The 115343-nt window shown below is 53.1% G+C and carries 100 protein-coding genes and 1 pseudogene (2 of these 101 only partly in view); 60 read left to right on the forward strand and 41 right to left on the reverse strand.

Annotation, left to right across the window (positions count from 1 at the left end; genetic code table 11):
• The 7 genes from C7820_RS27430 to C7820_RS27460 form a co-directional block, all read left to right on the forward strand.
• Positions 1–1045, forward strand: partial view of an MFS transporter gene (locus C7820_RS27430; protein WP_116233721.1) — the 3' portion only. 104 nt of this gene lie to the left of the window's left edge; the window shows 1045 of its 1149 coding nt (coding positions 105–1149); its start codon lies off the left edge, out of view; its stop codon occupies positions 1043–1045.
• A 409-nt stretch (positions 1046–1454) separates the two neighbouring features.
• Complete coding sequence (locus C7820_RS27435; protein WP_116233949.1) at positions 1455–2183, forward strand: hypothetical protein; 729 nt, start codon at positions 1455–1457, stop codon at positions 2181–2183.
• 10 nt (positions 2184–2193) lie between these two features.
• The gene (locus tag C7820_RS27440) at positions 2194–3879 is read left to right on the forward strand and encodes a vWA domain-containing protein (protein WP_116233722.1); all 1686 of its coding nucleotides are present in this window, start codon (positions 2194–2196) and stop codon (positions 3877–3879) included.
• A 28-nt stretch (positions 3880–3907) separates the two neighbouring features.
• Positions 3908–5047 (forward strand): toxic anion resistance protein, encoded by a 1140-nt coding sequence (locus C7820_RS27445; protein ID WP_116233723.1) that lies wholly within the window; start codon positions 3908–3910, stop codon positions 5045–5047.
• A gap of 149 nt (positions 5048–5196) precedes the next feature.
• Positions 5197–5862 carry an FMN-dependent NADH-azoreductase gene (locus C7820_RS27450; protein WP_116233724.1) on the forward strand — a complete coding sequence of 222 codons (666 nt, stop codon included), beginning with the start codon at positions 5197–5199 and terminating at the stop codon, positions 5860–5862.
• A gap of 83 nt (positions 5863–5945) precedes the next feature.
• The gene (locus C7820_RS27455) at positions 5946–6881 is read left to right on the forward strand and encodes a sigma-70 family RNA polymerase sigma factor (RefSeq protein ID WP_116233725.1); all 936 of its coding nucleotides are present in this window, start codon (positions 5946–5948) and stop codon (positions 6879–6881) included.
• 95 nt (positions 6882–6976) lie between these two features.
• Complete coding sequence (locus C7820_RS27460; RefSeq protein ID WP_116233726.1) at positions 6977–7381, forward strand: pentapeptide repeat-containing protein; 405 nt, start codon at positions 6977–6979, stop codon at positions 7379–7381.
• Positions 7382–7433: 52 nt separating this feature from the next.
• Here C7820_RS27460 and C7820_RS27465 read toward each other — a convergent pair whose 3' ends face one another.
• Both C7820_RS27465 and C7820_RS27470 read right to left on the reverse strand, forming a co-directional pair.
• On the reverse strand, positions 7434–8306 hold the full coding sequence (locus C7820_RS27465) for an SDR family oxidoreductase (protein WP_116233727.1): 873 nt from the start codon (positions 8304–8306) through the stop codon (positions 7434–7436).
• A gap of 149 nt (positions 8307–8455) precedes the next feature.
• Complete coding sequence (locus C7820_RS27470) at positions 8456–9310, reverse strand: helix-turn-helix transcriptional regulator (protein WP_116233950.1); 855 nt, start codon at positions 9308–9310, stop codon at positions 8456–8458.
• 228 nt (positions 9311–9538) lie between these two features.
• On the opposite strand from C7820_RS27470, the gene C7820_RS27475 reads away from it, so the two are divergent.
• Positions 9539–10195 (forward strand): SDR family NAD(P)-dependent oxidoreductase, encoded by a 657-nt coding sequence (locus tag C7820_RS27475; RefSeq protein ID WP_116233728.1) that lies wholly within the window; start codon positions 9539–9541, stop codon positions 10193–10195.
• Positions 10196–10302: 107 nt separating this feature from the next.
• On the opposite strand, the gene C7820_RS27480 is transcribed toward C7820_RS27475, so the two are convergent.
• Positions 10303–11262 carry an aldo/keto reductase gene (locus C7820_RS27480; protein WP_116233729.1) on the reverse strand — a complete coding sequence of 320 codons (960 nt, stop codon included), beginning with the start codon at positions 11260–11262 and terminating at the stop codon, positions 10303–10305.
• 40 nt (positions 11263–11302) lie between these two features.
• A complete protein-coding gene (locus C7820_RS27485) occupies positions 11303–12499 on the reverse strand; it encodes an MFS transporter (RefSeq protein WP_116233951.1) in 1197 nt (398 codons plus the stop codon).
• A gap of 136 nt (positions 12500–12635) precedes the next feature.
• Between C7820_RS27485 and C7820_RS27490 the strand changes: the two genes are divergently transcribed.
• The 3 genes from C7820_RS27490 to C7820_RS27500 all read left to right on the forward strand — a co-directional run bounded on the left by C7820_RS27490 (position 12636) and on the right by C7820_RS27500 (position 14850).
• A complete protein-coding gene (locus C7820_RS27490; protein ID WP_116233730.1) occupies positions 12636–13250 on the forward strand; it encodes a TetR/AcrR family transcriptional regulator in 615 nt (204 codons plus the stop codon).
• Between the two features lie 43 nt (positions 13251–13293).
• Complete coding sequence (locus C7820_RS27495; RefSeq protein WP_116233952.1) at positions 13294–14241, forward strand: helix-turn-helix transcriptional regulator; 948 nt, start codon at positions 13294–13296, stop codon at positions 14239–14241.
• Between the two features lie 66 nt (positions 14242–14307).
• Complete coding sequence (locus tag C7820_RS27500; RefSeq protein ID WP_116233731.1) at positions 14308–14850, forward strand: DinB family protein; 543 nt, start codon at positions 14308–14310, stop codon at positions 14848–14850.
• A 121-nt stretch (positions 14851–14971) separates the two neighbouring features.
• Here C7820_RS27500 and C7820_RS27505 read toward each other — a convergent pair whose 3' ends face one another.
• A complete protein-coding gene (locus tag C7820_RS27505) occupies positions 14972–15421 on the reverse strand; it encodes an SRPBCC domain-containing protein (RefSeq protein ID WP_116233732.1) in 450 nt (149 codons plus the stop codon).
• Between the two features lie 103 nt (positions 15422–15524).
• On the opposite strand from C7820_RS27505, the gene C7820_RS27510 reads away from it, so the two are divergent.
• The gene (locus C7820_RS27510; protein WP_116233733.1) at positions 15525–16316 is read left to right on the forward strand and encodes an AraC family transcriptional regulator; all 792 of its coding nucleotides are present in this window, start codon (positions 15525–15527) and stop codon (positions 16314–16316) included.
• Between the two features lie 174 nt (positions 16317–16490).
• On the forward strand, positions 16491–16964 hold the full coding sequence (locus C7820_RS27515; RefSeq protein ID WP_116233734.1) for a Uma2 family endonuclease: 474 nt from the start codon (positions 16491–16493) through the stop codon (positions 16962–16964).
• A 58-nt stretch (positions 16965–17022) separates the two neighbouring features.
• Here the strand turns inward: C7820_RS27515 and C7820_RS27520 are convergent, their stop codons facing one another.
• The gene (locus C7820_RS27520) at positions 17023–17817 is read right to left on the reverse strand and encodes an SDR family NAD(P)-dependent oxidoreductase (RefSeq protein WP_116233735.1); all 795 of its coding nucleotides are present in this window, start codon (positions 17815–17817) and stop codon (positions 17023–17025) included.
• Between the two features lie 194 nt (positions 17818–18011).
• Between C7820_RS27520 and C7820_RS27525 the strand changes: the two genes are divergently transcribed.
• Complete coding sequence (locus C7820_RS27525; RefSeq protein ID WP_116233736.1) at positions 18012–18767, forward strand: hypothetical protein; 756 nt, start codon at positions 18012–18014, stop codon at positions 18765–18767.
• A gap of 78 nt (positions 18768–18845) precedes the next feature.
• On the opposite strand, the gene C7820_RS27530 is transcribed toward C7820_RS27525, so the two are convergent.
• The gene (locus C7820_RS27530; protein ID WP_116233737.1) at positions 18846–19721 is read right to left on the reverse strand and encodes a LysR family transcriptional regulator; all 876 of its coding nucleotides are present in this window, start codon (positions 19719–19721) and stop codon (positions 18846–18848) included.
• A 116-nt stretch (positions 19722–19837) separates the two neighbouring features.
• On the opposite strand from C7820_RS27530, the gene C7820_RS27535 reads away from it, so the two are divergent.
• Positions 19838–21079: a YbfB/YjiJ family MFS transporter gene (locus C7820_RS27535; protein WP_258875470.1), complete on the forward strand. Its 1242-nt coding sequence runs from the start codon at positions 19838–19840 to the stop codon at positions 21077–21079.
• A 244-nt stretch (positions 21080–21323) separates the two neighbouring features.
• Here C7820_RS27535 and C7820_RS33595 read toward each other — a convergent pair whose 3' ends face one another.
• Both C7820_RS33595 and C7820_RS27540 read right to left on the reverse strand, forming a co-directional pair.
• A complete protein-coding gene (locus C7820_RS33595) occupies positions 21324–21497 on the reverse strand; it encodes a hypothetical protein (protein ID WP_167527123.1) in 174 nt (57 codons plus the stop codon).
• Positions 21498–21663: 166 nt separating this feature from the next.
• A complete protein-coding gene (locus tag C7820_RS27540; protein WP_116233739.1) occupies positions 21664–22059 on the reverse strand; it encodes an SDR family oxidoreductase in 396 nt (131 codons plus the stop codon).
• A 470-nt stretch (positions 22060–22529) separates the two neighbouring features.
• Between C7820_RS27540 and C7820_RS27545 the strand changes: the two genes are divergently transcribed.
• Positions 22530–23564: a hypothetical protein gene (locus C7820_RS27545; protein WP_116233740.1), complete on the forward strand. Its 1035-nt coding sequence runs from the start codon at positions 22530–22532 to the stop codon at positions 23562–23564.
• 2 nt (positions 23565–23566) lie between these two features.
• Positions 23567–24430, forward strand: a complete 864-nt coding sequence (locus C7820_RS27550; protein ID WP_116233741.1) for an S-4TM family putative pore-forming effector — start codon at positions 23567–23569, stop codon at positions 24428–24430.
• A gap of 210 nt (positions 24431–24640) precedes the next feature.
• Here C7820_RS27550 and C7820_RS27555 read toward each other — a convergent pair whose 3' ends face one another.
• Entirely contained in the window at positions 24641–24997 is a 357-nt protein-coding gene (locus tag C7820_RS27555) for an SDR family oxidoreductase (protein WP_220376678.1), read from the reverse strand.
• Positions 24998–25246: 249 nt separating this feature from the next.
• Here C7820_RS27555 and C7820_RS27560 point away from each other — a divergent pair.
• Positions 25247–26100 (forward strand): annotated as a pseudogene (locus tag C7820_RS27560) (AraC family transcriptional regulator).
• A gap of 145 nt (positions 26101–26245) precedes the next feature.
• On the forward strand, positions 26246–26959 hold the full coding sequence (locus C7820_RS27565; protein WP_116233742.1) for a class I SAM-dependent methyltransferase: 714 nt from the start codon (positions 26246–26248) through the stop codon (positions 26957–26959).
• Between the two features lie 142 nt (positions 26960–27101).
• Here the strand turns inward: C7820_RS27565 and C7820_RS27570 are convergent, their stop codons facing one another.
• The 4 genes from C7820_RS27570 to C7820_RS27585 form a co-directional block, all read right to left on the reverse strand.
• On the reverse strand, positions 27102–27611 hold the full coding sequence (locus tag C7820_RS27570) for a tetratricopeptide repeat protein (RefSeq protein WP_116233743.1): 510 nt from the start codon (positions 27609–27611) through the stop codon (positions 27102–27104).
• Positions 27612–27983: 372 nt separating this feature from the next.
• On the reverse strand, positions 27984–29162 hold the full coding sequence (locus C7820_RS27575; RefSeq protein ID WP_116233744.1) for an MFS transporter: 1179 nt from the start codon (positions 29160–29162) through the stop codon (positions 27984–27986).
• A 163-nt stretch (positions 29163–29325) separates the two neighbouring features.
• Complete coding sequence (locus tag C7820_RS27580) at positions 29326–29739, reverse strand: RrF2 family transcriptional regulator (protein ID WP_116233745.1); 414 nt, start codon at positions 29737–29739, stop codon at positions 29326–29328.
• Positions 29740–29831: 92 nt separating this feature from the next.
• Positions 29832–30740 (reverse strand): LysR family transcriptional regulator, encoded by a 909-nt coding sequence (locus C7820_RS27585; RefSeq protein WP_116233746.1) that lies wholly within the window; start codon positions 30738–30740, stop codon positions 29832–29834.
• A 119-nt stretch (positions 30741–30859) separates the two neighbouring features.
• Here C7820_RS27585 and C7820_RS27590 point away from each other — a divergent pair, with 119 nt between their 5' ends.
• Positions 30860–32014, forward strand: a complete 1155-nt coding sequence (locus C7820_RS27590; RefSeq protein WP_116233747.1) for an MFS transporter — start codon at positions 30860–30862, stop codon at positions 32012–32014.
• Positions 32015–32073: 59 nt separating this feature from the next.
• Here the strand turns inward: C7820_RS27590 and C7820_RS27595 are convergent, their stop codons facing one another.
• On the reverse strand, positions 32074–32922 hold the full coding sequence (locus tag C7820_RS27595) for an AraC family transcriptional regulator (RefSeq protein ID WP_258875471.1): 849 nt from the start codon (positions 32920–32922) through the stop codon (positions 32074–32076).
• A 352-nt stretch (positions 32923–33274) separates the two neighbouring features.
• On the opposite strand from C7820_RS27595, the gene C7820_RS27600 reads away from it, so the two are divergent.
• The 4 genes from C7820_RS27600 (at position 33275) to C7820_RS27615 (ending at position 37345) form a co-directional block, all read left to right on the forward strand.
• On the forward strand, positions 33275–34654 hold the full coding sequence (locus C7820_RS27600; RefSeq protein ID WP_116233749.1) for an ABC transporter substrate-binding protein: 1380 nt from the start codon (positions 33275–33277) through the stop codon (positions 34652–34654).
• A gap of 80 nt (positions 34655–34734) precedes the next feature.
• Positions 34735–35634: a carbohydrate ABC transporter permease gene (locus C7820_RS27605; protein ID WP_116233750.1), complete on the forward strand. Its 900-nt coding sequence runs from the start codon at positions 34735–34737 to the stop codon at positions 35632–35634.
• 15 nt (positions 35635–35649) lie between these two features.
• Positions 35650–36507 carry a carbohydrate ABC transporter permease gene (locus C7820_RS27610; RefSeq protein ID WP_116233751.1) on the forward strand — a complete coding sequence of 286 codons (858 nt, stop codon included), beginning with the start codon at positions 35650–35652 and terminating at the stop codon, positions 36505–36507.
• A gap of 40 nt (positions 36508–36547) precedes the next feature.
• Positions 36548–37345, forward strand: coding sequence for a histidinol-phosphatase (locus C7820_RS27615; protein WP_116233752.1), 798 nt, complete (start codon positions 36548–36550; stop codon positions 37343–37345).
• 87 nt (positions 37346–37432) lie between these two features.
• Here the strand turns inward: C7820_RS27615 and C7820_RS27620 are convergent, their stop codons facing one another.
• Positions 37433–37996 (reverse strand): GNAT family N-acetyltransferase, encoded by a 564-nt coding sequence (locus tag C7820_RS27620; protein ID WP_116233753.1) that lies wholly within the window; start codon positions 37994–37996, stop codon positions 37433–37435.
• A 200-nt stretch (positions 37997–38196) separates the two neighbouring features.
• Between C7820_RS27620 and C7820_RS27625 the strand changes: the two genes are divergently transcribed.
• Together C7820_RS27625 and C7820_RS27630 are read left to right on the forward strand one after the other, a co-directional pair.
• On the forward strand, positions 38197–39045 hold the full coding sequence (locus C7820_RS27625; protein WP_116233754.1) for a stalk domain-containing protein: 849 nt from the start codon (positions 38197–38199) through the stop codon (positions 39043–39045).
• 337 nt (positions 39046–39382) lie between these two features.
• Positions 39383–42985, forward strand: a complete 3603-nt coding sequence (locus C7820_RS27630) for a discoidin domain-containing protein (RefSeq protein WP_181909216.1) — start codon at positions 39383–39385, stop codon at positions 42983–42985.
• Positions 42986–43180: 195 nt separating this feature from the next.
• Here C7820_RS27630 and C7820_RS27635 read toward each other — a convergent pair whose 3' ends face one another.
• Positions 43181–43516, reverse strand: coding sequence for a winged helix-turn-helix transcriptional regulator (locus tag C7820_RS27635; RefSeq protein ID WP_116233756.1), 336 nt, complete (start codon positions 43514–43516; stop codon positions 43181–43183).
• A 205-nt stretch (positions 43517–43721) separates the two neighbouring features.
• Here C7820_RS27635 and C7820_RS27640 point away from each other — a divergent pair, with 205 nt between their 5' ends.
• The 5 genes from C7820_RS27640 to C7820_RS27660 all read left to right on the forward strand — a co-directional run bounded on the left by C7820_RS27640 (position 43722) and on the right by C7820_RS27660 (position 47347).
• Positions 43722–44675: an alpha/beta hydrolase gene (locus C7820_RS27640; RefSeq protein WP_116233757.1), complete on the forward strand. Its 954-nt coding sequence runs from the start codon at positions 43722–43724 to the stop codon at positions 44673–44675.
• A gap of 259 nt (positions 44676–44934) precedes the next feature.
• Positions 44935–45672, forward strand: a complete 738-nt coding sequence (locus C7820_RS34065) for a metalloregulator ArsR/SmtB family transcription factor (RefSeq protein WP_309545788.1) — start codon at positions 44935–44937, stop codon at positions 45670–45672.
• Between the two features lie 37 nt (positions 45673–45709).
• A complete protein-coding gene (locus C7820_RS27650) occupies positions 45710–46078 on the forward strand; it encodes a DoxX family protein (RefSeq protein WP_116233759.1) in 369 nt (122 codons plus the stop codon).
• Positions 46079–46303: 225 nt separating this feature from the next.
• On the forward strand, positions 46304–46768 hold the full coding sequence (locus C7820_RS27655) for a VOC family protein (RefSeq protein ID WP_116233760.1): 465 nt from the start codon (positions 46304–46306) through the stop codon (positions 46766–46768).
• A 3-nt stretch (positions 46769–46771) separates the two neighbouring features.
• Positions 46772–47347 carry a YdeI/OmpD-associated family protein gene (locus tag C7820_RS27660; protein WP_116233761.1) on the forward strand — a complete coding sequence of 192 codons (576 nt, stop codon included), beginning with the start codon at positions 46772–46774 and terminating at the stop codon, positions 47345–47347.
• 79 nt (positions 47348–47426) lie between these two features.
• Here C7820_RS27660 and C7820_RS27665 read toward each other — a convergent pair whose 3' ends face one another.
• The 7 genes from C7820_RS27665 to C7820_RS27695 form a co-directional block, all read right to left on the reverse strand.
• Complete coding sequence (locus tag C7820_RS27665; protein WP_116233762.1) at positions 47427–48269, reverse strand: CPBP family intramembrane glutamic endopeptidase; 843 nt, start codon at positions 48267–48269, stop codon at positions 47427–47429.
• A gap of 83 nt (positions 48270–48352) precedes the next feature.
• Complete coding sequence (locus tag C7820_RS27670) at positions 48353–48997, reverse strand: response regulator transcription factor (protein ID WP_116233763.1); 645 nt, start codon at positions 48995–48997, stop codon at positions 48353–48355.
• Positions 48984–50228 (reverse strand): sensor histidine kinase, encoded by a 1245-nt coding sequence (locus C7820_RS27675; RefSeq protein WP_258875472.1) that lies wholly within the window; start codon positions 50226–50228, stop codon positions 48984–48986. Before C7820_RS27675 ends, C7820_RS27670 begins: the two co-directional genes overlap by 14 nt.
• 75 nt (positions 50229–50303) lie before the next feature.
• A complete protein-coding gene (locus C7820_RS27680) occupies positions 50304–50756 on the reverse strand; it encodes a GyrI-like domain-containing protein (RefSeq protein WP_181909217.1) in 453 nt (150 codons plus the stop codon).
• Positions 50757–50869: 113 nt separating this feature from the next.
• A complete protein-coding gene (locus tag C7820_RS27685; RefSeq protein WP_181909218.1) occupies positions 50870–52210 on the reverse strand; it encodes a sugar phosphate nucleotidyltransferase in 1341 nt (446 codons plus the stop codon).
• Between the two features lie 42 nt (positions 52211–52252).
• Positions 52253–53365, reverse strand: a complete 1113-nt coding sequence (locus C7820_RS27690) for a glycosyltransferase family 4 protein (RefSeq protein ID WP_116233766.1) — start codon at positions 53363–53365, stop codon at positions 52253–52255.
• Complete coding sequence (locus tag C7820_RS27695) at positions 53362–54156, reverse strand: DUF6492 family protein (protein WP_116233767.1); 795 nt, start codon at positions 54154–54156, stop codon at positions 53362–53364. Before C7820_RS27695 ends, C7820_RS27690 begins: the two co-directional genes overlap by 4 nt.
• A 202-nt stretch (positions 54157–54358) precedes the next feature.
• On the opposite strand from C7820_RS27695, the gene C7820_RS27700 reads away from it, so the two are divergent.
• The 6 genes from C7820_RS27700 to C7820_RS27725 all read left to right on the forward strand — a co-directional run bounded on the left by C7820_RS27700 (position 54359) and on the right by C7820_RS27725 (position 60254).
• Positions 54359–54784: a MurR/RpiR family transcriptional regulator gene (locus tag C7820_RS27700; RefSeq protein ID WP_116233954.1), complete on the forward strand. Its 426-nt coding sequence runs from the start codon at positions 54359–54361 to the stop codon at positions 54782–54784.
• 211 nt (positions 54785–54995) lie between these two features.
• Positions 54996–55637 carry a TetR/AcrR family transcriptional regulator gene (locus C7820_RS27705; RefSeq protein WP_116233768.1) on the forward strand — a complete coding sequence of 214 codons (642 nt, stop codon included), beginning with the start codon at positions 54996–54998 and terminating at the stop codon, positions 55635–55637.
• Between the two features lie 204 nt (positions 55638–55841).
• Positions 55842–57398 carry a stage V sporulation protein B gene (gene spoVB / locus C7820_RS27710; protein ID WP_089548742.1) on the forward strand — a complete coding sequence of 519 codons (1557 nt, stop codon included), beginning with the start codon at positions 55842–55844 and terminating at the stop codon, positions 57396–57398.
• A 181-nt stretch (positions 57399–57579) separates the two neighbouring features.
• Positions 57580–58194 carry a hypothetical protein gene (locus C7820_RS27715; RefSeq protein WP_116233769.1) on the forward strand — a complete coding sequence of 205 codons (615 nt, stop codon included), beginning with the start codon at positions 57580–57582 and terminating at the stop codon, positions 58192–58194.
• Positions 58195–58318: 124 nt separating this feature from the next.
• Positions 58319–59119 carry a helix-turn-helix transcriptional regulator gene (locus tag C7820_RS27720; RefSeq protein ID WP_258168711.1) on the forward strand — a complete coding sequence of 267 codons (801 nt, stop codon included), beginning with the start codon at positions 58319–58321 and terminating at the stop codon, positions 59117–59119.
• Between the two features lie 175 nt (positions 59120–59294).
• Positions 59295–60254: a glycoside hydrolase family 43 protein gene (locus C7820_RS27725; RefSeq protein WP_116233770.1), complete on the forward strand. Its 960-nt coding sequence runs from the start codon at positions 59295–59297 to the stop codon at positions 60252–60254.
• Positions 60255–60349: 95 nt separating this feature from the next.
• On the opposite strand, the gene C7820_RS27730 is transcribed toward C7820_RS27725, so the two are convergent.
• Complete coding sequence (locus tag C7820_RS27730; protein WP_116233771.1) at positions 60350–61264, reverse strand: ArsR/SmtB family transcription factor; 915 nt, start codon at positions 61262–61264, stop codon at positions 60350–60352.
• A 175-nt stretch (positions 61265–61439) separates the two neighbouring features.
• Here C7820_RS27730 and C7820_RS27735 point away from each other — a divergent pair, with 175 nt between their 5' ends.
• The 4 genes from C7820_RS27735 to C7820_RS27750 all read left to right on the forward strand — a co-directional run bounded on the left by C7820_RS27735 (position 61440) and on the right by C7820_RS27750 (position 70159).
• A complete protein-coding gene (locus tag C7820_RS27735; RefSeq protein WP_116233772.1) occupies positions 61440–63191 on the forward strand; it encodes a glycoside hydrolase family 2 protein in 1752 nt (583 codons plus the stop codon).
• A gap of 57 nt (positions 63192–63248) precedes the next feature.
• Positions 63249–64646, forward strand: coding sequence for a family 43 glycosylhydrolase (locus C7820_RS27740; RefSeq protein ID WP_116233773.1), 1398 nt, complete (start codon positions 63249–63251; stop codon positions 64644–64646).
• Positions 64647–64962: 316 nt separating this feature from the next.
• Entirely contained in the window at positions 64963–66810 is a 1848-nt protein-coding gene (locus tag C7820_RS27745) for a family 43 glycosylhydrolase (RefSeq protein ID WP_116233774.1), read from the forward strand.
• Positions 66811–66988: 178 nt separating this feature from the next.
• Complete coding sequence (locus tag C7820_RS27750) at positions 66989–70159, forward strand: ATP-binding protein (protein WP_309545789.1); 3171 nt, start codon at positions 66989–66991, stop codon at positions 70157–70159.
• Between the two features lie 72 nt (positions 70160–70231).
• Here the strand turns inward: C7820_RS27750 and C7820_RS27755 are convergent, their stop codons facing one another.
• Positions 70232–70675, reverse strand: a complete 444-nt coding sequence (locus tag C7820_RS27755) for a LytR/AlgR family response regulator transcription factor (RefSeq protein WP_116233775.1) — start codon at positions 70673–70675, stop codon at positions 70232–70234.
• 538 nt (positions 70676–71213) lie between these two features.
• Between C7820_RS27755 and C7820_RS27765 the strand changes: the two genes are divergently transcribed.
• A complete protein-coding gene (locus C7820_RS27765) occupies positions 71214–72515 on the forward strand; it encodes an MFS transporter (RefSeq protein ID WP_116233777.1) in 1302 nt (433 codons plus the stop codon).
• Positions 72516–72574: 59 nt separating this feature from the next.
• Here the strand turns inward: C7820_RS27765 and C7820_RS27770 are convergent, their stop codons facing one another.
• Positions 72575–73246: a YitT family protein gene (locus tag C7820_RS27770; protein WP_258875479.1), complete on the reverse strand. Its 672-nt coding sequence runs from the start codon at positions 73244–73246 to the stop codon at positions 72575–72577.
• Between the two features lie 156 nt (positions 73247–73402).
• On the opposite strand from C7820_RS27770, the gene msrA reads away from it, so the two are divergent.
• Positions 73403–74386, forward strand: a complete 984-nt coding sequence (gene msrA, locus C7820_RS27775) for a peptide-methionine (S)-S-oxide reductase MsrA (protein ID WP_116233779.1) — start codon at positions 73403–73405, stop codon at positions 74384–74386.
• A gap of 192 nt (positions 74387–74578) precedes the next feature.
• Here the strand turns inward: msrA and C7820_RS27780 are convergent, their stop codons facing one another.
• From C7820_RS27780 to C7820_RS27795, 4 genes are all read right to left on the reverse strand, one after another.
• Positions 74579–77836, reverse strand: coding sequence for a carbohydrate-binding protein (locus tag C7820_RS27780; RefSeq protein WP_116233780.1), 3258 nt, complete (start codon positions 77834–77836; stop codon positions 74579–74581).
• Positions 77837–77992: 156 nt separating this feature from the next.
• A complete protein-coding gene (locus tag C7820_RS27785; protein ID WP_116233781.1) occupies positions 77993–79345 on the reverse strand; it encodes an ABC transporter substrate-binding protein in 1353 nt (450 codons plus the stop codon).
• 115 nt (positions 79346–79460) lie between these two features.
• A complete protein-coding gene (locus C7820_RS27790) occupies positions 79461–80336 on the reverse strand; it encodes a carbohydrate ABC transporter permease (protein WP_116233782.1) in 876 nt (291 codons plus the stop codon).
• 15 nt (positions 80337–80351) lie between these two features.
• Positions 80352–81251, reverse strand: a complete 900-nt coding sequence (locus C7820_RS27795; protein WP_076173809.1) for a carbohydrate ABC transporter permease — start codon at positions 81249–81251, stop codon at positions 80352–80354.
• Between the two features lie 711 nt (positions 81252–81962).
• On the opposite strand from C7820_RS27795, the gene C7820_RS27800 reads away from it, so the two are divergent.
• Both C7820_RS27800 and C7820_RS27805 read left to right on the forward strand, forming a co-directional pair.
• Positions 81963–88217: a phosphodiester glycosidase family protein gene (locus C7820_RS27800; protein WP_116233783.1), complete on the forward strand. Its 6255-nt coding sequence runs from the start codon at positions 81963–81965 to the stop codon at positions 88215–88217.
• 369 nt (positions 88218–88586) lie between these two features.
• Positions 88587–90083: a DEAD/DEAH box helicase gene (locus C7820_RS27805; protein WP_116233784.1), complete on the forward strand. Its 1497-nt coding sequence runs from the start codon at positions 88587–88589 to the stop codon at positions 90081–90083.
• Positions 90084–90295: 212 nt separating this feature from the next.
• Here C7820_RS27805 and C7820_RS27810 read toward each other — a convergent pair whose 3' ends face one another.
• Both C7820_RS27810 and C7820_RS27815 read right to left on the reverse strand, forming a co-directional pair.
• The gene (locus C7820_RS27810; protein ID WP_116233785.1) at positions 90296–90742 is read right to left on the reverse strand and encodes a DUF6843 domain-containing protein; all 447 of its coding nucleotides are present in this window, start codon (positions 90740–90742) and stop codon (positions 90296–90298) included.
• Between the two features lie 44 nt (positions 90743–90786).
• Positions 90787–91335, reverse strand: coding sequence for a hypothetical protein (locus tag C7820_RS27815; RefSeq protein ID WP_116233956.1), 549 nt, complete (start codon positions 91333–91335; stop codon positions 90787–90789).
• 248 nt (positions 91336–91583) lie between these two features.
• On the opposite strand from C7820_RS27815, the gene C7820_RS27820 reads away from it, so the two are divergent.
• From C7820_RS27820 to C7820_RS27830, 3 genes are all read left to right on the forward strand, one after another.
• Positions 91584–92186, forward strand: a complete 603-nt coding sequence (locus tag C7820_RS27820; protein ID WP_258875481.1) for a hypothetical protein — start codon at positions 91584–91586, stop codon at positions 92184–92186.
• A gap of 127 nt (positions 92187–92313) precedes the next feature.
• Entirely contained in the window at positions 92314–92949 is a 636-nt protein-coding gene (locus C7820_RS27825; RefSeq protein WP_116233787.1) for a LysE family translocator, read from the forward strand.
• Between the two features lie 198 nt (positions 92950–93147).
• Entirely contained in the window at positions 93148–93525 is a 378-nt protein-coding gene (locus C7820_RS27830; RefSeq protein WP_084204087.1) for a hypothetical protein, read from the forward strand.
• Positions 93526–93686: 161 nt separating this feature from the next.
• On the opposite strand, the gene C7820_RS27835 is transcribed toward C7820_RS27830, so the two are convergent.
• The 5 genes from C7820_RS27835 to C7820_RS27855 form a co-directional block, all read right to left on the reverse strand.
• A complete protein-coding gene (locus tag C7820_RS27835) occupies positions 93687–94526 on the reverse strand; it encodes a carbohydrate ABC transporter permease (RefSeq protein WP_397334227.1) in 840 nt (279 codons plus the stop codon).
• A 5-nt stretch (positions 94527–94531) separates the two neighbouring features.
• On the reverse strand, positions 94532–95431 hold the full coding sequence (locus tag C7820_RS27840; RefSeq protein ID WP_116233788.1) for a carbohydrate ABC transporter permease: 900 nt from the start codon (positions 95429–95431) through the stop codon (positions 94532–94534).
• Positions 95432–95627: 196 nt separating this feature from the next.
• A complete protein-coding gene (locus C7820_RS27845; RefSeq protein ID WP_116233789.1) occupies positions 95628–96968 on the reverse strand; it encodes an ABC transporter substrate-binding protein in 1341 nt (446 codons plus the stop codon).
• Between the two features lie 118 nt (positions 96969–97086).
• On the reverse strand, positions 97087–98652 hold the full coding sequence (locus C7820_RS27850; protein WP_116233790.1) for a response regulator: 1566 nt from the start codon (positions 98650–98652) through the stop codon (positions 97087–97089).
• Positions 98645–100402 carry a cache domain-containing sensor histidine kinase gene (locus C7820_RS27855; protein ID WP_116233791.1) on the reverse strand — a complete coding sequence of 586 codons (1758 nt, stop codon included), beginning with the start codon at positions 100400–100402 and terminating at the stop codon, positions 98645–98647. Before C7820_RS27855 ends, C7820_RS27850 begins: the two co-directional genes overlap by 8 nt.
• Positions 100403–100662: 260 nt before the next feature.
• Between C7820_RS27855 and C7820_RS27860 the strand changes: the two genes are divergently transcribed.
• The 3 genes from C7820_RS27860 to C7820_RS27870 all read left to right on the forward strand — a co-directional run bounded on the left by C7820_RS27860 (position 100663) and on the right by C7820_RS27870 (position 103089).
• On the forward strand, positions 100663–101271 hold the full coding sequence (locus C7820_RS27860) for a PadR family transcriptional regulator (RefSeq protein ID WP_309545790.1): 609 nt from the start codon (positions 100663–100665) through the stop codon (positions 101269–101271).
• Between the two features lie 123 nt (positions 101272–101394).
• Positions 101395–102555 carry an MFS transporter gene (locus C7820_RS27865; protein ID WP_116233792.1) on the forward strand — a complete coding sequence of 387 codons (1161 nt, stop codon included), beginning with the start codon at positions 101395–101397 and terminating at the stop codon, positions 102553–102555.
• Between the two features lie 165 nt (positions 102556–102720).
• Positions 102721–103089, forward strand: a complete 369-nt coding sequence (locus C7820_RS27870; RefSeq protein ID WP_105444263.1) for a sensory rhodopsin transducer — start codon at positions 102721–102723, stop codon at positions 103087–103089.
• Positions 103090–103138: 49 nt separating this feature from the next.
• Here the strand turns inward: C7820_RS27870 and C7820_RS27875 are convergent, their stop codons facing one another.
• Both C7820_RS27875 and C7820_RS27880 read right to left on the reverse strand, forming a co-directional pair.
• A complete protein-coding gene (locus tag C7820_RS27875) occupies positions 103139–103687 on the reverse strand; it encodes an AAA family ATPase (protein WP_116233793.1) in 549 nt (182 codons plus the stop codon).
• Between the two features lie 98 nt (positions 103688–103785).
• Positions 103786–104718 (reverse strand): copper amine oxidase N-terminal domain-containing protein, encoded by a 933-nt coding sequence (locus C7820_RS27880; RefSeq protein WP_258875485.1) that lies wholly within the window; start codon positions 104716–104718, stop codon positions 103786–103788.
• A 255-nt stretch (positions 104719–104973) separates the two neighbouring features.
• Between C7820_RS27880 and C7820_RS27885 the strand changes: the two genes are divergently transcribed.
• The 3 genes from C7820_RS27885 (at position 104974) to C7820_RS27895 (ending at position 107055) form a co-directional block, all read left to right on the forward strand.
• A complete protein-coding gene (locus C7820_RS27885; RefSeq protein WP_258875486.1) occupies positions 104974–105366 on the forward strand; it encodes a MerR family transcriptional regulator in 393 nt (130 codons plus the stop codon).
• Positions 105366–106088 carry an SDR family oxidoreductase gene (locus tag C7820_RS27890; RefSeq protein WP_116233796.1) on the forward strand — a complete coding sequence of 241 codons (723 nt, stop codon included), beginning with the start codon at positions 105366–105368 and terminating at the stop codon, positions 106086–106088. The genes C7820_RS27885 and C7820_RS27890 overlap by 1 nt, the downstream gene beginning before the upstream one ends.
• Positions 106089–106281: 193 nt before the next feature.
• Positions 106282–107055, forward strand: a complete 774-nt coding sequence (locus tag C7820_RS27895) for an SDR family NAD(P)-dependent oxidoreductase (protein ID WP_116233797.1) — start codon at positions 106282–106284, stop codon at positions 107053–107055.
• Positions 107056–107296: 241 nt separating this feature from the next.
• Here the strand turns inward: C7820_RS27895 and C7820_RS27900 are convergent, their stop codons facing one another.
• Entirely contained in the window at positions 107297–107731 is a 435-nt protein-coding gene (locus C7820_RS27900; RefSeq protein ID WP_116233798.1) for a ferritin family protein, read from the reverse strand.
• Between the two features lie 636 nt (positions 107732–108367).
• On the opposite strand from C7820_RS27900, the gene C7820_RS27905 reads away from it, so the two are divergent.
• From C7820_RS27905 to C7820_RS27930, 6 genes are all read left to right on the forward strand, one after another.
• On the forward strand, positions 108368–109390 hold the full coding sequence (locus tag C7820_RS27905) for a LacI family DNA-binding transcriptional regulator (protein WP_116233799.1): 1023 nt from the start codon (positions 108368–108370) through the stop codon (positions 109388–109390).
• A 22-nt stretch (positions 109391–109412) separates the two neighbouring features.
• On the forward strand, positions 109413–110285 hold the full coding sequence (locus tag C7820_RS27910; RefSeq protein WP_076173788.1) for a carbohydrate ABC transporter permease: 873 nt from the start codon (positions 109413–109415) through the stop codon (positions 110283–110285).
• A gap of 14 nt (positions 110286–110299) precedes the next feature.
• The gene (locus C7820_RS27915) at positions 110300–111121 is read left to right on the forward strand and encodes a carbohydrate ABC transporter permease (RefSeq protein WP_116233800.1); all 822 of its coding nucleotides are present in this window, start codon (positions 110300–110302) and stop codon (positions 111119–111121) included.
• Between the two features lie 174 nt (positions 111122–111295).
• Entirely contained in the window at positions 111296–112603 is a 1308-nt protein-coding gene (locus C7820_RS27920) for an ABC transporter substrate-binding protein (protein ID WP_163881146.1), read from the forward strand.
• Positions 112604–112701: 98 nt separating this feature from the next.
• Positions 112702–113955 carry an amidohydrolase family protein gene (locus C7820_RS27925; RefSeq protein WP_116233802.1) on the forward strand — a complete coding sequence of 418 codons (1254 nt, stop codon included), beginning with the start codon at positions 112702–112704 and terminating at the stop codon, positions 113953–113955.
• A 54-nt stretch (positions 113956–114009) separates the two neighbouring features.
• Positions 114010–115343: the 5' portion of a YyaL domain-containing protein gene (locus C7820_RS27930; protein WP_116233803.1), read on the forward strand. The gene runs 718 nt beyond the window's last position; the window shows 1334 of its 2052 coding nt (coding positions 1–1334); it begins with the start codon at positions 114010–114012; its stop codon lies off the right edge, out of view.

Consider the following 115343-nt stretch of genomic DNA (forward strand, 5'->3'; position numbering starts at 1 on the left):
GTCGGTAGCGGCGGCCGGCCAGCTGATTACCGTCTACTCGCTTGCCTATGCGATCGGTACCCCGATTCTGATTGCGCTCACAGCAAAGATAGATCGGAAAAAGCTGATGCTGTCGGCTTTGGGCTTGTTTTTCATAGGCAACCTGATCACCATCACATCTACCGGTTACGGCATGCTGATGGGGGCAAGAATCATTTTGGCCATCAGTACCGGGGTATTCATGGTTGTCGCCCTTACCGTTGCGGCCAAAATTGCCCATCCTGGCAAGCAGGGCGGTTCGATCGCCACCGTTCTCTTGGGCTTTAATCTCGCGCTCATTCTGGGGGTTCCTCTGGGACGGGTCATTGCGGGCTCGTATGATTGGAAGGTCATTTTCACGGGAGTCGGCGTGCTCAGCCTGCTCGCCATGTTGGTTCTTCTGCTGGCGATTCCCAAATCAGAGGGAGAGGCTCCCGTTCCCATTCGGGAACAGCTCGCCTTGTTCAAAACGCCACGGATTTCCGCTGCGCTGTCCATCAGCTTTTTCTGGATAATGGGATATACCATTCTGTATACCTATATCACGCCGTTTCTTCTGACCATTACGGGGATGAGCGAGCGGATGGTAAGCATCGGGCTGTTTGCATTTGGGCTGGCAAGTCTCCTGGGCTCCCAAGTCGGCGGCTACGGTGCAGACAAATGGGGGATCCCCCGCACGATGGTAGGCGGTCTGATCTTTCACTCCGGCATTTTATTTTTGCTGGCCGCGTTTGCCCATTACTCCATGCTTGTGCTCCCATTGCTGATGCTGTGGTCCTTCTTTGCATGGTCGACGGGTCCGGTTCAGCAAGTGTACTTAATCGGTATGGCTCCCCAGGCTTCGGGGATCATTTTAAGCTTGAACAACTCCATTGTGCAGTTGGGGATGGCTGTTGGGGCCGTCATCGGAGGCATTATTGTGGACAGCATCTCTCTGACAGCAGCCGGCTGGCTGGGTGGAATAGGGGTCGCCCTTGGGCTGATCCCGGCCGTGTATTCTTTGACAATGCGCCGCCGGGCTGCATGAGAAGCGCTGGAAGCATATACTTTGGCTTTCGGATTTCTCCCTTAAGAAGGCTCTATACATCAAGAAATCCGAAAACAAGAGCGGTCGCAGGAACATTTTACGTACTTGCTCCATTATCCATATGAGTGATTCATCATCTAGCGTAAATGCAATAGCTCCGTCCAAAATGAAAGCAGCCGGCTTGTTGAGCGGCTGTCTTTTTGCGGTTAAGGGGACTTCCATTCGTTCTCGTTCATACTGCCACCTTGCCGAGCATAAGGAAAATAAGTAGCCAGTTAAATGAAGCCAAAACGGAGATCGAACCGTATTAAAAATAAATCGTTACAAAAAATGACATCCCAAAACATCATCATGTAGAATATGGTAAAGGATGAGATTAGTGATGAAGGAGGTGCGAACCTAATTGGGAATGAAATACATAAAACTGCTGGGTATCACTCTGGGGGTCATCGTCGTGAACATCGTTCTGTTCTCCCCGGGTTTTATCGGTCTTAACATCGGCGCAAGCGCCTTTTCGACGGCATTCGGGATTACCTTCCTTCTGGCGAGTGTTCTGGTTCTCATTTATTCGGTTTACAGTGTTAACGCCAAGACCCCGGCTGCCGTGCCGGTCAAACAGATCCAGACGCATGACGACTACGTGAATGCCTTGCAGTACTACAAGAAAGTCAAAGCGTTAGAAGCGGATATATCCCTCGCTCTAAATCAGCTCGACCGCATCGCACGCAAGAAGTACAAACTGGTCGGCGTGTTGACCCAGCGTTTCGATCCGAGCGAGCTTAGCTACAAAAAATTCATGTCGACGGTCCAGGCGGTAGAAAACGTATTTTACCTCAACCTCAAAAGCATCCTGAACCGGCTGGGCGCATTCGACGAATCCGAGTTTAAAAGTCTTAGTGGATCTAAAGCCTCCCATCTACCTCCAGAATTACTCCAAGAAAGAAAGCAGATCTACAACGAGTATTTAACATTCACCAAGAACTCCCTGGCGACCAATGAAGAGATCCTGCTCAAGCTGGATAAGCTCCTGCTGGAAATATCCCGCCTGGACAGCTTCGAAGCCGGCGACATCGAGAAGATGCCGTGCATGCAGGAAATCGATCTGTTAATTAATCAAACCAAATATTATAAGAATTAGAGGTGTTCATGTGAAGAAGGGCAGGTTTATTCTGACTTCAGTGATCGTGTTGATTTTTGTATTTGCGCTCGTGTACGGGGGAATTACGGTAACCTCGAATCTCGGGAAGTCGAAAGACCAGGTGACCGCGGAAGACGCAGCCAAACGGCTGGATAAATTATATTCGAAGATTTCACCCGCAACGGCAACGCCTGTAAAAGGACAAATTGACCTGGACCCGGTGGATGTGGCCTCATCCCTTCCGGATATCAGCAAATTCCCGATTACGGTGCCGAACACAAATGATCATTATGTCGAGATATTCTCATCGACCGAGAAGTCGGGAACCGGCGTGGACGGCTGGCTCACGGAGGCGGCGACGGAGTTCAATAAAGCGAATGTGGCTGTAAACGGAACTCCCGTATCGGTTAAGGTCCGCAACATCGCTTCAGGCACAGCAGCGGACTATATCATGTCAGGTAAATACGTACCGGATGCCTTTACGCCCTCCAACGAATTATGGGGAGAGATGGTCAAGTCCAGCGGCGTCAAAACCCAATTGGTGTCTAAGCGCCTCGTGGGCAACGTTCCCGGGATCGTCATCAAGAAGTCCAAATACGATGCTCTTGTCGAAAAGTACGGTTCCATCAATGTCAAAACGGTAACGGATGCGATCGCAAGCAACGAGCTTGTCATGGGTTATACGGATCCTTTTGCCAGTTCGACCGGTCTGAATTTTCTGGTGACCTCGCTGAATACGTTCGACAGCTCCAATATTTTAAGCGATAAAGCGGTTCAAGGGTTCGAGAAATTCCAAGCCAACGTACCGTTCATTGCCTCGACGACGATCCAAATGCGGGATGCGGCCACATCGGGCTCCCTCGACGGTTTCATTCTGGAGTACCAGACGTTCGTCAACGCACCTGACCTGAAAAGCGGCTATGTTTTCACTCCTTTTGGCGTGCGTCACGACAGCCCGCTCTACGCGCTTGGCGATACGACGCCGGAGAAGCTGGCCATTTTGAAAAAGTTCGCAGAATTCGTAACCCAGGCTAAATACGTTAAAGCAGCAAAAGACAAAGGCTTCAACGGGCTTGAGGATTACAAATCCGAGATGGCCCCGATTGACGGGAAGCTGCTGACATCCGCCCAGAAGGTATGGAAAGAGAAGAAGAACGGGAGCAAGCCGATTGTAGCCGTATTTGTGGCGGACACGTCAGGCAGCATGGATGGTGAACCGCTGAACCGCTTGAAAGAATCGCTGATCAAGGGCCAAAAATATTTGGGTAAAGACAACAGCATCGGCATGGTTTCTTATTCCGACGACGTGACCATCCAGCTCCCGATCGGAAAATACGACGTTAATCAGCAGTCGATGTTCGTGGGCGCAGTGAACAGCCTTCAGGCCAGCGGCCAGACCGCGACGTTTGACGGCATCGTGGTTGCGCTCAAGATGCTGCAGGACCAGCTGGCAGCCGATCCGAACATGAAACCCGTTATTTTCGTACTAAGCGACGGTGAAACGAACAAAGGCAATTCGCTCAGCGACATCAAAGGACTGATTGAGAACTACAAAGTTCCGATTTATACCATTGGCTATAACGCCAACATTAAGGCTTTGCAAAGCATTTCCAGCATTAACGAAGCCGCCAGCATCAATGCGGATACCGATGACGTCGTGTACAAGATCGGAAATCTGTTCAACGTTCAAATGTAAGGGTGAAGTCAAAGGGGGAGGATGAGATATGGCGTTTACGATGAGTGTCTCAAGTGCGGAGCAGATCCAGGCTGTGATCGAGGAGGAAGTCAAGCCGGTACCGGAAGAGGTAGCGAAGCTGAAAGAAATCGCCGATGCGAATGTGGCTTCCATTATGGAGCTGGATGTGGAGTCGCTGGACAAACGCAAGGAGATTTTGCAATCGATCGACAGCTTCGGGCTGGATACGATGAAGCTTTCTTCCGAGAAGAACAACCTGCTGCAGGTGTCCGTCGGCAATCTTTCCAAAGGCGGGGATGAAGGGGGGGCTGTCGCCAAAGGGCTGACGGAACTGCATACGCAGCTGAAGGATCTGGACCCCAGTCTGATCGACTTTGCCAAAAAGGGATTCCTCGGCAAGCTGTTCAACCCGCTGCGGGCATACTTTTTGAAGTTTGAGAAGGCAGACGACGTCATTGCTGACATTGTCGTATCCCTCGACAAAGGGAAAACGACGCTCAAAAACGACAATACGACGCTGGAGCTGGAGCAGCAAACGATCCGAGAGCTGACGAAGACGCTGAAGAAAGAAATTCAGCTGGGTACGATGATGGACGAATCGATCGAGGCCCAGATTGAAGCGGCCAAGCAAAGGGGAGAAGATCCGGAAAAGATCCGTTTTATCACGGAGGAAGTCCTCTTTCCGATGCGGCAGCGTGTGATGGATCTTCAGCAGATGCTGGTGGTCAACCAGCAGGGCATCATGGCCTATGAAGTGGTCATCCGCAACAACCGTGAGCTGATCCGGGGCGTGGACCGGGCCAAAACCGTTACGATCTCGGCGCTGAAAATCGCGGTGACCGTGGCCAGTGCGCTGTACAACCAAGGCATTGTGCTCAAGAAGATCGAGCTGCTGAATCAAACGACGAACAATATCATTGCCGGCACCTCCCGGATGTTAAAGGATCAAGGCGTAGCGATCCAGAAGCAGGCCATCGAAACCAGCGTCTCCGTCGATACGCTCAAGCAGGCTTTCTCCGATGCCATCTCCGCCTTTGAAGCGATCAGCTCTTACAAACAGGCGGCGCTTCCGAAAATGCGGGATACGATCAATCAGTTCCGTGCCTTGTCCGATGAGGGGGAGAAGCACATTCAGCGTCTGGAAAAAGGGAAAGCGCTGGGTCTGTGACCGGTTTTCATGAACTCTATATTGAAGTGCGAAGACAGCCGGTTTTGTGACCGGCTGCTTTTTTTTTGAATAATTTCTCCATCTTGTCACAAAATCAAATTGTGGATTGTCTTCAATAGTGTTGAAACCAGGAGGGAGAGATAGAATTTATGGAAAAGCTGCTTGTCATTAATGCGCATCCGAAAGTGGAGGACGATTCATCCGTAAGCTTGACCGTGCTCCGGCACTTTTTAGAAGCTTATCGAAACCTGAATCCGGAGGGACCTATCGAACAAATTGATCTGTATTCGGAAGATGTGCCCTGCATTGATCGATTATTTTTCAGCGCACAGGAAAAAATGCAAAAAAATGAGCGCTTAACGGAAGAAGAACAGCGGCTCACTTCCCGGATGTCGGATATCCTACGGCAGTTCAAGAGCGCCAAGAGGTACGTCATCGCCATGCCGCTGCATAACTTTAATATTCCTTCGAAGCTCAAAGATTATATGGATAACATCCTGATTGCCAAAGAGACCTTCGCCTATACGGACAAGGGATCGATCGGTCTGTTGACCGACGGGCGGAACGTTGTCGTCATTCAGGCAAGCGACGGGATTTATACGAACCAGGATTGGTACACGGAAGTTGAGTACTCCCATCGTTATTTGAAATCGATGTTTAACTTTATGGGCGTCGACTATCAAATCATCCGGGCACAGGGCAATCATTCCATGAAGAGGGATGAGGTGCTGGCCAAGGCATTTCAAGAAGCCGAATCTGCGGCGGCCTCTTTGGCACATCAGGGAATGCAAGTGTCCAATCAGGCAGGGAGCTAGTAATTCATCGTGAGGGCGTCAGCCCCGGATTCAAGTCGGCTATGTTACAATAAGCGGAAAAGAGCGGGGACGGAGATGGATAGATGGCAACAGATACATCCAGTTTATATGTAGAGTATAAGCCGCTGCTGAGCAGCATCGCCTACCGAATGCTGGGGTCGCTCACGGACGCCGAGGATATTGTGCAGGATATTTTTGCTGAGCTGGAAACGATGCAGACCGATCATATTTTAAACATGAAGGCCTATTTGCTTAAAATGGTTACCAACCGGAGCATCAATGTGCTGAAGTCGGCCCGCAAAACACGCGAAGTATATACCGGCCCTTGGCTGCCGGAGCCTGAGACGGCTGATGCAGGTCAGACTCCCGAAACCGCAGCGATCCAAGCCGAATCGGTCTCCTACGCGCTGCTCGTCCTTCTGGAACAGCTGTCGCCGGTGGAGAGAGCCGTCTTCATTCTCCGGGAAACGCTCGATTACGATTACCGGGATATCGCCGAGCTGCTGGACAAAAGCGATGCGAACTGCCGGAAGCTGTACAGCCGGGCGAAGCAGAAGGTCAGCACCGCGCCGGTTCCGGGGCGGGAGGAGAGAGCGGCCGCAGAGCCGCCGATTGCAGTGCCTGTAGAAAGCACTCGCGTCACTTCCGACCAGGCCAAGCATGCGGAGCTGCTATCCCGCGCTTTTATGGCAGCAGCCAATTCCGGCGATTTCAAGGAATTTGTCGGCATGCTTGCGGATGATGCCCGATTATACACGGATGGCGGCGGCAAGGTTCGCTCGGCGATCTTCCCGATCATCGGCAGCAATCGCATCCTGGCCTTCCTTCAAGGGATTGCCCCGGGAAATATCAAGCCGGAGAATCAGCTGCTGATCGACGTCAACGGGCAGCCCGGCCTGCGGTTGAACCGTGGCGACGAGCTCTTTGCGGTGTTGTCCTTCCAGTTTGACAGCGACTCGCGGCCTGTCCGTATGTTTATGGTCACGAATCCGGATAAACTGAAGCATGTGACCCCCTAACGGCTTTTTTTTGGCAGACATAAAAAGGGTTTCGGAAACAACATGTAGAATATCCCATATGGTTAAAAATTCCAGATGGGAAAGAGGTATGCATTTTGAAATTTGAACAACAAAATTTAAGCCATTCAAGCTTCAATTGCTGCGACCTCAGTGAAACGGAAATTCAATGCTGCAATGGCAGCGGGATGAGCATGAACGATGTGAATTTGACCGGAATGCACATTTCCGATGCGAATATGAGCGAAATCGCCATTGACGGTGCTCAATGGGGCGGCGCACTTTTTCAATCCATCGGCTACGGAGATCCAAGCCAGCCTGATGCAGAACACAACAAGGAGGGCGTCCGTTTTTCAGACTGCAGCTTTCAGAACGGGCGGATCACCGACTGTGATTTTACGAACGCCAATTTTCAAAACTGCGACATATCAGGATTGGTCATCAATGGGATCAACATCGAAGAATTAATCCAAAAGCATGTTCCTGTGGAACAAAGAGAGTAGGATACAGATAAAACTATGAAAGCCACCCCAGGGTCTGGAGTGGCTTTCATCATTATGCCTGCCGTACCACATCATCCGCATCCGTGGAATAAGCGAGTTCTTTCTGTGCGTCAAGCGCAGCCAATCTGTCCAGCAGAGCTTCCCGGATTTGCTCATAGGCATCGCTGCCCAGCGCCATCCGGATCGGACCTTCTCCCTGATCGACGCGGCGGATGATCTGCTGCGCCATTTTATCCGGATCGCCGACAACCATTTGATTAAACATGCTCATATCGATGCCCGGCAGTTCCCCTTTCATCAGGCTGACGAACTGGCCTGCCTCCTTGTCCCGATATGCGTCCATCCGTTCTCCGAATACCGCATTGCTCGTAATGAAATTCGTACGGATTCCGCCCGGTTCCACGATAGTCGTCTTAATATTGAACGGCGCGGCTTCCTTGGCCAGCGCTTCAAAGGCGCCCTCGACCGCCCATTTGGAAGAACAATACAGCCCCATTCCCGGCGTGGAATAATGCCCCGCCATGCTGGATATCTGCACGATGTGCCCGCTGCCCTGTTTGCGGAAAAAAGGCAGGACGGCACGGGCTGCGCGCAGTGATCCGAGGACGTTGGTTTTGAACAGATGCTCGATCTGCCTGTCGCTTGCTTCCTCCACTGCACCGTACAATCCATAGGCTGCGTTATTGACAAACACATCGATCGTGCCGAATTCCTCCCATGCCCGTTCGATCACCTCAACAATTTGCTGCGGGTTCGTCAGATCCAAATGAGCCTGCCATAATTGGGAACCATATTGAGCTTTCAGATCGTCCAGCACGCCAGGCTTGCGCACCGTTACGGCTACACGGTCGCCTCTTTCAAGCAACCGGCGGGTGATGCGCGAAGCCAAGCCTCCTGACGCTCCTGTAATAAACCATGTTTGCATGCTAAATGCCCTCCAATCGCTGTATTCCTCTGTATCATACGAGCAGCGGAAGGGCGCTAGCCACAGCATGTTTATACTATTAACGGGAGTAACAGTCTACGATCATGAGCCGAATGTCCACCTGCAATCCAGGCGAGATAGGCTCTGCTCTATTGAGGCAGCCGATCTTGTTCCAGCAGAGACATTAACCTCTCCTCCGTGCCTGAACCCGGTACGGGTACGAAGAAACACCAGTGCAGGTCCGGGTCGCCGTCAATGACGGCCGCCGAGTGGAGCATAAACTCCATTTCCTGACCGTCCGGAAGGCGGAACAAAGCGGTGGTTACACGCTTTTGCTTGATTTCGTAGAGATTCCAGAAGTACTCGAATTCCTCACTTTCCCGTCTCAAGCGTTCGAACCGTTCCATATACAACGGGTTGTCTTGGCTTCGGTCAAAGCTTGCCCGCAGCACCGCCGCCGAGTAACGGGCGAAGCTTTCCCAGTTCACAAGCCGTTTACGGTAATCCTCCTTGAAAAATATAATGTTCAGCATATATCTTTCATTTTCCGGCATACGGCCGAAGTCGGCGATGACCAGTTCTGCGGCGCGGTTCCAGGCGATCACATCCGTGCCCGCATCCGTGATGAACGAAGGGTACCACAGTTGATCGACGATTTGCTGCAGTACGCCGGGATCCGGTTCCTCACTGTTCGAAACGGCGCCGGCGCTTGCCGGGTCCACATGGGCCAAATCGAACAGATGCTTCTGCTCGTCTTCGTTGAGCTGCAGCGCATGGCTGATATTTAACAACACTTCCGGCGAAGGATTAGCTTCTCTGCCTTGCTCCAGCCAGGTGTAGTAAGTCACGCTCATATTGGCAAGATATGAGACCTCTTCCCGCCGAAGCCCTGGGGTACGCCTTCTTCCGGGCAGCGGCTGGATTCCCGCTTCAGAAGGCTGCAGCCGTTCCCTGCGCGATTTGATGAAATCACCCAATGGAGATGAAGAACGATTTGTTCTCATTTTCATGTACGTCACCATCCTTGCGTTTCCAAGTAGGCCGACAGCAGCCATTTAGAACATTGTAATCCTTTCAACCTGTTGATTTCCATCTTCCGCTTCTGAATGGTTCAACTGAATTGCAACAACGGAACTAAAATGTTTGACGAAGAATCCTTATATTTATATTATTAGAAATATAGAAATAAAGATCAACAATGAAGCCAATATCTGAAAGAAGGTGTGGTAAGGATGAGTCATAAACCTCTATTGGTTATTGTAGGCGCCGGTTCGGGCGTAAGCGCGGGTATAGCCCGCAAATTCGGGAGCAATGGCTTCCGGGTGGTTCTTCTATCGAGAACCGAGACTTCGCTGCAGCGCAGCTTGGAGGATCTTCGTCAGGTACATATCGAATCGTATGGAATAACTGCAGATGCTTCAGATCCGGATTCCATCAAAGCAGCCTTTACACAGATCAAAAACTTATATGGAATCACCGATGTTATGGTATATAATGCGGCGCACATTGCGCCAGGAGATGCGCTATCGTTAACGGAACAGCAGCTGATCGATGATTTGAAAGTGAATACGGTCGGCGCGTTGACCAGCGCGCAGCAAGTCATTCCGGACATGGTCGAACGGAAACAGGGGACGCTCTTTTTCACAGGGGGCGGTATTGCGTTGAACCCGAATCCGCTGTATGCTTCTTTATCCATCGGCAAAGCCGCGGTCCGCTCACTTGCGCTTTCCCTGGCCGAGACACTGGAGCCCCATGGAATTTATGTGGGCCAGGTTCTAATCGCCGATCATGTTCAGCAAGGGACATTTTACGATCCGGATCGGATCGCCGATGTATATTGGGAATTGTATACCAATAGAGACCGGAAGGAATATTTATTTAAGGAATAATCATTGACGCTCATTCATGGACTGGGATCGTTTCACAAAAAAGGACAGCCGCAGAGCGCTCGCAGCTGTCCTTTATTCACCTCAATAGTGGTAAGTATAGACCATGCTTATATCATGCTCTTCTCCCATGCACCCCGAATTTCCACGCCGGTTGACTTGGCGACCTGTTCCAGTTCTTCGATTTCAGCATCCGATAATTGGACGTCCATAGCCGACACGGCGCTGGCGATATGGGACGGTTTCGTCACGCCGATAATCGGCACCGTTCCTTTGGCGATTGCCCAGGCAATGGCGATTTCTGCAGGTTCAACATGGTGACGGAGGCTGATTCCTCTCATGACCCCGATCAGATCTTCCAGCTTGGCAAGTACCTTCTCATCAAAGGCGTCTCCTCGGCGGGTCCCTGCTTTAAAAGGATGTTTTGTATCATATTTCCCGGTTAACGCCCCTTGCTCCAGCACCATATAGGAGAAGAAAATCAAATCATTGGCGTTGCAGTATTCAATAATGCCGGCTTCTTCCGAGGAACGGTAGAGCAGACTGTAATGGTTTTGAACGGCTGAGAGCTGAAGCCCCTCTTGAGCCAAAATGTCAGCGGCGAGCTTGATTTCCTCCAAATTATGATTGGATACCCCGGCGTATTTAACTTTTCCGCTCTTCATCAACGGGATCAGCTTAGAGGTCCACCGCTGGACGTCTTTCGGATTGTGGATCCAGTAAATGTCGGCATGATCCCTTTCAAGCCGCTGCAAGCTCCCGGCGAGAAATTCTTCAACAGCCTCGTCCGTCTGCTCGCCGCGGGGCGTAAATTTTGTTGAGATCAGGACGTCATCTCTCCCGCGGATGAACTGACCCAGAATCGTCTCCGAAGCGCCCATGCCGTAAACTGCGGCCGTGTCCCATAGATTTAATCCGGCATCCATCGCCGCATCAAATACGGGCTTCAGATCCTTGGCAGTCAGGTCATTCCCGAAAACCGCATCTCCTCCGTTGGCGCCGTTCCCCCAGGACCAGGTACCGAGGGCTACAGCCGGGATCGTTATGTTTTTTAACTGAAAAGTTTTCATCGTGTATTTCTCCTTTAACAGTGGGATGGGGCAAAGACGATTATCTTTTTCCTGGAAAGCCATGCCGCTTCGCGCTCCAGGCGATGATCCAAGCGATCAGCAGCAGAATCAGCAGCACGGCCGGAAACGACTGGACGCCGATGAGCTCCAGCAAGGCTCCGCCGACGATGCCCCCGCCGGCAATGGCCAGATTCCATACGGTCGTATTGATGGGCATCACGATGTCCACGCCTTCTTCGCCGCTTGCATTCGCTTGGGCGGTTTGCAGCAGCGTAGCTGCTCCGCCGAAGGTAAGTCCCCACAATGCGACGGCGGCATAGACGACCGGTACCGATGTGCCGCCAATCCATAACGCGGCCGAAACCAACGCAAAACCAAGCAGACTGAGCAGCGTCAACAGGCGCAGCTTGCGGTCGATGAGCAAACCGACAATCCAGATAGACACAATCGCCGCGAGACCAAAGATCAGAAGGACCAGATCAACGCGGCTGCCCAGCCCGGAACGCTCGAGAAACGGCGCAATATACGTATACAGGATATTATGGGCCAACATCCAGGTGAGTACCACCATAAGAATGGGGCGGATGCCGGGCAATACAAACACTTGACGAATCGTCATGCGCTCGTCTGCGGGCTGCCCGGGATAATCCGGCACCTTCCACAGCACCCAAACCATGAGAACAAGGGTCAGAAGGGACATAAGCCCAAAGACGGCCCGCCAGCCGATCAGGTCGCCGAGCAAGGTTCCGGCCGGTACGCCGAAGGTAAGAGCAATCGGCGTTCCTACCATTGCGACTGCCAGAGCGCGGCCTTTTAAGGCATCCGGTACCATCCGCCGCGCGTACCCGGCGATCATACCCCACGCCGCACCGGCGGCCACACCGGCAAATAAACGGGCTACAAGCGTCAGGGCATAACTGCTCGAAATAGCGGTAATGGTGTTGAATACCAAAAATCCGGCAATAATGGCGAGCAGCAGCGGACGCCGTCTCATCCCGGCGGTAAACATGGCAAACGGAATGGCTGCCACAAGCGAGCCGATGGCATACAGGGTGACGAGCTGACCCGCCATTCCTTTGGAAATATTCAGCCCTTCCACGATGTGCGGCAGCAGCCCGGCTGGAATGGTTTCCGTGAGAATACAGATAAAACCGGTCATGGCAAGCGCCAGCAGCGCCAGCCAGGGAAGCCTGGCTGGGACGGATGCCGGCTGGACCACTTCCGTGGAAGATGACATATGGGACAAGTGAGTGACCTCCTTCGAATGGTAACCTAATTTCTGGATCGATCATTCCATATACTAAGTTCAGCCCGGCTGACTTGTCAAGAACTTCTGGATCGATTAGTATAAAATTCATGAAGGGGGTAATCGTATGCCACGGACAGGACGCCCCCGTGCGTTTAATCGGGACGAAGCCGTACTTGCCGCGATGTTTCTGTTCTGGGAGCACGGCTTTGAATCCACTTCGCTGGCCCAATTGCGCGCGGCGATGGGGCATATATCCGCTGCTAGCTTTTATGCGGCGTTTGAATCGAAGGAAGCGCTGTTTCGCGAGACGGTGGACCGGTATAAAGCAACTTACGGCCGGGTGATGGAGAGCTTTCATGATCAGCGATTGGCACCGAAGGCTGCCATCGAACAAGGGCTGCGCCGCTCGGCGCGAATGCAGACCGAAGGCTCTCATCCACTGGGCTGTTTGGTGGTGTTATCCGGTATAAGCTGTTCGCCCGAGAACCAGCATATCCAAGAAATGCTGGCCAAGGAGCGGGAAAAAAACCGGGACGGGATTAAGGACTGCATCGAACGGGCAGTTGCCAATGGTGAGCTGCCCGATACAGTCGATGTTCCCATGCTGGTGACTTTGTTCAATACCTTTCTCCTTGGCATATCGACGCAGGCGAGAGACGGTATCCCGTTCAAACACATTGATGCAGCCATCACTCAGTTGATGAGCATTTGGGATGCCCTGTCTCGAAAAAACGGATGACAAGGAATACAAATCGTCTGATGAAAGCAGCGGGGGAGAGAACATGAACAAAACGGAACGGCAGCTCGCCATTACGCTGGAGCTGCAGCGAAACAAGCTGGTCAGAGCAGAGGATTTGGCGGCCCGGTTCGAAACGAGCGTCCGGACGATCTACCGCGATATTCAGGCACTAAGCGAAGCGGGGGTTCCGATCGCCGGGGCTCCCGGGCAGGGCTATTCCCTGATGGAGGGCTATTTCCTGCCTCCGGTCAGCTTCACGGCGGAAGAGGCCGTGGCCCTGCTGATGGGAGCGGACTTTATCGAGCAAAGACTGGATGCGGACTACAGCCCGGTGGCGGAGGCAGCCAAACGCAAAATTGAAGCGGTTCTGCCGGAACCGGTACGCGCTGAGTCGATGCGAGTGCGGGAAACGATGCGCCTTCTCCAAGCCGGCGAGCCGGTAACCAGCCTGAAGGAAAAGGACTATCTCGGACAAATTCGGCGTGCGATTCTGGAGCGCCGCAAAATCAGGTTCGCGTATTTAAAAAAATACCCGGAAACGGACGGGAGCCGGATGAACATAAGGGAGGCGGCTCCATACGGACTGACGCTCGTTCAGGGGAATTGGACATTGGTCGCGCACTGCGACCTGCGGCAGGATATCCGCCATTTCCGATTGTCGCGGATGACGGAGCTTGCCGTGCTCGAGGAGGGCTTTGCCATGCCGGCCGGATTCGATTTGAAGCGTTACCAGCCGCCTGACGACCGCAACTTACGGGTGGTGGTTCGGGCGAATCCGGATATCGCCGACAAAATCGCCGAGGCCACGCATTTTTATATGGAGGAAATGGAAGAACGGGGAGACGGACTGCGGGTCACCTTTCGCGTGCGTCAGCCGGAGGAGTTGCTCCCCTATATCCTCGGTTGGGGCGGGGCGGTTGTCGTGCTGGAGCCGGAATCCTTCCGCCGCCAAATTCAGACCGAGGCCGAAAACATATTAAACCGCTACTGACACGCTGTTGTCAGGAGCGGTTTTTTATAATGGGAGAAAATCCATAAATGAAGAGGAGTTGTTCCCATGTTGAAAAGCACAAAGAACGCACTGCAGGACTTGGAGACGTCAGTAGAACGGTATTTGATGGAACTGGAGAACTTTGATATGGAGCAGTTGCTGATAAAAACGAACGAGGAAGAATGGTCGATTGGGCAAATGTATATCCATTTGATTCAAACGGCGCAGTTCATGCATCTTCGGCATGTCGATAGCTGTCTGGACGGCAACGGGGCGGCACTCGCCACCGCGGAGGACAAAACAGAAGCTGGCAGGAAAGTATACGAGCTGGGGAGCTTTCCGCCGGTTCGGGTCCGAGTCCCTGCTTCACCGCAGTATACCCCGCAGCAGCCGGAGAGCAAGGAGCAGATTATCGAAGGGCTCCGGAGCGTAGTGGAACGGATGAAGCGGACGGAGCCTGCTTTGAGTCAGGACCCTGAACAATATAAGATCCCGCATCCGCGTTTTGGTCCTTTAACCGCCACGGAATGGTTTTTGCTGGTTGAGATGCATTACCGGCACCATTTTATGCAGCTGGAGCGGTTGAAAAGCGAGTTAAGCCTGGTTTAGCCCGTTAGCGTTGCCGCCTTTAAAAAGTCAAAAAGACAACGGCGAGCGGGGGAAACTTATAACCCCAAAAAGACGATCACCCCCTTTAAAGGGTGATCGTCTCTTGGTGCTGGGTGCGCGATTAAAAACCGAAATCGAGGGAGCTGCCCGTCTCGGCGATGGACTTGATGTTGCTTAGAATCATCCACCAGAACTTCTCGGTTTTCAGGAACAAAGGGTTGCTGTCGGTCCATTGATCATTGATGAGGTGCAGCTTGGTGCACGTTCCCACCGGCTCTAACCGGATCGTCACCCGGCTCTGCATCGTCTCGTGTTCGGCGAAGTGGGAGGGGCCGGGATGGTCGGTGTAGCTGAGTACCCGGTATTTTTCATAGGCCAAAATTTCTCCGTATATGTGCACCGTGTTTTCCCCGTCAGGCCCAGGGCCGACGAACCGGATCGGGTCGCCTGCCTGCAGATTCGATTGAATGACGCCTCCCATAAAAGCGCGGTACGATTTCTCAGGGTTGAACAGCACGTCCCAAACCTCTTCGGGGCTGGCTCCAATGTAGAAGGTGTACTCTAACTGCATGTCGAATCCTCCTTGAAACAAAAATATTAACGTTGTATACATGTAACGTACCATTTCCGTCCTTCAGGTTTCTTGTAAAAACGCGCCATTAGGGGGGGATTCGATGCCTCATCAGGTTAACCCTAACCGAGGGATATTGCATTTTGACCCGGCACAAACGAACGTCAGAATTACACGTCATCTGCCATCAGAACGGCTTCGGCATTTGATCCAGCATTACTGGTTCGTCGAATGGAATTTAGAGGGGCAGCCGCCGTATACGCAGGAAGTATTGCAGCATCCCGGGGTCAACATCGTTTTTGAACAAGGAAGTTCGTACGTCTGCGGAATCGAAAGCAGGAAAGCGGCTTATACGCTGCAGGGAAAGGGGATGATTGTAGGAATTCTTTATCGTCCAGGTGCTTTTTACGGTTATTCGTCAGAGCCTATGTCGGAACTGGTGGACCGTAAAGTGGATATCTCCAGGTATTTTCCGTTTGATGCGGAAACGGCAGAGAAGGGGATATTTGCGTCAAACCGTCTGGAAGAGAAGGTTGCCTTTATTGAAGGGCTGCTGTCCAGTAACATTCCGGAGCCGGATGACAAAGTGGACGAGCTGAACAAGATCGTCAGGGCGATCATGGAGGATCGTTCGTTGACCAGCGTAGACTTGTTGGTGAACCGGTTCCACGCATCCAAACGCACGCTGCAGCGCATGTTTAAACAGTATTTAGGGGTAAGCCCCAAATGGGTCATTCAGCGATACCGCATGCACGAGGCCAGCGACGCGATTGAAAATGGAGCCGATATCACGACGGTGGCCTTGGAGCTCGGTTATTTTGACCAAGCGCATTTCAGCAAAGATTTTAAGGCGATCGTAGGGGCGTCTCCCCATGCCTACCGGCGGGGGGATTAAGGTAGTCCAGCACTTAAAGACGATATGAGTTTTGGGGATTGGAATCGTCGCCTTGTGGTTAAGCTGGAAACATCAGTCGTCATTTGCAGAATGGCTTTCAGGCAGTGGTTTAAAACATGTTATAATTCAAGTACGGCTAGCGGTTATCAAAAGGGCAAAGGAGGTTGAGCTTGAATGTCTACTCCTAATTCCCTCCATCAGTTCATTGTTGGGGAGCTGTATTTTGCACTAAGGACCTACCTTCAAAATCGGGATTGCTACGTATTTGTCGCGCCGTTTGATGTGTTTTTTAGCGAAAGTGACCAATATGTTATGCCAGATCATATTGTACAACCTGATTTGTCCGTTGTTTGCTCGAAAGATCAAATTGTTAAAAATGGCTGCCAAGGCGCTCCAACGCTGATCATCGAAGTATTGTCACCATCTACTGCGTTAAAAGATTTTAACGAGAAATTTAACTTATATCAGAAATTCGGTGTCCAAGAGTACTGGATCGCTGATCCAGGAAATCGTACGGTTCACGTTTATGCGCTGCAAGATGGTTTGTACCAAGTCCGGGAGCTGTATACCGAACAGGATACCGTTAAATCCATTTTATTTAAAGATTTTGAAATATCATTGAACAGGCTGTTCAGCCTGCAAACGTAAAGCGCCGGCAAGACGTTGTCTTGACCGGCGTTTTTGTGAATATACGAGGTTTGAGTTTTTATTGCATGAAGTCAGCAAAATCGGGAATGCTCGGATTCGCGATATAGTGCCCGCCTTCGACCTGAATGGTCTGGCCCGTAATGAATTTCGATTCATCCGAAGCCAGGAATAGGACGGTGTATCCGATATCGTCCGGTTCTCCGTGGTACGGGAGCTTGTTGTACTTGGCGAAAATGTCCAGCACTTGCGGCGGCATGTTGTTTTTAGCGGCGGGGGTGAGAATTAAGCCAGGTGCAACCGCATTGCAGCGGATGCCTGAGGCGCCGTATTGGGTGGCGATATATCTCGTCAGATTCACAACTGCGGCTTTGGAAGCACCGTACGCCGAACGAATGGAATCGCCCGTAAAGCCTGCCATGGATGCTGTATTGATGATGGATCCGCCGCCCGTCTCGATCATATGGGGGATCGCGAAGCGGCTGCCGAGCAGCACGCTTTTCAGATTGACATTCATGAGCCGGTCCCACTCCATCAGATCCATGTTCACGACATCCAAATCCTTCTGAAGATTGGTTAAGCCTACATTATTGAACAGCACCGTAATTGTGCCAAAATGCTTGACGGTAAACTCGACAGCTTCCCGGATCGAGCTCTCGTCGCCTGCATCGAGGAACAGGCCGCAGGCTTCTCCGCCTTGTGCGTTGATCTCAGCAGCTGCCTGATGCGCTCCTTCCGCATTGAAATCCGCAATCACCACTTTGGCTCCCTCTTTAGCCAACAGTCTTGCGGAGGACAACCCAATTCCTGAAGCTCCTCCCGTTACAAGGGCAACTTTTCCTTCTACTCTTGCCATATGAAATGAACACCCGCCTTTTTGTTTAGAACATTAATATTTAGATGTCTAAATAATATTAAAGTTTATCGGGTCAGGCAAGTTAGGCCGTCAGCAGAACTGGCAAGTCATGACTAATTATTAAAATTTAGTAAATCAGTTTTTGATTTGCTCTGTTAACATGATTCGTAGACGACCGGAAAGGGGCTTTAGGATTGAAAAAGGGAATAGGATTTGCTGCATGGTTATTGTCTGCCGCTTTTGTGGTTTCAGGATGCGCCTCGGACAAGCCGGCGAGCAGTTCACAAGATGTCAAACAGTCCGCAATTTCTTCGATGGACAAAGAGCAAGAGCCATCCAAGCTGCTCAGTGCTTCTGAAAATGGAGAGGTAAAGCTTATTGAAACAACAGATGGAGTCATTGTAGACGTTAACGGCAGCCAAAAGAAATTCGATTGGAACATACTTAAAGGTGTTTCTAATCCAAAGGTATCCTATGTTGATCTGACAGGTGATGGTAAAGAAGAAGCGGTCATCATTCTGGTTACGGGACATGGTACTGAATTAGATACGAATGAGGCCCACATTTTAAACGGGGAAAACCTTGCGGAAATAAAGATACAACGTGTTGAGGAAATTCTTGCGGGTATAGAAACCGAGGTCAACCAAAAGGGCGATGAGCTCCTAATTAAGACCAAAGCTCAAGGGAAAGAATACAAATTCAGCAAGAAAATCAGCGAGTTAGCGTTAGCGCATGATCCAGATGATCAATTTGAAAACAAACTTTACTTTGGTAATGTCATTCTAAACAATGTAAAGGGTCAGAAACTGACAGTTGATATAGTCGGATCTGTAAGACCCGTTGATGGTGTGCTTCCAGACTATGTATGCACTGTTCATGTAACGTATAAATATGATCAAGCCCTAAATGAGTTTGCTGCAGATCAAATACAAATTACCTCTGATCAATGAAAAAAGAAGCTGGCCCGAATGAACTGGTCAGCTTCTTCTTGGCGTCGTACTTTTCATAACGTTATTTCTATAATGCAGCTATTCAATTGCCCTGATCGCATCCATTAATAACAGTGTCGCTTTGCCCAAGAGGTGTTTATCTTTATAAACGATGCCTAGCGGAACGATAGGGTGGATGTCGGAAAATGGACGGATGACCAAAGAACCCTCCAGTTCGAGTCCGCTGTACATCGGAACGACCCCCACGCTGGATGCTTCCTTAAGCATTTGCTGAATGACAAAGAAGCTTCCTACCTCCATACAGGAAAAAGGATGGGGTTCCGTCTGGCTCACCGCCCTCTCCCAAAGCTTCCGATAGATACATGTCGGTTCTTTGACCAGAACCGTAAGTCCCGCGAGGTCGCTTACCGCAATCTCATCCCGTTTGGCAAGCGGATGATCCACATGCATCATGACCCCGAGTCGATCCTCGAACAGCGGTTCAAAATCCAGCATGAATTTCGCTGAGGGAACCGAGCATATCCCAAAGTCCAGTTCGCCGGATCGAACCCTGTCCGCAATCGGCTGGCTGCCGCTCACTTCCATCGTTAACTGCACTTTCGGATGCAGCCTGCAATAATCGGCAACGACCGCCGCCAATCTTTGGCTTGCGATGGGTTCGATCGCGGCAAAACGAACGGTCCCTCCTTCTCCCGAAGCGATTTCGGAGACGGTCTGCCTAATGGATTGGACGGACTTCAGCAAAGTCCCGGCTTCTTGATGGAGCCAACGGCCAGCCTCGGTAGCGACCACACGTTTGCCATCCCGAATAAATAAAGAAACACCCAGATCGGCTTCCAAACGCTGGATCTGAAGGGTTACCGTAGAGGGTGCATACTGAAGCTCCTCGGCAGCTTTCTGAAAGTGTCCGAGACGTACGCAGGCTTCGAACGTTTTTAAGGCTCGCAAATCCATTCTTCGTCCCCACCTTAGTTTAAGATAATTAAACAATCCATTCATATAATTCAATTTTACAAAATAATCGCGCTCTTTTAAACTAATTTCAAACCAAACCATGGAAGGAAAATCAAATGATGGGCCAAAAATCGGCATGGAACGGGATCACCTTGTGGGCATCGCTGTTATTTGTCGTGATCCTCGGTTTTTCCCGGCTCTCTTATGGCATGTTTCTGCCGGGAATTCAGCGGGACATCGGGGGGAGCTACAGTCAATTGGGGATGTTGGGGACGATCAATTTTATCGGTTACTTGGCGGGGACCTTGTGCCTGCCTCCATTGATCTCGCGGCTTCCGGACCGGAAGCATGCCATCAATCGAACGACATGCTTTTTGCTCGGATTGGCCATGATCGGATCGGCATTCAGCGATCATTTGGCCCAACTCGGTCTATGGCGTTTTGCCATAGGATTTCTATCAGCTCTCGCCACGGTGCTCGTCTTGTCTATCGCAATGGACGCCGTTCGGCCGGCTGAGCAGGGAGCGGCTTCGGGCTTGATTTGGCTGGGCGGCTCCGCCGGCATTCTGCTCACGGGTTTATCCGCACCCTTTACGATTGACCCGTCCCATTTGCAGGGATGGCGGTATGCTTGGGCAGCCATGGGCGTATTCGGCATCGCGGCGGCGTCCGGTTTTGCGGTGGTCACGAGCAAGCGGAGACAGGGAAGTTCATCGTCCCAGGCAGAAGTGAAAACCCCGGATCAACAACGCGTCAAAGTATACCGGCTTTTATTCAGCCCCGAGAAGCTCTTGTTCTTAATCGGTTCTTATTTTTTCTTTGGTGCGGGATATATTATTTACTTCACGTATCTCATTCCTTATCTGGTAAGCAGGGGCATACCGGCCCTCTTCGCCGGGTTGATCTGGTCCGGTATCGGCTTGGCGGGCATGTTTAACGGCTGGGTCGGCGGCAGGGCCATCGACCGGTGGCCGAGCGGGTATACACTGGCGGCGGGGCTGTCCTTGGGAACCGTCGGGGTGCTCGGCATAACGACCGGTAATTTGTTCTTTACCGCCCTAGGCGCGGTGATGATCGGGCTTGTTTCTTTTATTACTCCGCCGCTGATGACGACTTCGCTGCTTCGGCGCCACGTTCCACATCGCGCCTATGCGGCATGCCTCAGCATCGCCACCGCCTTTTTCGCGGCAGGACAAATGATGGGACCCATCGTCGGCGGGGTAGGAGTGCAGCAGTACGGTTTGCAATTCGGCGCGGCGTCAGGCGCGATCTTTATGGGAATTTCCGCCGGGTTGGCGGGCTTGTATGGACAAAAGCAGCGAAAAACGAAAACAAGCGACCGGCATCTTGGCGCCTGAATCGTATAAAAAGGAGGAACAGTATGACGGTCACGGTGTCCACTCCGATGATTTACACGGTTATGCTCAAGCGGTGAACGACTTTCTGGCCGACCCGTATAGCAACTGAAAAAGCGCAGGCATCCAAACACAAGAAGGTTAACCTTAAGGGCGCTTCTTGCGCTTTAAGATTAACCTTATTTTTGTTACTTGGTTACGACTGTTCGAACTCTTGCACCGAATGTTGATTCACGGTAAAGCAGAATTAATATAACCGTTCTTCGCCGGTTACCGGATTTTTGAACGCGGACTTGATATCGCTGCGGCTGAGTTCTCCAGCGAATTCGGTGTCCGGGGCTTCCGGACCCTTGTTGCGGTTTGCTTTGGCCGCTTGTTCCTTCGCTTCGGCTTCGTTGGCTAAGTGATTATCCTTTTCCATTACGTTTCGATGCCTCCCTTGTCTAACATCCATTTATCATTAGGATGCAACTTCCAGCCTGGGTCTATGCATCCGGGGTTTGAGACCCCAAACTACCGATTGACTTGTTCACTAAATTTGAATGGATGACAAAGGAGGCGAGGGTGAGATTTGTACCGCGTATTCTTTAAACCTGCGCCGTAGGACGAATCACGATTTCGTTGATATCTACATCAGCCGACTGCTCAATCGCGAAAGCGATCGCGCGGGCAACGGCATCCGGCGGTAATCCTAATCCGTCTCGAACTGCAGTTAGCTGATCTTTCACTTCTTGATTAGGTATCCCGTCGATAAAGTTCGTCTGCACAACGCCCGGTGAAATGATCGTTACGAGTATGCGGTCGCCAGCTTCCTGCCGAAGTCCTTCGGATATGGAGAGAACGGCAAACTTGGAACCGGAATAAACCGCCTGGTTTACCACGGTCTTCAGTCCAGCGGTAGAAGCGATATTTACAAAATGCCCGAAGTTTTGCTTGCGAAAAACAGGCAGCGCAGCGGCGGTTTTCATAAAAGCCATCAGCATCTTAGGAATGACCTTAATATTGTTGTTGTACTATTGCTCGATCACTATAATGATGGAAATGGAATAGATACTTCATATAAAAGTTGAAGGCAAAAAAAAGAAGAACCTGAAAAGATTCTTCTTTTTCATTTTGTCAACTTAATCGAATTTTATATCCCCGTTGTTAGATGACATTTACTAGGTTGACGAACACCTAAAGCTTACAGTATCCTATCATTACCCCTAGACGAGAGGAGGATTTTTCCATGCTCCAAAAGAGAATGACGGTCGCCCCATATGCCGCTTTCGTTTTACCCCAAGTTAGCACAGCGTTACTGAAGTGCGTCACCACTTCAGTTTTTTTCTCGCTTCGTATCTAGACTGAGTAGTTGGGGCTGAAACTTGCACCTTGATCTTGCTAGAGAATTATATACGACACACCCCCAACCAATTCCTTCATTTCTCAAAAAAAATTTGAAGGTGGGAACGAGATGTCTGTAGCAGAAAAAGAAACTGTAACTACGGTAAATAAAGCATTTGACTATTTTCAAAAAAATGTAGTTGATCTTGATCCCAATGTATCAAATAGTGCGAAATCGAGTCGCAATTGGCTCGTCGACAAGCTTGAAAATTTTCCGAACACGGTTGAAAATTTCCCGAAAATCTATTTGGCGGAAAATAATGTGCAAATGGGATCGTTTAGCCGAAGAACCAAGATCCGACCTTTGGACGACATCGACTTTCTTTTAGTCTTTTCTGCTGAAGGATCCACATATGACGCTACTTCAAACCAATCATATGACCTGGACATAAACTCCCCCTCTACAGCCAAAGAACTTTACAACCTGTGTGATGATGGAAAATTAAATTCAAGAAAACTTATAAACAAAGTCGTTAGCGCACTGTCTAACGTACCACAATATGAAAAGGCTGACATTCATCGAAATCAGGAAGCCGCAACACTGAAATTATCATCGTACACCTGGAATTTCGATATTGTTCCCGCTTTCATAACCGCACCAAATGTACTTGGAAATACCTGTTACCTCATCCCAGATGGATCTGGCAAATGGAAGAAAACGGACCCTCGAATCGATGCAAATCGAACAACTAGAATCAACACCAAACACGGTGGAAAAGTTCTACCGCTGATTCGTTTAATCAAGTATTGGAACGCTCGTCCTACCATGCCTTCCATCAGCTCTTATCTTCTCGAGAACATCGCACTTTATTATTTCGACAACAAATTCTTTCTTGGGACTATTCAAGGGGAATTAAAAAACTTCTTCCTGCATCTTGAAGATGCAATCTACAACATGTGTTTGGACCCCAAAGGATTCCAGGGGGATTTGAACACCTTAGATGAAGCAACGAAAGACAAAATTAGCGATGCAGCAAGTTTAGCACGCATGAATGCCGAAAAGGCGATTGACGCTCGGGATGACGATGACCACAAAAAGGCTATCGAATACTGGGGCTATGTTTTCGGAAGCAACTTCCCTGAATATGGGCAGGAGGTCGATTAGGCTTGCTTGATAAGCAGAACGAATCACAATATATTAAATTACTAGTAGCCATGCGCTACTACTACAATAAAGCAAAGCTCATACACCGCGTTCGGGTTTACGGAGTTTTTGCAGCTGCTATCATTTCTGGTTTCCTGGGAAAGATCTTTCCATCGGTCACGTGGCTGCTGGTATTGAGTGCTGTTTTGTCAGCGGGATGGCTGATTATACATCGACTCGTCCTAATGGATCTTGAGAAATCTTACACCAAAAGAGCTGCTACCATCCAAGAAGAATTTGATACGAAACTTTTTGGATTATCCTGGCATAAGTCTTTAGTTGGAAGTCCAATAAAACCTGAACAGATTGCAGAAGCGAACATTAGGTTTAAAGGGGAAAGGGATAAGCTTAAGGATTGGTACGTTGGGTTAAGCTCTTCTGAAAAATGGCTGAATGTATTAATCGCGCAGCGAATGAACTTAGCTTGGGATAGCAACCTTCGAAAGAGATATGCTTATCTCGTTTTAACATTAACGATCCTCTGTGGGGTAGTTACCATTCTCTTGAGTTTGCAAACCCCTCTTCTCACATATATCCTTTCGTTTTTGTTTCCTACACTTCCTATCCTACTTCACGGATTTGAAACCTTTAGGGATCATCTGCGCCGATCTAAAAGCTGTGAACAGTTAGGTAGCGAAGTTTTAACCACGTACAATCAGAACAAAGAGCACATTTCTCCTGATATAAACCAAAGGTGCAGAGAGTACCAGGATGCTATTTTTCATAAACGGTGCGATATCACTTTGATCCCTAATCGATTATACTGGTTGTCCCGAAACCAAGATGATTCTTTATTCAAAACCGTAAACGAGGAGTTAAGCTCATAAACGCTCCAAGCAATCGCTAAGTTGGCGGTTGCTTTTTTCATTACAAAACAAGAACATTCCGGGATAACCAACAAAAAGGTTGAAATTATCGGAAAATCAATTAGGATGAGTTCAATAAAATGGCGAAGGATCGGAGGTGATTCATATATTTAAAAAATTTATAAAAGAAAAACATGGGGGTGTTATCTGAGGTTATTTTTATCCTTGCTTTTATCTCGTTGATCCCGTATAATACGCTTTTTGTGTTGACGTCGAGGATCGCTTCCCAGTCTTCACGCGCAGCTCGTCGAGCGGCGAAATCGGTCCGATCCCTGCATTGTTAATAAGTACGTCCAGTTTGCCATACTGCTCGCAGGCCAGCTGCACCAGGTGGGACAGGTCTTCGCGGCTTGTTACATCTATGCTTGCATACACCGCCTCTCCGCCGCGGCTTTCGATCCGGGTTACGATGTCCTTGAGCCGATCCGCACTACGCGCCCCGAGGACAAGATTAGCTCCATGCTCCATGCTTGGCAAGCCGGACGGCTGCTGCCTCGCCAATTCCACCGCTTGCGCCTGTGATGGCAATGATTTTACCTCTGATTCCTGACTTCATTTCATCGTTTCTATTCACAGTTTCAGTCCTTCTTTCATCTGATATTTTTGCTTTGCTTCTCCATGATAAGAAGAATCAGATGAAACCAAGTAGACCATTCTTGTGAGATCCTTGCCTAATCCTGTCCGGCAATGGTTTATAATCAATGTATTAGGTTGAACGAAAAGGAGCGGAACCAGCACCAACACATTCCTGAATTAGCCCGGCAAATTGCATGCCATATGCCAGTGGACGGCTTGCATACCACAGCGATTCCTGAGCTCTGCTTCCGGCGTTTGTCCAAGGAATCCGAACCGACGCATTCGATTAACATGCCCTCGCTGTACATCATTGTCCAGGGTTCCAAAACGGCCGCGTTAGCCGGAGACAGCTTCCTGCTTGAATCAGGTACCTATATGGTGACCTCCGTCCATCTGCGGTGATCGGGAAAATTATCGAGGCTTCGCCGGAAATTCCTTATTTAAGTTTGGCGCTGACGCTGAGTCCGGACGTCCTGGTGGATATCAACGAGACGTCCAGTCCTTCGCCACAAGAAAAGGGAGAGACTGGAGGGCGGGGCATTTTGGTTCAGCCTCTTACTCCCCCCTTGCTGGATGCGGTCCTGCGCCTCGTCCGTCTGTTAGAAACGCCCTCAGATATTGAAATGCTGGCACCGCTCGTCATCCGGGAAATATTTTATCGGGTGCTGCAGGGTGAGCAGGGAGCGCTGATCAGACCGTTTGCTGTGATCGGAAGCTATGCCCAGGGCATCTCAACCGCCATCCATCGAATCAACAGAGATTACTCGCAGCCGCTGGTGATTGAAGAGTTGGCCGCTCAAGTCAACATGAGCCCGACGACCTTTCACAAGCAGTTCAAACGGGTAACGGCGATGAGCCCGCTGCAGTATCAAAAAACGATCCGGCTGCAGACGGCAAGGCGGCTGCTTCTAACGGAAGGCCTGGAAGCGGCAACGGTCGGATTTCGTGTCGGCTACGAGAGTCCCTCACAATTCAGCAGGGAATACGCCCGTTTATTCGGACGGCCGCCGATAAGCGATGTCCAGCACCTGCGCGATTCGCTGGGGGAAGGATAAGGTGACGGAAAGCGATCCTGTTTGCTGCATTCCATCCCTTGCACGGATATTAAACGGCTATAGTTTTTCTTTCCCTATCCCCCTAAAAGCCAATGAACTATGATCAGAATAGCGAAAATTCAGGAAGCGAATCGGGAGGGAAAAGATGTTCGAATCGATTTACGATCAATTGAACCGATGGGGGAAGGACGACACGTTTTTCGTGCGCATCATTGAGCGGATCAAGCCTGACGGAATAGCCGATTTAGGCTGCGGAACCGGAAGGCTGACGCTGCATTTGGCGGGTAAAGGTTATCATGTGACCGGTTTGGATCCCGACGAGGCGTCGAACCGGATCGCCAAGCAGAAGGACACAGAGAACGCCGTGCTATGGGAGGTTGGAACGTCCGAGAAACTGGGGGCGGAGCGGTTTGATGTGGTGATGATGACGTCCAACGTGGCACAGGTTTTTGCGACGGACGCGGAATGGACAGCCACGCTGCACAACATTTTTCAGTCCTTGAGGCCGGGAGGGTATCTTCTGTTCGACACCAGAAACCCTCTCGCACGCGCTTGGGAACGCTGGACGAAGGAACATTCTCTTCGTGAAGTCGTGGATCCGGCAACGAAGGCGAACATCCGAACCTGGCATGAGACGACCTCGGTTCATCTGCCCCTGGTGACGTACGATACTTTTTATGAAAATTTGGATACCCATGAGGTTCGGAGCGAAGACGACACGCTGATTTTTAGGGAGAGGGAGACGCTCAGGCAGGATCTGCTTGCTGCAGGTTTTCAGCTGGTGAATATATACGGAGACTGGGAATTCCAGCAGGCGGGGCTCCATGCCAAATCCTTTATCTTTGCTGCTAAAAAGTAAAAAGAAACAGAATACCTGCATGGTTTCTGCAATGAAACAGCCTGTCGGCTTAAGCCGGCAGGCTGTTCTGCTAACGTGCGAGATTCATGAGAACGCCGAGGATTAGATGCTGAACCGCCCCGGATTTTACGAAAAGAGCTGCTTACTCTGCGGTTTCGTCCAAGTCTTCCGTATAGGCCAAAATGCCGCGCTTAAAATAAAGCAGCTTTTCATCCGTAGTCGATTCCATGAGATTGGTAATCAGGAGTTCGACACTTTCTTTATACTGCTGGCCGTTGTACAGCGCCATGGCCAGAAAAACCCGGAGTGCCCGGTTGTCAGGGAACTCCTGAACGCCCCTGCGGAGCGTTGCGATCGCCTTCTCATATTGGCCCCAGTACCGGTAGGTGCTCCCCAGACCGAGCAGACAGCGCTCCAGATCGTTACCGGAAAGGCCGAGCTGCAGGGCGCGTTCGTAGTAGGGGATGGCTTCTTTTCCCAATCCCGAGTTGTCATGGGCGATTGCGGTCTGGTAATTCACCTGCGCATCATTCGGATCTTCGTTCAGCAGCTCCAACAGCCGGGCGCGCACATCGGCCAGAAGCTCTTGATCCTGGTTGGCGCGCCCCTGTTCACGGAGAGCAATTAATTGCTGCAGCTGGTCTTTTGGCACGTTGCTTCACTCCTCTTTTCCACATGAAGGAATTCTAACACAGCATCTGGAGGGCGTCTATTTGAAGTCTGGTTAAAATGGTATGATGCCACCATGGATGCCTTGGTTAGAGCCATTAATCGCCAGCTGCAAGGTGCAGCCGTATCTGCCGTAGCAGAAAAGGTAAACGACAATCAGTTCAGACTGGTTGCCAATTCGACGGACATTCAGCTAAACGTTTCCGGCGTGGATAAAAATCAGTTTTTCGAAGAATAAGCATGCAAAGCCCGATTCCACCGGCAGGTGAATCGGGCTTTTTTTCAGTACTTCTTGTCAATCAGACTGGGCAGAAAGGCCAGAGAAGGGAAGGATGCAGGATTTAAGCGCTCCCGATTACGCCCTGGTATGATAACCCCTGACAATGAACGTAACTACCGCGGCGAAAACGACAATAAGTCCGGAATAGATGGAGATCGCTTGATAAAAGCCAATCCACTCGGCGCCGATGCCTAGTGCAAGCACCGGGATACCGGCACCCAGGTAGGTGACCGCATAAAAGATCGACATCATATCCGCCCGGCTTCCGGATGGGGACATTTCATTGATCCAAGCCATACTTCCTGACGCGGCCGGCCCATGCCCGCTTCCCGCCAACACGGTGCTTAATAGAAGGAGGAAAACCGACTGCGTAGGAATTGCAATGACAACGCCCACGATTCCGAGCGTAAGCAAAGCAAAACCTGTATAGATGGCTGACGATGCCGACAAGGACTTGAACAGAATCTGGGATAGTGTTGAAAATCCGAGCATTAAGCAAACAACAGCGCCCGATAAGGCCAAATTATGGAGATTCATTTGGGTGGCGATGACCGTCGGCACCAGCGTCATAAAAAACACGGCTACCGCCCATGCGATGATCGACGCCAACACCGAGATCGTAAACGGCTTCCGGATCACGGCCGGCACGCTGGGCAGCTTCAGCCGCTGGGGTGCGTCCGCAATTTTGCGGGTTTCCGGTACAGCTAATAACCCAAGGAAGGCAAAACCTAAAAGCACTAAATGCAAATAATAGGGAAGCCGAATGGGGGAGGATGAATATTCACCCAATAGACCGGAATATAGCGGACCGATGGCCGTCCCGATTGCGATGGACACCGATGCCACCAGCGAGGCCGTTTTGCTGCTTGCCGGGCGCAGCTCAGACAGTGTCGCAACAGCCGTCCCATTGATGATACCGACGCCAACGCCCTGAATCGCCCGAGAAGCAAGCAGCATGGCGAGGTTGTGGGATACCGAAAACATGAGCGAACCCGCTCCGGCTGCGATCACGCCGGCCAGCAGCACTTTTTTACGTCCAATACGATCCGAGAGCTGACCAAACACAAAGCTTGCGGGTATCAAAAAAAGGACATACATAATAAAAAGAAAGGACGTCACTCCCGTTGAAAAGTGCCACAATTGCCCATAAAGGCTATAAAGGGGAGCCGGAATATTCGTACCCATCATAATAATCAAAAGGGCGTAAGCCACAAACCAAAATGACATGCGATTAACTGTACGTGATTTAGACATAGAAAATCTCCTTAATTATAGTAGTAATTTCAATGGAAATGTAATAATTTTTATTACATATATACGTAAAAAAATTAAAATATAATGGATGATTTTTGACTCTTCAGCATAATTGTAATATTTTTTATTACAATAATCCGAAAAATAAAGAAGCAGGCTGTTCCTAATCCTGCTCTCCGATCCTGTGCAACACATCGGCAATCGTATAATCTTTCAGATTGGCCACGACCCGTTGTTCGGTCGTTTCAAAGATACCGTCCATAGCTTGCTCGATATTCGCGCCGATGGCACATTTTTGATTGGCGTCGGGCCATTTGGGCTTCAGGGATCCCTCTGAGGTCAAGACATAGAGCTTATCCAGGGTAATTGTCCGCGGATCCTGGACGAGGATGAAGCCTCCCTTAGCTCCATGCTTGGATTGAATGAAGCCATGCTTTCTAAGCAAAGACAGTACTTTGCGAACGCGAACCGGATGGACGGCCACACTTTTGGCTATATTATCACTGGTTTTCAGATTGTCCGGCGCATAAGCCAGAAATACAAGGCTGTGCACAGCCACGATAAAATCGCTGTTCATTTGCATCACCATTTGTAATATAAATTATTACATTTATTTTGTCAACGTAAGTGCCATCTTGGAGCCTGGGAGTGCTATGATGTGCCTTCAGCCTAACTGTCATGTGAATTCTGGCCTATGTTGGCGTTAAAGTAATCGATCAGCCAATTCGTCAATTGCTGCTGGGAGCCGCTAATAAATCGATCTGCATAGTACATCAGCTCGAGATGACGCACCGGCGTCGGTCCAGTAATTGGGATCGATGCAATGTCGGGCCGCTCCGGATTTTGTCTGAGCAATCCAGCCGGTTGAATCGTCGCGCCTACCCCGGCCGATACGAGTTGCAGCAGGGAAGTGGCTGAACTGGCCTCCATCACCGTCGTTAATTCGAAGCCCTCTTGTCTGCATACATCGTCAACCAGATCGCGGCCGAGATACCCTTTTGGATACATCACTAAGGCATGCTCCTTCAGTTCCTCCAGCGTGATCTCCTTCCTGTCGGCGAGCTCGCTTGCCGAATTCACGAATAGATGATAGGGTTCGCATCCAAGCGGAATTTGGGTCAGCCTTTTATCGACCGGCCCGCGCAATCCAATGCCGAGATCTACTTTATGGTTAAGCACTTCGTCCTGGACGAAGATCGTTGAGAAGGCCTGCAGCTGGATGTCAGGATAGGTGGATTTGAACTGGACAAACAGCGGAACGAGCTGAAAATCCAGGTCAGAAGGCAGCACGGCCAGCCGAACGGTGCCTTGTTTGCCGGACTGGAGCTCTTTGATGGCATTTTTGGCATCCCGTTCCGCCTGCAGCATTTTCGTTCCATACTCCCGCAGAAGCCTACCGGCTTCCGTCGCAACCACCTTCTTGCCGATGCGGTCGAAGAGCGGCATGCCGAACTCCGCTTCAAGGATGCGAATCTGCTGGCTTAGTGTGGGCTGAGAGATGCCAAGCTCTTCGGCGGCTTTTGTAAAATGAAGATGCTCATATACGGCCATGAAGTACTGTATATTTCGAGTGTCCATGCAGGGTCTCCTGATTTTAATAGTATTTTACTATCATAATAATATAAATTATAGGATTGAACAATGAAAGGTGGTTCCATATACTGAATGTACATAAAGCAGATGGGTGGAGGAAATCGATGAGAAAGTTCTATTTATTATTAGCTATATTTATCGCTGCGTTGAACCTGAGGCCAATTCTTACGTCTGTTGCCCCTTTGCTCGGTACCATGCAGAGCGATTTGGGAATGAGCGGGCTGACCGCAAGTCTGCTCACGACGCTGCCTGTATTATGTATGGGGATTTTTGCTCCTGCTGCAACGGCGCTGAGTGATCGGCTGGGGCTGGAGCGCACGATTGTCATCGCCTTGCTGCTCATTACAGGAGGCACCGCTTTGCGAGGCATCGTCGGCTCCGTCACGATCCTGGTGGTTACTGCGCTGGTAGGCGGGATCGGAATCAGTTTGGCAGGGCCTCTATTGTCCGGTTTTATTAAAAAATACTTCCCGACGAAGCCCGGCATCGTCAGCATCTATTCCGCATCAATGACTGTGGGGGCAGCATTAGCGTCCGCCTTCTCCATTCCGATATACGACCGGAGTCATCACAGCTTAACGTTGACCTTGTCATGCTGGGCTATTTTGGGTGTTATTGCCCTCTTGATCTGGTCGGCATTTCTCCGGAACAAGGCTGAGCAGAAAAGATTGGTTCGATCCAGGCTGCCCATCCGTAATAAAAGAGCGATATTGTTAACGTTATTTTTCGGTTTTATGGCAAGCATGTTCTATTCCATCACCGCATGGATTTCACCGATTGCGCACAGCTTCGGGTACAGTCCGTCGAGCTCGGCCGTGTTCCTTACCTTGTTTACGATTATCCAAGTTCCTGTCTCCTTAATCGTTCCGGGTCTGGTGTCCCGCTTTGGCAAAAGAAGATTATTCCTGGTTTTGTGCAGCGTGTTTGAGCTGATCGGCATTGTGATGTTATTGTTCCACCTGCCGATGCTGCCGGCTATCATCTGTTTGGGAATCGGGGCAGGCGGATTATTCCCGCTGGCGCTGATGCTGCCAATTGTTGAGACGAACACCTCGGAGGAAGCGGGGGCGTGGGCTGCGATGTCTCAGTGTGGAGGTTACATTATCGGCGCATTCGGTCCACTGTTGGTGGGAACGATCCATGATTACAGCGGCAGCTTTCACGCTGCGCTTCTCACGATGCTCGTAATCATCGTAGCAATGATCGGGGTGCAGCTGCTGATCGCAGGCAAAGAGGTTGAGGAGGGGGCAGGTTCGTGATGAGTTGTAACTAATATGAGTAGGCAAAAAAGAGGGCACCCAGCCCTCTTTTTTTATGCTTAATCCAGCTCCGCCTTATACGTCTGGCGGTATTTAAGCGGTGAGAGGCTGGTGATGTCTTTGAAAATGCGCCCGAAGTGCGTCATGCTCTCAAAGCCGACCCTCTCGGCGATATCGGCGATTTTTAAGGTGCTACCGGTCAGGAGGCGGCGCGCTTCCTTGATCCGGACATTGTTTAAATACTCGGTGAAGGTGAAGCCAGTATTTTCCCGGAACGTCTTGCAGAAGTAAGAGGGGCTGATGAAGAACTTGCTGGAGATGCCCTGGATCGTCTGGGTTTCATGGTAGTTCTGGTTCAGATAATCGACGATATCAAAGATCTTCTTATGGATCGGATTGCTCCCGGTATGATCGGCCGCCGGAAGGGTAGACGACTTGCGGTAAATGAAAATGAGCAGCTCAAACAGCAGCGTCTTTAAATAGTACTCGTAGCCGGGAGGCTGCTTGTTGTACTCGGCAATCATTTTGTCGAAAAGCTTCTCGATAAAGCTCTGCTCCTGCCCGTTCAAGGGCATGAAATGCTTGCCGCTGGCAAAGCTGGACAGCACGTGAAAGCTGTCGTTGTAAGGAAACATATCCTCGAGAAATTCCTCCTGAAACAGCAGCGTGATCCGCTCGAAGCTCTCCTTGCTGGAGTTGACCAGCTTGTGGATTTCGTTCATGTTGATGATTAACAAGGCCCCGCCAACCACTTGATAGCTTTGATCCTCGATGAAATAGCTGATATCGCCCGAGACCAGATAAAAAATCTCATAGCCATTATGATAATGGCGTGTCGGCATACTTGTGTTATATTTCCTCTCGCGACTAATGTCGAATTTAGAAGCTTCATAGAAATTTAACTCCACAATTCTTCCACCACCATGTCAAATTGTGAACCTCAAGATCATGATAACATATGTAGAAAAAATAGAAAATAGATAAGATATGTGCAGAAAAATCGTAATATCCTATGCTATATTTGTAGTCGACAAGGCACAAACCATAGGAGGTAGCGGATAACAGGAGAGTAAAATAGCCTATTTTTCGACGTGATTCGAGTTAGTTTTGTTAACATTGTGTAAAATGAAACTTCGTTTTCGCTAAGCTTTGAGTCAGCTTTGTTAACTTCGTGTTAAAACGGTTAAGTTTTCGCAGGTCCGAACTGGTTTTATTCAGTGTTCTGTAAATTTGGCACAAAAAACGGAGGCAGGGGTGTCCATGAAAAATCCACTCACAAAAAATCGCTTTCTGATGAGCGTACTTCTATTGTTTTCCCTCTCAACGGTACTAGCCGCATGCGGGAATGCAGACGATTCGAATCATACGGCCACAGCGGATGCGAAGAGCAATGGCAAAGAAAAAGTAGAAATTGTCTGGATGATGGCGACAGACCCGGATAAGAAAGCTTGGCAGGACGCCATGGTCTCGACCTTTGAGGAGAGTCACCCCAACGTCAAAGTGCGGCTCGAAAATATCCCGTACGACCAATTTGATCAAAAACTGGCTACCTTGATCGCCAGCGGGAATGCGCCGGATGTTTGGAATCCGAACCAGGCGGACAGCGGATTTGCGACTTATATGAAGATGGGGGCCTTAAAGGACCTGACCCCTTATATCGATAAAGGGGCTCCCGAGCTCAAAACGATGGATCCGAACCTCCTCAACATTTATAAAATCGACGGTAAGTATTACGGCGTCCCGCTCGTAAGCAACGCCACCTATCTTTACTACAACAAAGATTTGTTCGATGCGGCCGGAATCCCATACCCGACGACGGACTGGGACGACAAGTCCTGGAATTTCGATACGATGCTCGAAACGGCGAAGAAATTGTCCCATGACGTAGGGGATGCGCGCAAGCAGGTTTTCGGCTTTTCCAGCGCTCTGAGTGCCAATGAGATGACCTGGCTCTTCGGCGGGGACATGTTCAAGCCGGAGGCCTATACGACCGGTGTCATGGGACAGCCGGATCTCATGAAGCCGCTGAATATTGAAGCGCTGCAGTTTAACGTGGACTTGATCCATAAGTACAAGGTTGCTCCGGACGCCGAGACGGTAGCAGCCTCTGCACAGCTCGGGGATCCGTTCCTTACCGGCAAGGTCGGCATGTACATTTCAGGCGGGTGGGGGCTGGGCTCCTACAAAAAGGCGGATTTTAAATGGGGGGTAGCGGCCGTTCCGTATCACGAGGGACGGAAAGTACCGCTGTATGTCGACCCGTGGAGCATTTCGGCGACAAGCAAACACCCTGACGAGGCCTGGGAATTCGTCCGGCATTTAGCGAATCCCGCAGAGGGCGGCGGCGCTTACCGGTATATGAACGATGTGGGTAGAACACCGGCGGATTCAGGGCTGTTCAAACTTTGGTATGACAAAATGGGCGGGGAAATCGGCATGGATGCCGCGGCGTTCAAGCAGGTACACGAAGGCTCGATCCAAAATGGTCGCGAGGCGGAAAATCACCTGATCGTCAAATTTAATACCGTGCTCGAAACGATGAACCAGTCGCTCTATCAAGTATGGGGAGGCAAAGAGAGCGTGACGGACGGATTGAAGAGCTTGAATGAGAAGCTTCTGTCGCTCAATTTAAATCAATAACAGCCAGAGCTTGGAATCAATTACACCTGGGCGGACGTGTTGTGCAAGCCCGCGTCCGTCCCATCCTACGGAGGTTGCTCATGAGTAAGCGTACGCTGGCAATGAAGCGCGAGGAGCGGTCGTTTTGGATTTTTATAGCTCCTTGGTTTATCGGTTTTATATGCTTTACCGGGGGACCGATTCTCATCTCGCTGCTGCTCAGCTTCACCGAATACAATGTCATTTCTTCTCCGAAATTCACGGGAATCAGCAATTACCTCCTGCTGTTCAAAGACCGGCTGTTCTACAAGTCGCTGTCCGTGACGCTGTATTACACCGTGCTGGCCGTGCCGTTCACGATCCTGACCTCGCTGGTGATTGCAGTGCTGCTGAATCATCGAATCAAGGGGCAATCCCTGCTTCGCACGCTGTATTACGCGCCCAGCATCGTATCCGGGGTAGCCGTTTCTTTTCTATGGTCGTGGCTGCTGAACCCGCAGTTCGGTGTTGTGAATTCCGTCCTTTACGATTGGTTCGGCATTCAAGGGCCTGGTTGGTTTACGAGTTCCGGCACCGTGGTCCCGTCCATGGTGCTCATGCAGCTGACGGCTTCGGGCAGCACGATGGTGATCTTTCTGGCTGCGCTGCAGTCGCTGCCGGCCGATTTGTATGAGGCCGCTTCAATCGAGGGGGCCAGCGGATTCACGAAGTTCCGGAAAATAACGGTCCCGCTCATTTCGCCCGTCATCCTTTTTAACACGATTATTGGCATGATCGGAGCGCTGCAGATTTTTACGGAAGCCTACGTGATCACCAAGGGCGGGCCGGACTGGAATTCGTATTTCTATGTCTACTATTTATTCGATACGGCGTTCAAGCAATTCCGGATGGGGTATGCGTCCGCTCAAGCCTGGATCCTGTTCCTGCTCATTTTTGCGCTCACCCTCGTTTCGCTGTGGGGTTCGAAAAAATACGTCCACTATGAATACGACTCGAAGTAAGGAGATGCCTTCCTCATGAAGCCAAAAAAGTCATACAACCCCGGCGATATGCGTCCCGTAAACAAAGTCATCCTTTACGTCCTGTTATACGGCGGCGTTCTGTTATTCGCGTTTCCGTTGTTTTGGATGCTCTCCACTTCGCTGAAGACGATCTCCGAAATCCATCGCGTCCCGATGACGTGGTTTCCGGGCCGTCTGCAGTGGAGCAACTTCAGGCAAATTTTTATCGATGCCCCGCTGGGCCGCTTTCTTTGGAACTCGGTATGGTACTCGGCTGTGACGGTAGCAGCGGTCGTATTCACCTCCGCGATGGCCGCATTCGCTTTTGCGCGGCTGCGGGCGCGGGGCAGCCTTTTGTTATTCGGGCTCGTCCTCAGTACGATGATGATCCCGTCTCAAGTGACCTTGATCCCGCAGTATTTGCTGTTTACGAAGCTGCACTGGACTGGAACGTATTTGCCGCTTGTCATCCCGGCATTTACGGCGAGCTCTTTTACGATCTTTCTGATGCGCCAGTTTTATCTGGGGATCTCGAAGGAGCTGGACGAAGCGGTCAAAATCGACGGGGGCGGCCAATTCACGATGTTCTTCCGCATCCTGATTCCGCTCTCCAAGCCGGCCTTTGCAACAGCGGCCATTCTGGAGCTGATCTCAAGGTGGAATGACTTGTTCGGGCCGCTCATTTACTTGAACGATATGAATAAGTACCCGGTTTCGCTCGGCTTGGCCAATTTTACGGCAGCGTACGGGGCAACGCCGTGGAACCTGCTGATGGCGGCTTCACTCGTCGCGATTTTGCCGCTGCTGCTCATTTTCTTCTTTGCCCAGAAGTACTTTATTCAAGGCATTGTGATCACAGGCTCAAAAGGCTGATTGTATTCATCTTGATGAACCAATGAATCGGAGGGATTCCATGAAGTTTGATTTTCATACCCATCACGAGCGCTGCGGACATGCGGCCGGCTCGGTGAGAGACTATATTGAATCGGCCATTGAACAGGGGCTGGATATGATCGGCATCTCGGACCATACGCCGTTTTTCGCATCGGCCGAAGACCGCCCATCCTTAACGGGGAGTATGGCAAAATCAGAGTTTCCAAAGTATATTCGGGAGGTTGTGGAGCTAAAGAAGCAGTACCATGGGAAAATCGAGGTGCTGCTCGGCATCGAAGCGGATTTTTTGCCGGAGCATCTGGAATTGTACCGATCGGTGATCGCCGCTTATCCGTTGGATTACGTCATTGGCTCCGTGCATGAGTTCGCCGGCATCGGCATTTATGACTCGGCGTATTGGGAAAGCCTGACCGCGGCACGAAAAATGGAAGTGAAAAAGTTGTTTTATGATTATATCGCCCAGTCCGCGAAATGCGGCTTGTATGACATTTTGGGCCATGTGGATTCCTTGAACCGCTATTTCAACGGATACTCGGAGCTGCGTACCGAAGCGGCCGACGTCATGCTGAAGGCGGTTGCGGAAAGCGATGTAGTGATTGAAATCAATTCCTCCGACAACCACTGGGTGCCGGACGGTGATTTGCTGGAACGCGCGCACCGTTATGGGGTAAAGGTGACCTTTGGCTCTGATGCGCACGAACCCGAGCGCGTAGGCGAGCATTTCGCGGCGGTCGCCGGCCATTTGTATGACATTGGCTACCGCGAATGGGCCGTATTCCGCCATCGCGAGCGGTTCATGGTTCCGATCGCCCGGTGAGTATGCCATTGAAAGGCAAGGATTGAGTATGAGAGCCGCTGGTTCCAGTCATGGGGAACCGCGGCTTTTTTTGGTGAACGGAAGATGTTATCCCCTATCTAAATTCAGAAAATCCTCTCTCAAGAGCCCCATCACGATGGTGTCGACGTACTGTCCATCAATATAGGAATGCTCGCGCAGCCTTCCCTCAATAACGAAGCCGCACTTCTCGTAGGCACGGATAGCCCTTGCATTGCCACCCCATGTTTCGAGTTGAACACGCCGAAGGTTCATCGTCTGGAACACATACCGGATCAGCGCTTTCAAGGCATCCGATCCCCAGCCTTGCCCCCAGAAGTCCTTGTTTCCAATACCGATGCCGACGGTGCAGCGGCGGGAGACGATGTTCACGTCTCGGTACTCAATGAAACCGATATGCTCGGGTTGTTCGTCGCGCGTATAAATGGAGAAGCGACCTTTTTCCCGCTTATCCAGTTCCAGGATTTCCTTTCTGTATGCATCCTCCAAATATTCCAGTGGAACATGGCTGAACAAGAACAGGGACGAACCCGCTTCCAGCTTGGCTGTTTCCTCATCATTCCTCCAGGCGTATGCCCGTCTGTAATCATCCAGAGAGACGGGGCGCAGTTCTACCTTTTCACCAGTAATCAATGGGATCTACCTCCATAACCGTTTTTGAACGTCGCAGTCTATGACTTGATTATTACAGATAGGAGAGCGAGGGACAAATGCTCCTGAATGGCTGTACGGATGAATTGCCTGTTTACTCTTAACATTAATATTGGAAATTGGTAGGATAAGGGATGGGGATTGGATAAGATAGAAACTTATAGAAGGAGCGATGACAAAACATGAAGAAGATCATCCCAAGCATCATTTTTGCATTCATTCTTGCGATCGCATCGTCGCCTGCTTATGCAGCGAACCATCCCATCCAAATTGACGGCGTCGCGGTGGCGTCCGATGTGAAGCCGGAGACGAAAAACAAGCGTACGATGGTGCCTTTGCGCGTGGTCAGTGAGAATTTAGGGGCCAAGGTCGATTGGTCGAATTCGAAAGTGACGCTCACCAAAAGCAGTATGAAAGTGACGCTGCAAACGAACAGCACGGCGGCCATGAAAAATGGTGAAGCGGTGCAGCTGGATGTCAAGCCGTACATCAAGAATAATCGCGTGATGGTTCCGCTCCGCTTTATCGCCGAAACGTTCGGCTGTACAGTGAATTACAGCAATTCGAAGGTTACTGTCGAAACTGCGCCACTCGTCATTCATAACGTGAAAGTAAAAGCACTGCAGTATGAATACCACATGACGATGGGCGGCGTCGTACAGCAGCTTAAAGGAAATGCGTATAACGCAGCCATTTATGAAGCTTTTGTACGGAACAAAGGCGCCAAAGTCGATGCTCCCGCCAGTTACTCGTGGATGGCGAACATTGATGTACCCGGGTCGTATCAAAAAAATGCGCAGTATGATTTTCTGGATGAGAAAGGGAGCAGCGTGCAGCGGTTTGATGTCTATTCTCTCGTTAACGCCTTTCCCGATGAGCTGTTGACGGGTTACCCGGAAGTTCTCTTGTATGATGCTACCGAGGACCAATGGTACCTGTTCAGCGGTGCGGCAAGAGACTCCATTCAGTCGGTGGTGGATGCGGCCGGAAAGAACGGATTTCTGAAGGTGATCAGCAATACGGTAGCATAAACAGAGGCAAGCATAGGGCCATCCTGCAAAGGGTGGCTTTTTTGCGTGATCATGCTCCTCCAACCATTATTAAGTTGTATGAACGATATTTAATTCCCGAGGGGGTTTCTTACGAAAGTACTGCCTATGTGAAAAAACGGAAGTGTACGCTGCCGGCTGCACCGTTTTAGACTCATTTTTGAAAGCGCTTTATTCATTGGCGAAAGGTTCTGACTCTTTCACAGCATTCAAAGTATGGGCAAAAGTCGAGGTCATCTTGCGCCAAAAGGAGGTGGGGAAGTCTCCCGGGACGGGGAGGATGTGTGTACGATACCTAGACAGGAGGTTATTCGATTTGATGCGTAAAAGATGGAAAGCAAAGCTCGCGGTGCTTAGAGCCATTCCCGCTATCATGCTGGCTGCCGGTACGGTTCCGTTCGGAATGCAGCCGGCCAGCGCAGCCGCGGAGAAATTCCCGACCTTCGTTCAGCACGCTGTCCCCAGTCTCACCTCCGGTACGGCCGATATCGCCGGCACCGCGTTTGTGGATCAGGACGGGGAGTTTCACTGGATGTATTCCGTCTCCAACTATGAGCAGGCGGACAACGGGGGATCCTGGATCAAGTACAACACCAGCACAGACCTGGGCAAGCTGAACACGAATTGGGGCAGCCCTGTGACTTATAATTCTTACTGGAACCGGCCGGGGACGATTAATTACAAAATCGACGAAACGTACGGCATTCCGACGCCTTATCAGGACGATCACAACGACGGCATCGGCATTTGGGTCGATCCGGATACCGGTTACTGGTACTCGCTCACCAATGATGAGTATCAATTTAATCCATTTGCTACCGGGAACCCGACGAATAACCAGCGGATCGCCACGGGCGTGCACAACAACCGCGTTCTCTCCATGTACTCGACCGATAAAGGAAAGACATGGAACCTGATCGGACAGGTGGCGACCTCGCCGTGGAACGACAGTGACGAAGCGGTCACCGCGAGCGGTTTTCCGGGGAAGACCTGGTCGTACGGGGTGGCCGGGACACGCTTCTTCGTCGATAACGTTAACGGTTATTTTTACGTTTTATACAATAACCATATTAATTGGAAAACGGGCTACAGCAATGTCCTCACCTACTTTCACCTCGCCCGCTCGCCAATCAGCGCAAAGATGGCCGAAGGCTCGTGGGACGTATGGTACAACGGCACATGGACGCGCTCAGCTCTAAAAGGGTATGCCGGATGGATCGGAAGTCCGATGGGGGCAGGCAGCGATCATAACCTCACGGTCAACTATACGCCAGAGACGGATGACCTGAGGCTGACCGGCATCGGGATGGATAACTCTTCGCTCGATATCGGCTATACGAAAGTGCCGAGCAGCGGTGATTTCACTTTCAAAGACCCGGCAGGCAGCACATATACGGCGAATACGGTGAGCGGAACGATCACCGGTCCTGGTGGCAGTGTCCCTTCGGTGACGTACTCTGATCCCGCACTGGATGCAACGGTAACGGTCTATGTCGAGAGCGGCGCGGTATGGATCAAGCAGGAGAACAACGCTACCGGCTATGTGACCTCGGTCAAAGTCAGCGCAGGCAATCCGATCTTTAAAGATACCGCGACGGAACGGCTTTTTGTTCCGGTCAATACGCAGTACGAGAACGCCTTTTCGTATAACGTGTACAGCGGCAAATACCGCTCTGTCGGCTACGATGGCTACGTCTATGAGACCGACGATCTCGGCAAGCCGGACACCTTTCGCCTCGTCGGCAAGCTGCCTGCCACGGTGGGGAGCTATATGTCCCAGATCGATTCCGGAAGCCTGACGAACCAACAAGTCAGCGGCTATTCGTTCCGGGCGATCTCCGACTTGTCCGGCAAGCAGATCAGTTATTCCCTGCCCGAACCCGATGCCGGCCATGCCTACTATTCTTCCTACAATCCGCCGAAGGACAGCGATGGAACGGACATCTCCCCGCTGTCCTCATACACGGTCTCTGTCGGAGGCAGCGACCTGAAGGACGGCGCGGCCAGCCAGTGGCAGTTCGTTCCCGTACCTGACGAATTCGACTCGTCGAAAAACAGCGGCTTCTACCGATTGCAAAATGTGGAGACCGGAAATTATCTGAAGGTATCCGGATCGACGCCGGCGCAGACACGGGCAATGGGCGCTGCAGTCACCACGGGGCTTGCGGATCCGAATGCCGATCCGAACGGCAACGGCGGAAACGGCGCCGCAGCCGGAAGCGATCAGTGGTATCTTCTTCCGGTCGGCAACGCGAAGGCGGCTGACCTATCCCCGGATTCTTCGGCGTCGGATATCGAGGCCGCAACGAATACGAGCTTAACCGGGATCACCAAGTACAGGCTGGTCAACCGGGCCAGCGACCGTGCTGTTGAATTCGTGTCGGGTCAAGCGTCCATCCAGGGGATCAAGTTCGATGCCTCCAATGCTCAGGTGCTGACGATTACGCCGGCGACTGCAGGATTGGCTGCTCCGACCGGGTTGACCGCCAAGGCAGCGGGCCAATCCCAAATCGACGTCACCTGGAACGATGCTAATGGGGCAGCAAGCTATGATCTGGTCGTGGACGGTGCGTTGATCAGCGGTGTAAGCAGCCCATACAAGCATACGGGGCTTGATGCGAGCTCGACGCATACGTATCAAGTAAGAGCCCGCAGCAGCTCGGGATCGAGCCTGTGGAGCCTGCCGGTCCAAGCCACGACGACGTCGGGAGTCATCTCGGAAGGCAAGACGGCAACGGCAAGCTCATTCCAAACAGGGAACAATATCGAGTACGCGAATGACGGCAAAGCCGGCACGCGCTGGGCGGCCGTCACGAATTCCTACCCGCAGTGGTGGAAAGTCGACTTCGGCGACATCATGCATATCACGAAACTCGAGAGCTACTGGTACAACAGCGCCACCTATCCGAGATACTACCAGTACAAAATTGAAGGCAGCAATGACGATGTCACGTACACGACCCTCCTGGACAGAACGGACAATAAAACGCAGGGCTTGACGACGGATTCCCTCGATGCGGCGTACCGCTATCTCCGCGTAACGGTGATGGGATCCAACTACAGCGGAGGAAGTGCTTCCAGCTACGAATTCAAGGTGTATGGAGAACCCGTTCAGGAAGATTCGGTCCCTGCGCCTCCGGCTAACCTGACGGCTAAGGCGGCAGGCGACAGCGCGATTGAATTGAACTGGAACGCGGTAGAGCAGGCGGAAGGGTACAGCGTATACCGGTCCGATAAGGCCGACGGCGAATTTGTCAAACTTAACGACGAGGTACTGTCTAGTACGACGCATACCGACACCGGCCTGTCGGCATCGACGGAATATTTCTACATCGTCAAAGCCGTCAACGCGGCCGGTGAATCCGCTCCGTCGGATGTGGTGTCCGTGAAGACGGATCAGCCGCACGTTACCGGCATCAACGTAACACCGGAACAAGTAGAGTTAAAGGAAGGCGAAACTGCGCAGCTCACTGCGGTCGTTACACCGGTGGATGCGGGAGATACGACCATCAAGTGGACATCGAGCGACACCGGCATAGCGGAAGTGAGCGACACCGGTAAGGTTACGGCCAAAAGTCCGGGGACTGCGGTAATCACGGCTGCAGCCGCCGGCGGCGAATATACCGCGACCGCCCGCATTACTGTACTGGATACGACCTCGCCGACCATCGTGCTGGATGAACCGGGGAAATTGACGGGCAATCACTACAATGTGGAAAAGGGAACGCTGCGGGTTACAGGTAAAATCAGCGAGCCCGGCATCGTTCTCGTGAATGGAGTACAGGCTGACGTGAAGGATGACCTGACGTTCAGCGCGGATATCGACCTTCAGCCGGGCATGAACCGGATCGAAGTCACGGCATCGGATCGGGCGGGCAATGCGGCCGTGCCTGTCGGCTATAACGTAGTGCCCTCTAAGTAATGATGTGAGGCAGCCGCTTTCGGTCACTGCTTCATACGAGAGTATGATGTTCGTCTCAAAAAATAAAAATCCTGAACCTTGCCGGTTCAGGATTTTTTATTCGCGGGACAAGTTGAGCGTTATTTCTTACCCTCCGCTAAGCTTATGAAATGTCAAAATCCTTATCGAGCTATGGTTTTGTTTTAGAACCGTAATCTAAGTCGTAGAGCGAACGGAGTCAGACACGCGTTCCCGATGGACCAGTCCCCACTGGGCCATGGCATTCAAAACAGGAATAAACGTCTTGCCGTATTCGCTTAGCGAGTACTCGACTTTCGGCGGAACTTCCGGATAGACGGTTCTAATAATGAGGTTATCTTGCTCCAGTTCCCGAAGCTGTTCCGTTAACATCTTGCGGGTAATTTGCGAAATCGAACGCTGGAGTTCGTTAAAGCGCCTGGTGCCACCAACCAAACGCCATAGGATCACAGCCTTCCACTTTCCTCCAACGACAGACAACGTTGCCTCTACCGGACAACCGCCCATATCCATCACATCCAATCCATTCCATGAAGTTACCAAATGGGTACTATGTCACGCAAAAGTGCGTACTTACAGGGTTATTCTCCATTCAGTATACTTCATTTTGACCGGAATGGTAGCAGTCTTACCAAAAGAGGCTGCTCGTGAATGGTTGTTTATTTCGGATATAAGAAGACCCGTATCCATTAGATTTGATCCCTAAGGAGGAATCATCATGCCGCTTGACCCTCAAGTTCAAGTTGTGTTGGAAAATATGAAGAAACAAGGGGTCCCGCCTCTTCACACGCTATCCGTGGAGAGTGCCAGAACCGTCAACTTAAGCTCCATGGCCGCCCAGCCGGAAGAAGTATGGAAAGTCGACAATCGAAAAATCCCGGGGCCGGCCGGTCACATACCGGTTCGGGTATATCGTCCTCAAAGCAAATACCCGCTCCCTGTTCTCATCTATTATCATGGAGGCGGCTGGGTCGTCGGGGACCTGGATGCAGCAGATGTGTTATGCCGGCAGTTGGCCAATGGGGCAAACGTTATCGTGGTCTCGGTAGATTACCGTTTGGCGCCGGAGCATCGGTTTCCCGCTGCCATCGAAGACGCCTATGCGGCTGCTGTCTGGGTTGCGGAGAATGCCTCTTCGCTAGAAGCGGATCCCAACCGGATTGCGGTCGGCGGCGACAGCGCGGGCGGAAACTTGGCCGCTGCCGTAACCTTGATGGCAAGGGACCAAGGGTTGTCCTTCATCAAGTTTCAGCTGTTGTTCAATCCGGCGACCCACTACGCGTTCGATACGGATTCTTACCGTGACAATGCCGAAGGGTACGGCCTGACGACGGACACGATGCGGTGGTTCTGGGGCCAATACCTGGCGGAGGAGCAGGACGGAAGGAACCCCTACGCTTCGCCATTATTGGCTGTCGATTTCAGCAGCCTTCCGCCCGCTCTCGTCATCACGGCCGAATTTGATCCGCTGCGCGATGACGGGGAGGCTTATGCAGCGAAATTACAAGCCGCCGGCATTCCCGTGGAAGCAAAGCGCTATGACGGCATGGTCCACGGCTTCATGCTTCAGACCGGCGGTTATGACCAAGGAAGACAAGCGGTGAAGCATGCCGTAAGCGCGCTGCGGATAGCGTTGCATGGACAGGAGAGAGACGGAGAGACAGCAATATAAAGTGTGCGAGGATTAAAACAGAACAGGTAAATCTTTATTCAGTTGATCTCCGTCAAACTTCAATATTTCAGCATTGGGGCATCCTTCAGGGATGCCCTAAACTTTTTACTGCATCATGCCTGGCATATACAGAGGCCAAATGTTCGGTGACAAGCCATTCAAACTTTATTCCGAATTATGGCTTGACATGACACCGATTGGTGTCTTATTATGAATTCATAAGACACCGGTTGGTGTCCTATCATCGAGCAGAATAGGGATGATGGGAATGGATGAACAACATGAATCGAGGGATGTATATGCCGCGGTTGCCGATCCGACGCGGCGCAAATTGCTTAGATTGCTGGCCGAGGCGGAAGAATTGCCTTTACACGAATTAACAGTGCATTTCGAGATGGGGCGGACAGCCGTTTCCAAACATCTGGCGATCCTCAAAGCCGCCGATCTGGTCAGGCACCGCAAGGCCGGGCGGGAAACAAGGTATCGATTGAACGCAGAGCCTCTGAGAGAAATTGAAGATTGGGTCACTTTTCACACGGCTTTTTGGAACCAAGGATCGGCTAAGCTGAGTCAATTGTTGAAGGAGGAAAGAGGAATGAAACCGGAAGTGAAGCTGGATTTTCAATTCGATAGTCCGATTGAGAAAGTATGGCTTGCATTGACTGATTCCAACATGCTTGCGAAATGGGTGATGGATAACGACTTTAAGCCGGTTGTCGGCCATCACTTTCAATTTCGGGCCAAACCGTCGAAAGTGTGGGACGGAATCGTCGAATCAGAAGTGCTGGTCGTTGAAGAACCCCACCGCCTATCCTACACCTGGGTAACCGCTGGGGTAAGTACGGTTGTTACATGGACGCTTCATTCATCCAATGGCGCAACCCGCCTTCATCTTGAGCATACCGGATTTGAAAGCGAGAGCTTGTCGTATAACGGAGCCAGACTCGGTTGGGTCAAGATGGCCGATCAGCTTGAAGAGTTATTGGCTGAGCTGTAATCCAATTTATTTTGTGATCAAATAGGAGGAGATCGAAATGACCATTCTTACTATCGTTCTTCAATCTTTACTGATTGCTTACTACCTCTTTTCGGGTACCGCCAAAATGATAGGGGCTAAGTACTGGGCAGACATGTTCGAGCACCTTCACCTGCCGCAATGGTTCCTTAAGGTAACGGGCCTGGTCCAATTGGCAGGTGCGGCCGTGCTGATCGCCGGCTACTGGTATACCGGACTGGTCGCATGGGCGGGAGTGTGGCTTGGCGTTACGATGCTGGTGGCAAGCCTGGTGCATATCCGCACAAAAGATCCGATTGGCAAAACGGCGCCGGCTTTGTTCTTTGCCGTATTGAATATTGCCCTGATACTTGCGAATGCCAGCCAAATGCTCCAGCCTTTTGCATAATCAAACCAGCTGCATCCAGAATAAAAAGCTCCACATGTTCGCGGTGAACATGTGGAGCCTTTTTGCGATACAAACCCATCCAATACAGACTCCAACCTCCCAATCGCAAAATGGCAGTTGGATAGACCCGTTTCGGAGGCAAGTACTTTATTTATAAATGGTGACATACAGCTGTCACCTCTTATTCAATATACTACATGTATCACAAGAAGGAGGTTTTACTATATGTCAGCTGTAGTCTATTTAAACTTTGATGGAGTTGCTGAACAAGCGATTGATTATTATGCGAAAGCTTTAAACGCAACGGAAGTAAAAAAAGTGAAATTTAAGGATTTCCCGCAGGATCCAAACGATCCGCTGCCGGAAAATGAACTAAACATGGTCATGGAGTCTTCAATAGCATTTGCAGGCGGAAAAATCATGATGTCGGATATTTTGCCTTCAATGAAGAATGTAACGGGCGAGTTGGTCCAAGGCAACAATATACTGATTAGTATCGTTAATGAAGATCAGCACACATTGGAAAATTACTTTTCTAATTTATCTGAGGGCGGTTATGTCATCATGCCGTTATCCAATACACCGTGGTCTTCGTGCTTCGGAATGCTGGTCGATAAGTTCGGAGTTTCCTGGAAATTGAATAGCGACGCAGATCAGTTTCTTGATAACGTAATCTCCAACAAACAGTAACTCATGCTGAGAGAAGTAGATCGCTTCATTCCGGTCATATCGAGAGAAGCATTAAGGGTTTGGCTGCAGGAAAATAGCAGGACTGAAAAATGTTGTTGGGTTTTGGTTCGTATGTCGCCCCAATCGGATACGCTCTTATATTTGGACGCAGTCGAGGAGGCTTTGTGCTTTGGATGGATCGATGGAGTCAAGAAGAAAATATCTGAAACGGAGCTGGCTCAGAGACTGTCCCCTCGAAGCAAAAAAAGCTCATGGACTGAATTGAATAAGGAGCGTGTCCGCCGCCTCGAAAAGTTGGGCTTGATGACAGACGAAGGAAGAAAGGTCCTTCCTGATATGCATTACGATTCTTTTCGAATCGATCCGGTTATAGAGCAAAGGTTGCAAGAGGAAGAGCAAGTGTATGAGAATTTCAAGGCATTTCCAGATCTTTATACGAGAGTCCGGATCGACACGATCCAAAGCTATAAGAATCAGCCCGAATTATTTCAGAGCAGATTGGACAAATTCATAATCAATACGAGAGAAAACAAAATGTACGGTAATTGGAACGATCATGGCCGTCTACTAGATTATTAAGTCATCCAATCTGGATGCTCCAGACTGTCGACAAAGTGTCGGCAGTTTTTTTTATCGAAAATTTGGTCAGGTCTGTCGTTTACTTTGATACAGGATAGTTTCCGACGTCAATCCTTTGATTCCGTGCGGCCCCAATTAGCATAGGTATGGAGATCAGAAGACTGGCTACAACCGGAACAATAGAGGTCTCAAGTCCAAAGTTGCCCCCTGTGAGAAGTGCGGCACCGTGCACCTTTACAGTAAATAGACCGGTAGCAGGGTGTCCAGAGACAGGGATGCCAAGCAGGCCTTCAATGGCATTCCAAGCAAAATGCAGTCCTATGGCAAACCACAAGTTCCGCCGCCACAAGAAGGCGGATCCAAGGAGAACACCTGCTTCGAGGGCTATGGCGAACCCACTCCATAATGTCGCCCCTGGATTTCCAAGATGGGCAACTCCAAAGAATAGAGAGGTTACTGCGAGTGCGAGCGGTTTTCCCCCCAGTTTATCAATAGCTTGAAGCATAAGTCCGCGAAAGATAAGTTCCTCGACAATGGCTCCTCCTAAAGCTGATTCAATGGAGGCTATTAGAACGGAACTCGTATCCGCAGAACTTGCCCACTGAAAGGAGTAACCTCCCAGAGCAATAATCATACAAGCGGATCCTGCGATAAAGATGGTCCCGGTTAGCATGCCTAGGACAATTTCAATCCCTGCGCGCTTTCTTGATATCTCTGGTGTGGGCCGCCGGGCCAGGTATGTCAGCGTGAGCTTATAAACCAAGAGGGCCAGAAATCCCATCACCAGTGTGAAAATAAGAGAGACGATCCCCTCTCCTTGCTCTGTCAGTTGCTGGAATATCATATTTAGGAGAACAATACCAATAGCCCCCGCAATCATCCAGACGATTGGAAAACGCCAAAATGACACTTTGTTCTTCATGTCTTACATCGCCACCTCTGTTGTTTGATGCTCTGAGTATAGGATGAAAAAGTCATAAAGAGACAGTGCCGTTTGGTCATCATTTAACGATCCATCATTCCCGATTCCCGGGCTTTACGGGCGGCCTCCCGGCGTCCTTTCACATTAAGCTTAGAATAAATCGTTGAGATATAATTTTTGACCGTCCCTTCGCTAAGAAACAACGCCTCGGCAATTTCTTGATTACGCAGACCGGCAGCCAGCTTATGGAGCACTTCGATTTCACGGGCAGTGAGCCCGAATTCATTATGTTTCGCAGCGGTGGCACTGTTCATGTTCTTGATCATTTTACTCGCCATTTCCTGCGAGATTAAAGTTCCTCCCGCCTGAACCACCCGTATGCCTGCAGCCAGATCTTTTGGATGAATGGCTTTGAGCAGATAACCTTCCGCTCCGTGGCTTAACGCCGCTAACACATATTCTACTTCCTTATAGGAGGTCAGCATGATGATTTTGGTTGCAGGCATTCGCTCTTTAATCAGGGCCGTTGCGGCGACGCCGTCCATGACCGGCATGTTGACATCCATCAGCACCATATCCGGCATCAACTGCTCGCAGCCCTTTATGGCTTCTTCCCCATTCCTAGCTAAACCGACGATTTCCAAATCCGGTTCCATGGACAGCACGATATGTAAGCTCTCGAGAATTAACTCTTGGTCATCAGCAAGCAGCACTTTAATCTTCTCCATGCGGCATGACTCCTTTCAGCGGGATTTCGCATCTGACTTCGGTGAACACTGGAGTTCCCTTCCCAGATGTTATCTGTAAGCTGCCCCCCAACCGCTCAACCCGATGTTTCATCGTGGTCAAGCCGAAGCCATAATCCAGCTTGTCGATCGGCGTGCCGTTATTTCGAACGGACAATTGCAGATGGCTCTTAGAATAAGTAAGCTCCAGATGCAGCTGGGTTGCCTTTCCGTGTTTTAGTGCATTCGTAAAGGATTCCTGGATGACCCGAAGAATCGCTTGCCGTACTTCAAAGCGTATGGACCGCTCTCTCCCCGGCAGACTCAAGGTCAGGGCCGTACCCGTATGCTCCCGAAAACGGGCTGCAAGGGATTCAACCTGCCGGATCAGACTGGATTCCTCTTCTTCGCCCATTTCGTGCACGACGTTCCTCATTTCCTCCAGATTGTTCTCAGCCAATGCTCTTAAGCGAATTAACCGGTCTTTGGCCTCGGCAGGCTTGCTATCCATCAGGGCAATAGAAGCATCAAGGCTGAGGATGAGTGAGATAAAGGAATGCCCCAGTGTATCATGAAGCTCCTTGGACATGCGGTTGCGTTCTTCAAGCAAAGTCATTTTCTCGACCTCGGCCGAGTAGTGAGTTAAGAGCTTATTTTGATGCTCCACTTCGGCTGCCAGTTTGTTCTTCTGATCATACGCATTGGCTACGGAGCTTGCCCACATGCCGATGAAGCAGAACAGCAGATTATCTGTTCCGATACCCAGGGTTTGCTCCCAAGATAATTTTAGGGAGGACTGAAAGGAAAAAGGAATGAAAACAAGTAAGGGAATGATCCAAAGGGTTCGCTTGGTTAATAAGTACCCGATAGTAAGACTGGGCAGCAAATAGTCGGCTTTTGAAGTCAGGTCCGGATGAATGACAGAATTCACATAATAAGAACCGCCAAGCAATAGCTCCAATATGCAAAACCAGACTTTGTTCATCCGGCGCCCGGGAAACCAGAACAGTAAAGGGGTGACAAGGGCCATGCTCAGCCAGATCACGTTTAGTAACGTCCGGTTCGAAAACTCGCTTACTGCCAGAACCCGGGACAACAGCAAAATATAATGGTATAAACGAAGAGCGAATATACCCCAATCCATGAAAGATAATATTTTTTTCATAGCATCATCATACAGGAAATCTAAAAAAACTTGCATGAAAATTACAAGGAAGTTGATCAAAAACAGCAATAGAACCATGTTCTTGCCGAACTAATAGCAAAAGGAGCAGTAGACAAACTGCTCCTAAGATTGTTCATTATGATATCAAATGAGGTTGTGATAAATTTCCGTCTCCAGCTTGGACTCATCCTCGTTCCAGTGGCCATAAACCTCAATCAGAGGAAGCTCTTTGTGTTCTCCTGCGGCTTGGAGGAGCGCATCAATACGCCGGTACGTTGCGTCCAATTCGCTGTAAGGCCCGATGTGCTTGCCGTAGGCGTATTTTTCGAGCACGACGTCCTTCTTCTTCAAGACGGAATTGTCCTCAGGCGGGGTCACCAGCTCGATTCCCGCAAACACCATGTTTCCCTGCTCATAGACGACGTGATTGATCCCCCTGTGAGCGAGTTCTTTGCTGCGTACTTCATGCCAGACCTGGTCAAACAATTCGAAAATCGTCTCACTGTACGGCTTGCCCGGATCATGAGCTTTGGAACATCCGAACAAGGTAAACGCCTTTCTTTCCGTCTTGATCACAGGCTCCACCATTGGCTCCATCATCGGCCTCCTCTTTCCGCTATCGCGGAATCATGTTCGATCGATGACTACTTCGGCTCGGCCAGCCACAATTCCTACTGCAAATTTACGACAATTTGGACCGAAGCGCCATTCTACCAGTCCACAGCAATGCGGGTGATATCCTCCTGAGCAAGATCGGAGCCGAGCAGGACTTCCACCAGCTCCAGAGGAGTAACGGCCTTAATACCATGCTTGGCGCCGGCCGGAATCTTCAGCACTTCGCCGGCGTTCAGGCGGTACCGCTGCTCCTCCAAAATAACTTCCGCGCTGCCCGTCACCACGGTCAACAATTCTTGCCGGCGGTGATGAACGTGATAGCTAGTAGACTTGCCGGCGGCAAGTCGCACCTGCTTGATCATCGTCTCCACGCCGGATGTATCTTTCCCGTAACTCAGGATCCGGCAGGAGCCCCACCGTTTCTCTTCGTACATCGGGATTTGAGGCGCCAGGGCAAGCCGTTCCTTGATCCGATGCGCATGCTCCTTGCTTGCGATCAGGATGCCGTCGGTGCTGGCCGCGGCAATGATCCCAGAGACACCAATCATTTCAATGGGGTAGGGGAGCTCGTTGATGAGATGGGTATCCGCGGAATCATCCGATATGTGCCCGAATCCGATCACTCGATCCTTCATATGGCCGGTAAGCGCCATCCAGCTGCCCAGATCGGTCCAGTGCCCTCCGTACTCCATGGCAACGACAGGGAGGGTCGTCTCGACGACTTCCCGGTCGAAGCTGGCTTCGGGGAGCTGTTCGTAATTTGCCAGCCATTCCGCGATCCGGACAGGGTGGCCCTTGTCCTTCAAATAGGTCAGCATGAACCTCAAGGGAAAGGCGAAGACGCCGCAGTTCCACATCGCCTGATGCGCCATGAGGCGGCGGGCCGTGCGTGTATTTGGCTTTTCGATAAACCGCTGGACGAAAGCATACTCGCCGTCCGCCTTGGGCAGAGCCGGGACGATATAGCCGAACTGATCCGAAGGCTGCACCGGCTTTGTGCCGAGGAGAGCAAGATCCGCCCTGGAGCGTCCCAGGACGTCGGGAAACCGGTGCAGCAGCCGGAAGAATGCGGTGTCGACGTACGTGTCCGCCGGAAGGATGCAAATGGTTTCGTCCGAATCGGCCTGCAGCTTTTCATGAAGATAACTGGCGGCCAATGCGACGGCCGTGAACGTGCCTCTTTTAAAAGGCTCGCTGATGATCGGGATATTATCGCCGACATAGCGGCGCGTAATCTCTGCTTGACTGTGATGGGTGACGATACAGGTGGATTGGAGCAGACCGGCCTCGTCCAGTTGTCTGCAGATCCGTTCGATCATCGACTCCTTAACCCCGTCTTCAGTGGTCAGCAGCCTTAAAAATACCTTGGAGCGTATATCGTTGGATAAAGGCCACAGCCTTTTTCCCGATCCCCCGCACAACAGTACAATACGCAAGTTTCTCATCCTCCTTCCTTGGGGAACCATCACCCTTCATCTTTATTTCTTGGAACGCATCGTCTCTTCAATCGCCTGCTTCATGAGCTTTCCGGCCTGGTCCCACGACAGCTTAAGCATATCCTTGCGGCCCTGGCTTCCTTTCTGTTTACAAAGCCGGGGATTTTCGTACGCTTGCCTCATGAGCCTTTTGAGGCTGCTTAAATCCGGCTCGGCCCATCGCTGCCCCTTCTGCGCAAACAGGTTGCTGAACCTCCTGGAAATGGCGCGGTTCATGCTGCTCGCCGGGCTCTTGAGCCGGTAGGGGACCAGGAAGGAGTTGCGGGGCGTCAGGAAATCCATCTGCCCGCCCCAGCCGGTGGCAATGACCGGTATGCCGCTTGCCAGCGCTTCTAAATAAGGCAGCCCGACACCCTCGCCGCGCGTAGGAAGGACGAAGGCATCGCCGAGCGCATACAGGCCTTTGAGCTGGCTTTCACTCATATGGCGGCCGATGATGACGACAGGGGCCGTATCCTTCTGAATGCCCAGCCGCTTTTTGTACCGCATGACCTGCTGCTTAATCCACGCCTCCGTCTCATTGGCCGCATATCCGTTCGTTTTAATGACCAGGATGACGTTATCTTTGGAAGAGAACTCTTCCCAATACGCCCGCAGCAGTCCCTCCGGGTTTTTGCGGTGCTGAAAGCCGAAGACGGATACGAACGTAAACTTCCCGGCGGCTGCCGGCAACGATAGCTTCGGATGGTTCGGATGAAACTCCCGGGCGTCTACCCCATGGGGAACGACGAAAATCGGGACGGTGACGCCGCAATTCCTGAGAACCCGCCGATTATGCTGGGACGGCACGCACACGGCATCGAATTTGTTCATATGGGGCAGCCAGCTTCTGGGGAGCCTGCTTGTTTCCCAAACCGTGTTCAACAGGATGAAGTCATACGTGCTGCGCTCTTTTTTCCACTGCATGCGGCTGGGAAGATGATGGTATATGAGAACCTTTTTGACTTGGGCGGCGTTTGGCTTGCGGTGGTCTTGCGGGCTTAACCGGACGGCGACCCCTTGCCGCTTCAAGGATTTGGCATAGGCTCTGCTGGCACGGCCAAGACCGCTGGCTTTGTGGACGGGGCCTTTCCAGACAACGACATAGGGCTTCATTTCGGTCTCACCTTGGAAGATTTCGAATACCCTTTTCGTTCATGAAAAGAAACAGACCGGTATTTTTGCTGCAGGGACGACATCTTGGAAGGCGAGATTTGGGAAAAGCTCGTATGCAGGCTTTTGTTGTTGGCCTGTTTCAGCACCATCCTGCCGGGCTCCGACGAATACAGGAAGTTGCCGTACGTTTCAAACTCGGAAAAAGCAAACTGCTTCGATTTGTTCATGCTTCTCATAATGGCGGAGTACCAGCTCATATGATGTTTGGCCTCGATCGCCCGCTTTAACTGTTTGACTTTGGCTTTCTCGAACAGCATGTAATGCGTGACGAAGGAGCGCTTGGAGGCGCGGCTTTTGCCCATCAGCTTCTTGTACGTGTTGAAATATTCGGGCTGGCTCCAGTTCCGGCAGTAAAACACGGTCTTGTCGCCCGTCTTGAACGTATGGGGGCGAATGAGCACAGTGTCGGCGTCGATCACCAAGTAGTATTTGGATGAGCATACCTTATCGCCGCCCAGCTTCAGCAGCTGCTGGTACAACCAACCGGACCGGTCCCACGTCTTGGACTGGTAGTGTATGTCCTTTTTCGTAATGGGCAGAACCGTGTCTTCGTTCACGAATCGGCAGCCCTTTTTCGCACACAAATCCACAATCCGCTGCTTCCGGGGGGCCACGATGATAATTTCGTGGATCGGGTGCTGTACATATTTTCTGACGGCATCAATGACATGGGGGAGGGTTGCCAGATCCTTCTCAATCGCCGGAATAAACACATCAATGGGGGTTGTCATCTGCTCATCTCCAAATATCAAATGTATGAGTATCATATGCCGGAAGAGAGAAAGGGAATGGGCATAGAGAGATTGTAAAACGCACAATAATCAAGGGATTTGCCGCTTTGGAGCAAACGTTGGGGTTCGCAGACACGGCTATGAAAATGATTTTTATAGATCAAAAGCAGAGGATACGAGAAGACCGAAGGGCGCCTTGGGCATGCCGATCGCAGGAGAAGACAGAGGAAACTTGGACGCTTCGGAAAGGAATCGGCTCGACCGGGGCGGGCACGAGCTGTTTAACCTGCTGGTGCATGTGCAGCCGCAGGACGTGATCGTCATTTTCGGCTTCGTGTCCGAGTCGCCGGAGCTGTCGGTGCTGCTGGACCACGCCAAGGTGAAGGGCTACCGCACGCTGCTCGTCACCGATCTAGCGGTCAGTGGCATGCTGGAGAAGGCTGACGTGACTTTGTACACCGCACGCGGCCAGCTGTGGGAGTTCCACTCCATGGTGGCGCCGGTGGCCTTGCTCGAGACGCTGATCGTGGCGATCGGCAAGCAGATGGAGGAGCAGGCGGTTGCGGGAAGCGAGGAGCTGCACGAGCTGCGGCGCAGATATCAGAAAGTGCTGCCAAAGCGGGTCTAGAGCCGCTTGGCAGCTTTTTTTGTGCGGCAAAAAGTTAAACGTGTTAATGATCCGTGGTGTGAAGAGCCGACGGTACGGATCCGGTCGTCTAAATTTAACTGGTTCTCTGAAAAACCGTTAACTTAGTTCTTATCATATAAGCTAATGCACGGAATGAAAGGAGTTTAATATGATATAATAGGAGTATTAAGCGTTTGGAGCGGAGGACAACATGAAAAAGATAGAGAACAAAAATTTGTTCCTGGATAAAATCAAGCCGGTGTTGAGAAAAAGCAAGTTCAGCACCATTAATATGGACGACATGGCCCGCCATATGGATATCAGCAAAGTGACGCTGTACAAATATTTTTCATCCAAAGACGAGATCATTGAAATGTTTGTGGATCACTGCATCGCCTTTCTGCAAAATGCGGACGTCCAATTGCAAGACGAGGAGCTCTCATGGGGCAAGAGATTCCATATGTTATACATCCAATCATTGCAATGCGTGCTGTACATGCCCGATATTCTGCTGGAGGACCTCAAGGGGGTTTACCCGGTTCTATACGACAGACTGGTTACGGCGGAACTGGAGCGGCACCGGAATCTGCGCCGGTTTTATGAGGCAGGCGTGGAGAAAAATGTTTTTCATCCGGTTAACTCCACCTTGTCTGTTGTACAAGACGATCTCATGCTCCGCCAGATGGTAGAGCCTTCGTTCGCTGTGAGGCATGACTTCTCGTTGAAGCAGGCGCTGTTTGAATTTTATAAGATGAAAAAATACCAGTTGTTCGTTCCGGACATGCTCGATTCCGTGGATGATGCCGAGATGGAAGAGCTGCTGCTGCAGACGATTCAAAAAATATCGTATTAAAAAAGTCGTGAACAAGACGAAAGTATCCGTCCCTTTGGTGGGACGTTTTTTTTACTCGCTGCATGCGGTCCGGTTTCCGTGCAGGTACGTCGTTTGACGGGTCTCTTTCCAGGCTTGGCGGTAGGTTAGTCTGCATGTATTGCCCCTTGTCCGAATACGCTAATAAAAGAGAGATCAGGACAAACAGTGGGTGGGATGTGACCAATGGGATTAAACAAGCAAAGCTTTATCCGTGGAACGTTCGTTTTGACCCTGTCGTCTTTTTTTACCAAAGGGCTTGGGTTTGTGAACGGCATTGTGCTGGCGCGTTTTCTGGGAGCGGAAGGGGTAGGGCTCTTGATGATTGCCCATCCGCTGCTTCCGCTGTTTATTACGATGACCGAGCTCGGGCTGCCTGTTGCGATTTCGAAGCTGGTGTCCGAGGCGGAAGTCAAAGGGGACGAGGCGAGGATTAAACGGATTCTCGCCGTCTCACTGTCGGTAACGGGGACACTCAGCGTCGTGCTGACCCTGGCCGCGTTGTTCGGCTCCAAGTGGATCGCTTCGATCGTGCTGGCCGACCAGCGGGCGTATTATGCGATGGTGGCGATTACGCCGATCATCCCGATTATCGCCATGTCTGCCGTGCTGAAGGGGTATTTCCGCGGCCGGCAGAACATGAACCCGCTCGCCTTATCCGACATTCTGGAGAATGTGGCGCAGATCATCGTCATCATCGGCGTCGTCAACATGCTGCTGCCTTATGGCATCGCCTACGCGGCGGCGGGAGCCATGGGGGCCTCGGTGATCGGCGAAGGCGTCGGTCTGCTGTATTTGTTCTCCGTGTTCAAGTGGGCGAACCGGGGAAAATCGAAGGAGCAGCGGCGGTTTGTTCCGAGTGTGCGGCTCAAGGGGGACCGCACGCTGCGTGACCTGCTGCGCATCGGCCTTCCGATGACCGGCAGCGGCTTCATCCATTCGATCTATCATGCATTTCTGCCGCTCGTCATTACGAAGAGCCTCGTCCTTGCCGGTGTTGGCGTGGAGATGGCCACGAAGCAGTTCGGCATGCTCGCAGGGTACGCGATCCCGCTGCTGTTCCTCCCCGGCTTTTTTACCCAGTCGCTGTCGACGGCGCTGATCCCGGCGATCAGCGAAGCCAGCGCGGAGGGCGACACCCGGCTCATGCACAGCCGCATGGACATGGCGATGCGCACGGGGCTGCTGGTCGGCGTGCCCTGCACCGTCATTCTGTATATGTGGGCGGTGCCGCTGACGACGGTCGTGTACCATTCGCCGGAAGCGGGCGTGCTGCTGCAGCTGCTGGCGCCGCTGTTTTTCCTCCATTATTTTGAGGCGCCGCTGAAAGCGATTCTGCTCGGACTTGGCAAAGCATCCACCGTCATGTGGAACCATATCATGACCAACATTTTTGAGATCAGCCTGATCTTCGTGCTCGGTTCGAACCTGGGAATCCGCGGCGTGGCGCTCGGGTTCGGGCTCGGCATCCTGATGCTGACCGTGCTCAACTTCTACGCGGTAGCGGGCTCGATCGGCTTTTATTTTGACTTCCGCATGGTGATCAAGGCGGGCATCGGAGGGATCGTCATGACGGTGACGGGGCTGGCCGCGCACCGTTTCCTGGAGCAGCATGTTCAGCTGGGGGCGACGGCTGCGCTGCTCGGGGCCATTCTTGTATCGCTGCTCGTGTATGCCATCACCCTGCAGGCGACCCGGGCTTTGCGCAGCCGGCCCAAGGCGCCGACGATTCCGGTGTCCTGAGGAGGCGGGTTTCCACCTTCTGCAGAAGAGTGGGTCGTATACTCTCATATGCATCTTTCCATAGGATCAAATGATGCGATTTTCTTGTGCTCATTGGACCGGTGGGAAGGTGCATTTTTTTTATGTGATATATTTGGAATATATAGGGATAGATGCCGTCTGTGAATTGGAGTTGATTAAAATGAGGTTTCAAAAGGGGATTCGTATCATTGCCATTCTAGCGATTGTTGCAGCTTCCGGGTGCAGTCAAGAATCGAAAGATATGGATTCAAGTGCAAGCCGGGAAGTGGTTACTCACCGTGCAGAAAACACTGGGGAAGCCAATGAATCGAACACTACTCCCCCTACTTCCCATGCCAAAACAGGCAGCAAAACGCTTCTTTATCAAAAAGACTTCCGTCAGGATAAACCGAGTCTGGAGAATTTCCAAGAGGGCGTTTTCTTTGAATTATCGGATCACGTGGAGGACTTTTTTACGCAGGATATAGCCGAGAAGGTCCAAAATAACATGGAAGCCATTGTTGATCATGATGCAGCGAAATTCAAACAAAATATGCTTAGTGAGAATGACATCAAGGCGAATATAGATTGGTTCGATTATATGAATGGAGATGGAGTGAAGTTTGAGTTCTCCGAAGTTAATGAAATTTCTTATGAGGAAGACTCGAAACGTATTCAAGTGGTCGTTTCTTTTTATCGAAATATAAACCATAAAGAGATAGAGCAAGGCGTCATGACCTATTCTTTATTGAAGGACAAAGCGAGCGGGGCTTGGCTCATTGCGCTGATGGATTGAAATTTCGGCTTAGCGGGATCATTGACGGGGCGAAGCGGACTTCATAGAATGAAAAGGAGAAAGAAGCGTCAAGGGAAAGAGGATGCTAACTTTGGGAAACCGTGTTAAGAGTTTTGTAGTCAGTATGGAGCGCTTTAAACCTCACACCTTTCAGGCAAGTCAAGGTGAAGGCCTCTTTATGTCGCATTCCCATGAATATGATGAGTTAACGCTTATTTTGGAAGGGGATGGATACTACAGCTCTTCCGAGCAAAATATCAAGGTGGCTGCCGGCGACCTGATCCTGATTCCTTCCGGGCTTCATCATGGCTTCGTGTGTACAAAACCGTGGAAGGGTGTTTCCGTTCATTTTCTCCATGATCAGCTTCCGGTCCACTGCCAGTATCTCTTTCATGAAGCGGAGAGTGAGTCGCAGCGCATCCGGAGCAGCCATCTTGACGCTGACGATACGCGCTGGGTGGAAATCAGTTTATTTCAGTTGGAGAAAGAATGGAATTCCGAAAGGAAAACGATCGACTCCTACAACATGATGAGGATCGCTTTTGAGACAGCACTGCTGGTATTCCAGCGTAACATAGAATCGGCGGTGCCTGGAGCAGATATCCGTCACGGGGTCATAGAAGAAGTATTAAAAGAAATTCACAGCAGCTATCATACCCGCATTACCGTCAATGAACTGGCAGCGCGTCATTTTCTGTCCGAGAGCAACCTTCGGAAGAAATTTACGGAATCGGTCGGTGTCTCGCCTAAGCAATATATCATCAGCCTTCGTTTGATGGAGGCCAAACGGCTGTTACAGCAAACGAGCAAGGCGATCGATTTGATCGCCTCGGAGGTCGGTTTTACCTCATCCAGCCGGTTTTATGAGTTCTTTATCCAATCGACTGGAGTCACTCCACTAGAATGGCGTAAACAAAATCAATGAATTGAATGATGATGAGGACCGTACAGCAGGACGGTTCTCTTTTTCGTCGGTCGAAAACGATTCGGTAATTCCTTTTTATGCGCAAAAAGTAAATCGCTTTCAACATTGTTTACCTTAGGGTCGCACGGGATAATTAGATTGATGACTGCTTTGTTCAGGAAAAAGGAGTGAGAAGATGTCCACCAAAACGAAGACGTTTTGCAATCCCATCGTAGCCAACGCTGCCGATCCCTGGGTGCTTAAGCACACGGATGGCAGCTACTACTTTATGGCAACAAGGTCAGGCTGCTTGGAGCTTACCCAATCTTCCAGCTTGACCGGATTGGTCTGGGGGCGCAAGAAGACCATCTGGACGCCCGAACCGGGAGGTCCCTACAGCTGTAATTTGTGGGCGCCGGAAATACACTATTTGGATCACAAATGGTACATCTACTATACAGCGAACGATGGGGGAGGCGATGAATCCCGCCGGATATGCGTACTGGAGAACGAAAATGCTGATCCGCTGGAAGGCGAGTGGAGCTGGAGAGGGGCGCTGGAGACACCTGTCCCGGGATTGGACGGCACCGTGATGTCCTTGCGGAACGAGCTCTATTTTCTGTATGCCGGCTATGGAAACTTCCCCGATTATGGATCTGCGATATACATTGCCCAAATGGCCAATCCTTGGATATTGACAGGGGAACATCACTTGCTCACTGCCCCGACACTCCCGTGGGAAAAGCAAGGCGGAATGGCGATTAATGAAGGTCCCGTCACGCTGCATCGCAACGGCCGGATTTTCCTGGTGTATTCGGCGAGCACCACATGGTCTGAGGATTATGCCTTAGGTATGCTCACGATGAATGAAGATGCCGATCCGCTGGATCCGTCTTCATGGCAAAAATCGATGCAGCCTGTATTCCGCAAAAGTGTAGAAAACGGGGTATATGCAACTGGCCATAACAGCTTTACGAAGTCTCCGGATGATCAGGAGGACTGGATCGTCTTTCATGCCCTTCCTTCGCCCGGCTCCGATACGAGCCTCCGCTCGACGCGTATACAGAAGTTCGGCTGGAATCCGGACGGTACGCCCGATTTCGGCGTTCCCTGGAGCGATACGCATTATCTACCTGTGCCGTCTGGAGAGGAATAATCGAAGGAAGGCTAAGCGTGTGAAAAGAGTACGAAAAAGGCTCAGACTAAGCGGCATGTTCTTGCAAACATAACCGTTTGGCCTGAGCCTTTGGCTTAGTAGCGGATTCGGACTTGAATGTCCTGCCCGTAATTGCCGAAGTGCCTGCCGAACAAGCTGACGCCGCCGGCGTTCCGCGCATCCTCCGGCGACAGAATCCGGAATCGGATTTCTTCTTTGGGCAGGATCGGAATATCCTGTATCGATACATCCGACATCCGCACGCCGTCCATATACGTGCCGGAAGAGGTCACCAGCAGCGTTTTCAGCAGGCCGTGCTGGGAGCTTCCGGGATCCCACCACGAAGGGTTCAGCTTTCCGCGTACGCTGCCGAAGTCGCCCGGAGAGGTCCAGACGCACACGGGAACGTCATTGAGCAGAAACGTAATGTCCGACGGCCAATCTTCGGCGTAGCCGGGCGCCTCCGATCCGATCTCCAGGGAGATGCGAAGCTCGCTGATGCTGGTTTTGCCGGAGACGTAGTTCGGAATGCGGTATTCGACATAGCCGGCGGCAAACCAAATATGCTGAGCTTTGACATGCTCCGGCTCGGCGAAATACCGCGGGTCGTCGCGCATGCCGATCAGCTTGGTTTCGGAAGCCAGTCCGCAAGTGGGCTTGACTTGGCAGCTGGAGTACTGGCCGACGGGAATGTCGACGTCATAGCCGTCTTGATGCGGCTCGGACGGCAGGACTTCGTCCGTTTTGAACACCAGCGATGCTTGCTCCAGACGAAGAGAGCACTGCTTCTGCATACCGCGCTTGCCCGCAGTCACCTCTGTACGGAGAATGCCCGCTTCTTCCAGCTGCTGAACATGCTTGGTGACGATGGCGGAGGAGAGATTCAGCCTTTGCGCCATTTCCCTAATATTGAGGTTTTCTTTGCTGAGCATTTCGACCATCCGAATGCGCGTATCCGACGCCAGCGCAACGAATAACGGCAGATTTTCGTGGCTTACCTTGATTTCCATAGATGCCTCCGATTCGGTCTGATAGGTGTTGTCTATCCATTGTATAACCAAAAGGTTAACTAAACAAGAAAATCATTGACTAAATATCACGGGTATTTTACTATCTATGTGAGTATTTTAGGATTAATCATTAACTAATTAGTTAACTAAAATCAACCCGAAAAGGAGCTATTCTATGGAATCCAACCTCAGCATCCCCCGTCCCGAATACCCGCGTCCGCAATGGGTGCGGGACCGCTGGCTGAATTTGAACGGCCCTTGGCAGTTCGAAATCGATCACGGCAAGAGCGGGAAGGAGCGCGGCTACCACCAGCCGGAGCATGCGCTCGAAGGAACGATCACCGTTCCGTTTTGTCCGGAAAGCAAGCTGTCCGGCGTAGAATATAAGGACTTCATGGCCGCCGTGTGGTATAAGCGGGAATTCACCTTGCCGAAAGATTGGAACGGCGGCAGAATCCTGCTTCATTTCGGCGCGGTCGACTACGAAACCGAGGTGTGGGTGAACGGAACCTCCGTCGGCACGCATCGCGGCGGGTACTCTTCGTTCAGCTTCGATATTACCCCGCATGTCAAGGAAGGCGCCAACGTGGTGACCGTCTATGCGGAGGATGACGTTCGCTCGGGTAGCCAGCCGCGCGGCAAGCAAAGTGAACGCTTCCACTCGCATGGCTGCGACTACACGCGCACGACGGGCATTTGGCAGACCGTATGGCTGGAGCAGGTCCCTGAAACGTATCTCGCGGACATGAAAGTGGTGGCGGATCCGGCGAATGGATGCGTGCACCTGGAAGTGAAGGTCAGCGGAAATACCGCTGGAGCGCAGCTGAAGGCGTCCGCCTTCTATGAAGGAAAGGAGGTCGGTGAGGCTACGGCTGTGGTGCAAGGGCCATGCGTCAAGGTGACCGTGCCTGTATCGGAAGTCCATTTGTGGGAGGCGGGCCACGGCCGGCTGTATGACCTGAAGCTGTCGCTCGGTCGGCCGGACCTGACGGACGCCGATGCGGTTGATTCGTATTTCGGCCTGCGGACGGTGCGGCTGGACGGCATGGCGTTCCGGATCAACGAAAAGTCGGTGTTCCAGCGGCTCGTGCTGGATCAAGGATTTTACCCGGACGGCATCTATACCGCACCTACGGACGAGGATCTGCGGAAGGATATTGAGATTTCGCTGGGGCTCGGATTCAACGGGGCCAGACTACATGAGAAAATATTCGAACCGCGCTTCTTGTATTGGGCCGACCGGCTGGGGTACCTCGTCTGGGGAGAGCATGCCAACTGGGGGCTGGACATTACCACTCCCGCAAGCTTGTCGCGGTTTTTGCCAGAATGGCTGGAAGGTGTGGAGCGGGATTACAATCATCCGGCGATCATCGGCTGGTGCCCGTTCAATGAGACGTGGGACAGGGACGGCGCCAAGCAGGATAACGAAGTGCTGCGCATCGTGTACGAGACGACGAAACGGCTGGATCCGACGCGCCCGGTGATCGATACCAGCGGCAACTTCCATGTCGTGACGGATATTTTCGACCTGCACGATTATGATCAAAATCCGGAGACGTTCCGGGCCAGATACGAGCCGATGAAAACGGGCGGCGAGGTGTATAACACGTTTCCGAACCGGCAGACGTACGGCGGGCAGCCTTATTTTATCAGCGAATACGGCGGCATCTGGTGGAACCCCGACCAGAAGGACGACAAGGCTTGGGGCTACGGCGACCGGCCGACATCCGAGGAGGCGTTTCTCCAGCGGTACGAAGGGCTGACGAGCGCTCTGCTGGAGCACCCGATGATGTTCGGATTTTGTTATACCCAGCTGTATGACGTGGAACAGGAAGTAAACGGGCTGTACACCTACGACAGACGTCAGAAGTTTGATCCGGAAGTGATTCGCCGCATCAATTCCCGCAAAGCGGCCATTGAAGATTAAGGTTTAGGTGAAGGTGACGGTACGAGTTTATATTCCCGAAGAGGAGGATGCCTGTACATGAAGGCTATAGTGCGTAATCCGCTGCTGCTTGCGTTATGCATGCTGCTGCTCGTCCCCATGGGGCAGGTCACGGACGCGGCTTCCAGCCGGAACAATGTTTATAACGTCGTCATGCAGGATGGAGCGGACCCCTGGGTTTACAAACATACGGACGGTTATTACTATTTCACGAAAACGACAGGCGGCAACGTAACGATCTGGAAATCGGCCGAGCTGACGACGATCGACGCGGCCCCGACCCGAGTCGTCGAGACAGGCTGCTGCAATATATGGGCTCCCGAGCTCCATTATATTGACGGGGCCTGGTACATCTATTACGCCAAGGATGACGGCGACAACGCGAATCACCGCATGTACGTGATGGAAAATACGTCGGCGGACCCGACGCAGGGAACCTGGCAGGACAAGGGACAGATCACCGACCTGACGAATAAATGGGCTATCGACGGTACCGTGCTGCAGGCGGGCGGACAGCTCTACTTTATTTGGTCGGGCTGGGAGGGGGATGTCAACGTAAGTCAGAACCTGTACATCGCCCATATGAGCAATCCTTGGACGATCGACTCGAGCCGCGTTGAAATTTCCAGGCCGACCTATCCGTGGGAGACCAACCACTCGCCTAATGTCAACGAGGGCCCGCAGGTTGTTGTGCGGGACGGCGTCATCAGCCTGGTGTACTCGGCGAGCGGAAGCTGGACGAACGATTACTGCCTTGGGCTCATCACAGCCAGCGTTTCCAGCGATTTGCTGAATCCGGCCTCCTGGACGAAACGCAGCCAGCCGATCTTCGCGTCTGGAAACGGGCTATATGGCCCGGGACATCATTCGTTTACCCAATCGCCTGACGGAACCGAAGACTGGATCGTGTACCATACGGCCAAATTCGACGGTGCCGGATGGAACCGGGAGATCCGCATGCAGAAATTTACGTGGAATGCCGACCATACGCCCAATCTGGGCGTACCGGCCGATCCCAATGTTCCGATTCCGCTGCCTTCCGGTGAAACGCCGCATATCCGCGTCGAAGGGGAAACAGGAACGTTCGGCGGAGCAGCGTACGCTTCGCAAAGTCCAAACGGGTCGGGCGGCATGAAGGCCGGACATATCGATACGCCGGACAGCTACGTGGAATATGCCGTGAAGGTGCCGAAAGCCGGCGAATATATATTGCTGGCGCGAACCGCGAACGGAACGGCCGGCGGGGACTGGTCCCATCTTCAGCTGGCCGTTAATTCGGGCATGCCGAGCCCCTTTTACATCACGAATAAAGGCTGGGAGAACTGGGGATTGTCCACGGCGCGCATTCAGCTCCATGCAGGCACCAACACGATCCGCTTCACCAAGGGTGCAGGCTACGGGGAGATCGACTTTTTTGACATCAAGCGGGCCAAATAGATTTAATGAATAATCTGGACGTCATCATAGGTTGAATTTAATCCGAACGTTAACGTTAAAAAGGACTCATTTCGTTGGCCGGCTCATTCCTGAGCCGGCCTTTGGTTTTTGGGGCAGCTGTGCACAGTCTGTCTTCTAGAAATGTACGTCGATGCACGTTTTTCTTGCTTTCGACCGTCGAATCCGGTTTATCTTATGTTTATTTGTCCGGCAGAAATATGCCGCTTTCCGGAACTTTACATGTGTATCCTGGCCTATAATGGTTTTTGCGTGATCGCGATCAACAAAATATATACATACCGGAGGTGCCAGAACAATGAATGCTGTCAGAAGAATCGGTTTTAAATGCACATCGCTCATTCTTCTCTTTATGCTGACATGGACTTCTTTTGGGGCTTACCCCACGTCAGCTGCATCAACGATGAACTATTCAAACCCGATCAATACGGCGGGAGCAGATCCATACGTGATGCTGCATTCGGATGGGTACTATTACTTTACACGCACGTTAGGCAACAGGCTGGACATTTGGAAATCCAGATCACTGACCGCGATCGATCTGGGAGAACGAAAGACGGTATGGACGCCCCCTTCCAACTTGAAGGATATTTGGGCGCCTGAGATCCACAATATCGACGGCAAATGGTATATCTACTATACGGCGAATACCGGCTGCGGCGATGACTGCCGGGGCGTATACGTCCTGGAGAACGATTCTCCGGATCCTTTACAGGGCAGCTGGACGGACAAAGGCAAGCTGAATACACAGTATGCGGGACTAGACGGCACCGTATTCGACCATAATGGCCGGCTGTACTTTTTGTATGCGGCATATGGGGATTGGTCGGGCAGCCACGGCAGCGCGATCGCCATCGCACCGATGTCGAATCCGTGGACGCTGGACGGAGACAGCAGTATTCTGACCAAGCCCGAATACGACTGGGAAATGAAAGGCATGCCAGTAAATGAAGGCGCTGTCATCTTAAAAAACCAGGGGAAAATATACCTTGTCTTTTCTGCAAGCGCTTGCTGGGAGGATGACTACTCGCTGGGTATCCTGAGCGCGGATGCTGCAAGCGACTTGCTGAATCCTGCGTCATGGACGAAGAGCGACCAGCCGGTTTTCGCCAAGTCTGCCGCCAATGGCGTCTACGCTCCGGGACATAACTCCTTTGTCCCATCCAAGGACGGGACGCAAGATTTGATCGTGTACCACGGCAACAGCGGACCCGGGCAAGGCTGCGGCGCCCGGCCGACCAGAGTACAGCCTTTTACCTGGAATAACGACGGTTCCCCGAATTTCGGAGTTCCGACCAACGGTCCGCTTGCTGTTCCGTCCGGCGATTATCGGATTGAAGCGGAGCATGGAACACCGACGAAAGCGTTAATTAAGGAGGAGGCAGGCGCGTCCGGCGGCAAAGTCGTGCGGCTCAATAACACGAACAGCTCCTTACCGATCAAGGATGTCATTGTGCCCGAAGAAGGGAGCTATACCTTAAACATTAGGTATTCAAACACCGCAGGTCCCGATGCATCGGAACAGGTGTCGGTGAACGGTCATCCGGCCGTGACGGTGGCATTGCCTCATACGGGAAGCAAGCAGTATGCAACGGCTTCGATCCAAGTCGAGTTGAAGAAAGGCTACGACAATGTCATCGAATTTGCGAAAAGCAAACATGCCATCGACATCGACTATATTGAACTTGCTGGCAGCAACACATTCTCGATTAAGCCAGGTGCTGAGTATAAACTGATTAACCCGAATGGCGGCAAAGCTCTCAGTGTGGCCGACTCTAATCCAGCGGATGTGACATGGACCCAGATGCAGGACGATTCCGACGGAGGGGCGGCGCAGCGCTGGAAGGTTACCCTAAATGAGGACGGAACCTATTCATTCGTGAATCCAGAGTCCGGCAAAGCCTTGACCGTGATCGATCCTGCGGCCGCTTGGGGGAGAGCGGGTTTAGCGGAGTATCAAGGCTTGGATACGCAAAAGTGGAAACTCGTGGATACCGGCAACGGTTACTGCAAATGGTTTAATGTGCAGACGGGAAAAGCGCTTGACGTCAACGGGGCAAGCATTAATAGCGGTACGGATGTAGGAACGTGGCAGGACATTCCCGGCGGAACCGCACAGTTTTGGCTGCTGTACCGTTTGGATTGAAGATATAGCAGGTTCCAATATGAGACGGCTTCTGTTACAGGAAGCCGTCTTTTTTGTTGCTGACGCCTCTTACTTTCCAGCCTCTTTTTCCGGCGCTCCAAGATTGCAATAGCGGGATGCGGCTGTTTCCGTTACTATGAATATGGACGACTTCAAGTGAAGCGAGGCTCAGGAGAATTTGGTTAAGAAAATCATCATATTCATTACATATTTAGTTCTCATGCTGGGGGCAAGATGGTTCTGGTGGGATACGTTTGGTACGGCTGAGCAGCCCAAGGTTGTGCAGGGCACTCTTGATCTGCGTGGGCATCCTATGGAAGACAGGCATTCCCTCTTGTTGGACGGGGATTGGGAGTTTTATCCGGATCGGTTGATCTCGAACAGCCGCCAGGCAGACGAAGCTGATCAGGATAGGCGTATGATCCATGTTCCCGGAGATTGGAGTTCGGCTTGGCAGGACAAGGGCGGTTCGTCGTTCGGGTACGGGACCTACAGGCTCCGGATTCTAGTCGATAAGGAGCCGGACGAGCATTATAAATTATGGATTAAAGAAATTAAAGCTTCATCCGTTGTGATCGTCAACGGGAACATCGTCGGCGAGGCCGGCAAACCGGCGGCGAGTGCTAAAGAGTATATTCCGGTCATCCAGTCTTTCGCCAAAAACGCTGCTCCGAACGAGCAGAACGTGATTGAGATTTTCGTGCAATCGGCGAATTATCATGATCCCACGAGCGGGGGCATCATCGAATCCATGCGGTTCGGGACGCAGGCGGCGATAGATTTTGAGTGGTGGTATTCGATTGTTTTTCAGGTGATCGTGTTTACGATCCTGCTTCTTCATGCCCTGTATGCCGGTATTATGTTCTTGATCAACCCGCGGGAGAAGCTGCTGCTTGCTTTTGTGTTCCTGCTCATTTTTGCGGGATTAACAGTGGTTTCGGACCACGAGTATGTGTTAATGAGCTGGTTCCCCCTGAATTATACCTGGATGCTGAAAATTCGGATTTTGTCGTATTTGGGCGTTCCGTTCTGCATGCTGCTGATGGGCAGGGGTTTTACCGGGCAAGTCCGGCGTGGGCCGGTATTCCTTACGTATTTGGTCGCCTCTGCGCTGTACTGGATCTTTGTACTTGCAGCCCCCGCCAATCTGGTTCATATCACAAGGACCCATCATGTCTTCGGTTGGTTATACCTGATTCCGAGCATCTGGTTCTTTGGGCTCATCGGCAAGATGGTGTATCAAAAGCGGAAGGATGCCTTTATCATTCTGCTGGCGGCAACAAGCGTCATTTCCAATATCGTATGGGGCTTTGTCAATTTCGACTGGAATTTCACCCCGATTTATTATCCGGTCGATATCGTGGCTGGGGTTGTCGGCTTCTCGGTGTACTGGTTTAAGCGGTATTTCCGGAATGCGGCGGAAAATGCCAGGCTGAACGCCGAGCTTCGCCGGGCGGACGAACGGAAGGATCAATTTTTGGCGAACACTTCCCATGAGCTGAGGACACCTTTGCACGGGATCATCAACATTGCGCAATCGGTCCTTTCCCGCGAGGGACGATCCATGTCGGAAGCAAGCCAGCAAAATATGGAGCTGCTCGTCACCATCAGCCGCCGGATGTCGCAGCTGCTGAATGACCTCCTTGACGCCGTCATGCTGAAGGACCAGCGGATCGTGCTGCATCGGGAAGCCCTGCAGGTTGAATCGGTCGTGTCCGGCGTGGTCAGCATGCTGGCTCATATGACGGAAGGGAAACCCGTTCAAGTGGTCCTGTCGATACCGGACAAGCTTCCTCCGGTTGATGCGGATGAACAAAGGCTGACCCAAATTGTGTTCAACCTGCTGCACAACGCGATCAAATTTACGGATGAAGGCGTCATCGAAATTTCGGCCGAGGCCAAGGAAGAGGCGGTTGTCATTCAGGTGGCCGATTCGGGTCGAGGGCTGGAACAGAGCGCATTGGAACGGATTTTTCTTCCCTATGAGCAGGCTGAGGATGAAGACGATCATGGGGGGATCGGGCTTGGCCTCAGCATCTGCAAGCAGCTGGTCGAGCTGCACGGTGGGAGGTTGACCGCCGAATCGGCCCCTGGACAAGGAGCGGTGTTCAGCTTCACGCTTCCTAAGGCTGAAGGTTGGCTGCAGGCGGATCTAGAGAATGAGAATTCCGAAGGAGGCCGCACCGAGCCGGAGCCGGATCTGGAGGATGCCCCATCGGATGCCCTGCACATCACAGAAGCGGCAGTCTCCATGGAGACGGTTTATACTGGCCATGCCGGTGGATCGCTGGACGAATCGATATCCGCTGGAATCAAAATTTTAGTCGTCGAGGACGATCCGGTAAACCTGAGGGTGCTCGCAGGCATTTTTGCGGAGGAGCCGTATGAGATTCAAACCGCTTTATCGGCGAAGGAAGCGCTGCAGCAGCTCTCGTCCTCGACCTGGGACCTGCTCATTTCGGATGTCATGATGCCGCATACGTCGGGTTATGAGCTGACGCGAATCGTCCGCGAACGGTACAACAGCTTCGAGCTGCCGATTCTGCTGCTGACCGCAAGAAGCCGGCCGGAGGATATTTATGCCGGATTTATGGCCGGCGCCAACGATTATGTGGCGAAACCGGTGGATGCGCTTGAGCTGAAATACCGGGTACGTTCCTTGGCGACGCTTAAAAAATCGGCAAAAGAGCGCCTCCGGCTTGAAGCGGCATATCTGCAGGCACAGATTCAGCCTCATTTTCTGTTTAATACGATCAATTCGATTATGGCTTTAAGCGATATCGACCTGGATCAAATGCGGGAGCTGGCTGATGCCTTTACTTCCTATCTGCGGATCAGCATCGATTTTATTAACTCGGAGGAAGCGGTGCCGCTCTCCCATGAACTCGAGCTTGTCCGGGCATATTTATACATCGAGAAGGCGCGTTTCGGGCCGCGGCTGGCGGTCATTTGGGATATCGATCCGCAATTATCGCTGTTTATACCGCCGCTCACGGTGCAGCCACTGGTCGAGAATGCAGTTAAGCATGGGCTGCTGAGCCGGATACAAGGCGGAACCGTGCAGATTATCATCCGCCGGGAAGATGATGGCACGCGATTTGAAGTCAGGGATAACGGAAAGGGTATGACTCCCGAGGAAGTACAGAGTCTGCTTCAACCGCATTCCACGAGCGAACCGTCATCCGGAGGCATTGGACTGAAGAATACGAACCGGAGGCTTCTGCAGCGGTACGGCCGAGGACTTCAGATCGAGAGCCAGTTGGGGCAGGGGACGGTGATGTCCTTCGTGATTCCGAGCCAGGGCTCCGGGGACCATCGGGAATTCGAGCCCTCTCAAAGCATAGAATAAAGCACAAAGCAGCCTGTTCAGCAGGCTGCTTTGTGTTATTTGTTCATCGTATTCAGCATTTCATTCCCTGGCTTATTTGGTTCGACTTGCCAACATGGCTTGTTCCAGTGGTACCAGGATCGTTCCGGAACCCGCTGCCTTCAGGCTCAAGCACTGTGCGATTCGTTTCAGCGTGACAGCCAATCTCGCAGGTTGAACGGGCTTCAATAAATAATCGAGGGCATTCACCTGAAATGCGTGAACTGCAAACTGTTGAAAGGCAGTCACAAAAACGATGTGCATCTGCGGATGAATCGCGAGCAGCTGCTCAGCCAGTTCCATGCCGGACATCTCCGGCAATTCGATATCCAAAAAGGCCACATCAGGTACCTCGATCCGGCATGCCGCCAGCGCATCGTGCGGATTCATATAGGACCCGATCACATTCCACGGAACATGAACAGCGGTCTGTGTCTGAAGCAGTTTTTCCATTTTTAATAATGCCAGATGCTCATCATCGACGATAATTACCTTCAAGCGGCTTTCTCTCCCCTAACAGACCCGTGTTTTCTCGGATGCATATACTTATGTATTCTGAATCTATTCTAACGCTCCAAGTTTACCCGGTTGCTCATACGTTTCTTCTTGTACGACCGAACACGTATGCCAATCATCCATGGCCATGTACCCGCGGCGGACCAGCGCAAAAATCGTATTTGTCGTACAGCACCATTCGACGTCAGGCAACCTTGTTGAGCCACTTCTTGCCTTTGGCAGTACGCCCTCATACGTCCAAAAGCCTCCGTCATTCCAACGAACGAGCTTACCTCCATGCTTCCAGGCTTGTTTTAAAGCTTCTTGCTGTATTTTCGATAACATTCTTTCACCACCAAGCAAATCCATTAATTGATAACAATACTTATGCCTCTGTTTAAAGCGATACCTCCATTAGACCACATGGCTCTGAATACGTTCTGAATAATCTCCAAGCAACAGGATTGAGCATAACTTGGCGTTTCCAGGGACAATCTAAGCAGAAAAGGTTGTACTTTCCTAAGAAAGGAGCAATCCTGCGATGGCTGAAGAACAGCAGGAACGTCCATCGGGGAAAACGATCGCGGCCATTGGCTCGGTTCCCTTTATCATGACGTTCGGCAATTCGATGCTGATTCCAATCCTGCCCCAAATGGAGTCCAAGCTGCATATTTCATCGTTTCAAACGAGCCTGACCATCACCGTGTTCTCTTTGGTTGCTGCTTTTTTTATACCGATTCTGGGGTATTTATCCGACCGCTATTCCCGAAAAGTCGTCATTGTGCCAGCGCTGATTCTGTACGGCATCGGTGGGCTGCTGGCCGGATTTGCGGCAGCTCTGTTTCCCAAGCCGTTCCTCTGGATTATGGTGGGACGGACGCTTCAAGGCATAGGTGCGGCGGGGACAGCCCCGATTGCCATGGCGCTCACGGGTGATTTGTTCAAGGGATCCCAGGAGAGCAAAGTGCTCGGCCTGGTCGAGGCATCCAACGGTTTCGGCAAGGTGATTTCGCCGATTCTCGGATCGCTGGTGGCACTGATTGTATGGTACAGTGTGTTTTTTACCTTCCCGGCGGTCGTAATTATTTCGATCACGCTCACGTGGCTCCTGATCAAGGAGAAAAAGAAAGAGAAAGAGCCGATGCCGTTCAAGAAATACATTCACGGTCTTGGCAGTGTGTTCAAGCATGAGGGCCGATGGCTGATCCCCGCGTACTTGGCCGGCGCGACCTGTTTGTTTGCGCTGTTCGGGATCCTTTTCTACCTGTCCGACATGCTGGAAAAGGAACACAACATCATGGGGGCAGGCAAAGGGCTGGTGCTGGCTATTCCTCTGCTGGTCATGTGCACGACATCCTATGTGACGGGCAGCCAAATCGGGGAAAACAAAAAGCTGATGAAACGGCTCATCGTGATCGGATTTACCCTGATGACGATGGCTTATGTCTCGCTGGCGTTTATCGGGCACTTGACTCTGTTTATCTCGGTGCTGGCAGTCAGCAGTTTGGGAACCGGCTTGATCCTGCCCTGCGTCAACAGCTTTATTACGAGAGCGGTCGGGAAGGAAAGACGGGGCATTGTGACCTCCCTGTACGGGTCGGTACGGTTCTTCGGGGTGGCGGTCGGTCCGCCGCTGTTCGGGTGGATGATGGGATGGTCGCGGCCGGGCATGTTTCTGTCCATTGCCGGACTGACGTTTGTGATCGGGCTTCTGGCCCTTTTCCTGATCCGGGTCGATTCCGGGGAAAGCAAGCCGTCCGGCGGCAAACGCGCCAAAGCTTACCGCAACAAGCCGGCGGGCCTCATTCGGCCGTTCGGCGGACGCCAAAAAGCCGGATCTTGATCCGGCTTGTTCTATTAGATGGATCATGCGGATTACAGCTGCTGAACAGGAGCAAGCTGCTATTTTTTACTGCGCCAGGCGAATCCGGCCGTCCATCTCCGCTGCGGCTTGCGGCCGAGGATGTAGTTGATAACCCGGGTGGAGATCATTTGGCACCCGATGGCAAAAAGGATGATTCTCCAGTTGACGACATAGGCCGCCAGAATAAAGATAACCCCGTTCATCCAGAAAAGGGATGTGCCGGGTTTTATTTTTTTATACTTATATATCACCAAGGCGGTATAGCCGATGCCTCCGTTGGATACCCGCTGCCTCATCAGCATGGCGACGCCTGTACCAAGAATAAGGGAGCCGATCAAGAGATCGAGCCACACATTTAGCAGCGGCGGACGGACATATACCTCAAAAAAATTGACCGATACGGACGTGGCCGTGATCACGTAAATGGTGCCAATGGCACTGAACATGCCCAAATGATGGGCAGTAAAAATCAGAAAGGCGAAATTGGCAACCCAGAAGCCGAGGCTCATGGGCAGGCCGAACCCGTGGTTCAGCAGCACGGCAATGCCGGCACCTCCCCCGGAAGGGATGCTGTGCGGGAATAAAAAAACCGCCATCGCAAAGCCTTGAAGCACCGCCCCCGCTGTAATGAGGGAGACTTTTCTGCCGAGGCGGCGGTAAAACAGGTGCCGATGGTGCCGGTAACGGCCGGGAATTAACTGTATTTTCAACCCGATCATCCTTTGGAGAATAGTGTGGTGGTCACAAGCTGGTCAAGCCTTTCTAAAATGTATGCTTGTCTGCGGACAAGGATGCCAGTTCATGCCGGGCGGGCAAGGTATGCGGAACTGTGGTATGTTTACATTTAAAGGAAGGGGGAGGAAAGCATGGAGCAGGACAAACATCAGGGGTGGGAACTGGCCACGTTTGCGGGCGGGTGCTTCTGGTGCATGGTGCAGCCGTTTGACGAGCTGCCGGGGATCCATTCGATCGTGTCCGGTTATACCGGGGGCCATACGGAGCATCCGACTTATGCAGAAGTTGGGACGGAAACGACGGGGCACTATGAAGCGGTTCAGATCGCTTTTGACCCCGATGTGTTTCCGTATGAGCGTCTGCTGGACATCTATTGGCAGCTGATCGATCCGACCGATGCGGGCGGGCAGTTTATGGACCGGGGGAACTCTTACCGGACGGCCATTTTTGTACATAGCGGGAAGCAGCGGGCCAAAGCGGAGGCTTCTAAACAGGAGCTTGCTGCAAGCGGGCGGTTTAGGGGGAACATCGTCACCGAAATTTTGCCCGCGGGGCCGTTCTATCTGGCTGAGGATGAGCACCAGGACTACTATAAAACGCACCGCTACGACTACAACCTCTACCACGAAGGGTCGGGACGGGGAACGTTTGCCGAAAAGTATTGGCGCAGAAAGCAGGATGATGCCGCGCTGCGCAAAAGGCTGACCCGCCTTCAGTATGAGGTCACGCAGCACGGCGCGGATGAGCCGCCGTACGAGAATGCGTACTGGAATAACGAGCACGAAGGGATATACGTGGACGTTGTGAACGGCGATCCGCTGTTCTGCTCGCGGGATCAGTTCGATGCGGGGACCGGCCTTCCGGCATTCACGCGGCCGATCCACGAAGGCTTCCTCCGCCGGAAGGCCGACCTGCGCAGTGGTAAAGCACGCACCGCTCTGTACGGCCGCTTGTCCGGTTCGTACCTGGGCCACCTGTTTCACGACGGCCCGCCGCCTGCCGGGCAGCATTATCAGGTCAACTCAGCGGCGCTGCGCTTTGTGCCGCGGGAGGAGTTGGAAGGCGAAGGGTACGGGAAGTATACGGAGCTGTTTGAGGGGGAAAGAGGGGAGTAGTTTGGCGGAAAGCGGGGGTGTGGCGAGGAAAATGATGCAGATTTGCAGCTGTCGGCTTGAATCCTCAATCTCCAGCCAAAATCACAAAGGGGCAGCCCTCACGGATGATTCCGTGAAAGGGCAGCCCCTCGTTTACTTCCCCGCGCAACTGGCGCCCGCACTCAGATCACGGCCACGCACCCTACGCGCAAATCACTTTCCCGCGCCCTGCCACTGCGCGATCACCGCGTTCACATCCGCGGTCAGCACAGCTTTGGCGTCATCCTTGACGTTGCCGCTTTGGCCCTTGTTGTCCAGATGCTTCAGGAAGTCCTGCAGGTGTTTCACGGCCTGGTCCGGCTTGCCGCCGTCCCATTGGTGCTGCGCCTGCTTCAGCGCATTGGTCAGCTGCGGCACGAGCCCGCCGCCCAGGTCGCCGGCGGCGCTGTAGCGGTCGATCAGCTGCTGGATGGAGGCCGGGCCGGTCGTTACATGCAGCTGCAGCGTCGTCCGGGCCGGCTCCCCCGAGCCGCCGTACACGTCGACGGTGACCGTCTGGTCGCCCAGCTGGCCGGCCAGGGCCACGTCAACGCCAGCCTGCTGGGCATCGACCTTGTATTCCTTGCCGGCCAGCGTCAGCACGGCCGATCCACCTGCGGCAAGGCCGCCGCCGGCCTGGAAGGACAGCACCGCGCTGTCGTCCAGCGTATCGCCGTCCTTCACGACATTACCGTTCACCGTCAGGGCGAAGGCTGGCTCAACCTTGCTGTCCACCGTGACGCCTTTGGACACGTTGCCCGATTTGTCCACAGCCTGGAGCAGGATGCTGTAGTCCTTGCCGTCCTCCATGCCCAAGATGACGGCCTTTTGAATGCCGCGCTTCACTTCCAGCACGTCACCGACCTGCTGGCCGCCGCTCGTCACAGTGACCCGTATTTTGTCCGCGTCCAAATCGTACGGGCCGTCCCAGGTCAGGGTCAGCTGGCCGTCACCGCGGCTGACGAGCACGTTCTCCACGTCGCCCGGCGGCACATGGTCTTCTACCGGTTCCGTCGGCGGGTTCGGTGCCGTAAAGACGGACGGGTCGCCAAAGGTGAATTTGTCGAGATTGTACAGATAGTCCGAGCCTTTAAAGAGCAGGAACACGATATGTTTGCCGGTCACCGGTGTCGTCACATCGGTCGAGAACACTTTGAAGTTCTGCCAGCCGCCCGTTCCGGTGACCTTGTTGCTGGCGATGACCGGACCGTTCAGGCTGTCGATGCGCACCTCGACCGTGCCGCCGCTCGTGTCGCTGGCCGCATTGACGTGGAACTTCGTCGGGCTTGTGCTGCCGAAGTCAACGTAGTTGTACATGGCGTACCCGTTGTTCGGGCCGAAAATACCGGCCAGATAGGTCTGGCCGCCGCCGCTTTCCGTGCCGAAACCGACGCCGTTCGTCCGGTTTTCAGCTTCCAGCTTGGCGTAAGCGTCTCTCGCCGTGCCCTTCATCGTCGTAAAGGTGAACCAGTCCAGGTTGCATGGGAAGTCGCTGCCGTCTTTTCCGTGGAAAATGAGGTACACGTCATGCACGCCAACCGCGAGTTTATCATCAAGGTTCGCCATGATGTCCACCCATTGATCCCAGCCGCCGAGGGCCGGAATCTCCACTATGCCTGCGGTAGGGCCGTTCAGGGAATCCAGCTTCACCTCGATCGATCCGCCCTGATTGCCGCTGGCGACATGTGCCGTTATGCCGGCGGCGCCGGAGCCGAAGTCGATACCTTTATAAGAGGCATAGGCGTTGTTGTGGATCGCGTCGAGGAAACCGCCCTGCGCTTTACTCAAGCCCTCGCTGCTGTCATAGTTAACGCCTTTCAGCTTAGCGTAAGCGTCGGTGCGGGTCGGGTCGCCGGTGGTGAATTTAAACCAGTTCAGGTTGAACAGGTATTGGTCTTTCGTTTTGGTGAAAACGAGATAGACGTCATGCGTGCCGGTAATGGTAACCGGATTGCCCTGGTCATCTTTGAGCACGGTGACGGCATCGATATAGTTGTTCCATCCGCCAGTGCCTTCGACATTTAGCGTTCCGACTTTCGGTCCGTCAAGCGAATCCAGGTGGACTTCGATGTTCCCGCCGCCGGTTCCGCTGGCCGCTCTTGCGATTAATCCTTTGGCGCCGGATGTGCCGAAGTTGACGTTTTTATAGGCCGCAAAGTCACCCGCCTCGATGCCGCCCAGCTGCAGCGTTCCTTCCAGCGCGCCCTCCAGGATGAAGCCTTGACCGATGTTGTAACGCTCGGCTTCGATTTTGCCGTACGGGTCCTTTTCCGGATAATGAATCTCGGCATCCTGAGGCTTCAGCGCATTCAGCGCTTCCACGGCTGCTGCGGATGACCAGGATTCGTACGTGCCGGAGAGCAGCTGTCCCGCCCAGTTGCCGTCGACGATATTGTCGGCGTTCCGATGCGTCCAGGCGAGCTCGGCATTGAAGGAGACCCAGGCGTCAAACTGCGCGCCGAAGTCCTTGTATTTGCTTTCGGTCCGCTCGTCCAGCGCCTTCTGCAGGAAGGACAGGTTGCGGAGCAGGATCGTTTTGCCGCCCTTCAAATCACCGTTCGGTCCCTCGAAGTTCAGCACGCCGCCGTTATCGACCAAATGATCTTTGGTAAAAGCCGCCGCCTTGACCGCTTCGTCCAGATAGGAGGTGTCCCCGGTAATGCGGTACAAGCCTACCGCTGCTCCGATGTATGTACCCTGATTGTAGTGCGTGGCGTCCGGAATCGGCCCTTTTTCCGTTTCAATCCGGTCGAACACTTTGCCGTTGCCGTCGGTCAGCATCGTTTTGCCCCATTTGAAAATTTGCTTCGCGGCGTCCAGGTAATGCTGATCCTTGGTGACGTTGTACAGATAGACCGCCGCCTCAGCCGCCGGGAAGTTGATACAGGCATTTTTGGTGTTATGCTCGCTGTTCAGCCACCAGATGCCGCCGCCGGCGAAGTCTTCGTCCCACTGCGTATTAAATACCCAGTCAAAATGGTACTTCGCCGCGTCCAAATACTTCTGGTCGCCGGTAATTTCATACGCCCGCGCACTGCCCATCGCCCACCACATAATGTCGTCGTTGAAGGGGTTGTTCGTCCAGTTGCTGCCGTATTTGGCTACCGTGCCGGTATACACGTCGTCGATCTGCTTGCGCAGCTGCGCCTTCAGCTCGGGATCCGACGTATGGAGATACGAGTCCATCACCAATTCCCACAGTTCGGCTTCCACCCAGAACCCCTGGTGATCCTTGTGGTCGGTGCTGCTCCAGAACATATTGGCCGCCGGATCCCAGAACTTGGCGTTAAACGCTTCGATGGCCGTGTCTCCGTCCTCGGCGCTGAACGCATAGGTTGTGCCCGGTCCCCAGACGGTGACGGAGCCGAGGGTGAGGGCGGCCGCCAGCGGCACGCTCAACAGCCGGGTCATGCGGCGTTTGCTATTCGTCATTAAAGTCTCCTCCTTTATGGTGGTTGTGGAACACTGCAACGATGGATTATATGAACGGTCCCCGCCTGCATCCGGCATCCGGATTCATAAAAGGCAGGAGTTTTACAGGAGTATACACGCCTGAAGGGCAGAGGGGACCGTTAATCCCGCGACTTGTTACTTGGCTTCCGAAATGACCTTGTTGATCTTATCCGCCATCGTGTTCAGCTCGCTGATCGGCGCTTTGCCCATCAGGACGTTCTTCCAGGAAGCTTCGATGAACGGATTCGCTTTGCCTGCCCAGGACGAGAGGAAGCGGACCGGCTGCGTATCAGGCGATTTCAAAATGTGGTCGATGCCTTCGCCGACATCGGCATGGCCCGCCGTCTTCAGCGCTTCAAAGTAAGCGGAAGAGGATGCCTGGTACGCTGCCGGAGCGACCGGCGTTTGCGGAAGCACTTCTTCGTACATTTTGGAATCCAGGAATTTCAGCACTTTCCAGACGGCTTCCGGATTTTTGACCGTTGTCGGGCTGCACCAGCCCACTGCGTCGTAAATCTCGGATTGGGTGTTCACGACCGGCATCGGCACGAAGCCCCACTGCAGATCTTTCGGCGCCGTACGGATCAAATCGTCTGCAACCCACTGGCCTTGAAGCGTCATCGGCACCTTGCCCTGCTTAAAGGAGCTCATGACGTTGGTCAAATCAAAGGTCGGCGGATTCATGTAACCGTTTGCAATAGCGGTTTTGTATTTCTCCACGCCTTCCACGAACTTGTCGCTGATCTCCACTTTGGTCGGATTGAGGATGGAGTCGGCGAACGGAGCGGCGCCCAAGGAGACCGAATAGAGCGACAGATAGAACGGATCAAGCGGAGCGTAGTAGCCGAACTGCTGCACACCGCCCTGCTTGCTGGACAGCTTCTCCATGGCTGTGAACAGATCGTTATAAGTCCAGCCGATTTTCGGCTCGGTCAGGCCGGCGTCCTGGAACGCTTTTTTATTATAGAAAATGCCATACGTATTCAGCAGGCCGGGCAGACCGACGAGCTTGCCGTCATAATGCCAGCTGTCCACGACGCCTTTGTAGAAGCCGTCCATGAATTCCTTGTCCTGCTCCGCCTGGGACGTCCAGTCGTACAGCAGTCCCTTGGATGCGTTGTCCAGCAGCATATCGTTGCCTGTCATAAAAATGTCCGGGGCCTTCTTGGCGGTCAGCATCCCGTTGACCTTGACGCCGTAATTGTCGAGTGGGGTAGGGATGAGTTTCACCGTAATGTCGGGGTTTTCCTGCTCAAACTGCTTCATGGCCGCCATGATTTTATCGTTCATTTCTTTCGATTCCCAGGTGATCATCGTTACTTCGACCTTCTTGCCGGATGATTCCGAACCGGACGTACCACCCGAATCGGACGTGCCCGCCGAGCCGGCGGAATCGGATGACCCGCCACCGCCGCACGCGGCGAGCAGGCTGGAGAACAGGAGTAACGTGAGCATGCCGCTAAACCACTTTTTTGCACCCTTTGTCATAGAAAGACCTCCCTGATATCTCATTTCGAATACATTTGACACCTGTACCTGATATATCATTTCCTTGATCCCACCGCCGGCAGGCACCACCTCCTATCCGCCCGGGGCGGCCGATTTATTTTAATGAAGCGGAATTGACGGAGCCAAGCCCCTGCATGAAGAACTTCTGGCCGAAGAAAAAGATGAGCAGCATCGGCAGAATGTAAATGAGATCCGCGGCCATGAACAGGTTCCAGGCGGTCGCATAAGTACCTTTGTAGGAAGCCATCGCCAGGGACAGCGTCCATTTGCTCGGGTCGATAATATAAATCAGCGGCTCGAGATACTGGTTCCATGCTCCCTGGAAAGAGAAGATGACCATCGTCATGATGACCGGCGTTGTCATGGGTACGAGCACCTTCATCAGAATGTAGAAGTCGGAAGCACCGTCGATTTTGGCCGCCTCGTCAAAGGAAACGGAAATTGTCTTCAAATACTGGACGTACAGGAATGAAAATGTCGCGTTCCCGAAAAAAGCAGGCACGATGATCGGCAGCCAGGTGTCATACCAGCCCAGGCTCGTGTAGAGGTTAAAGAGCGGGATCATGCCGACAAAGCCCGGCAGCATCAGGCTGCCAACGAACAGCGAGAACCACAGCTTCCGGCCGGGAAAGCTTAATCGGGCAAGCCCGTAGCCGACCAGCACGGAGCTGGCGACCTGGCCGATCGTGCACAGCACCGCGATGAACATCGAGTTGCCGAATGTCTGCCAGAAGTTGATCTCCCGCGTTCCTGTTACGAAGTTGGACCAGTGAAGCTCCCGGGGAAACCACTCGGGCGGGATTTTAAACACGTCATTGTTGCCCTTCAGGGCAATGGTCACCATCCACAGCAGCGGAAACAGCATGGCGATGGCACCGAGGGTCAGGATAATAAACCGGATGGTGTCCAGAATGCTGAATTTCCGTCTGGGTTTGCGTGTTGTTGTCCGTACTTCCGTTTGCATCACCATCAGCAGGGAACCTCCTTATTTCGAATTGTCGCTTTCGTAATACACGAACCGGTTCGAGTACCGGTAAGTCAGCGCGGTGAAGATCATGATGATGACGAACAGCACCCAGACCTCCGCGATCGAATAGCCGAACATGCGGCCGTTAAAGGCGTCGTTGTAAATTTTGAAGTTGAGCAGGGATGTGGAGAAGTTCGGGCCGCCGCCGGTCAGAACCTGTACCTGGTTGAAGGCCTGAAATGCGCCGATGATGCCGAGTATGAGCTGAAGGAACAGGATAGGAGTAATCATAGGAATCGTAATGTGCAGGGCCATCCGCCAGCGGACAGCTCCGTCGACTTCGGCCGCCTCGTACAGCTCCTGAGGAACGGACTGCAGACCGCTCAAGAAAATGATGACGCCGGATCCGACCTGCCACAGGCCGATCAGCACGATGGAGGGAAGCGCGGTCGTTTCGCTCGTCAGCCAGGTGCCTTCGGGCAGTCCGAGCAGCCTGAGCAGCGAGTTGGCGAGCCCGTACTGGGGCTGATAGATAAACAGCCACAGCGTGAGTGTCGCGATGGACGGCACGACGGTCGGCAGGTAATAAATCGTGCGGAACCATTTGATGCCGGGCAGGCTTTTGTTCAGCAGCATGGCCAGCAAAAGGCCCAGAATCAGCGATAAAGGAACGCTCATGATGACAAAATACAGCGTCGCCCGGACCGAAGGCCAGAAGGCCGGGTCCTCCGTGAACATGTATTTAAAGTTGTCGAAGCCGACAAAACGAGGCTTATCGTAGCCGCTCCATTCCGTTAAGGCGTAATAAATGGACGACAACAGCGGATAGGCGACAAACACGCTGAAGCCAATAATGGAAGGCAGAATAAACAGATAGCCTTTGGCCCAGCCGCGAAGCTTCTTTTTGCTTACCGTCATTTTTCATATACCTCCCTCATTCAGCATCCGGACAGGAACGGTGCGTGTACCCGCCGTTATGTCCCGGCCCCGTGCGTAAAAGTAAAGTACGGTGTAACCAACTGCATTCGGAATGCAGGCGATCCGTGGATCGGTCCGTTCTGGCTGCACTCCGGCCCCCTGTTTTTTCTCCTTTCTTCAATTTCATCTGCTTCTTTAGGCAAAGTCACGTAAATAAACCGCTTACATTTCTCAATATAATGACATAACAGTATAGTGTCAATATACTAAATTAAGTTTTTTATAATTGTTGTTATATTATTTGTAGATTGAATGCGCATATCATATGAGGCGAATGAGGAGGAGGCTGCGGTAGAAAAGACATGATATATCATGCTGTAAAAGACAATGCTGCTCTTGCGCTTATGCGCAAGGGCTTTCGTTTTGTTCGCGGTGCGCCGCGTCTGCCGGGCTCATATTCACTGTCGAAATTTGCTGCTAAAACAGGGCTTCAAACCTCTGGTTTTGTCCCGATCTTAGTTACAAAGCTCCTATCCAATCGTGAAATATAATTTTATATTGTTAGTGAATATTTAATTTTATTTTACATTAACCTGACAAAATTTTACGAAGAGAGGGGAGATGGCTTTACACGCTACCGTTATACTTTGCTGTCGAGGCGTTCTATGAAGGACCCGAATTCTGTCAGATCGAATGGGAGGCAAGGATGGAATGATAAGAAAACGGACGAGGAGCCTATGGGCGTCGCTGCTGGCCGGCACGCTGGTTCTGACCCTGGCTCTGCCCGGCGGGCGGCCCGCGCTGGCGGCGGCAGCCGGCGCAAAGGCCGCGGCAGCCGGAAGCATCGTCGACGAGCGGCAGGTCCAGATCGGACCGGGCGCGGTCTATACCTGGAAAGACATGAAGCTGGACCGCGGGCTGGAGAAGCTGCACATGGTGGAGTTTGATCCGTCCAATCCGGCGCTGGCGCTTGAGCCCGGCATGACGGACGGCAAAGTATACGGCATGCAGCCGGTCAGCAAAATGGCTGCGGATATCGACAGAGCGGGAAATCGGGTGATCGCCGGGATCAACGGGGATTTTTATGATATGTCTTCCGGCGTCCCGCTCGGTTACTTCATGGGCAGCGGAAAAATACTGACGAGTCCGCCGAGTGACTGGTACGCGTTTGGCATCAAGGAGGACGGCACGACGATATATGGACCGAGTCCGAAGCTTACGCGGACACTGGAGATTGATGGACAGAAGACTGAGCTGACGTCCATCAACCGAACGCGGGGCAATAACGATCTCGTTTTGTACACACCCGACTTCTACGGCACGACCATGACCAACGATTTAGGAGACGAAGTTGTTCTAGACGTCGTGAAGGGAGAGGTCAAAAGCGGGGAGACGCTGGAGCTGAAGGTAGCCGATGTCCATAAAGACAAAGGCAGCACGCCGATAGCCCCGGGGCAGGTCATCCTGTCAGCTTCCGGCAGCCAGCGCGCGGTGCTCGCCGGCCTTAAGGCCGGCGATACGGCATCGGTCTCCTTCAGCCTAGAGCCGGCCTGGAGCGGTGTGACGATGGCCATCGGCGGTTCCGCGTTGCTCGTCAAGGACGGGGCGGCACAGCCGAACAGCGACCCGGCGGCCCATCCGCGCACGGCGATCGGTACGAAAGCGGACGGTTCCGTCGTCATGCTGGAAATCGACGGGCGCCAGCCGGGCTTCAGCGAGGGCGTGACGCTGGCCGAACTGGGGCAGATTATGGAGGAGATGGGCGTCGTGAACGCCATCAACCTGGACGGCGGCGGCTCGTCGACATTTATCGCCCGCATGCCGGGCGACACCAGCCGTACGCTACTGAACTCCCCCTCGGACGGCGGGGAGCGCAAGACCGCCAACGGGCTGCTGCTTGTGAACCAGGCGGCGGAAGGGCCGGTGGACGAGCTGGTCGTGAAGCCGCAGCTGGAGAGGGTGCTGGCCGGCTCGACGGCGGCCTTTAAGGTGGCCGGCGTCGATGCCAACCTGCATCCGGCCGCGATAGAAGGTACGCCGGAGTGGAGCGTCAGCCCGGCGATCGGAACGATCGACGGCAGCGGCGTCTTTACGGCTGGTTCCACGCCCGGACAGGCGGATATCGCCGTCACGTCCGGCGGCGCAAGTGGAGCCGGCAAAGTCGAGGTCGTCGATACGCTGACCGAGCTGAAATTTGGCGATCAGCTGCGCAGCTTCCCGCCGGGCCAATCGGAGACGCTGAAGGTGACGGCGCTCCGCGACGGCCAGGTGGTGCAGGCCGACAACAGCCTGCTGACATGGCGCGTCGAAGGGCCGATCGGCTCGATCGACGAAGCCGGCGTCTTTACCGCAGCGGAAGGCAATGAGCTGAGCGGCAAAATTGTGGTGAGCTACAAGGGGGTGGAAGCTCAGATGGAAGTGACCATCGGCCAGCCTCCCGTGGTGCTGGAGGATTTCGAAAACGGCCTGGACAAGTACCTGCCGTCGGCCGGCGCGCAGTTTAAAACGTCCAAGGTGAGCATCGAGACGAATGAAGATTTGGTCCGTTTCGGCAGCGGTTCGCTGAAGCTGGAGTATGATTTTACCGGCACGCCGGGGACCTCAGGTGCCTACCTGCAGAGCAAGACGCAGGCGGAGGCCATTCAAATCCCGGGTTATCCGGAGAAGATCAGCATGTGGGTGTACGGGGACGGCAAAAACCACTGGCTGCGTGCACAGCTGCGCGACAGCAAGGGAACGATACCGCTCGATTTGACCGATCAGAACATCGGCATTGATTGGACCGGGTGGAAGTACCTGGAGGCGGAAGTGCCCAAAGGCCGGACGCTCCCGCTGATCATGGATATGCCGGTGCGCTACATGGAAACTTCATCGGCCAAGAAGGATGCCGGGGCGATCTACGTCGATCAGATCCGGGCCTTGTACGGTCCGAATCAGGATGACATGGAGCCGCCGGTCCTGAAGAACTTCTCGCCGGCGGACGGAGAGACGATCCGCAGCAGCCAGCCGGTGATCAAGGTGTACGGCGAAGACGCGGGATATGATCCGGCGCAGCATCCGGGCACGACACTGATCGATCCGGACTCGATCCGGTTCGACCTGGACGGGCAGCGCGTGCAGCACACGCTGTATCCGCCGGAAGGCCGGATTTATTACACCCCGGCGACGCCGCTGGCAGACGGACTGCATCAGGCCAAGGTGTCGGTGACGGACCTGGCCGGCAACCGGACGACCGAGGCGTGGACCTTTAACGTGGACACGGGCGGTTCGAAGCTGACGTATGATACGCCGAAGGAACTGTACGGGGGCCGTACCTACACGGTGGACATCAAAGGCGTGAAGGCCTCCGGTTTGCAGGGAGGACAGCTTCGGCTTGCTTTTGACCTGAGCAAGGTGGAGAATCTCAAATTTATTCCGGGCGGCAAACTGAATGAGACCCAGGCAAGCGCAGTTATCGGCGAGGACGGCACGGCCGCGCTGACCTTCAGCCGGTTGGACCAAGCGGGGCTGACCGACAGCGATTTGATCGGACAAATCAGCTTTGACGTGAAAAAGGACGCCGCCGGAACGAACGAAATCCGATTCGAGTCCGGTAACGTTACCTTTGCCGGTACAGGCAGCGTGGTGTATCCCTTCTTTGGGCTGCCGCTGAAATCGGATATCAAGAGCGCCCTGTCGCTGTCCTGGAACGAGAACGGCAACATCCAGGGCTACGAAACGGTCTTTTCGGTCAAAGACGAGTCGGGGGAACCGGTGGAAGGCGCGCAGATCACCGCGGACGGCAGTCCGGTCGGAACGACCGATGCACAGGGAGAGCTGAGCACCAACCTGCTGACGGCTGAGGTCAAGACGTATCAGGTGCAGGCGATGAAGGGAGACCAGTACAGCCCGGTGGCGGAGTTTAAGGTGTCGCCGCTGTCCGGTACCGAAACGCCGTACAACATCAACGTCGGCATGGGCGAGGATCCGGCCGCATCCCGCGGTTTCATCTGGCATACGAGCCCAGCTGTGGAGCAGACCGTGGTAGAAGTGGTGAAAAAAGCGGATTTTACCGGGTTTGACGACCCGAGTGCGATAAAAACGGAAGGAACAAGCTATCTGTACCAGACGCTCGACCTGGGTGCGGTCCGGGTGCACAAGGCGACGGTGAACGGCCTGGAGCCGGGCACCGAATACGTGTACCGCGTCGGTGACGGAAGCGGCCATTACAGCCCGCAGGGCACGTTCAAGACCGCTGAGGCTGACGGAGATCATACCAAGTTCCTGTATTTCGCCGACTCCCAGGCGGGAGACTTGGCAGGGTTCAAGCTGTGGGGCAGCACGGTGAAGAAGGCGGTGGAAGATTCGCCGGACGCCGAGTTTATGGTTCATGTCGGCGACATGGTCGACAAAGGCTTCAACGAGCAGGAATGGAAGTGGTGGTTCAGCGAAGCGCAGGAGGCGTTCCTGAACACGACGCTGGTCGGCGCGATCGGCAACCATGAGGTGATGGGAACGAAGGAAAACAACGATTTCCTGGCCCATTTCAACCAGCCGGGCAACGGTGTGCCAAGCCTGGCGGGAAGCAATTTTTCCTTTGATTACAAAAATATTCATTTTGCCGTCCTGAACAGCGAATACCAGTACGAGGAGCAGAAGGAGTGGCTCGACCAGGACCTGTCCAGGACGGATAAAAAATGGAAGATCGCGATCTTCCACCGCGGCCCGTACGGCAGCATTTACGATACGGCCGACATCCGGCGGCTGTGGGCGCCGGTCCTCGAGAAGCACCGGGTCGATCTCGTCCTGAACGGGCATGATCATATTTACCTGCGGACCTTCCCGATGATGAACAACGAGATCGTCCCGGACGGGCAGGGGACGACCTATGTCGTGGCCGGCTCGACCGGGCCGAAGTTTTACTCGCTGACTAAGCGGGACTGGCAGCGGATCACTGACGACGAAGCGACGCAAATGTACGCTTCGGTCGAGGTGGACGGCGACAGCCTGCGCTTTGTGACGAAGACGGTCGGCGGACGAACTGTCGACAAGTTTACGCTGTCGAAGCAGACGGAGGCTCCGGCTCCGGAATCGGTCGAGATCGAGCAGCAGGACGTGAAGCTGGCCGTCGGCGAAACCCGGCAGCTGACCGCCAAAGTGAAGCCGGATGGAGCGGACCCGGGCGTCACATGGTCCGTCTACAGCGCCGAGCCGACCGGGGAAGGCGGCGAAGTGGTAACGGTATCGCCGGAAGGCCGGTTGACGGCGACCGGCACGGGATCGGCCGTCATCCGGGCGGCAAGCACGGTGAACCCAAATCTGTTCGCGGAGACGATCGTCACCGTGAATCCGGCGCCGGAAGGCGAACCGGAATCGTTGTCGCTGACTGGCAAGGAAGTGCTGAAGGAAGGCGAGAGCGATCAGACGGTAACGGAAGCGGTCTACGCAGACGGCACGCGCATTCAGGTGCTGGAAGGTGTAACCTTCAGCAGCAGCCATGAGGACGTCGCTTCGGTGAGCGAACAGGGCGTAGTGACTGCGCTGGCCGAAGGGAAGACGGTGATATCGGCCGCTTACGGATCGTTGTCGGCCGAGTATGAACTTACCGTTCAAGCGCCGGAGCAGCCGGGAGGGGGAGATGGTGACAACCCTGGCGGAAGCGATCCGGGTAACGGCGGGGGAGATCACCCTGACGGAGGCGATCCGGGTAATGGCGGAGGAAATAACCCTGGCGGGGGTGACCCGGGAAATGGCGGAGGAAATAACGGTGGCAATTCAGGCAACAGTGGAGGGAACTCTTCTGCGCCGGTGCAGCCGCCGGTGACTCCACCTGCCCAGCCGGATCCGAAGCCGGGCCAAGGCGGCAAGTGGAAGCTGAACGCCGCGCAGCTGACGGCGATTCTGGCGAAAGGCGGAGCCGTATTGGACACAGATCAGCCGTTCAATGAGCTGATTCTGCCGGGCAGCGCCGCCTCGCTGCTCCAGGGACAGCCGCTGACGGTGAACGCGGCTGACCTGAAGCTGACGCTGCCCGCAGGCATCCTGCAGGCGGCCAGCGGCAAGGTGCCCGCCGATCAGCTCGAAGGCAGCACGATTCGGCTGGCGGCATCCCGCGCCTCGGAGACAGAGGCCGCAGAGCGGGTGGCAAAGGCCGGGCAGGCGGAAGGCGCGGTGCTCCGCGCAGGAAGCAGCCTCTTTACCCTCAACCTGAGCCTCATATCGAAGGATGGCCAGGTTCACCCTATCACGGCGCTGCAGCAGCCGATAACGCTGGAGCTCCCCGTCGCTTCGGGGCTGGATGCCAAGCTGACCGGGCTGTATGGCCTGAACAGCCTAGGCGTGCTCACGTATATCGGCGGAACGGCCGCAGGCGGCAAGCTGATTGCCGAAGTGAGTTCGCTGGATGGTGCTTACGCCGTTCTGGAATACGCCAAAAGCTTCGCCGATACGAGCGGGCACTGGGCTTCCGGCGTGATCCGGGAGCTGGCGGCGAAGCATCTCATTGACGGCGTCGGCGGCGGCAGCTTCGCGCCGGATCAGCCGGTGACCCGCGCCGAAATGACGGCGATGCTGGTCCGCCTGCTGCACCTGAAGGGCGACGGCAGCGCGCCCTTCACCGATGTGCCTTCCGCGGCATGGTACGCGGAAGCTGTCGCAGCCGCCGCCAAGGCGGGCATCGTCCAAGGCGTCAGCGGCGCAAGCTTCGCACCGGACGCCTTGATCAAGCGCCAGGAAGCGGCGGCCATGATTGTCCGCGCCTACCGGGCCGCGGGCGGAACCGCCGCAGCCGGCGGGGAAACGGCGCCGTTCACGGACGTCGCCGGTTCGCCGGCCTGGGCGCAGGAAGCCGTCCGGTCTGCGTACGCCGCCGGACTGATTCAAGGGCAGGGGCCTAGCCGGTTTTATCCGGACGGCCAGGCCACCCGGGCCGAAACGGCCCAGATCCTGTATAACGTCCTGGCCAAGCTGGGGCAGGCGGGGAAATAAACGAAGGTAACAATCCGGTAATTTACGATCCACCCAGTTAGAAGATCCAACAACAAGAAGACCGGCGGGGAACAGCTTGGTGAGCTGTCCCTTCCGGTCTCTTTTGCCATCATCCGTATGATATGCTGGCGGAACACTTTCATTGCGCCATCATTCCCTTGATCCGTGCTCAGTTCCGTAAAGCTTAATGCCAATTTAGTCCATATACATCATTTTTAAGGAAGCGGAGAAAGATTCCGCTTCTTTTTTGGTGTCCAGATGTGGTATCGTTATGTATTACGACGTAAAAGAACGGCTTGTGGTGACTTGGATGAAAAGTACACAGGTTTCGTGATTAAAGAATACAGGTTTAAAGTAAAAGGAGCATATATGAACTTTAAAGATTTGAAGCTTGACCCGAATATTTTAAAAGCGCTGGCCAAACAGAACTATACCGAGCCGACGCCGATTCAGGCACAATCCATTCCTGCCGTGCTGGCCGGACGGGATCTCCTGGGCTGCGCCCAGACGGGAACCGGTAAGACTGCCGCATTTTCCCTGCCCATCATACAGCTGTTGAGCCGGGAGCCCCGCAAACCGGGGGCGGGCCGCAGGGTCCGCGCGCTTATTTTGACCCCGACGAGAGAGCTGGCCATTCAGATTATGGATAACGTGAAGGCGTACAGCCAGTATACCGATTTGCGCGCGGTGGTCATTGTCGGCGGCGTTCCGCAAAAGCCGCAGGAACGGGCGCTGCAGCAGGGCGCGGATATCGTCATCGCCACGCCGGGCCGGCTCATCGACCTGATCCATCAAAAGCACATCGATTTGCAGCATATTCAAATGCTCGTGCTGGATGAAGCCGACCGGATGCTGGACATGGGCTTTATCCATGATGTGAAGCGGATCATCGCCGTCATGCCGAAGCGGAAGCAAACGCTGTTCTTTTCGGCGACGATGCCTCCGGAAATTAGCGGCCTGATCCAAACGCTGCTCGTCAATCCGGTAAAAGTGGAAGTGACGCCGGTCTCCTCAACCGCCGAACGGATCGAGCAGTCGGTTTATTTGCTGGCGGCAGGAAGCAAACTGCAGATGCTCAACCAGCTGCTGCAGGATCCGTCGATCGAGTCGGCCCTGGTGTTTACCCGCACCAAACGGGGAGCCGACCGGGTGGCTCGCGCGCTGAAGAAAGCGAATATTACGGCTGAGGCGATCCATGGCGACAAATCGCAAAACAGCCGGCAGAACGCCCTGAACCATTTCAAAAACGGGACGACGCGCATTTTGGTGGCGACCGACATTGCTGCCAGGGGGATCGATATTGACGAGCTTCCGTATGTCATTAACTTTAATCTGCCGAATATCCCGGAGACGTACGTTCACCGTATCGGCCGCACGGGCCGGGCGGGGATGAGCGGGTCTGCAATCTCTTTCTGCGAAGCGGACGAGCTGCCGTACCTGAAGGACATCGAAAAGCTGATCGGCAAGGCCATTCCCGAAGTGAAGGGGCATGACTATCCGATGGAGCCCCAAGCTGCAGCGGCAAATCGCCCATTGGGGAATTCCACGGCAAACCGGCCGGGTAAGGCGCAAGCAGGCCATTCCCGCAAGCCGCAGGCTGGAGATGCCCGTAAAGGGCGGACGGACGAGGGGCAGCAGCGGGGCAAACCGAAGCAGGATCGTGCCCCAAAGGCGGCGGTGAGCGGTGCCCGCAATCCTGATCGGAACGCGAACAGCAGCCTGAAGCGTGATGCGGGAGGCCATGCGAAGGGACATGCGAACGACAAGTCCAAGGGGCATGGAAATGGAAATTCCAATGGACGCACGAACCGCAGACCGAAACCAAGCGGGGCGGACCCTAGAAATAAGGTGAGTTCGTCTCATTAACATGGTGATTAGACGTTTTACGCGTTGACCGCAGATGATCTGTGATCAGTGACCCACAGGAAGGACACGTTGCCCGTGACCCTCCTGTGGGTCATTTGTATTTTCCATAAAAGAAGGAGTCTGAGGGAGGGGTTCAGTGGACGGGGGGCTACAGCTGCTCTTCATGGTGGATGATTGGAGGATAACAGCAGTGTGGCTTTAAGTTTGATCTATCAAGGCTGCTCCTGTAAATGAGCGTAATACTGCTGCTCGGTGCCGACATAGAACGCATTGATCGTTTTTTCTTCTTTTGTACCGTCCGGACGCGGGATCGTATCCGTGCCCATGTGCTGGCCTTGAATCATTCCCATCCCCACTTCAGTCCGTTGACCTTGATCATCTGCATAAAAAAATGTCATCCCGCCAGATGTCGGTGCGCTTGACGTCTTCAAAACTCCGTTTTTCGGAATGCGGTTTACAATGGCGTCTCCCTCTTTCGGGAGCTCGGGATAACCCTTTTGATTGTAAATGACCGCTACCCATCCTGTGTACCCGGCCGGCAGCACATAAGTATGATTTTCCTGCCCATTCAGCCCCCTTGTCCCAATCACAATGGCAGCAATCACGATGACAGCAAACACGGCAATGAATACCTTATATGCTCTAATCAGACCTTTCAAATCTTCACCGCCTTTGATTCGTTCATTAAGATACTTACATTATATTACAACAGCTTTCCATAATGATCGACGGAAAAACCGAATAATACTTTCATTAAAAACAGAATGCCAAGGATCAGCATATAGGGCGTTATTCCCGGAAGCATGGGCATGAGGCCCAGACCCGTAGAAAAAAGCAAGGCCGCTGCGAATAATTGCACTCGCTTTCCTATAAGAGAATTTACAATAAATGCTCCGATGATGGTGTAGGCCCATATCCCAATAGCATATTTTATATCGGTTTGAAGCAGGAGGGCAACAAGCACGATATGTACGTGTATAGCAATGAAAACGATCCGATTCGTTGTGCGGGCCGCATAAAAGTTGCTGGTAGAAATAGTGAAATTCGCGATACAGCCGGCAAAAACGTCAAATATCAATAATAATGCCAACACGCTGCGCCACACGGGCAAGTGGTCAGTGAACTCCGGATATCTGTAATACATCGCAGCCGTCATGATCCCGCCAAAAAGTAAAATAGCCAAGATAGAGGGGAGCGATTGCTTTTCACCAAACACATCCTGCAAAAATGAAGGAATTCGAAACTGTCTCAACATTCTAACCTCCGATCATGAATAGGTTGTCTGTGTTCACCCTTTCGTGCTTACCAAATCATGCAGTTCATCTATCGATTTCCTCTAAAAAATCCTCTAAAAACATTATAATGATACTAAGAGAACATTTTGGAGGATACCCGGCTATCTTTTCCTGAGAGGACGAAGAACACGATGCTGCTGGAAGCGGCGAATTTGACAGCCGGAGGAAATAAGACCAGTTTAGCAGAAATAGAAAGGGTGCAGGAATGATGATGAACCAAGAGGATTTGCTTGCCCGCCAAAAGCGGCTGCAAGTTGAAGCGGGTTCGGTAGCTGAAGAAATGAACCTGATGCCATTGCTGGCAGCAGCCGGTAAGCCCGTAATCGTAGGGAGCGCTGCGCTAGGTTTAATGGCTTGGAGGGACCTGGATGTGACGGTGGTCTGCTCCAAACTGGATATGGCGGCGGTCGCTGGAATTGCTTTGCAGCTGATGTCCAATCCGGGAGTACGGGAGATGAAATTTATTAACGATACGGGCCAATGGAACACCGATCCGGCTTATCCAGACGGTTATTTTCTTGGATTGACCTACGGGTCCGCAAACGGCCACCGGTGGGAGCTGGATATCTGGTTTGTAGACGAGCCTGACAAACAGCCCGATTTGCTGCATATTCAAACGATGCCCGCACGCCTTACTCCTGCCAAGACCGCTGCTATTTTAAGCATCAAAACCGAATGGGCAAAGCGGGCCGAATATGGAAATCAAGTGAAAAGCTTCGATATTTATTCGGCCGTATTGGATGATGATGTGAGTACACCGGCTGAATTCGAGCAATGGCTGCAGAGCCGCAGCGATGATCTTCATTAAAAAAATGAGAACTCTTGCACACAAGAATAACCCCATTTTTATCCTCCCGAAACTCTGGCGTGGCGTGAATGCTTGTGCCATAATGTGTAAAATAAAGTGACGATACCGATTCAAGGGAGGATGCGAAATGTTCGATCTTTCAACTTTAATTACGTATGTTCTCGTTGTGCTGGGGTTGTTTGTGATTCCGGGGCCGGCGGTTCTCCTTACCGTTAGCCGAACCGTTCAGAATGGGCGGAAAGGAGGCATTATGGCAGGGCTGGGCATTGCAACAGGAGATTTCCTGCATACGTTGTTTGCTGCGTTGGGACTTTCGGCCATATTGATGACCTCATCGCTCGCTTTCAACTTCGTTAAATTTGCAGGAGCGGCTTACTTGCTGTATTTGGGGATCCGCGCAATGTTAAGTAAGGAATCGGAACTGAAAACGCCAAAAGTCGAATCGGCAGGAGCCTTTAAATCCTATGCTTCGGCGACAATGGCGGAAGTTCTCAACCCTAAAACAGCACTATTCTTCCTGGCGTTCCTGCCGCAATTTGTGAACTCAGGGCATGGGAATACGATAGGGCAGTTTTTGATCCTCGGACTCATTTTTGTGGTTTTAAGTGCACTGTATACAACCATAATTGTATTAAGTGTTTCTACTCTCGGACGGATGGTACGGCGGACGGCATGGATGCGTCGTTTGGGCCGACTTAGTGGCAAAGTTATAGGAGCACTGTATATCGGATTAGGATTAAAGGTCGCATTCCAAAGGCAGTAACGAACCTATCACCCGCTAACTGCATACATTATAGATGGGGGATATGGCGGCAGGTGGCTTCTCATCCATGTAATCGGTCGTTTGCGAAATGGTCGTTGGCGGATTTGACATTCCCAACTGTGTTTAGTATCATTACAGTATATTCATTTTGTGATTTTTCTGGTTACAGTTTGTATATACTTAAAGATGGGCGGTGGAATGATGAGATTCGAAGTTAGCGATTGGGTCCAAGGGAAGACGGTAGACGGTGAGTTTATTCACGGATACATTGAGACGGTGGACGCTCAGAAAGGCATCGCGAGAGTACGCGTCGTTCAGTCCGACAACGAGGAAGCGGTTGGACGCGTGATCGGTGTACGTGAATCCTGGCTGAGATCGCTGCCGGTCAACCCGCTTGCAGATAAGAACAACGTCGAAAGCCTGATTGATATAGCACTGGCCACCTATGACGAAGCCTGGTTTAACGAATTGACAGACCGCCTGAACGGTACCAAGCGCAAGAACAGCAAGAATGGCGATGGGATCCGGTTGAACGGCCGGCCCAACAACCGTCTCGGTCTGTTCGAGAAAAAGTAAACGGCAGGCCTCGGAAGAGGCACCTCATACCATACAACAGCATGATAAATGCGCAGCTTCTGCTTTTCCGTCACAAGGAGTGTATGCGCAAAAAACGGCAGGGATTCAGCTTACAGCTGACCTGCCGTTTTTCATTATCATTCGCCATTCCCCAATTGTTGTTATCCTTTCAGACCGGTGGTGCTGATGCCCTCGACGATGTATTTTTGGAAAATGAAAAACACAATGACGACCGGCAGAAGCGACAGTGTGGCCATAGCGAACATGCCGCCCCAGTTGTTTAGCGATTCGCCGTCGAGGAACAGCTTCAGCGCAAGGGAGACCGGGAATTTATCCGGGCTGTTCAAATAGATGAGCGGGTTGATGAAGTCGTCCCATCTCCAGTAAAAAGAGAAGATCGCGCTGGTGATCAAGGCCGGTCCGATGAGCGGCAGGACCACCCGGTAGAACACGCCGTATTTGCTGCAGCCGTCGATTTTCGCCGCTTCGTCCAGCTCGCCCGGAATGGTGCGGATAAACTGCATGATCAGAAAGATGAAAAACGGCGTGCCGAAGAAATGCGGGACGATCAGCGGCTTGAAGGACGAGAGCCAGCCGAACTTGGCGAACATGACGTACTGCGGCACGATGACGACGTCCTGCGGCAGCATCATCGTGGCCATCATGGCGGCGAACCAGAACTTCTGGCCGAAAAATTTTGTCCGCGCCAGGCCGAAGGCTACGAGAGCCGATGAGACGACGGCGCCGACCGTTGACAGGACGACGATGATAAACGAATTTTTGAAGAAGGTCGCAAACGTCGTCCCGCCGAACCCCTTGAAGCCCGAGACGTAGTTGGCGAATTCCAGCCGGCTTGGAATGAGGCTATAGGTAGTCGAGAAAATTTCGTCGTTCGGCTTCAGGGAGCTAGCCGCCAGCCATAGAATCGGATAGATCATGAACAGGGCGAAGATGCCGACCAGCACATGGTACATAACGCGCTTGGGTGTGGACATGGTCATGGCCGTTAGTCTCCCTTCGTCTCGTAGTGGACCCAGCGGGTCGAGGATTTGAAGATGAGCAGGGTGAGGAACCCGACGATGAGCAGCATCACCCAGGCGAGCGCCGAGGCGTAGCCCATCTCAAAGTGCGAGAACGCCTTGCGGTACAGGTACAGCGAATAGAGCAGCGTCTGATCGAGCGGACCCCCTTCCCCGCGGGAAATGATGTAGGCCGGCGTAAACGTCATAAATGCCGAGATCGTCTGCAGCGTCAGGTTAAACAGAATGATCGGGCTCAGCATCGGCAGCGTGATGTTGAAGAACCGCCGGACGGCATTGGCGCCGTCCACGCCCGCTGCCTCATAGTAGTCTTTCGGTATATTTTTCAGCCCCGCCAGGAAAATGATCATCGACGAGCCGAACTGCCACGTGGACAGGGCGATCAAGGTCCACAGCGCGGTGCTCGGATTCCCGATCCACGAGGTCGAGGTGTGGATGCCGATTAGGTTCAGAAAGGAATTCACCAGCCCCTGATCCCCGAAGATCTGCTGCCACATGATCGACACCGCGACGCTGCCGCCGATCAGGGACGGCAGGTAGAAGGCGGACCGGTACAGGCCCACCGCTTTCGTAGCCACGTTCAGGATCATGGCGACGAACAAGGCAAAGAGCAGACGGAGCGGCACGCTGGCCAGCACATACGTAAAGGTGACCTGAAACGATTTGCCGATTTTGTCGTCTTCCATGAACATCCGCTTGTAGTTGTCCAGGCCGAGCCAGTTCGGCGCCTCCATCAGGTTGTAGTCGGTGAAGGAATAATACAGCGAAGACAGCACCGGATACAGCGTAAAGATCAGAAAGCCCAGCACGAACGGAGACGTGAACACGTAACCGGTGAGGTGCTCGTTATCCCGCAGCCTTTTCATTATCGTCAACCCCTAAGCTTACAAAATTGGATACGTACAGCATTGTGAGCGAAAGCAGCCCACCGTTGAAGAAACCACGGCTTTTCCTCTGGAACTAGAGAGTTTATAGGGCACGTTCTCTCACCAAGCCAAAAGGAAGGAGCCGAACCCGACCGGGGCCCGGCTCCTTCAGGCAGTATGAGGATTCCCCTTCAGGTTATTTCTGGCTGCGGGCCAGGATGGCATTGGCCTCCTTGCGGAACTCCACCGCCGCCTGGTCGATCGGAATTTTCTTGAACAGAATCTTTTCGCTCAAATCCCGCAGCAGCTTCTCGACTTCCACCGATCCGATCGGGTTCGGGGGGTCAGCGGGGCTGCTGTTCGACTCGGCCCAGGTGACATAATCAAAGATTTTCGCTTCGTTCTCGGTCAGGATCGGCTTCAGCGCATCCTTTACTTTGGAGGATACCGGCACCCCGCGTTCGCCCTTGATCAGCTTGTTCGCTTCGATATCGTTGATGAAGAAGCTGATGAACTTGGCCGCTTCCTCCTTCTGCTTGGACGATTCCGCAATGGAGAAGTACATGGAAGGCTTTAGGAACAGCCCTTCCTTCGTGCCTGGACCCGGCATCGGATTCAGCTCGAGCGGACGGTCCTTGACCAGATTCGCCACCGCAAGGAACTGGTTGGACCAGCCGATGCCGGAGATGGAGTGGCCGAGAACGATTTCGTCCTCTTCGGCGACGCCCTTCTTCTGAGCTTCTTTGTCGAGGGAGAGGATGTAGCCCTTGTCATACCATTGCTGATATCGCGTGAAATAATCGATAAAAGCCTGGTCGTCGGCATATCCGATCGTTTTGCCGTCGTCGCTGTACATTTTCTGGCCGATCGTTCTCAGGTAATACGGGAAGAACACCTCGTGATGGTAGGCAAATCCGCAGATCTGGAAGCCTTTGGCCTTGGCTTGCTCCCCAAGCTTGCCCATATCGTCCCAGGTCCAGTCTTTGGACGGGATGTCGATGCCGTTCTTCTTCATCGTCTCGACGTCGAAGGTCGTCTGCAGAGCGTTGACTCCGAGGTTCATGGCGACGAGCTTGCCGTCGACCTCGCCGCCCTTCAGGGCGTTCTCGCTGACGTCGGCGACATTCAGCGTACCGCTGTCGGTAAAGGGCTTCAGGTCGGCGAGCTGGTTGCGGCTGGCGTACTGGCTCAAATACGAAATGTCCATCTGGATGATGTCCGGCAGCCCGCCGGCGACGGCTTGCGGCGCGAGCTTCTTCCAATAGTCGTCGAACGGCGCGTATTCGGGCTCGATCGTAACGTTTGGATGCTGCTTCTCGTACATTTCGATGACTTTCAGGGTGTAATCATGTCTGGATTGGCCGCCCCACCAGGCAATGCGAAGCTTGACCGGATCTTTGCTCTCGCCGGCCGATGTAGTCGTCGCAGGCGCGGCGTCGCCTCCGCTGGCCGATTTGTCGCTGCTGCCCCCGGCGGAACAGCCGATCAGGCCGGTGATTAAGGAAAAAAGAAGAACGGCGCTTAACGCTTTTCTCATGTCATTTCCTCCCCCATAGGATTAACGGTAGATTGGTGTGCTTTATCTGATACTGCTTACATTTCCAATTATCAACGCTTGCGGCGATCTGGGTAAGGAAAAAAACCGACCTGTTTGTTTAAAAAGCAGAGATGCCGCCCGTCAGCTTCCGGATATACTCCGACGGCGTGCAGCCCATCTGTTTTTTGAACACCTGGCTGAAATACTGCGGGTTGTCGCCGAAGCCGAGCTGCTCGGCCATCTCGAAGATTTTGGCATCGGGGTTTTCGGCCATCAGCTCGGTCGCCCGCTGGATCCGGATGCGCATGACGTAGTTGGAGAACTTCTCGCCGGTCTCCTTTTTGAACAGCTTGCCTAGATAGTCGGCGTTCATGTACAGCATTTCGTGCGCGACGAGGTTCAGCGACAGGGAGGCGTTGCCGATCTGCTCCTCTACGATGTCAATCACCTTCCGCACGATGGCGTTGTATTTGAACGCGTTCCGTTCGTAGTTGCGCCCGGCCATGTCCCGGACCGTCTCCTCCAGGAACGACTGAATCGCCTGCAGCGAGCCCATGTCGGCGATCTCGGAGATCCGCTTGTAGGCCTCCGCCATCCGTTCCGGGCCGTCCAGGCGCACCAGCGCGGCATACATCGAAATCGCGTACGACTTCGTCATTTCGATGCTGAGCTGGGCCCGTTTGAGCTCGGCGATGAACTCGGCCAGTGCGAGCGCGGCTTCCTCTTGGTCACCCGAGCGCACGGGCAGCATCAGGCGCTCTTCGTCAAAGGCGAACTCGCTGACACCGCCGTCGGGCACAAACGTGTCCTTCCGTGTAATGATCCCGCTGTCGTCCAGATAGAAGCGGTAGTTCAGACACTGCAGCGTTTCGCGGTACAGCTTCCGCGCGGACGTGATCGGACCGGGATCGCTGACGGCGACGGTCACGTTCATTTTGTAATACAGCCGGAAAGTGCGGCGGATGTCCTGCAGCCGGCGGTGAAGCAGCTCCTGATCCTCCGGGTCGGAAATAAGGATCAGCGCGTGGTCGCCCAGCGTCGTGCTCATCAGCGCCGTTTGCAGCAGGTCCTCGGCGATATTTTTCACGGCAAATTGGTGTTCGTAATCGGCTTCGCCCTCAATATGGCAGAGCAGCAGCCGGACGGGGCGCCCGAAGTCGCAGGGAAGCAGGCCGCGGTATTCCTCGAGATCCCGCCGTCCGTAGGTTTTATTGGTCACGAACTCGCGGAGCACCTGTTCTTTGACGTGGGGGATGACTTTCTCGAAGCGCCGTTTCATGTCCAGGGTAAAAGCCTCCCGCCGGCGTTCCTGATCCAGCTCGGCCGTCACTTCCTTCAGCGAATCAGCGATTTTGGTCTCGTCGGTCGGCTTAAGGAGGTAGTGCTTGACCCCGTACTGCATGGCCCGGTTGGCGTATTCGAACTCCCCGAATCCGGACAGCAGCACAAATTTGACGTTCGGGTGGGTGGCATAGGTTTGGGCGACCAGCCCAAGCCCGTCGAGCCCGGGCATCCGGATGTCGCTGATGACGATGTCCGGCGGATCGGCTGCGATCAGGTCGTAAGCCTGCAATCCGTTCTGGGCCGTTCCCGTCAGCTCAGTCCCGAAGTCCTGCCAGTCGACCATTTGCGAAATGCCGTCCAATATGATGCGTTCATCATCTACCAATAGCACTTTATACATGCTCGGATCCCTCCATTTCTTTCGGTAACCTGATATGAATGCGGGTCCCCTGACCCGGGGCACTGTCGATGAAGAGCCCATAATTCTCGCCGAACGCAAAGCGGATCCGCTCGTCGATGTTGAGCAGGCCGATGCCGTTCCCCGCCGTGGTCAGCCTGCCTTCCCGCAGCAGCTCAAGCGTATCTGACGCCATGCCCGGGCCGTCGTCTTCGACGATGAGGATAAACGCATCCGCTTCCTCCCGGCAGGTCAAGGAAATGGTACACATGCCGACGGAAGGCTCCAGCGCATAATGTATCGCGTTTTCGAGCAGGGGCTGGAGCGTCAGCTTCGGAATTTTCCGGAAGTGCTCCGGCTCGGGAACATCCATGTGGAAGGACAGACGCTCTTCAAACCGGAATTTCTGGATCGTGATGTAATGCTGCACCATTTCCAGCTCCTCCTTCAGCGTCAGGATCGGCTCCTTCAGGCTGACTGAGTTGCGGAGCAGAAACGCCAGCGCCTGCACCATTTGCGAAATTTGCGTCTGCTTGTTGATTTTGGCCATCCAGTTGATGGACTCCAGCGTGTTGTACAAAAAATGCGGGTTGATCTGCGCCTGCAGCGCCTTGAACTCGGTCTCCTTGATCAGGAGGCGGCTGGCGTAATTTTCAGTGATCAGGTCGTTGATCCTCTCCACCATAAGGCGGAACGTCCGGTGCAGCAGGCCGAGTTCGTCCATCGCGGGCGGCTCCTGGTCGCCGGCAAGGATGTTGGCTTCGGCGAAGTTCCCCCTCTCTGCGAGCTTCATGCGGGCGATCAGATTCTCGATCGGGCGGGTCAGCCCCCGGGAGAAGCGGATGCCCCACAGAATGGCGAAGGCAAATATCAGAATGAAGACACCGATAACGATTTCCTTGATCAGGACGATCTGCCGGAAAATTTGGTTGAACGGGGTTACGTTCAGGTAGGTCCACCCGGTGGCGGAAGAACGGTTATAGGCGACAAAATACGTTTTTCCCTGAACTTCTTTGATAAAATATCCGGTCTCGGATGTGATGGAGCTCTGGATGAGGGCGGGATCGAAATGCGGCTGCGAGGGATAAATGACGTCCGGCCCGGAGGTGACGATGAGGTCGCCTTCCCCCGCGCCAAGCTCGTGCACGATCCGCTCCATGTTGATCCGCATGAAAATGGTGCCGATATCCTGCAGGTCGAACATGGTGCCCGAGTAGGAACGGACTTGACGGGTCAGGATCAGGGCCGGATCGGACGCATCGGGGAAGGTCCAGCGGGCTTGACCTTCGGCGTTGTCCGCCAGCCTGAGGATCACGTCCCGCTTTTCGGCCTGGATGGGAATCAGGCTGCCGACATCTTGCTGTGCTCCGGCCGCATCGACCATATGGATCGAGTAGAGGGAGGGCTCGGACCCGACATAGGTGAGGAGCCTGTCGACCATGTGCTTGCGCAGGGTCAGGCGATCGTAATCGGAGTCGCTTTGGGCGATGGATTTGAGCTGGGACTGGATCTGCGTGTCGGTGATGATGTTGAAGGACAGCTGCTCGAGGCGTTCGAGCTCTTTTTCGATCGCAGAAGATGACAGGTACAGCACGCGGGAGGACTTTACGTACAGCTGCTCGTCGTACACCGAGAAGGCGTACTGCTGCACAATCAGGGCAAAGGCAAAGGTCATGGCAACGATAAATGCGATCAGGATGGACAGCTTGTTCTTGATTTTCATATGCCTGAAACGGCTCTTCCAAGTCTGCACGGCTACTCCCTCCGCCCGCCTAGGCGGGATTTTTGTACAACATTATGTCATCGCTTTGGAAACGCTGTCAACAGTCGGGAGAGGCCTAGGACCGGGACCTAGGGACGATTCGGAGACCTTTGGGATAGCGGTATTGGGATGGCCGGATGTCGTGATTTTGCATGTTTATTAGACCGAAGTCAAATATGGGGTCCTTTGCAGAGACCGCCTTTTTCTGTGTAAAAAGGGTGGAAAACTTTTCAAAATAGGGGCTTGAAAATATGTCGATCCGACATATAATATATATCGAAACGACATATTTAACGGAGGTGAGTGAGGTGTACGAATTGTTCGTTCTGGGCGAGCTGATGACAGGTGAGAAGCACGGATATATGCTCCAGGACGTCTTGAATAACGCGGTGGGGCTTGGCCGTAAGATTAGCTCCGGCACGCTGTACCCGCTTCTGTCGCGGATGACGGAGGCCGGCTGGATTCATCTGCGGATCGAAGAAGAGACGAAGGGCGGGCGAACCCGGAAAATATACGCGATTACCGATGCCGGCCGGGAGCGGTTCGAAGAGCTGATGAAGGAGACGCTTGAGCCGAACCCGGAAGCGGAGGCCGCGCTGATTTTCAGGTTCAAAATGGTGTACTTCGGCTACGTGACCAAGGAGGTCCGCCTGGCCTGTCTGGAGGATTACCTGCAGATCATCCGAAGAAGCCGGGAGTATGTGTCCCGGTTTGAGGCGTACCTGCAATCGCAGAAGCCGGAACCAGCCAAGCAGAGGAACCAGCTGCTCCGGATGTTCGATTACCGCAAACGGCTGGGGGAGGCGGATGAAGCCTGGATCATGGCAGAGATCGAACGGATCCAGGCCGAGGAAGATTGATGGAAATGTCGTGAAAGATGACGATCAGGAATATCGCCGCAGGGATTGAGCCAGCACTTTGATTCCAGAAGATTTGGAGCGCATGAAACCACTTTTAATTTATGGTTAGGGAGGAATTCATCTATGGAAAGGCTCTGGACGAGGTCTTTTATTCAAATCACGGCCGGCATGCTGGTGCTGTTCACTGGGTTTTATCTGCTGCTGCCGACGATGCCGCTCTTTATCAAGGAGATGGGCGGGGACGAATCCCAAGTCGGGCTCGTAACCGGCGTATTCACGCTGAGCGCCGTCCTGTTTCGTCCCATTGTCGGCGGGCTGCTCGACCGTTACGGCCGAAGGCCCTTTATGATTTGGGGATTGCTGTTCTTCGTATTATCCATGTATCTGTATGACTGGGTTGGCGGGATTGCCGTTCTTCTCGGACTGCGGATTCTTCATGGAGCCAGCTGGGCGCTCTCTACCACGGCAGTGAGCACATCGGTCACCGACATCATTCCCGTCCAGCGGCGCGGTGAAGGTATGGGCTGGTTTGGCCTGGCGATGACGATCGCCATGGCGGTCGGACCGATGCTCGGGACCTGGGTGCACCAGAGCGGCTCATTTCACGATTTGTTTCTGCTGGCGACCGGCTTGTCCGCCGCGGCCTTCATTCTCGTCTTTCTGACCCGGATTCCGTTTCAGGTCAAGGCGGAGCGGCGGAAAATCGTCTTTTTCGAAAAATCGGTGCTTCCCGTCACCTCGTCGCTGTTTTTCCTGTCGGCGGCTTACGGCGGGATCACAACGTTTCTGCCGCTCTTTGCCGAATCGGTCCGGGTGAACGCCGGCACCTTCTTTCTCGTCTACGCCCTGGCGCTGACGCTGGCGCGGCCGGTGGCCGGCAAGCTGGCCGACCGGCTCGGCGAAGCTTACGTGATCGTACCGGCGCTGGCCGTTACGGCGGCGGGGCTGCTCGTCCTTGCCTTCGCCGGTGGGCTTGCCGGCGTCATCACCGCCGCCGTGCTGTACGGCATCGGCTTCGGCTCGGCTCAGCCGGCCATGCAGGCGGTGAACCTGCGGCTTGCCGATCCGGAGCGGCGGGGCGCGGCCAGCGCTTCGTACATGACCGCCTTCGACCTCGGCATCGGCCTGGGTTCCATCCTGCTGGGCTGGGTGTCGCAGTATACGGGGTACAATACGCTGTTCGGCGTCTGTGCCGCATCCGTCGCCGTATCGGCGCTGATCTTTTTGGCGTTCGTCCGCAAACCGCTGGCGAAGCGGCAGGTGGAGCAGGCGGCCGTGGAGTAATAATTTACGGCTTAGCAGCGCGCCCTGTTTTTTAACCTAAAAGAAAGGAATATTGGATGTAATCGCTTCCCAGAGAGGTTTATAATGGAAAAAAGCCGCGTCTCCGTCTTATGGGCCTAGCTAAGGAGGCACGGCAAAATCTTTTTTTCGAAAAGAGGGATTCGAATGTCCAAAGGTCAGTTACAGTGGATTATTCCCGACGGGTACATTCCGCCGACGAGCAGCGGCCAGCTGGAAAGCCACGAATCGATTTGCGTGCTGAACTTAAGCGGAGAAGAAGTGACGGTGACGGTCAACGCTTTTTTCGAAGACCGGGAACCGCTCCTGGGCATGACTGCGACTGTGGGGGGGCAGCGGACGCATCATATCCGCACAGCCCATTTAAATGTGGAAGGGAAGTACATACCGAAAGGGGTTCCTTATGCCATGGAGGTCACCGGCAGCGCGCCGATTTTTGTGCAGTACAGCCGGCTGGATTCTACGCAGGCCGAGAACGCGCTGATGAGCGTCATGGCCTATCCGGTGAAGGAGTAACGAGCTTCTGTTTTTTGGCCCCTCAGGCCCTTTAGGTACCTCAATCCCTTTAGGGCCGGGCCTTTTCGGGCAGCATTAAAGCTTGCCGCACAGACGAATTGCGGATCATCCGCAGCTTTCCGCGGTATGGCTCTACAATCTGCATAATTTCCGGCTTTTCCTTTTTCGCGTGCCGGTAGTTCCATTGGTACATTTTGCGGAGCATGCTGAACGTTTGCTTGTAGTTCCCCTGCGCAAGCCCCAGCTTTTGCACGGTAAAACGCTTCAGTATGCGGTAATTGCGGACCCAGATCGGCGTATCGACGTAAACGATCAGGTCCGCGTCCGCGAAGCTCCGCAGCACCCATTGATAATGGACGCCCTCGATAATCCACCGGTCCTGCTCGAGAATGCCGTTCAGGATGCGGTCTCTTTCCTCGAAGCTGTTCTTCACGTCCCCATGATCCGTGCGCCTCCATACCATATTATCCAATTCATAATAAGGGATGCCCAATAGGTCGGACAACGCTCTTGCCAAAGTCGATTTGCCGCTGCCGACCGAGCCGATAATGCGAATTTTGTCCGGTGTCTTCGCACTTTCCGGTCTATAAGCTGTCATGATCCTCGCCTCCCGTTAACGATAAATTCGATTCTCCAGAAGGGAGATCCTGCCTGATCCGTCCAACATTTCGATCCACCGGGGAACTAGGCCGGTTTCTATTCTTCTTCAGGAATTTGAACAATAATATAGTTTGGTTTTGCGGTATTTTGGTTCACTTCCGTTTCCTTGTAAACAACATCGTTCCAATTGTCCTTATGAATCAAGCTATAGCCGGTCGATCCGATATGCGGCATCCAACGGAAGGCGGCGAATGTGGAGTCTTTAACGGAAGGCCGTGTTCCAATTTCGTTGGTTATCGTTCCGTAAATAAAATACAGCTGCTTCTGAGTACTTGCTGTATTGGTGATTAGACCTTGCCATTTCAAATAAGCGATATCATCAGAAACTTCAAAATAACTGATGGCATTGTTGTTTTTTTCGAAAAATTGATCGTGCACTTTTTTAGGAAAATAATACTGGATACTTGAAGTCTCGTAAGTGGGAGTATTTATTTTAGGCAGGAGTGACACTCTTGGAAGATTGATCGCTGCATTCCTTGCAACGCTTAACTCATCACTCGTGAGATCGCTGATCAAATATGAGCTTGCCTTTGTGATGAATGCTGTCTGAGTGGATGGATTCCAGGTAACAGAGCCGCCCATGGTTTCAGTGACAAATCGCAGGGGGATCATCGTTTTTCCATCATAGATAAACGGAGCCGTGTTCAACTTCACAGCTTTTCCGTTTTCCAGGGCGGTTGTTTTGTTGATGGTGAGCAATAGATTGGTATCCTTGCCTTTTGCGGTCACTTGTTTTGCAGCATGATTCCATTGGAAAGTTATATTATCTAACGCTTTAGCTTCAGTGAAGCTAATAAATATTTGGTTGTTTTTTATAAGGACATCTTGTGGTGCCAGATCTTGATTATTGATGATGACATGAGTTTCACTATTGGTTCTGGCTGCTGCTGTACTGATACTGTGATCCGGCAGCATGATAGCTGCTGCGCAGAGAAATGAAATCGAGGCCATGGTGATTTTCTTCATCATTCGTCCCTCCAGTTTAGATATTCTATATATAGACGTCCTAAAAACGAGAAAGTATGACTTCATTACATCATAACCAGCGCCCCACAAAGACCGAGGTCATGGCCTCAACCAGCCCCCCATTTTCCAGTGCACTTACCAGAAAATTAACGGACAACCCATCGATCAGAGTGAATGATAATTCTACCCGCAAAACATCGCTTGACCTTCACATGATGTGAGGGTTTACACTTGCTTTAACAGATGGCTGCAAGGCCGATGAAAGGAGTGATGATGATGCATATCAGCGAGCTGTCCCGCGCGACGGGCGTCAGCCTGCGCTCTCTGCGGTATTACGAGGAGAAGGAGCTGCTTCATCCCGTCCGGCTGGATAACGGATACCGGGAGTACAGCTTGTCCGATGTCGAGCGTGTCCGGATCATCCAGCTGTACTTCAGCCTTGGACTAAGCGCCAAAGAAATCAGCGATGCCTACCCGTGCGCCGGATCGGAGGAGGTTCGGCCGGAATGCTTACCCGGAGCAATCCGGGTGGGGGAAGCCAAGCTGGCGGAGATTGGGGAGCGGATCGACACGCTTCGAAAAGCGGAAGACCATTTGCGGGAATGCCTGACCGCTTGGAGACGTCAACTGAAGGAAGGAGGCGATCACTGATGGGCAGCAAGCGGGTAGCGCTGGTCACCGGCGGGAATCGCGGTATCGGCAAAGAAATCGCCAGACAGTTGGCGCACAAAGGGCTGCATGTGATCATCGGCTGCAGGAGCGAAGAGAAGGGAAGGCAAGCCGTATCCGAACTGCGCTCGGAAGGGCTTGCGCTGGACGTCCAGGCAGTGGATCTGCAAGATCCGGGAAGCATTGTTACGATGGTGGATCGAATCCGGCAGGAGCACGGCAGGCTGGACGTCCTCGTTAACAACGCGGGCATCATTCTGGATCGGGGCGTTTCCGTCCTGGACGTAGAGGAGAGAGTGATGAAAGAAACGCTGGAGACCAACTTCTTCGGCGCGCTGCGCATGATCCAGGCGGTGGTGCCGCTGATGAAGGAGCAAGGGTACGGGCGGATCGTCAACATGTCGTCCGGTCTCGGTTCCTTTGAGGTGATGCAGGGTCTCCTCGGGCTTAAGGGTTCTTCCTCCGCTTACCGGATTTCCAAAACGATGCTGAATGCGCTGACGGTGCTGGTGGACCAGGAAACCGCGGCGTACGGCATTCAAACGAATGCAGTCTGCCCCGGCAGAGTGCGGACCGCTATGGGCGGGTCGGACGCTCCGCACTCGGTGGCGGAGGGGGCCGATACGGCCGTGTGGCTGGCCACTGCGGGAGAGGACGGCCCCAGCGGTGGATATTTCCGGGAACGGCGGGCGATTGCCTGGTAGCCCTTTGTTGAAACTGAATGGCTATGATGGTTTTCTGGTGGCTTGGATCAAATGCATTATATGAATGTCATATTATTTTAATATGATTTTTATATAACAAATTCGATATGGTCATGATAATTAATATGCATTTCACTTATGTTAACAGGTGTTTTATGATCAGACATATGCATTTTGATTGGAGGGATATAGCGTGGTCAACGTCAACTTCGATTTAAACGGAAAGGTGGCTATCGTTACCGGTGCCGGCCGCGGGATCGGAAAAACGATTGCTGAGGGGCTTGCTCAGGCGGGAGCGGATGTCGCGTTGACTGCCCGGACCGAGGCCGAGGTACTTGCAGCGGCTCATGAAATTAGCGTTGCTACCGGACGGCGTGCGCTCGGCATCGCTTGCGATGTTACCGATAAGCGTTCCGTAGACTCGGCCGTTCAGCAAGTGGTGGAAAGATTCGGGAAAATCGACATACTGGTCAACAATGCCGGGACAAACGTTCGCCATTCCGCTTTTGAGCTCAGTGAGGAAGAATGGGACTTCGTCGTCGACACCAACTTAAAGTCCGTTTTTCTTATGTCCCAAGCGGCAGGTAGCCATATGATTGAACGCCAAAGCGGCCGTATCGTAAATATCGCTTCCGTGGCATCGGAACTAACGCTGTCATTCTCAACGGCATATGGGCCCAGCAAAGCGGCTGTCGTGCAATTGACAAAACAGCTGGCCAGCGAGTGGGCCCGATATGGCGTTACCGTCAATGCGGTTAGTCCTTGGTTTATCCGGACTTCTCTTAACGCAGAAGCCCTCGACGATCCGGATAACCAGAAGATGATTGAACAGCGGACGCCAATGGGAAGGTATGGCCGTTTGGAGGAAGTGGTCGCTCCCGTTCTGTTTTTTTGTTCCGAAGGAGCGGGATACGTTACGGGGCAAAATTTATTTGTTGATGGAGGCGTTACGCATTACGGGGTGTAGGAGTACAAAAGGACTGGCCGGATAGCACAAATATCCTTCAATCCCAATTTCGCATCTAGTTTGGCATGTGGTTTTAATAAATATAAATGGCGCCATAGGGACAGATCCCTGTGGCGCCATTTTGGCTTGCGGTTCTTTCAAGCAACCAGCATCTCTATGCAAGTGTTACGTGCGCTCTGATCGAGGGCCACAGACCCGGCAAGCGTTTGGCTTATCTTTTTGTGTCCTTTCGCCCCAACGGTTATTCCCTGGCCTGCTTTGTAATAAAGTACAAAAACCAAACGGCGTGGTTCTGCTCATCGGCGGCTGCCCTGAGGAAGGCCTGCTTCACGGCCGGATCGGATGCCCGGTCGGCGGCTTCATGGTAGAAGTCCACCGTGTTCTGTTCGTCCTTGAAGGCAAAGTGGAGGCCATCCCGGTAGACGGAGGGGCAGGGCTCATTGATGACAGGTCCCGGCTGTCTTCCGGTCAGGGATGTGTACAGCCCGGCAAACGTTTGATAGTGTCTGATTTCGTCTTTACGGATCTCCATGATCTGTGTGCGTTCTTCTTCGCTTGGCGCCGCACCCGCCAGCCGTTCATAGCAGGCGATGGCGGAGTATTCTCCGTTGATGGCTTTCTCGAGATCGGCGATGGATGAGGCCGGAGCCCGATAGTCCCACGTATAGTAATACATCCTTGGTGTATCTCCCTTCGCAAATATAGGCTTTTCTTCACCCTATTCAGCTTCTTGGGCAAATGTCATTCATTTAGGAAAAAATCGTGGGGAGGGACAATGATAAGCCGCCACCCATAAAAAGGATATTTTTTATTTTTGAAATACCCGTTGACACCCCATCCTGGAAGCGCTATTATAGACCCATCTTAATCAAGTTGTTGCACCAAAACGGGAACGTTCCCAAAATTTTCATCGGTTTTGATCCGGTCATTCGGCTTCATGTGAGATCCTTTCTCGTTCACATGAGCTCTGATGAAGCAAAGATGAGAGAGGCATTTCCTTCGTTTTGGGAACGTTCCCAAAATGGAACTGGCAGTGGAGGATGGAGGACCGTGACGGAACCTTTTTCAAGACGGGTACCTTATAAGAGGCTGTTTGGATAGCTCTAAGACGGGGGACAGACAACCGACTGCTAGTGCCGTGAATCCTTCCGGTAAAGAAACGGCAGCTTCTGCCAAACATGTCCTTTTCTTGGACCTGGGCTGTCTGGTAAAATGGGAACGTTCCCAAAAATGGTATTCGTGCTGTATCTTGCCATCGATTCCGCATCAGCGGGATAGGCAAGTGAAGGGGCCGAAACATGGGAAACGATACATGGAGAGAGTGATAACAGTGGGTCCAACCATTCACGATGTCGCCAGATTGGCAGGAACAAGCAAAAGCACCGTGTCCCGTTACCTGAACGGGCAGCAGGTTAAAAAAGCAACGCAGGAAGCGCTGGAAAAAGCCATCAAGGAGCTGAATTTCCACCGCAATGCCAACGCCCGCAGGCTGGTGCTTGACCGGACGAACAGCATCGCGGTCGTCGTCGACAACATTTCGAATATTTTCTATTCCGGCATCATCCGGGGCATTGAGGGAGTAGCCAATCTGAAGGGATACAATTGCACCTTCCTGAGCTGGACTTCCAATTATGCCGAAGAAATATCCTTTCTCAACCTTCTGTACGAAGGGCAGGTCGACGGAGTGATCCTGGTGAGCTTCCAAAAGCGCAAAGACGAAGACCTGGAGAGAATCAGGGACTCGCAGTATCCGATCGCGCTGATCGGGGATCACGGCGGCAAGGACGGCATCTTCGCGGTCGACGTGGACAATGCGGCGGGGGTCTACGATATCGTCGGATACTTACACAGCCTGGGCCACCGGGAGATCGCATACATTTCCGGACCGCAGCATGCCGCAGCGAACCAGCATCGTTTTAACGGTTATTTACAGGCGATGGAAACGCTTGGGTTAACCTACCGTCCGGAATGGGTGGTGGAGTCGGACTGGAGCAGCCAAGGCGGATATCAGGCCATGCAGCAGCTGCTGGAGCGCAAAGGCTTCTCGGCCGTTATCGGCTCCAACGACGAAGCGGCAACCGGGGCGCTGCGGGCCATCCAGGAGCACGGGCTGAACGTGCCCAAGCAGATGTCGGTTGTCGGGTATGACGACATTTCGATCTCGGAATGGGTGTACCCGTCGCTGACGACGGTGCGACAGCCCTTTGAAGCCATCGGCCGAAAAGCGGCGGAAGGATTGTTTCAGCAAATCGAAGGCGTCCAGGACAAGCGAGAGGAAGCGATCCATCTGCTGAAGCCGAAGCTCATCGTCCGGGACTCTTGCGGAACCAAGTAAAGTGTAAAAAGGGGTGAATACGATGGGCTCCAAGGTCAACAGGTCATTTTACGGTTACATCTTTGTGGCGCCTTTCTTCATCGGCTTTGCCGTATTCGGACTGATGCCGATTCTGTACACGCTCTACCTCAGCTTCATGAAATGGGACGGATTTTCGGATCCGGTCTATGTGGGGCTGGCGAATTATTCGCGGCTGCTGCACGACAGCTTCTTTTATCAGACGATAGGCAACACGCTTATTATCTGGATTCTATCCAACGTTCCCCAGCTCATCTTGTCGGTGCTGCTCGCGCTGGTGCTGAATGAGCGTTTTATCCGGGGCAAGCATTTCTTCCGGGCGGTCTATTTCTTTCCTCACATCATTACGCCGGTCACGCTGGGGGTCATCTTCTCCCTCATGTTCGACTGGCAGACCGGGACGATCAACAAGCTGCTCATGAGTCTGGGGATCATTCACGATCCGGTCAACTGGTTTAACAGCCCATGGTGGTCCAGAATCATCGCATCGGGGGTCATCTGCTGGCAGTACTTCGGGTTTAACATGATCGTCTTTATCGCCGGACTTCAGGGCATTCCGAGAGAAGTGTATGAAGCCGCGGAAGTGGATGGGGCGACCAAAAAGCAGACGGCGATGCACATTACGCTGCCGCTGCTCCGCCCGGTATTCCTGTTTGTGTTCATTACGTCGGTCATCGGCGGCCTGCAGCTGTTTGATGCGCCGCTCATGCTCGGAGACGGGCCGGGCAACTCTTCCAGAACGATGGTCATGTACTTATATGAAACGGCTTTCAAAAACTTTGATTACAGCTACGGGGCGGCGGTCGCCTACGGAATATTCTTTGTGGTCATGTTCTTTACGGCCATTACGGCCAAAGCGTCGAAGCTGAAGGATTAAGGAGGTCCACCTTCATGGCTAAAATACTTACCCGAGGCATTCTGTACCTCTTTCTCATCGCCGTGGCGGCGACATGCCTGCTGCCCTTTTACAGCATGATCATAACGTCGACCCATGCCAACTCGGATATCGCGCGCAAGCTGCTGCTCATTCCGGGAGACCAGTTCCTCGACAACTACGCGAGGCTGAAGGACACAGTCAACATTTGGCGGGGCTTCGGGAACACCGTCCTGATTACCGTCACATCGACGATCATTAACGTGTACTTTGCGGCGCTGGCCGGGTACGGCTTCTCGAAATACAACTTTAAGTACAAAAACGTACTGTTCCTGTTTGTGCTCGGCACGATGATGATTCCGGGCCAGCTCGGCATCATCGGTTTTTTCAAGCTGATGGATTCGCTGAACATGCTGAACACCTACTGGCCGCTCATTTTGCCTTCGATCCACAACGCCTTCGGAATTTTCCTGATGAGGCAATTCGCGGATTCCTCGGTGCCGACGGAAATCATCGAATCGGGACGGATGGACGGGTACGGTGAATGGCAGATTTTCAACCGGATCGTGTTGCCGATCATGAGTCCGGGGCTTGCGACGCTGGGAATCTTCGCTTTTATCGGCAAATGGAACGATTTTCTCACGCCGATGATCGTCCTCTTCGACAACAACCTGCAGACGCTGCCGGTCATGATCGCGAGCCTGAAGTCCCAGTTTACATCAGACTTTGGCGCACAGTATGTGGGCATCGTGATTGCAGTTATGCCGATCCTCGTCTTCTTCTCGTTCATGTCCAAACGGATTATCGACGGCGTGGCGGCGGGAGCGGTCAAAGGCTGACCCGTCGGAGCAGGCTATCCACGTCGGTTTGACTTTCAGATTCCAGGGAAAGAGGTGATGACCGGGAAACGGCGCGGTGACCGCCAGGATAACACAGTCAATTGAAAGCGTTCTACAAATTGCGGACAGATGTTACGCATGCACTTCAATCACGACCAAAAGGGGAGATCGGTTTTGAAAACGAAGAAATGGCTGATGATGGTGCTGTCCGTCCTGCTGGTCGGCAGCATGCTGGCCGGATGCGGAAGCAAAGCTTCGGACAGCAGCGGTACGGCAAGCGGAGACGACTCGGGCAAAGCTGCCGAATCCGGCGAGCTTAAGGGCCACTTGGTCATCTGGACGTTCTTTGACCAGGTGAAGGACATGGCCGACCAGTTTCAGGCGAAAAATCCCGGCGTCACGGTAGACGTCAAAATGTTCCCGGGCGACCAATACCAGACGAAGCTGCTGACCGCGCTGCAGTCCGGCCGCGACGTTCCCGATATTTTCGACCTGGAGCGCGGGTATATCGGCAAATTCATCGATTCGAAGTTTTTGACGGACCTGTCGGCGATGGGCGCCGAGGATCTGGTGAAAGATTACATCCCTTACGTTCAGGAGCTGGGACGCTCCCAGGACGGTAAGCTGCGGGCGATTTCCGACCACTCTTCTCCGGGCGGCTTCTGGTATCTGCGCGATACAGCCAAGAAGTACCTCGGCACGGATGATCCCGACAAAGTCAGCGATATGGTCAGCTCGTGGGACAAAATCATTGAACTCGGCAAAAAGGTGGCAGCGGACAGCGGCGGCAAAGTGCATCTGATCCAAAACGCCGGTGACCTGTTCGATATTGAAGCCTACAACACCCAGCCGTGGGTGAAGGACGGCAAGCTGAACATCGATCCGAAATGGCAGACGATCTATCAGACGCAGCTGGATATCCGTAAAAACAACGTGGACGCCAAGCTTCCGTTCATGTCGGCGGGCTGGGGCAACGCGCTGAACGACGGCAGCGTCGTGCTGACTTCGATGCCGGCATGGGCCGGGTTTATGGTCGATAACAAGGACGACAAGGCCAAAGGCAAGTACGGCGTAGCCAAAACGCCGGAAGGCTTCTACTCTGGCGGAACGTACCGCGGCATCTACGAAAAATCCAAGAACAAGGATCTGGCGTATGAGTTCATCAAATATATCGCCGGCGAGGAATGGCAGCAGCACAACCTGGAGAAAACGGGCAATATGCCGGGCAACAGCAAAGTGTATGAAGCCAACCTGGATACATTTAAATCCCCGCTGTTCGGCGACGAAAACGTCTTGAAGCCATATTACGAAACCGTCGTGAAAATTCCGGCAGCCAAAGCGGATAAGTACGGCGAGGAAATTTTGAGCAAGTGGAGAAAGGTCGCCAGCGACGGCATAACGAACAACCGCAGCTTTGACGACGTCGTGACCGATTTCAAAAAAGAAGTGAAGAACGCTTTCCCTGAGCTGAATGTGGACTGATCGCCCGGTCAAGGGCAGAAACGACAGATAAATAGACGCGGCTGCTGTTCGGATGAGAAGAGGAGCAGCCGCTCCATTTTTGGAAGGAGAAAGGCCCGATGAGCAGCATACATGATTATATCAGCGAACTACGGATCATCGACGGACACGAGCATTTGGCGACTCCGCAGATCAGACAAAGAGAGCAGCAGGATTTTTTCTCCCTGATGCATTACCTGGATTCCGACTTCATTACGGCGGGGATGCAGCGCGGGGCTTTAAGCGGCCGGCTGCGCAGCGACGAAGAGAAAGCGGCCACCTTCTTGCAGTACTGGCAGCGCGCGAACAACACCACGTACGCAAACATGTTCCGGACGGCCATGAAGGACCTGTACGGCTTTGAAGATTGGACGGTCCAAGGCATCCTGGAGGTTAATGATAAAGTTAAGGCGGCGACGAATAACCCGGACTGGTACCGGGAGGTGCTGTACGAACGATCAAAAATTGACCTGGCGTTCACGCTGATCCAAACCACGCAATTGGATTTCGAATTGTTCCGGCCGATCATGTTTTTGGATTTTATCTTTAAACTTCGAACACTCAAGGATATTCACGACGTGGAAAACGCTGCAGGGATGCATGTGCATTCGTTCCCGGGCTATCTCGAAGCAGTGGATGCCTTATTGCATAGATACAAACAGGAAGGGATGGTCGCGACGAAGCTGGGCCATGCGTATTGGCGGAGCCTCGCCAGCACCAAGCCGACGTTCCACGAAGCGGAGGTCGTCTTCAACCGGCTGCTGGGCTATACGCTGGAGGACGGGCTGTCGAAGGAAGAGACGCTGGCGCTGCAGGACTACCTCATTCATTTCATCATCCAGCGTTCCATCGCCTATGAGCTGCCGATCCAGATTCACACCGGCCATCATGAATCGAGCGTGTCCGGCAACGGCAACATCCTGACCAACTCGAACGCAGAGCTGCTGCTGCCGCTGCTGGCGCAGTACCGGGACGCCAAATTCGTCCTGCTGCACTGCGGTTTTCCTTACCATCAATCGTATTTGAGCATTGCGAAAAATTATCCGAACGTTTACACCGACTTTACCTGGGTGCATATCATCTCGCCGACGATCGGCAAGCAAATTCTGCATCAAATGATCGAGATGGTGCCGCAGTCCAAGATCCAGGGATTCGGGGGCGACTACAACCATATCGAAGGAACCTACGCGCACCTGAAGCTGGTACGGAACCTAGTGGGCGACGTGTTAACCGAGAAAGTTCAGGAGGGCAGCATGACGGAACAGGCGGCGATGGAATTCGCCAAGCGCATTTTCCGGGACAACCTGATCGAGATATACCAGCTGGATATGTAATGTAGAAAAGTTTCCGGAAAAAGCAGGCTATTGGAAGAAAGGCGGGAGTCAATCGTGGGATGGAAGGCAGAAGCAGACGGTGGTGAGCGTTACGTACTGAACGTGTATCGGCCCGGTGAGGAACAGGGGGAGGCTGCGCTGCGGTTCGGTCATTTGATCGAAGCATGGAGCCCGCTGGACGGGTCAACCTTGGAGGTTCCGATCGAGAGGGTGGATGCCTGGATGGATGGAGGGCTGGCGATGTCCGGCTCTTCGGGCGAATTTGCTGCCGAAGCGAAATGGGAAGCGGTGAAGGACAGCTGTGGCGGCTACGACGTCACCCTTCATTTAACGTATAACGGGAACGTTCCCAAAAATATGGGGCTGACGCTGCGGGCAGAGGTAATCGGCCCGGGGAAGCCGGACTGGATGATTCCCGGCGCCTTCTATAAGGAAAATCGTTTTGAGAAAAATTTGCGGCGCTATCCCCGCTATGACTACCGAGGTGGAGACCCCGGGCAGATGGTATCGGATTATTGGTCCTTCCGCTCGGACCGGGCGGCGCTGCCGGCGGTGTTTGCCTGGAATGACGACCTGTGCGGCGCGCTCTGCACGGAAGAAATGTCGGAGCTGGGCCTGACGGGCCTCGGCTTCCGGGGCAACGCGGACGGAACGGCGGTCTGGCTGAACTTCCCTTACCGGGAGGAGCCGGTGACGTTCGTCGGCGAGCCGGTTCCGGCGCCTGCGGATCTGGCGTCCGCACGGTTTGAGCCGGGGCAGCAGGTGACGCTGCATTACCGGGTGTATACGGCGGCCGGCGATCCCCACGCGTACGACCCGTTCGTGCGCCGGATGTACCGGCTGCATGCCGAGGCCTATCCGCTCCGGCCTTGGATGGATCTGGACGAGGCGGCGCAGCTGACCGCCCACGGCCTGTATACGTGGCATTATCGTCCGGAGCACCGCATATTGTACGAAACGGCCGCGTTTGACCGCGAGCTGAACAACAACGTTAAAGGGCAGGGGGACCGCCCCCATATGCACGTAGGCTGGGTCAGCGGAGCGCCTTACGCGCATGCTCTGCTGCAGTACGGACGCAGACAGGGGATAGCCGAGTATACGGCCGCCGGCATGGACGTGCTGAGCAAAATCGCCGAAGGCTTGTCGCCGAGCGGCATTTTCTGGGCGTCCTGGATCGAGGGCCGGGGCTGGAACGCCGGCTGGAATCCGAAGCCCGATTGGCTGCAGGCGAGAACGGCGGCCGAGGCAACGCTGTTCATGGTCCGGGCGCTGGCCTTTGAGCGCGGGCAGGGAGCATCCCATCCGGACTGGGAGGCGGCGGCCCTGTCGAACCTGAACTTTGCGGCTTCCTGCCAGCGGAGCGACGGCAATTTCGGCTCCTATTACCA

It is taken from the genome of Paenibacillus sp. VMFN-D1 (assembly GCF_003386155.1).
Classification (GTDB): Bacteria; Bacillota; Bacilli; order Paenibacillales; family Paenibacillaceae; genus Paenibacillus_AQ; species Paenibacillus_AQ favisporus.

Coding starts and splice junctions, on each gene's coding strand:
- C7820_RS27455 (WP_116233725.1), top strand. CDS start 5,946: ATGGCAACAGATACATCCAGTTTATATGTAGAGTATAAGCCGCTGCTG.
- C7820_RS27725 (WP_116233770.1), top strand. CDS start 59,295: ATGTCCACCAAAACGAAGACGTTTTGCAATCCCATCGTAGCCAACGCT.
- C7820_RS27825 (WP_116233787.1), top strand. CDS start 92,314: ATGTTCGATCTTTCAACTTTAATTACGTATGTTCTCGTTGTGCTGGGG.
- C7820_RS27925 (WP_116233802.1), top strand. CDS start 112,702: ATGAGCAGCATACATGATTATATCAGCGAACTACGGATCATCGACGGA.
- C7820_RS27490 (WP_116233730.1), top strand. CDS start 12,636: ATGCCACGGACAGGACGCCCCCGTGCGTTTAATCGGGACGAAGCCGTA.
- C7820_RS27500 (WP_116233731.1), top strand. CDS start 14,308: ATGTTGAAAAGCACAAAGAACGCACTGCAGGACTTGGAGACGTCAGTA.
- C7820_RS27575 (WP_116233744.1), bottom strand. CDS start 29,162: ATGTCTAAATCACGTACAGTTAATCGCATGTCATTTTGGTTTGTGGCT.
- C7820_RS27510 (WP_116233733.1), top strand. CDS start 15,525: ATGCCTCATCAGGTTAACCCTAACCGAGGGATATTGCATTTTGACCCG.
- C7820_RS27650 (WP_116233759.1), top strand. CDS start 45,710: ATGACCATTCTTACTATCGTTCTTCAATCTTTACTGATTGCTTACTAC.
- C7820_RS27625 (WP_116233754.1), top strand. CDS start 38,197: ATGAAGAAGATCATCCCAAGCATCATTTTTGCATTCATTCTTGCGATC.
- C7820_RS27665 (WP_116233762.1), bottom strand. CDS start 48,269: ATGAAGAACAAAGTGTCATTTTGGCGTTTTCCAATCGTCTGGATGATT.
- C7820_RS27540 (WP_116233739.1), bottom strand. CDS start 22,059: ATGCTGATGGCTTTTATGAAAACCGCCGCTGCGCTGCCTGTTTTTCGC.
- C7820_RS27480 (WP_116233729.1), bottom strand. CDS start 11,262: ATGAAAACTTTTCAGTTAAAAAACATAACGATCCCGGCTGTAGCCCTC.
- C7820_RS27840 (WP_116233788.1), bottom strand. CDS start 95,431: ATGAAAAGGCTGCGGGATAACGAGCACCTCACCGGTTACGTGTTCACG.
- C7820_RS27910 (WP_076173788.1), top strand. CDS start 109,413: ATGGGCTCCAAGGTCAACAGGTCATTTTACGGTTACATCTTTGTGGCG.
- C7820_RS27705 (WP_116233768.1), top strand. CDS start 54,996: ATGAAAAAGATAGAGAACAAAAATTTGTTCCTGGATAAAATCAAGCCG.
- C7820_RS27565 (WP_116233742.1), top strand. CDS start 26,246: ATGTTCGAATCGATTTACGATCAATTGAACCGATGGGGGAAGGACGAC.
- C7820_RS27735 (WP_116233772.1), top strand. CDS start 61,440: ATGGAATCCAACCTCAGCATCCCCCGTCCCGAATACCCGCGTCCGCAA.
- C7820_RS27680 (WP_181909217.1), bottom strand. CDS start 50,756: ATGGAGCCAATGGTGGAGCCTGTGATCAAGACGGAAAGAAAGGCGTTT.
- C7820_RS27520 (WP_116233735.1), bottom strand. CDS start 17,817: ATGGCAAGAGTAGAAGGAAAAGTTGCCCTTGTAACGGGAGGAGCTTCA.
- C7820_RS27740 (WP_116233773.1), top strand. CDS start 63,249: ATGAAGGCTATAGTGCGTAATCCGCTGCTGCTTGCGTTATGCATGCTG.
- C7820_RS27585 (WP_116233746.1), bottom strand. CDS start 30,740: ATGGACACTCGAAATATACAGTACTTCATGGCCGTATATGAGCATCTT.
- C7820_RS27635 (WP_116233756.1), bottom strand. CDS start 43,516: ATGGATATGGGCGGTTGTCCGGTAGAGGCAACGTTGTCTGTCGTTGGA.
- C7820_RS27860 (WP_309545790.1), top strand. CDS start 100,663: ATGTCGATCCGACATATAATATATATCGAAACGACATATTTAACGGAG.
- C7820_RS27580 (WP_116233745.1), bottom strand. CDS start 29,739: ATGAACAGCGATTTTATCGTGGCTGTGCACAGCCTTGTATTTCTGGCT.
- C7820_RS27445 (WP_116233723.1), top strand. CDS start 3,908: ATGGCGTTTACGATGAGTGTCTCAAGTGCGGAGCAGATCCAGGCTGTG.
- C7820_RS27535 (WP_258875470.1), top strand. CDS start 19,838: ATGATGGGCCAAAAATCGGCATGGAACGGGATCACCTTGTGGGCATCG.
- C7820_RS27835 (WP_397334227.1), bottom strand. CDS start 94,526: ATGACCATGTCCACACCCAAGCGCGTTATGTACCATGTGCTGGTCGGC.
- C7820_RS27590 (WP_116233747.1), top strand. CDS start 30,860: ATGAGAAAGTTCTATTTATTATTAGCTATATTTATCGCTGCGTTGAAC.
- C7820_RS27605 (WP_116233750.1), top strand. CDS start 34,735: ATGAGTAAGCGTACGCTGGCAATGAAGCGCGAGGAGCGGTCGTTTTGG.
- C7820_RS27805 (WP_116233784.1), top strand. CDS start 88,587: ATGAACTTTAAAGATTTGAAGCTTGACCCGAATATTTTAAAAGCGCTG.
- C7820_RS27470 (WP_116233950.1), bottom strand. CDS start 9,310: ATGAGAACAAATCGTTCTTCATCTCCATTGGGTGATTTCATCAAATCG.
- C7820_RS27915 (WP_116233800.1), top strand. CDS start 110,300: ATGGCTAAAATACTTACCCGAGGCATTCTGTACCTCTTTCTCATCGCC.
- C7820_RS27850 (WP_116233790.1), bottom strand. CDS start 98,652: ATGTATAAAGTGCTATTGGTAGATGATGAACGCATCATATTGGACGGC.
- C7820_RS27720 (WP_258168711.1), top strand. CDS start 58,319: ATGGAGCGCTTTAAACCTCACACCTTTCAGGCAAGTCAAGGTGAAGGC.
- C7820_RS27745 (WP_116233774.1), top strand. CDS start 64,963: ATGAATGCTGTCAGAAGAATCGGTTTTAAATGCACATCGCTCATTCTT.
- C7820_RS27880 (WP_258875485.1), bottom strand. CDS start 104,718: ATGATGAAGAAAATCACCATGGCCTCGATTTCATTTCTCTGCGCAGCA.
- C7820_RS27785 (WP_116233781.1), bottom strand. CDS start 79,345: ATGACAAAGGGTGCAAAAAAGTGGTTTAGCGGCATGCTCACGTTACTC.
- C7820_RS27485 (WP_116233951.1), bottom strand. CDS start 12,499: ATGTCATCTTCCACGGAAGTGGTCCAGCCGGCATCCGTCCCAGCCAGG.
- C7820_RS27465 (WP_116233727.1), bottom strand. CDS start 8,306: ATGCAAACATGGTTTATTACAGGAGCGTCAGGAGGCTTGGCTTCGCGC.
- C7820_RS27730 (WP_116233771.1), bottom strand. CDS start 61,264: ATGGAAATCAAGGTAAGCCACGAAAATCTGCCGTTATTCGTTGCGCTG.
- C7820_RS27865 (WP_116233792.1), top strand. CDS start 101,395: ATGGAAAGGCTCTGGACGAGGTCTTTTATTCAAATCACGGCCGGCATG.
- C7820_RS27890 (WP_116233796.1), top strand. CDS start 105,366: ATGGGCAGCAAGCGGGTAGCGCTGGTCACCGGCGGGAATCGCGGTATC.
- C7820_RS27765 (WP_116233777.1), top strand. CDS start 71,214: ATGGCTGAAGAACAGCAGGAACGTCCATCGGGGAAAACGATCGCGGCC.
- C7820_RS27700 (WP_116233954.1), top strand. CDS start 54,359: ATGCCGATCGCAGGAGAAGACAGAGGAAACTTGGACGCTTCGGAAAGG.
- C7820_RS33595 (WP_167527123.1), bottom strand. CDS start 21,497: ATGGAAAAGGATAATCACTTAGCCAACGAAGCCGAAGCGAAGGAACAA.
- C7820_RS27845 (WP_116233789.1), bottom strand. CDS start 96,968: ATGAGAAAAGCGTTAAGCGCCGTTCTTCTTTTTTCCTTAATCACCGGC.
- spoVB (WP_089548742.1), top strand. CDS start 55,842: ATGGGATTAAACAAGCAAAGCTTTATCCGTGGAACGTTCGTTTTGACC.
- C7820_RS27435 (WP_116233949.1), top strand. CDS start 1,455: ATGAAATACATAAAACTGCTGGGTATCACTCTGGGGGTCATCGTCGTG.
- C7820_RS27875 (WP_116233793.1), bottom strand. CDS start 103,687: ATGACAGCTTATAGACCGGAAAGTGCGAAGACACCGGACAAAATTCGC.
- C7820_RS27505 (WP_116233732.1), bottom strand. CDS start 15,421: ATGCAGTTAGAGTACACCTTCTACATTGGAGCCAGCCCCGAAGAGGTT.
- C7820_RS27690 (WP_116233766.1), bottom strand. CDS start 53,365: ATGAAGCCCTATGTCGTTGTCTGGAAAGGCCCCGTCCACAAAGCCAGC.
- C7820_RS27475 (WP_116233728.1), top strand. CDS start 9,539: ATGAGTCATAAACCTCTATTGGTTATTGTAGGCGCCGGTTCGGGCGTA.
- C7820_RS27820 (WP_258875481.1), top strand. CDS start 91,584: ATGATGATGAACCAAGAGGATTTGCTTGCCCGCCAAAAGCGGCTGCAA.
- C7820_RS27790 (WP_116233782.1), bottom strand. CDS start 80,336: ATGGTGATGCAAACGGAAGTACGGACAACAACACGCAAACCCAGACGG.
- C7820_RS27515 (WP_116233734.1), top strand. CDS start 16,491: ATGTCTACTCCTAATTCCCTCCATCAGTTCATTGTTGGGGAGCTGTAT.
- C7820_RS27655 (WP_116233760.1), top strand. CDS start 46,304: ATGTCAGCTGTAGTCTATTTAAACTTTGATGGAGTTGCTGAACAAGCG.
- C7820_RS27615 (WP_116233752.1), top strand. CDS start 36,548: ATGAAGTTTGATTTTCATACCCATCACGAGCGCTGCGGACATGCGGCC.
- C7820_RS27640 (WP_116233757.1), top strand. CDS start 43,722: ATGCCGCTTGACCCTCAAGTTCAAGTTGTGTTGGAAAATATGAAGAAA.
- C7820_RS27450 (WP_116233724.1), top strand. CDS start 5,197: ATGGAAAAGCTGCTTGTCATTAATGCGCATCCGAAAGTGGAGGACGAT.
- C7820_RS27495 (WP_116233952.1), top strand. CDS start 13,294: ATGAACAAAACGGAACGGCAGCTCGCCATTACGCTGGAGCTGCAGCGA.
- msrA (WP_116233779.1), top strand. CDS start 73,403: ATGGAGCAGGACAAACATCAGGGGTGGGAACTGGCCACGTTTGCGGGC.
- C7820_RS27610 (WP_116233751.1), top strand. CDS start 35,650: ATGAAGCCAAAAAAGTCATACAACCCCGGCGATATGCGTCCCGTAAAC.
- C7820_RS27600 (WP_116233749.1), top strand. CDS start 33,275: ATGAAAAATCCACTCACAAAAAATCGCTTTCTGATGAGCGTACTTCTA.
- C7820_RS27795 (WP_076173809.1), bottom strand. CDS start 81,251: ATGACGGTAAGCAAAAAGAAGCTTCGCGGCTGGGCCAAAGGCTATCTG.
- C7820_RS27715 (WP_116233769.1), top strand. CDS start 57,580: ATGAGGTTTCAAAAGGGGATTCGTATCATTGCCATTCTAGCGATTGTT.
- C7820_RS27695 (WP_116233767.1), bottom strand. CDS start 54,156: ATGACAACCCCCATTGATGTGTTTATTCCGGCGATTGAGAAGGATCTG.
- C7820_RS27800 (WP_116233783.1), top strand. CDS start 81,963: ATGATAAGAAAACGGACGAGGAGCCTATGGGCGTCGCTGCTGGCCGGC.
- C7820_RS27670 (WP_116233763.1), bottom strand. CDS start 48,997: ATGGAGAAGATTAAAGTGCTGCTTGCTGATGACCAAGAGTTAATTCTC.
- C7820_RS27780 (WP_116233780.1), bottom strand. CDS start 77,836: ATGACGAATAGCAAACGCCGCATGACCCGGCTGTTGAGCGTGCCGCTG.
- C7820_RS27900 (WP_116233798.1), bottom strand. CDS start 107,731: ATGTATTACTATACGTGGGACTATCGGGCTCCGGCCTCATCCATCGCC.
- C7820_RS27545 (WP_116233740.1), top strand. CDS start 22,530: ATGTCTGTAGCAGAAAAAGAAACTGTAACTACGGTAAATAAAGCATTT.
- C7820_RS27530 (WP_116233737.1), bottom strand. CDS start 19,721: ATGGATTTGCGAGCCTTAAAAACGTTCGAAGCCTGCGTACGTCTCGGA.
- C7820_RS27905 (WP_116233799.1), top strand. CDS start 108,368: ATGGAGAGAGTGATAACAGTGGGTCCAACCATTCACGATGTCGCCAGA.
- C7820_RS27660 (WP_116233761.1), top strand. CDS start 46,772: ATGCTGAGAGAAGTAGATCGCTTCATTCCGGTCATATCGAGAGAAGCA.
- C7820_RS27885 (WP_258875486.1), top strand. CDS start 104,974: ATGAAAGGAGTGATGATGATGCATATCAGCGAGCTGTCCCGCGCGACG.
- C7820_RS27630 (WP_181909216.1), top strand. CDS start 39,383: ATGCGTAAAAGATGGAAAGCAAAGCTCGCGGTGCTTAGAGCCATTCCC.
- C7820_RS27830 (WP_084204087.1), top strand. CDS start 93,148: ATGATGAGATTCGAAGTTAGCGATTGGGTCCAAGGGAAGACGGTAGAC.
- C7820_RS27870 (WP_105444263.1), top strand. CDS start 102,721: ATGTCCAAAGGTCAGTTACAGTGGATTATTCCCGACGGGTACATTCCG.
- C7820_RS34065 (WP_309545788.1), top strand. CDS start 44,935: ATGATGGGAATGGATGAACAACATGAATCGAGGGATGTATATGCCGCG.